At 69.4% G+C, this 113,441-nt stretch carries 102 protein-coding genes and 3 pseudogenes (2 of these 105 cut by a window edge); 49 read left to right on the top strand and 56 right to left on the bottom strand.

The genetic code is table 11. The annotated features are described in order from the left end of the window. Positions 1-1,200 carry the 3' portion of a cystathionine beta-synthase gene (locus J2S44_RS14710; RefSeq protein WP_310413504.1) on the top strand. 177 nt of this gene lie to the left of the window's left edge, so the window shows 1,200 of its 1,377 coding nt (coding positions 178-1,377); its start codon lies off the left edge, out of view; it ends in the stop codon at positions 1,198-1,200. Positions 1,201-1,809: 609 nt separating this feature from the next. On the opposite strand, the gene J2S44_RS14705 is transcribed toward J2S44_RS14710, so the two are convergent. The 4 genes from J2S44_RS14705 to J2S44_RS14690 form a co-directional block, all read right to left on the bottom strand. Further along, positions 1,810-2,751: a S1C family serine protease gene (locus J2S44_RS14705; protein WP_310413501.1), complete on the bottom strand. Its 942-nt coding sequence runs from the start codon at positions 2,749-2,751 to the stop codon at positions 1,810-1,812. A gap of 754 nt (positions 2,752-3,505) precedes the next feature. Further along, positions 3,506-4,036: a GNAT family N-acetyltransferase gene (locus J2S44_RS14700; RefSeq protein WP_310413498.1), complete on the bottom strand. Its 531-nt coding sequence runs from the start codon at positions 4,034-4,036 to the stop codon at positions 3,506-3,508. Further along, positions 4,033-4,974 carry a ribonuclease Z gene (locus J2S44_RS14695; protein ID WP_310413496.1) on the bottom strand — a complete coding sequence of 314 codons (942 nt, stop codon included), beginning with the start codon at positions 4,972-4,974 and terminating at the stop codon, positions 4,033-4,035. Before J2S44_RS14695 ends, J2S44_RS14700 begins: the two co-directional genes overlap by 4 nt. A gap of 290 nt (positions 4,975-5,264) precedes the next feature. Continuing rightward, the gene (locus J2S44_RS14690) at positions 5,265-6,242 is read right to left on the bottom strand and encodes a CHAD domain-containing protein (RefSeq protein ID WP_310413492.1); all 978 of its coding nucleotides are present in this window, start codon (positions 6,240-6,242) and stop codon (positions 5,265-5,267) included. A 446-nt stretch (positions 6,243-6,688) separates the two neighbouring features. Here J2S44_RS14690 and J2S44_RS14685 point away from each other — a divergent pair, with 446 nt between their 5' ends. After that, positions 6,689-7,621, top strand: coding sequence for a hypothetical protein (locus tag J2S44_RS14685; RefSeq protein WP_310413490.1), 933 nt, complete (start codon positions 6,689-6,691; stop codon positions 7,619-7,621). A 74-nt stretch (positions 7,622-7,695) separates the two neighbouring features. Here J2S44_RS14685 and msrA read toward each other — a convergent pair whose 3' ends face one another. After that, positions 7,696-8,388 carry a peptide-methionine (S)-S-oxide reductase MsrA gene (msrA, locus tag J2S44_RS14680; RefSeq protein WP_310413487.1) on the bottom strand — a complete coding sequence of 231 codons (693 nt, stop codon included), beginning with the start codon at positions 8,386-8,388 and terminating at the stop codon, positions 7,696-7,698. A 70-nt stretch (positions 8,389-8,458) separates the two neighbouring features. Beyond that, entirely contained in the window at positions 8,459-8,887 is a 429-nt protein-coding gene (locus J2S44_RS14675) for an HIT family protein (RefSeq protein WP_310413485.1), read from the bottom strand. A gap of 23 nt (positions 8,888-8,910) precedes the next feature. Here J2S44_RS14675 and J2S44_RS14670 point away from each other — a divergent pair, with 23 nt between their 5' ends. From J2S44_RS14670 to ilvA, 3 genes are read left to right on the top strand one after another with little or no spacing between them, the layout of a single operon-like run. Further along, positions 8,911-10,050, top strand: a complete 1,140-nt coding sequence (locus J2S44_RS14670) for a cystathionine gamma-synthase (RefSeq protein ID WP_310413482.1) — start codon at positions 8,911-8,913, stop codon at positions 10,048-10,050. A 50-nt stretch (positions 10,051-10,100) separates the two neighbouring features. Further along, positions 10,101-11,486, top strand: coding sequence for an amidase (locus tag J2S44_RS14665; RefSeq protein WP_310413480.1), 1,386 nt, complete (start codon positions 10,101-10,103; stop codon positions 11,484-11,486). Positions 11,487-11,537: 51 nt separating this feature from the next. Continuing rightward, positions 11,538-12,764: a threonine ammonia-lyase gene (gene ilvA, locus J2S44_RS14660; protein ID WP_310413477.1), complete on the top strand. Its 1,227-nt coding sequence runs from the start codon at positions 11,538-11,540 to the stop codon at positions 12,762-12,764. A gap of 119 nt (positions 12,765-12,883) precedes the next feature. On the opposite strand, the gene greA is transcribed toward ilvA, so the two are convergent. Beyond that, positions 12,884-13,378, bottom strand: a complete 495-nt coding sequence (gene greA / locus J2S44_RS14655) for a transcription elongation factor GreA (protein WP_374727842.1) — start codon at positions 13,376-13,378, stop codon at positions 12,884-12,886. Positions 13,379-13,472: 94 nt separating this feature from the next. Then, positions 13,473-13,907: a DUF4307 domain-containing protein gene (locus J2S44_RS14650; RefSeq protein ID WP_310413471.1), complete on the bottom strand. Its 435-nt coding sequence runs from the start codon at positions 13,905-13,907 to the stop codon at positions 13,473-13,475. A gap of 115 nt (positions 13,908-14,022) precedes the next feature. On the opposite strand from J2S44_RS14650, the gene mca reads away from it, so the two are divergent. From mca to J2S44_RS14635, 3 genes are all read left to right on the top strand, one after another. Then, positions 14,023-14,904: a mycothiol conjugate amidase Mca gene (mca, locus tag J2S44_RS14645; protein ID WP_310413469.1), complete on the top strand. Its 882-nt coding sequence runs from the start codon at positions 14,023-14,025 to the stop codon at positions 14,902-14,904. A gap of 44 nt (positions 14,905-14,948) precedes the next feature. Further along, complete coding sequence (locus J2S44_RS14640; protein WP_310413466.1) at positions 14,949-15,242, top strand: hypothetical protein; 294 nt, start codon at positions 14,949-14,951, stop codon at positions 15,240-15,242. Between the two features lie 144 nt (positions 15,243-15,386). Then, a complete protein-coding gene (locus J2S44_RS14635; RefSeq protein ID WP_374727841.1) occupies positions 15,387-17,975 on the top strand; it encodes a putative bifunctional diguanylate cyclase/phosphodiesterase in 2,589 nt (862 codons plus the stop codon). Positions 17,976-19,652: 1,677 nt separating this feature from the next. Here J2S44_RS14635 and J2S44_RS14630 read toward each other — a convergent pair. Further along, positions 19,653-20,873, bottom strand: a complete 1,221-nt coding sequence (locus J2S44_RS14630) for a sensor domain-containing phosphodiesterase (protein ID WP_310413460.1) — start codon at positions 20,871-20,873, stop codon at positions 19,653-19,655. A gap of 123 nt (positions 20,874-20,996) precedes the next feature. Here J2S44_RS14630 and J2S44_RS14625 point away from each other — a divergent pair, with 123 nt between their 5' ends. Genes J2S44_RS14625 through purE form a run of 3 tightly spaced genes read left to right on the top strand, consistent with a single transcriptional unit; the run spans position 20,997 to position 24,681 of the window. After that, entirely contained in the window at positions 20,997-23,033 is a 2,037-nt protein-coding gene (locus tag J2S44_RS14625) for a thioredoxin domain-containing protein (protein ID WP_310413457.1), read from the top strand. A gap of 8 nt (positions 23,034-23,041) precedes the next feature. Beyond that, entirely contained in the window at positions 23,042-24,190 is a 1,149-nt protein-coding gene (locus J2S44_RS14620) for a 5-(carboxyamino)imidazole ribonucleotide synthase (RefSeq protein WP_310413455.1), read from the top strand. Between the two features lie 20 nt (positions 24,191-24,210). Next, positions 24,211-24,681 carry a 5-(carboxyamino)imidazole ribonucleotide mutase gene (gene purE / locus J2S44_RS14615; RefSeq protein WP_310429669.1) on the top strand — a complete coding sequence of 157 codons (471 nt, stop codon included), beginning with the start codon at positions 24,211-24,213 and terminating at the stop codon, positions 24,679-24,681. Positions 24,682-24,711: 30 nt separating this feature from the next. Here the strand turns inward: purE and J2S44_RS14610 are convergent, their stop codons facing one another. Further along, positions 24,712-25,035, bottom strand: coding sequence for an STAS domain-containing protein (locus tag J2S44_RS14610; protein ID WP_310413452.1), 324 nt, complete (start codon positions 25,033-25,035; stop codon positions 24,712-24,714). Between the two features lie 187 nt (positions 25,036-25,222). Here J2S44_RS14610 and J2S44_RS14605 point away from each other — a divergent pair, with 187 nt between their 5' ends. From J2S44_RS14605 to J2S44_RS14595, 3 genes are read left to right on the top strand one after another with little or no spacing between them, the layout of a single operon-like run. Further along, positions 25,223-26,176: a helix-turn-helix transcriptional regulator gene (locus J2S44_RS14605; RefSeq protein WP_310413450.1), complete on the top strand. Its 954-nt coding sequence runs from the start codon at positions 25,223-25,225 to the stop codon at positions 26,174-26,176. Between the two features lie 49 nt (positions 26,177-26,225). Next, the gene (locus J2S44_RS14600; RefSeq protein WP_310413447.1) at positions 26,226-28,043 is read left to right on the top strand and encodes a CheR family methyltransferase; all 1,818 of its coding nucleotides are present in this window, start codon (positions 26,226-26,228) and stop codon (positions 28,041-28,043) included. 60 nt (positions 28,044-28,103) lie between these two features. Next, positions 28,104-28,820 carry an STAS domain-containing protein gene (locus J2S44_RS14595; RefSeq protein ID WP_310413444.1) on the top strand — a complete coding sequence of 239 codons (717 nt, stop codon included), beginning with the start codon at positions 28,104-28,106 and terminating at the stop codon, positions 28,818-28,820. Positions 28,821-28,830: 10 nt separating this feature from the next. Here J2S44_RS14595 and J2S44_RS14590 read toward each other — a convergent pair whose 3' ends face one another. The 3 genes from J2S44_RS14590 to J2S44_RS14580 form a co-directional block, all read right to left on the bottom strand. After that, positions 28,831-29,949 carry a sigma-70 family RNA polymerase sigma factor gene (locus J2S44_RS14590; RefSeq protein ID WP_310413441.1) on the bottom strand — a complete coding sequence of 373 codons (1,119 nt, stop codon included), beginning with the start codon at positions 29,947-29,949 and terminating at the stop codon, positions 28,831-28,833. 224 nt (positions 29,950-30,173) lie between these two features. Beyond that, on the bottom strand, positions 30,174-35,081 hold the full coding sequence (locus J2S44_RS14585; protein WP_310413438.1) for an SCO7613 C-terminal domain-containing membrane protein: 4,908 nt from the start codon (positions 35,079-35,081) through the stop codon (positions 30,174-30,176). A gap of 157 nt (positions 35,082-35,238) precedes the next feature. Continuing rightward, positions 35,239-36,666, bottom strand: a complete 1,428-nt coding sequence (locus tag J2S44_RS14580; protein WP_310413434.1) for a UDP-glucose dehydrogenase family protein — start codon at positions 36,664-36,666, stop codon at positions 35,239-35,241. A 140-nt stretch (positions 36,667-36,806) separates the two neighbouring features. Here J2S44_RS14580 and J2S44_RS14575 point away from each other — a divergent pair, with 140 nt between their 5' ends. The 3 genes from J2S44_RS14575 to J2S44_RS14565 all read left to right on the top strand — a co-directional run bounded on the left by J2S44_RS14575 (position 36,807) and on the right by J2S44_RS14565 (position 40,432). Further along, entirely contained in the window at positions 36,807-37,970 is a 1,164-nt protein-coding gene (locus J2S44_RS14575; RefSeq protein ID WP_310413431.1) for an acyl-CoA dehydrogenase family protein, read from the top strand. 101 nt (positions 37,971-38,071) lie between these two features. Beyond that, complete coding sequence (locus J2S44_RS14570) at positions 38,072-39,256, top strand: hypothetical protein (RefSeq protein WP_310413428.1); 1,185 nt, start codon at positions 38,072-38,074, stop codon at positions 39,254-39,256. An 861-nt stretch (positions 39,257-40,117) separates the two neighbouring features. Then, positions 40,118-40,432 carry a type II toxin-antitoxin system RelE/ParE family toxin gene (locus tag J2S44_RS14565; protein WP_310413425.1) on the top strand — a complete coding sequence of 105 codons (315 nt, stop codon included), beginning with the start codon at positions 40,118-40,120 and terminating at the stop codon, positions 40,430-40,432. A gap of 168 nt (positions 40,433-40,600) precedes the next feature. On the opposite strand, the gene J2S44_RS14560 is transcribed toward J2S44_RS14565, so the two are convergent. Then, on the bottom strand, positions 40,601-40,852 hold the full coding sequence (locus J2S44_RS14560; RefSeq protein WP_310413421.1) for a hypothetical protein: 252 nt from the start codon (positions 40,850-40,852) through the stop codon (positions 40,601-40,603). Here J2S44_RS14560 and J2S44_RS42910 point away from each other — a divergent pair. Together J2S44_RS42910 and J2S44_RS14555 are read left to right on the top strand one after the other, a co-directional pair. Continuing rightward, positions 40,796-41,098 carry a helix-turn-helix domain-containing protein gene (locus tag J2S44_RS42910; protein WP_374727981.1) on the top strand — a complete coding sequence of 101 codons (303 nt, stop codon included), beginning with the start codon at positions 40,796-40,798 and terminating at the stop codon, positions 41,096-41,098. The genes J2S44_RS14560 and J2S44_RS42910 overlap by 57 nt on opposite strands. After that, positions 41,095-41,685, top strand: coding sequence for a hypothetical protein (locus J2S44_RS14555; protein ID WP_310413419.1), 591 nt, complete (start codon positions 41,095-41,097; stop codon positions 41,683-41,685). The genes J2S44_RS42910 and J2S44_RS14555 overlap by 4 nt, the downstream gene beginning before the upstream one ends. 147 nt (positions 41,686-41,832) lie before the next feature. Here J2S44_RS14555 and J2S44_RS14550 read toward each other — a convergent pair whose 3' ends face one another. The 8 genes from J2S44_RS14550 to fxlM form a co-directional block, all read right to left on the bottom strand. Further along, a complete protein-coding gene (locus tag J2S44_RS14550) occupies positions 41,833-42,831 on the bottom strand; it encodes a hypothetical protein (RefSeq protein WP_310413416.1) in 999 nt (332 codons plus the stop codon). A 197-nt stretch (positions 42,832-43,028) separates the two neighbouring features. Further along, positions 43,029-44,072: a protein-L-isoaspartate O-methyltransferase family protein gene (locus J2S44_RS14545; RefSeq protein ID WP_310413412.1), complete on the bottom strand. Its 1,044-nt coding sequence runs from the start codon at positions 44,070-44,072 to the stop codon at positions 43,029-43,031. Between the two features lie 42 nt (positions 44,073-44,114). Further along, positions 44,115-45,218, bottom strand: coding sequence for a hypothetical protein (locus tag J2S44_RS14540; protein ID WP_310413409.1), 1,104 nt, complete (start codon positions 45,216-45,218; stop codon positions 44,115-44,117). 2 nt (positions 45,219-45,220) lie between these two features. Beyond that, positions 45,221-46,174 carry a thiopeptide-type bacteriocin biosynthesis protein gene (locus J2S44_RS14535; RefSeq protein ID WP_310413406.1) on the bottom strand — a complete coding sequence of 318 codons (954 nt, stop codon included), beginning with the start codon at positions 46,172-46,174 and terminating at the stop codon, positions 45,221-45,223. Beyond that, on the bottom strand, positions 46,156-47,337 hold the full coding sequence (locus J2S44_RS14530) for a lanthionine synthetase C family protein (protein ID WP_310413403.1): 1,182 nt from the start codon (positions 47,335-47,337) through the stop codon (positions 46,156-46,158). Before J2S44_RS14530 ends, J2S44_RS14535 begins: the two co-directional genes overlap by 19 nt. Then, positions 47,334-50,396: a lantibiotic dehydratase gene (locus J2S44_RS14525; protein ID WP_310413401.1), complete on the bottom strand. Its 3,063-nt coding sequence runs from the start codon at positions 50,394-50,396 to the stop codon at positions 47,334-47,336. The genes J2S44_RS14530 and J2S44_RS14525 overlap by 4 nt, the downstream gene beginning before the upstream one ends. Before the next feature lie 89 nt (positions 50,397-50,485). Next, positions 50,486-50,734: an FxLD family lanthipeptide gene (locus J2S44_RS14520; RefSeq protein WP_310413398.1), complete on the bottom strand. Its 249-nt coding sequence runs from the start codon at positions 50,732-50,734 to the stop codon at positions 50,486-50,488. A gap of 57 nt (positions 50,735-50,791) precedes the next feature. Continuing rightward, positions 50,792-52,018 (bottom strand): methyltransferase, FxLD system, encoded by a 1,227-nt coding sequence (gene fxlM, locus J2S44_RS14515; protein ID WP_310429667.1) that lies wholly within the window; start codon positions 52,016-52,018, stop codon positions 50,792-50,794. Between the two features lie 254 nt (positions 52,019-52,272). Between fxlM and J2S44_RS43165 the strand changes: the two genes are divergently transcribed. Beyond that, the gene (locus J2S44_RS43165) at positions 52,273-53,715 is read left to right on the top strand and encodes a helix-turn-helix domain-containing protein (protein ID WP_488193101.1); all 1,443 of its coding nucleotides are present in this window, start codon (positions 52,273-52,275) and stop codon (positions 53,713-53,715) included. On the opposite strand, the gene J2S44_RS14505 is transcribed toward J2S44_RS43165, so the two are convergent. Beyond that, on the bottom strand, positions 53,712-54,275 hold the full coding sequence (locus J2S44_RS14505; RefSeq protein WP_310413393.1) for an NUDIX hydrolase: 564 nt from the start codon (positions 54,273-54,275) through the stop codon (positions 53,712-53,714). The two genes, J2S44_RS43165 and J2S44_RS14505, sit on opposite strands and share 4 nt — an antisense overlap. A gap of 581 nt (positions 54,276-54,856) precedes the next feature. Here J2S44_RS14505 and J2S44_RS14500 point away from each other — a divergent pair. The 5 genes from J2S44_RS14500 to J2S44_RS14480 all read left to right on the top strand — a co-directional run bounded on the left by J2S44_RS14500 (position 54,857) and on the right by J2S44_RS14480 (position 59,891). Further along, positions 54,857-55,507 carry a GOLPH3/VPS74 family protein gene (locus tag J2S44_RS14500; protein ID WP_310413391.1) on the top strand — a complete coding sequence of 217 codons (651 nt, stop codon included), beginning with the start codon at positions 54,857-54,859 and terminating at the stop codon, positions 55,505-55,507. Between the two features lie 47 nt (positions 55,508-55,554). After that, positions 55,555-57,066: an APC family permease gene (locus J2S44_RS14495; protein WP_310413388.1), complete on the top strand. Its 1,512-nt coding sequence runs from the start codon at positions 55,555-55,557 to the stop codon at positions 57,064-57,066. After that, on the top strand, positions 57,063-57,662 hold the full coding sequence (locus J2S44_RS14490; protein ID WP_310413385.1) for a GNAT family N-acetyltransferase: 600 nt from the start codon (positions 57,063-57,065) through the stop codon (positions 57,660-57,662). Before J2S44_RS14495 ends, J2S44_RS14490 begins: the two co-directional genes overlap by 4 nt. A gap of 210 nt (positions 57,663-57,872) precedes the next feature. Continuing rightward, complete coding sequence (locus J2S44_RS14485) at positions 57,873-58,655, top strand: NADAR domain-containing protein (protein ID WP_310413382.1); 783 nt, start codon at positions 57,873-57,875, stop codon at positions 58,653-58,655. A 507-nt stretch (positions 58,656-59,162) separates the two neighbouring features. After that, positions 59,163-59,891: an SAM-dependent methyltransferase gene (locus J2S44_RS14480; RefSeq protein ID WP_310413379.1), complete on the top strand. Its 729-nt coding sequence runs from the start codon at positions 59,163-59,165 to the stop codon at positions 59,889-59,891. A gap of 283 nt (positions 59,892-60,174) precedes the next feature. Here the strand turns inward: J2S44_RS14480 and J2S44_RS14475 are convergent, their stop codons facing one another. The 3 genes from J2S44_RS14475 to J2S44_RS14465 form a co-directional block, all read right to left on the bottom strand. After that, positions 60,175-61,470, bottom strand: coding sequence for an MDR family MFS transporter (locus J2S44_RS14475; RefSeq protein WP_310413375.1), 1,296 nt, complete (start codon positions 61,468-61,470; stop codon positions 60,175-60,177). Next, the gene (locus J2S44_RS14470; protein WP_310413372.1) at positions 61,467-62,576 is read right to left on the bottom strand and encodes a PLP-dependent cysteine synthase family protein; all 1,110 of its coding nucleotides are present in this window, start codon (positions 62,574-62,576) and stop codon (positions 61,467-61,469) included. The genes J2S44_RS14475 and J2S44_RS14470 overlap by 4 nt, the downstream gene beginning before the upstream one ends. Positions 62,577-62,785: 209 nt before the next feature. Continuing rightward, positions 62,786-63,175 carry a hypothetical protein gene (locus J2S44_RS14465; protein WP_310413369.1) on the bottom strand — a complete coding sequence of 130 codons (390 nt, stop codon included), beginning with the start codon at positions 63,173-63,175 and terminating at the stop codon, positions 62,786-62,788. A gap of 368 nt (positions 63,176-63,543) precedes the next feature. Between J2S44_RS14465 and J2S44_RS14460 the strand changes: the two genes are divergently transcribed. After that, positions 63,544-63,966 carry a DUF4396 domain-containing protein gene (locus tag J2S44_RS14460; RefSeq protein WP_310413367.1) on the top strand — a complete coding sequence of 141 codons (423 nt, stop codon included), beginning with the start codon at positions 63,544-63,546 and terminating at the stop codon, positions 63,964-63,966. 245 nt (positions 63,967-64,211) lie between these two features. Here the strand turns inward: J2S44_RS14460 and J2S44_RS14455 are convergent, their stop codons facing one another. Together J2S44_RS14455 and J2S44_RS14450 are read right to left on the bottom strand one after the other, a co-directional pair. Further along, the gene (locus J2S44_RS14455; protein ID WP_310413364.1) at positions 64,212-64,865 is read right to left on the bottom strand and encodes a DUF305 domain-containing protein; all 654 of its coding nucleotides are present in this window, start codon (positions 64,863-64,865) and stop codon (positions 64,212-64,214) included. A 104-nt stretch (positions 64,866-64,969) separates the two neighbouring features. After that, on the bottom strand, positions 64,970-65,413 hold the full coding sequence (locus J2S44_RS14450) for a DUF6153 family protein (RefSeq protein ID WP_310413361.1): 444 nt from the start codon (positions 65,411-65,413) through the stop codon (positions 64,970-64,972). Between the two features lie 191 nt (positions 65,414-65,604). Between J2S44_RS14450 and J2S44_RS14445 the strand changes: the two genes are divergently transcribed. Beyond that, positions 65,605-66,036 (top strand): hypothetical protein, encoded by a 432-nt coding sequence (locus J2S44_RS14445; protein WP_310413357.1) that lies wholly within the window; start codon positions 65,605-65,607, stop codon positions 66,034-66,036. 144 nt (positions 66,037-66,180) lie between these two features. Further along, entirely contained in the window at positions 66,181-66,990 is an 810-nt protein-coding gene (locus J2S44_RS14440) for a class I SAM-dependent DNA methyltransferase (RefSeq protein WP_310413354.1), read from the top strand. 169 nt (positions 66,991-67,159) lie between these two features. Here J2S44_RS14440 and J2S44_RS14435 read toward each other — a convergent pair whose 3' ends face one another. Further along, a complete protein-coding gene (locus J2S44_RS14435) occupies positions 67,160-67,702 on the bottom strand; it encodes a hypothetical protein (protein ID WP_310413351.1) in 543 nt (180 codons plus the stop codon). Positions 67,703-68,071: 369 nt separating this feature from the next. Between J2S44_RS14435 and J2S44_RS14430 the strand changes: the two genes are divergently transcribed. Next, positions 68,072-69,355, top strand: a complete 1,284-nt coding sequence (locus J2S44_RS14430; RefSeq protein WP_374727795.1) for an IS256 family transposase — start codon at positions 68,072-68,074, stop codon at positions 69,353-69,355. 18 nt (positions 69,356-69,373) lie between these two features. Here J2S44_RS14430 and J2S44_RS14425 read toward each other — a convergent pair whose 3' ends face one another. Both J2S44_RS14425 and J2S44_RS14420 read right to left on the bottom strand, forming a co-directional pair. After that, positions 69,374-69,943: a hypothetical protein gene (locus J2S44_RS14425; RefSeq protein WP_310413348.1), complete on the bottom strand. Its 570-nt coding sequence runs from the start codon at positions 69,941-69,943 to the stop codon at positions 69,374-69,376. After that, positions 69,940-70,890, bottom strand: coding sequence for a DUF4192 domain-containing protein (locus J2S44_RS14420; RefSeq protein ID WP_310413344.1), 951 nt, complete (start codon positions 70,888-70,890; stop codon positions 69,940-69,942). Before J2S44_RS14420 ends, J2S44_RS14425 begins: the two co-directional genes overlap by 4 nt. A 584-nt stretch (positions 70,891-71,474) precedes the next feature. On the opposite strand from J2S44_RS14420, the gene J2S44_RS14415 reads away from it, so the two are divergent. Beyond that, positions 71,475-72,290: a hypothetical protein gene (locus J2S44_RS14415; protein ID WP_310413341.1), complete on the top strand. Its 816-nt coding sequence runs from the start codon at positions 71,475-71,477 to the stop codon at positions 72,288-72,290. Positions 72,291-72,432: 142 nt separating this feature from the next. On the opposite strand, the gene J2S44_RS14410 is transcribed toward J2S44_RS14415, so the two are convergent. The 6 genes from J2S44_RS14410 to J2S44_RS14385 form a co-directional block, all read right to left on the bottom strand. Then, complete coding sequence (locus J2S44_RS14410) at positions 72,433-72,936, bottom strand: hypothetical protein (protein ID WP_310413338.1); 504 nt, start codon at positions 72,934-72,936, stop codon at positions 72,433-72,435. A 252-nt stretch (positions 72,937-73,188) separates the two neighbouring features. After that, positions 73,189-73,356 (bottom strand): diguanylate cyclase domain-containing protein, encoded by a 168-nt coding sequence (locus tag J2S44_RS14405; RefSeq protein WP_310413335.1) that lies wholly within the window; start codon positions 73,354-73,356, stop codon positions 73,189-73,191. 163 nt (positions 73,357-73,519) lie between these two features. Then, positions 73,520-75,154 carry a DUF2637 domain-containing protein gene (locus tag J2S44_RS14400; RefSeq protein WP_310413332.1) on the bottom strand — a complete coding sequence of 545 codons (1,635 nt, stop codon included), beginning with the start codon at positions 75,152-75,154 and terminating at the stop codon, positions 73,520-73,522. Beyond that, positions 75,147-76,256: a DNA-processing protein DprA gene (locus J2S44_RS14395; RefSeq protein WP_310413329.1), complete on the bottom strand. Its 1,110-nt coding sequence runs from the start codon at positions 76,254-76,256 to the stop codon at positions 75,147-75,149. The genes J2S44_RS14400 and J2S44_RS14395 overlap by 8 nt, the downstream gene beginning before the upstream one ends. Positions 76,257-76,622: 366 nt before the next feature. Further along, positions 76,623-77,864 (bottom strand): tyrosine-type recombinase/integrase, encoded by a 1,242-nt coding sequence (locus J2S44_RS14390; RefSeq protein WP_310413327.1) that lies wholly within the window; start codon positions 77,862-77,864, stop codon positions 76,623-76,625. Positions 77,865-78,136: 272 nt separating this feature from the next. Next, positions 78,137-78,736, bottom strand: coding sequence for a helix-turn-helix domain-containing protein (locus J2S44_RS14385; protein WP_310413325.1), 600 nt, complete (start codon positions 78,734-78,736; stop codon positions 78,137-78,139). 110 nt (positions 78,737-78,846) lie between these two features. Here J2S44_RS14385 and J2S44_RS14380 point away from each other — a divergent pair, with 110 nt between their 5' ends. The 3 genes from J2S44_RS14380 to J2S44_RS14370 all read left to right on the top strand — a co-directional run bounded on the left by J2S44_RS14380 (position 78,847) and on the right by J2S44_RS14370 (position 80,289). Next, positions 78,847-79,035 (top strand): helix-turn-helix transcriptional regulator, encoded by a 189-nt coding sequence (locus J2S44_RS14380; RefSeq protein ID WP_307240458.1) that lies wholly within the window; start codon positions 78,847-78,849, stop codon positions 79,033-79,035. Beyond that, entirely contained in the window at positions 79,032-79,775 is a 744-nt protein-coding gene (locus J2S44_RS14375; RefSeq protein ID WP_310413322.1) for a DUF3800 domain-containing protein, read from the top strand. The genes J2S44_RS14380 and J2S44_RS14375 overlap by 4 nt, the downstream gene beginning before the upstream one ends. A gap of 286 nt (positions 79,776-80,061) precedes the next feature. Then, on the top strand, positions 80,062-80,289 hold the full coding sequence (locus tag J2S44_RS14370) for a hypothetical protein (protein ID WP_310413320.1): 228 nt from the start codon (positions 80,062-80,064) through the stop codon (positions 80,287-80,289). 230 nt (positions 80,290-80,519) lie between these two features. Here J2S44_RS14370 and J2S44_RS14365 read toward each other — a convergent pair whose 3' ends face one another. The 3 genes from J2S44_RS14365 to J2S44_RS14355 form a co-directional block, all read right to left on the bottom strand. Continuing rightward, entirely contained in the window at positions 80,520-81,272 is a 753-nt protein-coding gene (locus J2S44_RS14365; RefSeq protein WP_310413317.1) for a hypothetical protein, read from the bottom strand. A gap of 80 nt (positions 81,273-81,352) precedes the next feature. Further along, complete coding sequence (locus J2S44_RS14360; protein WP_310413314.1) at positions 81,353-83,770, bottom strand: TIR domain-containing protein; 2,418 nt, start codon at positions 83,768-83,770, stop codon at positions 81,353-81,355. A gap of 137 nt (positions 83,771-83,907) precedes the next feature. After that, positions 83,908-84,165, bottom strand: a complete 258-nt coding sequence (locus tag J2S44_RS14355; protein WP_310413311.1) for a hypothetical protein — start codon at positions 84,163-84,165, stop codon at positions 83,908-83,910. Between the two features lie 9 nt (positions 84,166-84,174). Here J2S44_RS14355 and J2S44_RS14350 point away from each other — a divergent pair, with 9 nt between their 5' ends. After that, positions 84,175-85,038, top strand: a complete 864-nt coding sequence (locus J2S44_RS14350) for a hypothetical protein (protein ID WP_310413309.1) — start codon at positions 84,175-84,177, stop codon at positions 85,036-85,038. Here J2S44_RS14350 and J2S44_RS14345 read toward each other — a convergent pair. Further along, positions 85,007-85,606, bottom strand: coding sequence for a response regulator transcription factor (locus J2S44_RS14345; protein ID WP_310413307.1), 600 nt, complete (start codon positions 85,604-85,606; stop codon positions 85,007-85,009). The two genes, J2S44_RS14350 and J2S44_RS14345, sit on opposite strands and share 32 nt — an antisense overlap. Before the next feature lie 207 nt (positions 85,607-85,813). Here J2S44_RS14345 and J2S44_RS14340 point away from each other — a divergent pair, with 207 nt between their 5' ends. Next, positions 85,814-88,852, top strand: coding sequence for a TIR domain-containing protein (locus J2S44_RS14340; RefSeq protein ID WP_310413304.1), 3,039 nt, complete (start codon positions 85,814-85,816; stop codon positions 88,850-88,852). Here the strand turns inward: J2S44_RS14340 and J2S44_RS14335 are convergent. Continuing rightward, positions 88,849-89,019, bottom strand: a complete 171-nt coding sequence (locus tag J2S44_RS14335) for a hypothetical protein (RefSeq protein WP_310413301.1) — start codon at positions 89,017-89,019, stop codon at positions 88,849-88,851. The two genes, J2S44_RS14340 and J2S44_RS14335, sit on opposite strands and share 4 nt — an antisense overlap. A 989-nt stretch (positions 89,020-90,008) precedes the next feature. Between J2S44_RS14335 and J2S44_RS14330 the strand changes: the two genes are divergently transcribed. Beyond that, positions 90,009-90,443 (top strand): transposase, encoded by a 435-nt coding sequence (locus J2S44_RS14330; protein ID WP_310413298.1) that lies wholly within the window; start codon positions 90,009-90,011, stop codon positions 90,441-90,443. Between the two features lie 304 nt (positions 90,444-90,747). On the opposite strand, the gene J2S44_RS14325 is transcribed toward J2S44_RS14330, so the two are convergent. Further along, positions 90,748-90,933 (bottom strand): hypothetical protein, encoded by a 186-nt coding sequence (locus tag J2S44_RS14325; RefSeq protein WP_310413295.1) that lies wholly within the window; start codon positions 90,931-90,933, stop codon positions 90,748-90,750. A gap of 6 nt (positions 90,934-90,939) precedes the next feature. Here J2S44_RS14325 and J2S44_RS14320 point away from each other — a divergent pair, with 6 nt between their 5' ends. Further along, the gene (locus J2S44_RS14320) at positions 90,940-91,659 is read left to right on the top strand and encodes a hypothetical protein (RefSeq protein WP_310413291.1); all 720 of its coding nucleotides are present in this window, start codon (positions 90,940-90,942) and stop codon (positions 91,657-91,659) included. A 103-nt stretch (positions 91,660-91,762) separates the two neighbouring features. Here J2S44_RS14320 and J2S44_RS43120 read toward each other — a convergent pair. After that, positions 91,763-92,242 (bottom strand): annotated as a pseudogene (locus tag J2S44_RS43120) (transposase); the annotation flags it as partial. A 289-nt stretch (positions 92,243-92,531) separates the two neighbouring features. On the opposite strand from J2S44_RS43120, the gene J2S44_RS14310 reads away from it, so the two are divergent. Both J2S44_RS14310 and J2S44_RS14305 read left to right on the top strand, forming a co-directional pair. After that, positions 92,532-93,152: an ISAs1 family transposase gene (locus tag J2S44_RS14310; RefSeq protein ID WP_310429663.1), complete on the top strand. Its 621-nt coding sequence runs from the start codon at positions 92,532-92,534 to the stop codon at positions 93,150-93,152. Beyond that, the gene (locus J2S44_RS14305; RefSeq protein ID WP_310413288.1) at positions 93,056-93,547 is read left to right on the top strand and encodes an ISAs1 family transposase; all 492 of its coding nucleotides are present in this window, start codon (positions 93,056-93,058) and stop codon (positions 93,545-93,547) included. Before J2S44_RS14310 ends, J2S44_RS14305 begins: the two co-directional genes overlap by 97 nt. 43 nt (positions 93,548-93,590) lie before the next feature. Here J2S44_RS14305 and J2S44_RS14300 read toward each other — a convergent pair. Continuing rightward, positions 93,591-93,908: pseudogene (locus J2S44_RS14300) on the bottom strand (transposase); the annotation flags it as partial. A gap of 365 nt (positions 93,909-94,273) precedes the next feature. On the opposite strand from J2S44_RS14300, the gene J2S44_RS14295 reads away from it, so the two are divergent. The 4 genes and pseudogenes from J2S44_RS14295 to J2S44_RS14280 form a co-directional block, all read left to right on the top strand. Continuing rightward, positions 94,274-94,723 carry a hypothetical protein gene (locus J2S44_RS14295; protein WP_310413285.1) on the top strand — a complete coding sequence of 150 codons (450 nt, stop codon included), beginning with the start codon at positions 94,274-94,276 and terminating at the stop codon, positions 94,721-94,723. After that, the gene (locus J2S44_RS14290; protein WP_310413284.1) at positions 94,702-97,410 is read left to right on the top strand and encodes a TIR domain-containing protein; all 2,709 of its coding nucleotides are present in this window, start codon (positions 94,702-94,704) and stop codon (positions 97,408-97,410) included. The genes J2S44_RS14295 and J2S44_RS14290 overlap by 22 nt, the downstream gene beginning before the upstream one ends. Positions 97,411-97,474: 64 nt before the next feature. Next, positions 97,475-97,765: a transposase gene (locus J2S44_RS14285; RefSeq protein ID WP_310413281.1), complete on the top strand. Its 291-nt coding sequence runs from the start codon at positions 97,475-97,477 to the stop codon at positions 97,763-97,765. Further along, positions 97,762-98,283 (top strand): annotated as a pseudogene (locus tag J2S44_RS14280) (IS3 family transposase); the annotation flags it as partial. The gene J2S44_RS14285 and the pseudogene J2S44_RS14280, both read left to right, overlap by 4 nt. A 323-nt stretch (positions 98,284-98,606) precedes the next feature. Here the strand turns inward: J2S44_RS14280 and J2S44_RS14275 are convergent. From J2S44_RS14275 to J2S44_RS14250, 6 genes are all read right to left on the bottom strand, one after another. After that, positions 98,607-99,014, bottom strand: a complete 408-nt coding sequence (locus J2S44_RS14275) for a hypothetical protein (RefSeq protein WP_310413278.1) — start codon at positions 99,012-99,014, stop codon at positions 98,607-98,609. Further along, on the bottom strand, positions 99,014-99,673 hold the full coding sequence (locus tag J2S44_RS14270; protein WP_310413275.1) for a hypothetical protein: 660 nt from the start codon (positions 99,671-99,673) through the stop codon (positions 99,014-99,016). Before J2S44_RS14270 ends, J2S44_RS14275 begins: the two co-directional genes overlap by 1 nt. After that, on the bottom strand, positions 99,666-100,160 hold the full coding sequence (locus J2S44_RS14265) for a WXG100-like domain-containing protein (protein WP_310413272.1): 495 nt from the start codon (positions 100,158-100,160) through the stop codon (positions 99,666-99,668). The genes J2S44_RS14270 and J2S44_RS14265 overlap by 8 nt, the downstream gene beginning before the upstream one ends. 34 nt (positions 100,161-100,194) lie before the next feature. Then, positions 100,195-100,518, bottom strand: coding sequence for a WXG100 family type VII secretion target (locus J2S44_RS14260; protein ID WP_310413268.1), 324 nt, complete (start codon positions 100,516-100,518; stop codon positions 100,195-100,197). Continuing rightward, positions 100,515-100,949, bottom strand: a complete 435-nt coding sequence (locus J2S44_RS14255; protein WP_310413266.1) for a hypothetical protein — start codon at positions 100,947-100,949, stop codon at positions 100,515-100,517. The genes J2S44_RS14260 and J2S44_RS14255 overlap by 4 nt, the downstream gene beginning before the upstream one ends. A gap of 190 nt (positions 100,950-101,139) precedes the next feature. Beyond that, complete coding sequence (locus J2S44_RS14250) at positions 101,140-101,985, bottom strand: alpha/beta fold hydrolase (protein ID WP_310413263.1); 846 nt, start codon at positions 101,983-101,985, stop codon at positions 101,140-101,142. Here J2S44_RS14250 and J2S44_RS14245 point away from each other — a divergent pair. Beyond that, a complete protein-coding gene (locus tag J2S44_RS14245) occupies positions 101,972-102,979 on the top strand; it encodes a LysR family transcriptional regulator (RefSeq protein WP_310413260.1) in 1,008 nt (335 codons plus the stop codon). The genes J2S44_RS14250 and J2S44_RS14245 overlap by 14 nt on opposite strands. 229 nt (positions 102,980-103,208) lie before the next feature. Here the strand turns inward: J2S44_RS14245 and J2S44_RS14240 are convergent, their stop codons facing one another. The 3 genes from J2S44_RS14240 to J2S44_RS14230 all read right to left on the bottom strand — a co-directional run bounded on the left by J2S44_RS14240 (position 103,209) and on the right by J2S44_RS14230 (position 105,444). After that, on the bottom strand, positions 103,209-104,177 hold the full coding sequence (locus J2S44_RS14240; RefSeq protein WP_310413257.1) for a diacylglycerol/lipid kinase family protein: 969 nt from the start codon (positions 104,175-104,177) through the stop codon (positions 103,209-103,211). A gap of 82 nt (positions 104,178-104,259) precedes the next feature. After that, positions 104,260-104,565 (bottom strand): hypothetical protein, encoded by a 306-nt coding sequence (locus tag J2S44_RS14235; RefSeq protein WP_310413254.1) that lies wholly within the window; start codon positions 104,563-104,565, stop codon positions 104,260-104,262. Between the two features lie 117 nt (positions 104,566-104,682). Continuing rightward, a complete protein-coding gene (locus J2S44_RS14230; RefSeq protein ID WP_310413252.1) occupies positions 104,683-105,444 on the bottom strand; it encodes a nitroreductase family protein in 762 nt (253 codons plus the stop codon). 445 nt (positions 105,445-105,889) lie between these two features. Between J2S44_RS14230 and J2S44_RS14225 the strand changes: the two genes are divergently transcribed. From J2S44_RS14225 to J2S44_RS14210, 4 genes are all read left to right on the top strand, one after another. Further along, positions 105,890-106,897, top strand: a complete 1,008-nt coding sequence (locus J2S44_RS14225; protein WP_310413250.1) for a glycosyltransferase family 4 protein — start codon at positions 105,890-105,892, stop codon at positions 106,895-106,897. 106 nt (positions 106,898-107,003) lie between these two features. Then, positions 107,004-108,116: a glycosyltransferase gene (locus tag J2S44_RS14220; RefSeq protein ID WP_310413248.1), complete on the top strand. Its 1,113-nt coding sequence runs from the start codon at positions 107,004-107,006 to the stop codon at positions 108,114-108,116. Then, on the top strand, positions 108,113-109,159 hold the full coding sequence (locus J2S44_RS14215; RefSeq protein ID WP_310413245.1) for a glycosyltransferase: 1,047 nt from the start codon (positions 108,113-108,115) through the stop codon (positions 109,157-109,159). Before J2S44_RS14220 ends, J2S44_RS14215 begins: the two co-directional genes overlap by 4 nt. Further along, positions 109,156-110,634: a glycoside hydrolase family 130 protein gene (locus J2S44_RS14210; protein WP_310413242.1), complete on the top strand. Its 1,479-nt coding sequence runs from the start codon at positions 109,156-109,158 to the stop codon at positions 110,632-110,634. Before J2S44_RS14215 ends, J2S44_RS14210 begins: the two co-directional genes overlap by 4 nt. Positions 110,635-110,712: 78 nt before the next feature. Here J2S44_RS14210 and J2S44_RS14205 read toward each other — a convergent pair whose 3' ends face one another. Together J2S44_RS14205 and J2S44_RS14200 are read right to left on the bottom strand one after the other, a co-directional pair. Beyond that, positions 110,713-111,432 (bottom strand): ANTAR domain-containing protein, encoded by a 720-nt coding sequence (locus J2S44_RS14205; RefSeq protein ID WP_310413239.1) that lies wholly within the window; start codon positions 111,430-111,432, stop codon positions 110,713-110,715. A gap of 62 nt (positions 111,433-111,494) precedes the next feature. Next, positions 111,495-112,232 carry an ANTAR domain-containing protein gene (locus J2S44_RS14200; RefSeq protein WP_310413236.1) on the bottom strand — a complete coding sequence of 246 codons (738 nt, stop codon included), beginning with the start codon at positions 112,230-112,232 and terminating at the stop codon, positions 111,495-111,497. 845 nt (positions 112,233-113,077) lie between these two features. Between J2S44_RS14200 and J2S44_RS14195 the strand changes: the two genes are divergently transcribed. After that, on the top strand, positions 113,078-113,441 hold the 5' portion of the coding sequence (locus tag J2S44_RS14195) for a sigma-70 family RNA polymerase sigma factor (RefSeq protein WP_310413233.1). Its footprint extends 113 nt past the window's final position; only the first 364 of its 477 coding nucleotides appear in the window; its start codon is at positions 113,078-113,080; its stop codon lies beyond the right edge, outside the window.

Below are 113,441 nucleotides of genomic sequence, written 5' to 3'. Positions count from 1 at the left end.
CTGCTGAAGCCCGGCGGCACCATCGTGGAACCGACCAGCGGCAACACCGGAGTGGGCCTGGCCCTGGTGGCGCAGCAGCGCGGCTACCGGTGCGTCTTCGTCTGCCCGGACAAGGTCTCCGAGGACAAACGCAACGTGCTCCGGGCGTACGGTGCCGAGGTGGTCGTCTGCCCGACCGCGGTCGCGCCCGAGGACCCGCGTTCCTACTACAACGTCTCGAACCGGCTGGCCGCGGAGATCCCCGGCGCGTGGAAGCCGGACCAGTACTCCAACAAGGCCAACCCGCGCTCGCACTACGAGACCACCGGTCCGGAGCTGTGGGAGCAGACCGACGGGCGGATCACGCACTTCGTGACCGGCGTCGGCACCGGCGGCACGATCTCCGGCACCGGCCGCTACCTGAAGGACGCGTCCGCGGGACGGGTCCGGATAATCGGCGCAGACCCGGAGGGCTCGGTCTACTCCGGCGGCACCGGCCGGCCGTACCTGGTCGAGGGCGTCGGCGAGGACTTCTGGCCGGACTGCTACGACCGTACGGTCGCCGACGAGATCGTCGAGGTCTCCGACAAGGCGTCGTTCGCGATGACCCGCCGCCTGGCCCGCGAGGAGGGCCTGCTGGTCGGCGGCTCCTGCGGGATGGCCGTGGTGGCCGCGCTCGAGGTCGCCCGCCGTGCCCAGCCGGACGACGTGATCGTGGTGCTGCTGCCGGACGGCGGCCGCGGATACCTCTCCAAGATCTTCAATGACGACTGGATGGCCCGGTACGGCTTCCTGGAGACCTCCGGCACCGAGTCGACGGTCGCCGAGGCGCTGGAGACCAAGGGTGGCCAGATCCCGCCCATGGTTCACCTGCACCCGACCGAGACCGTCCGGGACGCCATCGACTACATGCGCGAGTACGGCGTCAGCCAGCTCCCCGTGCTCAAGGCCGAACCGCCGGTCGTCACCGGCGAGGTGGCCGGTTCGGTCGCGGAGCGCGAGCTGCTCGACGCGCTCTTCTCCGGCCAGGCCCACCTGCACGACACCATCGAGCGCCACATGGCCGACCCGCTCCCCATGATCGGCGGTGGCCAGCCGGTGAGCGAGGCTGTCAAGCTGCTCGAGCAGTCCGACGCCGCGATGGTCCTGATCGACGGCAAGCCCGCCGGCGTGCTCACCCGCCAGGACCTCCTCGCGCACCTGGCGCCGATGAACCCGTAGCGGCCCGGAGGCCGCGACGAGCGAACCCCGGGGCCGTGACGAGCGTGTCCCGGGGCCGTGACGAGCGAACCCGAGGCGGCGACGGTTGGGTCCCGGGGTCGCGACGATCGTGTCCCTGGGGTGGCGACGAGCGTGCCTCCGGCGCGGCGACGAGCAGATCCTGGGGTGGCGCGACCGCATGCCCGCCGTACGCAGGGCTGGCACCGCGGCGGTCTCCGCACGCGACGCGGCCGGTGGCTTCGGCCACCGGCCGCGCTTTTCGTCGGTGCCATTCCCACTATCGCGGCATTGGCGTGATCGGCAATTCCCTCGCTGATCGCGATTCGTGCCCGGGACGATTCTCGGGTGAGCCGGCCGTGAAATGTTTCAATTCACGGAATCGTTCGCGCTCGCAATTCACCTGCGGCCGTGCTGACCGACGCCGGTTATCCCGAGAGCGGCAACATCGGCTATCCCGGTAGCGGTGACGCCGGCCGTGAGAGAGCGGCGACGCCGGCAATCGCGGTAGCGGTAACGCCGGCTATCCCAAGAGCGGCGACGCCGGCTATCCCAAGAGCGAAGACGCCGGCCGCCAGGGAGCGGCGACACGGGCTGTCCCGGGCCGGATCGTCAGGTCAATTCCGCCGGGACCGTGACGACGTCGACCATGGCCTCGCGGCGGTACAGCGTGAGCGGCAGGCGGGTCCCGATCGCGGGGCCGAGCATCAGTTTGAGCAGGGTCTGGACGGTCTCGGTGGGCTCGGCGCCGGCGGAGACGATGATGTCGTCGAGGAAGATGCCGGCGACGCCGGCGGGCGAGCCGGGCACGACCTCCACGACGCGCAGCCCGGCGCGCTGGCCGAGGCGTGCGGCGAGCGGCGGCGGGAGCGGCACCGGGACGCTGGCCACGCCGAGCCAGGCGCGCCGGACGCGGCCGGTGGACACCAGTTCACCGATGATCTGCCGGGTGGTGCCGTTGATCGGCACGGCGAGGCCGAGGCCGTAGCCGGCGACCGCGGTGTTGATGCCGACCACGGTGCCGTCGGACGCGGCGAGCGCGCCACCGGAGTTGCCGGGATTGAGCGCGGCGTCGGTCTGGATCACGTCGTCGATCGGGCGGACCCGGCGGCCGTCCCGGGCCGGGATGGACCGGCCGAGCCCGGAGACGACGCCGGCCGTGACGGAGCCGGCCAGGCCCATCGGGTTGCCGACCGCGACGACCAGCTGGCCGATGCGCAGGCGGTCCGCGTCGCCGAGCGCGGCCGGTGGGACCGCGCCGCCGGCCCGCAGCACGGCCAGGTCGGAGAGCGGGTCGGCGCCGACCACGTCGAAACGGGACTGGGCGCCGTCGGCGAACGTGGCGGTGCCGGACCGCGCGCCGGCGACCACGTGTGCGCTGGTGAGCAGGAAGCCGTCGGCGGCGAACGCGACGGCGGAGCCGGCCCCGGCACCCCGGCCGGTCCGCACCGCGAGCGCGGCCACGCTGGGCAGGATCTCGGCGGCCACTCGCGTGACCACCCGGCTGTACGCGTCGAGAGCAGCACCATCTGCGTCGATCCGGTCGGCGTCCATGACAGCGGCAACGCCCCGGCGTACCGTCTAATGCCTTTGGCCGTTTCGCCCGGCGCGAACACGGCCATGCCCACACGACCTTGCGAACGCGACCTTGCGAACACGCGGCCATGCTCATACGACCTTGCGAACACGACGATCGGCGATCGGAGAAGTGGTTTCCGATCGCGATTCGACGCACCGTTCATGGGCCGCCGATACCGCGCATGTGGACCTTATCCGCTAAGCGCAGGCGCACGGTCCACATAACGCAATCGCACACGGTGTGCGGCGTTCGGACTCGTCGTGACGGTTGACTTCGTCGTACGGAAGGGCCGAGCATTCGGTATATGGACAACCTCCCGGCGCGGCGCGGTCAGCCGGCGGGAGCGCAGGACAGGGGAAGGGAAATGGTCAGCGCCGACCATGCCGGGCCAGGCGGGTCGCGCTCCACGGAGAGCCCAGTTTCATAGCGACTTTTCCGGATGCCACGCTCCGGAGCTTGACCGTCCCCCGGCGAGCAAAGCCAGTGGCATCCTTCCGCGGTTGACGTCTTGTCGCCCCGCCAGCTTCGAGGCGTCCCGCACAGAACCCATCGGGTCCGGCGACCGGCAGGCCTCCGCCGATCGTCGAACGCCTCCGGCCAGGCGTTCGGTCCGGGCGCGATGGGGACGGCGGGCGAGGGTGCGTGGGAAACCGGTTCCCCCGCAACGAACGGTCACGTGCCCTCGCCCTACCACACTCCGTGCACCGTCGATGATGGAGTTGTCTCCCGTTAACCGGCCGTTACCGGGGGATGGCTCCATGATCGACGGTAGCGGACCATCGGCACCATCGCGGCGCCGATGGCGTCCACCGTGCTGGTCCCGTCGAAGCGCCAGCCGTGGTGCTCGTAGAAGCCGCGGGCCCGTGCGTTGGCCTCCAGCACCCACAGCGACGCGCTGGTCCAGGCCGGGCGGGTGGCGAACCAGTCCTGCACGTCGGCCAGCAGCAGCCGGCCGAGCCCGGACCCGATCCGGCCCGGCGCCACGTGGATCGCGTGCAGGATCGCGGCGTCCGGCGTCTCGTCCGGCCCGGCGTAGGTGAAGCCGGCGATCGTGCCGCCGTCCTCCGCGACCATGAACCGGTGCGTGTCCCGCTCCCACCGGAACCGTTCCCGCCACCACTCGGCCATCGCGTCCGGCGTGGTGTCCGCCAGCGCCTCGGGGGCGATGATCCCGGCGTAGGCCGTCGTCCGGGACGCGAGGTGCAGCGCGCCGATCGCCCCGAGGTCCGCGTCCGTCACTTCCCTGAGCAGCACGGTCATGCGTCCACCTTCACACGCGGCGGCACGTCCACCCGCATGAGATCCCGGGCCAGCACGATCTCGCCGCCGAACTCGGCCCGCGCCTCGGCCGGGAAACGGCCGTCCGGCTCGTACTCGTGCTGCCCGTACCGCTGGGAGAAGTGGGTGAGCACCAGCCGGCGCACGCCGCACTCGCGGGCCACGCGCGCGGCCTGCGCGGCCGTGAGGTGCCCGACCTCGGCGGCGAGCGCGGCGTCCTCGTTCAGGAACGTGGCCTCGATGACCAGCAGGTCCGCGCGGTCGGCCAGGGCGAACACCGCGTCACACAGCCCGGTGTCCATCACGAACGCGAACCGCTGGCCCGGGCGCGGAGCGCTGACCTGGTCGAGGGTGAGCACGCGACCGTCGTCGAGTTCGAGGCGGCCGGTGCGCTGCAGCGTCCCGACGGCCGGGCCGGTGACGCCGTGCGCGGCGAGCCGCTCCGGCACGATCCGTCGGGAGTCCGGTTCGGTGAGCTGGTATCCGTAGGTCTCCACGGAGTGCAGCAGCGCGCGTGCGGTCAGCGTGACCGCGCCGAGATCCGCGGTCCAGCCGTCGGTCACCGGCGTGGGCACCACGGTCGCGGTCTCGTAGAACGAGCTGGCGTACCGCAGGCGGGTGAAGTACTCGGCGCCGCCGGCCGGGAAGTGCACCGGCACCGGATGCGGCACCCGGTCGAGCGAGAGCCGCTGGATCACGCCGGGCAGGCCGAGGCAGTGGTCGCCGTGGAAGTGGGTGACGCAGACCGCGGTGATGGCGCCGGCCGCGACGCCGGCGCCCTGCATCTGCCGCTGGGTGCCCTCGCCCGGGTCGAGGAGGATCCCTTGATCGTCCCAGCGGAGCAGGTAACCGTTGTGGTTGCGATGCCGGGTCGGGACCTGACTGGCCGTGCCGAGGACGACCAGCTCACGCGCGCTCACTCGAGATAGTAAACAGCCCCCGGGGCACTCGCGCGAACGCGAACCGGCTGGACTCGGCCGGAACCCCGGGGGCTGGGTGGCTGCCTGGTATTCGCCGCACCGCTGCCACACGGTCTCGACGTCAAACAACTGTCAAGGACAGCGGCTAGCGGACAGCCACCTCACGAGTCCGATTGCTACACAAAGCTAGGACCACCTCCTCTCACGTGTACGGCAACGTTATCCACTTCCGGGGGTGATCGGCAACGGTTTTCCGGCGACCTGAATCACGCGCTCCGACCAGCGGATACCTACTTCAGCCAGGCACGGGCGGAGGACTTGCCGGCCTTCCGCCGGGCGGCCGGCAGCGCGTGCAGCGCACGCTCCCCGGCGTCGGCCTGGCGCGCGTGCAGCAGCCCGTAGGTGAACGTCTCCTCGCCCCGGGCCGCGGCCGCGTCGGCCGCCTCCAGCAGCACCGAACCGGTGATCACCGAGTCCTGGTGGGTGCCGAGCACGTCCTGCAGCGCGGTGAGCCGCTTGGCCAGCCGGCGGGCCGGGCGGCCGGCGGCGGGGCGGGTGACCTCCACCGCGTACCGTGCGCGCTTGTAGGCCTTCCGGGCGTCGTGCAGGTGCGCGTCCGCCTCGGGGCCGGGCGCGGTCTCCCGGTCGCGGACCGCGTCGGCGAGCATGCGGTCGGCGCGGTGCACGGCCTTGCGGGTGCGCTTGCGCAACCACGCCGAGGAGCCGCCGTCGGTGGTCACGACCAGCGCGTTCAGCCTGCCGAGCAGCACCCGGTAACGCTCGCCGTCGAGCGCGCCGCGCAGTCCGGAGCGACCCTCCGCGATGCGGTCGCCGAGGCCCTCCCGCAGCCGGTCCGCGACCGGGCCGCGGACGAGCCGGTCCGGCTCGGCCTCGACCGCGGCGGCCAGCCGCTCGGACATGACCTGCCCGTCCCGCACCGGGCCGAGCTGGTCGGCCAGCCACTTCAGCTCCGCGCGCAGCCACTCGGAGCGTTCCGCGTCCCACAGGCCGCGGAACGTGCGGAGCGTGCTGCGCAGCCGGCGGATCGCCACCCGCATGTCGTGGACCGCCTCGGCGTCGCCGCGCCGGGCGCCGGCCTCGGTCCATCGGATCGTGTCCCGCTGGGCGCGCAGATACTGCAGGACCAGGTTGGTCGGCATCCGGTCATCCTCGCTCGGGGTGACCGGAGCCGCCGGCAGGGGCGACTCGGCCACGGCCGCGGTGTCGATGACCTCGAACTTACGCCGGAAGCGCGTCGCGGTGACCATCTCTCAGTGCTACCCCCGCATGGCGCCGCCCATGTGAACGGACGGCGAACTTTCACTCTTCTGGTATGCCGCGGTCACTCAGCGGGGCGGGTCGAGTCGCCGATCGTCCGGCCCTCCGTGGTGCTCGCCGTCGACGAGGCCGTCCTCGGACGGTTCGCACCAGACCAGGCCGGACCCCTTGCAGGCCATGCAGGGCAGGCGGTTGCGGGCGCCCGAGCCGTGGCATGACAGGCAGGTGCGCAAGACGGGGGATAAGTCCGACATCGCCACACCGTCCTTGCCGTCACCGAGCTGATCGCGCCTACCGTAGTACACGCCCACCGGCCGCGCTCATGGCCGGTTGCCCGCAAACCAAGATCAATATTCCGGGGTACGACCGTAAGCCGGAACGGGTGGGCCGCGCGCGGGATGCCCGACTGGTGCCCGCCCGCTACCGTGACATGGTCTTGCGTACCGTTTCCGCCCTGGAGGCCGGATTGTCGTCGACCACTCGCAAGTGCTTCGTCGCGATGCCGATCACCACCCCACCGGACCGCGTCGCCGACTACGAGGGTGACGCCGACCACTTCGGGCACGTCCTCGAATATCTGATCTCACCCGCGCTGCGCGAGGTCGGCTACCAGGTGATCCCGCCGGCGGCGAGCGGCTCGACCCTGATCCAGGCCGAGATCGTGAAGAACCTGGTCCAGTCCGACCTGGTGCTCTGCGACGTCTCCACGCTCAACGCGAACGTCATGCTCGAGCTCGGCATCCGGATCGCGCTGAACCGGTCGATCTGCCTGATCCGCGACAACCTGACCACCCGGCTGCCGTTCGACATGTCGATCATCAATACGTACGAGTACTCCAGCAGCCTGAACCCGTGGTCGCTGCGCGGTGAGGTGGAGGCGCTGTCCGCGCACATCCAGGCCACCCGCAACAGCAACCCGGAGAACGTCAACCCGCTCTGGCGCTACTTCGGCCTCACGCTCCGCGCCGAGTCCCCGGTCGAGCAGGTCGACGAGAAGGATCCCTGGCAGGCGAAGTTCGAGCTGCTGGCCAGCCAGGTCGACTCGCTCGTCAAGCAGCAGCACGACGGTCCCACCCCACGCCCGGCCGCGGACCCGGCCGTCGTCGCGGAGCAGGCCGCCCAGGACGAGGCCGCGATCGCCGACGCCCCGCCGCACGTCCGCGACCTCCTCCGCGAGGCCACCCGCATCGCCGGCGAGGTCAACGCGCGCATCGTCCCGTCCGAGATCAAGGACGACGAGGTGGTCCTCGACCTCGGCGTGTACGTCCTCGGTCTCTCCCGCCGCGAGGACATCATCAACCTCGGCCACCGGATGGGCCTCCGCGTCCGGTTCCTCGGCGGTCAGAGCCCTGACTCCCCGGCCGCCTGACCGGCGGCCGCCTGACCGGGTGCGCATGACGACGGCCGCCGCCCGGGTGGGCGACGGCCGTGCGTGCCGGTGGGTCAGCGGGCGCCCGGGGCCTCGATGGAGGTCTGGGCGGGCATGTTGCCGACGCCGATCGGGCAGCTCAGACCGTTCGGCCCGTGGTTGCAGTACCCGTTGGGGTTCTTGGCGTCGGACAGGTACTGCTGGTGGTAGTCCTCGGCGAAGTAGTAGTGCCGGAGCGGCGCGATCTCGGTGGTGATGTCACCGAGGCCGGCCTGGGCGACGACCGGGGCGAAGGCCTCCCGGGAGGCGGCCGCGGTCGCCAGCTGGGCGTCGGTGGTGGTGTAGATCGCGGAGCGGTACTGGGTGCCCACGTCGTTGCCCTGGCGCATGCCCTGGGTCGGGTCGTGGTTCTCCCAGAACGCCTTCAGGATCGTCTCGAAGGAGATCTTCGCCGGGTCGTAGACCACCTGGACGACCTCGGTGTGCCCGGTCAGGCCGGAGCACACCTCCTCGTAGGTGGGGTTCTCGGTGAAGCCTCCGGCGTAGCCGGCGGACGTCGAGATCACGCCGGGGAGCCGCCAGAAGATGCGCTCGGCGCCCCAGAAACAGCCCATGCCGAAGACCGCGACCTCCGCGCCGGACGGCCAGGGGCCGGTCAGCGAGGTGCCCAGGACGGTGTGGCGGTCGGCCACCGGCATCGACACCGAGCGACCGGGGATCGCCTGCTCCTCGGTGACCAGGTCAAGCTTCTTGAACCGCAAGAACACGGTGAGCTCCTCTCATGCTTCCACCAGCATCCAACACCGAAGCCCACCGGATCCTTACCGATCGGGAACATCACTGCGTGGTCGTACCGGTCAGGGCGTGTGTGATCCGGGCGGCGAAGTCCTCGGCCTCGGCCGGCGACGTGTAGCGCGTCCGGGGCCAGAAGAAGCCGCGCAGGCCGTCGCCCCTGGTGCGCGGCACCACGTGCGCGTGCAGGTGCGGCACGGACTGCGAGACCCGGTTGTTCATCGCCACGAACGTGCCGCCCGCGCCCAGCCCCGCCTCGACGGCCACGGACAGCCGCTGCACGAGCGCGAAGAACGGGCCCAGCAGCGACACATCCAGATCGGGCAGCGCCGGTACGTGCGGGCGCGGCACCACCAGCACGTGCCCCTTGAAGACCGGGCGGGTGTCCAGGAACGCCACGCCGTCCGGGGTGTCCGCCACCACGGTTGCGGGCGTGGTGCCCGCCACGATCGCACAGAACACGCACTCCGCCATCCGGGCAGACTAGCGTTAGCGCAATGACGCACGGCTTCGAAACGCTCGCGATCCACGCGGGCCAGGACCCGGAGGCACGCACCGGTGCGGTGGTGCCCCCGATCTTCCAGACCAGCACGTATGCACAGGACGCCGTCGGCTCACCCCGGCTCGGCTATGAATACTCGCGGTCCGGCAACCCGACGCGGGACGCGCTGCAGGAGTGCCTGGCCGCGATCGAGGGCGGGCGCCGGGCATTCGCGTTCGCCAGCGGGCTCGCGGCCGAGGACACGCTGCTCCGCGCCGTGCTCCGGCCGGGCGACCACGTGATCATCCCGGACGACGCGTACGGCGGCACGTTCCGGCTGTTCGCCAAGGTCGCGGAGCGGTGGGGCGTGAGCTGGTCCGCGGTGGACCTGACGGACGTGGACATGGTCCGCACCGCGATGACGCCGCACACCCGGATGATCTGGGTGGAGACGCCGACCAACCCGCTGCTGTCGATCGCGGACATCGCGGTGCTCGCGTCCGTCGCGCACGAGCGGGAGGCGCTGCTGGTGGTGGACAACACGTTCGCCTCGCCGTACCTGCAGCAGCCGCTCGCGCTCGGCGCGGACGTGGTGGTCCACTCGACCACGAAGTACCTCGGCGGGCACTCCGATGTGGTCGGTGGCGCGCTGATCGTCAGCGACGAGGAACTGACCGAGCAGATCGGCTTCCACCAGAACGCGATGGGCGCGATCAACGGCCCGTTCGACGCGTGGCTGACGCTGCGCGGCGTCAAGACGCTCGGCGTCCGGATGGACCGGCACTGCGACAACGCGGAGAAGATCGCCGAGTTCCTCACCCGGCAGTCCGCGGTCTCCCAGGTGATCTACCCCGGCCTGGAGTCGCACCCCGGCCACGACGTGGCCGCGAAGCAGATGCGCCGGTACGGCGGGATGATCTCGTTCCGCGCGGCCGGCGGCCCGGAGGCGGCGGAGCGGATCTGCAACACCACCAAGCTGTTCGTCCTCGCCGAGTCGCTGGGCGGCGTGGAGTCGCTGATCGAGCACCCCGGCCGGATGACCCACGCGAGCACGGCCGGATCACCGCTTGAAGTTCCCGCCGATCTCGTGCGACTGTCGGTCGGCATCGAAACCGTCGACGATCTTCTGGCGGATCTCGAAGCGGCGCTGCGCTGATCGACACCGGGGCCCTGGCACTCAGGGCCCCACACACTCCGGGAGGGGTCATGACGGAGCCGGTGCCCAACTGGGTGGGTGCCACGGCGAAGCAGATCGCCCGCGGCGTCCGCCGCGGGGACACGTCCGCCACCCAGGTCGTCGCCGACCACCTCGAGCACATCGGCAGCCGTGACCCGCTGATCGGCGCGTTCCGCGTCGTGCGCGGCGGCGAGGCCGCGACCGAGGCCGAGAAGGTCGACGAGCAGCACGACCTCACCCGTCTCCCGCTGGCCGGCGTGCCGGTCGCGGTGAAGGAGAACACCGCGATCGCGGGCCTGCCCACCTGGAACGGCTCGGCGGCGGCGCGTGGCCCGATCGCGGAGGAGGACCACGAGGTGGTCCGCCGGCTGCGCGGCGCGGGCGCGGTCGTGGTCGCCACCTCGCGGATGCCGGAGCTGGGCCTCTGGGCGGTCACCGACGACGAGGACGGCCCGACCCGCAACCCGTGGGACCTCACCCGCACGCCGGGCGGCTCGTCCGGCGGCGCCGCGGCCGCGGTGTCGGCCGGCCTGGTGCCGCTGGCGCACGGCAACGACGGGTTCGGCTCGCTGCGGATCCCGGCCGCGTGCTGCGGCCTGGTCGGGCTCAAGCCGGGCCGGGGCGTGGTGCCACCGCCGCCGGAGACCGACGGCTGGTTCGGGATGGCCGAGCACGGCCTGCTGGCCACCACGGTGGCGGACGCGGCGATCGGGTTCGCGGTGCTGGCCGGCCGCGACTCCGCGAAGCTGACCGAGCCGTCCGGGCTGCGCGTCGCCGTCTCCACCCGCTCGCCGGTCGCCGGCATCGCGGCCGACGCGCCGAACCGGGACGCGGTCACCGCCGCCTCCCGGCTGCTGATCGCCGGCGGGCACACCGCGGTCGCCAAGGACCCGGTCTACCCGGTCGCGCTCGGCCTGCGCGGGCTGGCCACCTGGTTCGGCGCGAGCTGGACCGAGGCGAACAACCGCGGGGTCGCGATCGGGTCGCTGCAGCGGCGCAGCCGCCGGCACGTCCGCCTCGGGAAGTTCACCACCCGCCGCGGGTACGTGCGGGAGGCCGACCGCGAGGCCTGGCGCGACCGTTCGATCGCGTTCTTCGCCGACCACGGCGTCGACCTGCTGCTCACCCCGGCGCTGGCCGCCACGCCGCCCGCGGCCGACGGCTGGGCCACCCGGTCCTGGGCGGCGAACATGCGGGCCAGCATGCGGTACGCCCCGTTCGCCGCGCCGTGGAACCTGGCCGCGCTGCCCGCGCTGGTGGTGCCGGTCGGCGTGCGCCCGGACGGGCTGCCGCTCGCGGTGCAACTGGTCGGCCCGCCCGGCTCCGAGATGACGTTGCTGGCGGTCGCCGGGCAGTTCGAGCTGGCCGCACCCTGGCCGCGGCACGCGCCGTCGGTTTTTCCCGCGGTGCGGTAGCCGTCTCGCCCGGTCCGGCATCGAGGGCTCCGCGGGTGGGACGATGCGGAGATGGATGATCTCGTTTCGCTGCCGGACGTCGAGGCGGCCCGAGAGCTGATCAGCGGCGTGGTGCGGACCACGCCGCTGGAGCCGTCCCGGCCGCTCTCCGCGCTGCTCGGCGTGCCGACGTGGCTGAAGTGCGAGAACCTGCAGCGGGCCGGGTCGTACAAGGTGCGCGGCGCGTACGTGCGGATCTCCCGACTGTCCGCGGCCGAGCGCGCCCGGGGCGTGGTCGCGGCCAGCGCCGGCAACCACGCGCAGGGCGTGGCGCTCGCGGCGAACCTGCTCGGCATCTCGGCGACCGTGTTCATGCCGGTCGGCGCGCCGCTGCCGAAGGTCGCGGCGACCCGCAACTACGGCGCGGCCGTCGAGTTCCGCGGCGCGACCGTGGACGAGGCGCTGGTCGCGGCGCGGGAGTTCGCCGAGGAGACCGGCGCGGTCTTCATCCACCCGTTCGACCACCGGCACGTGATCGCCGGGCAGGGCACGGTGGCGCTGGAGATCCTGGAGCAGTGCCCGGATGTCGGCACGATCGTCACCGGCGTGGGCGGCGGCGGCCTGATCTCCGGGCTGGCGGTCGCGGCGAAGGCGCTGCGGCCGGACGTGCGGGTGATCGGCGTGCAGGCGTCCGGTGCCGCCGCGTTCCCGCCGTCCCTGGCCGCGGGCGCACCGGTGCGGCTGCCGCGCGTCGGCACGATCGCGGACGGGATCGCGGTCGGCTGCCCCGGCGACGTGACGTTCCGGCACGTGTCCAAGCTGGTCGACGACGTGGTGACGGTGTCCGACGAGGACATCTCGCGGGCGCTGGTGATGCTGCTGGAGCGCGGCAAGCTGGTGGTGGAGCCGGCCGGTGCGGTCGGCGTGGCCGCGCTGCTGGCCGGCGCGATCGAGGTCGGCGACGGGCCGGTGGTGGCGGTGCTGTCCGGCGGGAACATCGACCCGCTGCTGCTGCTCCGGATGATCGAGCACGGACTGTCCGCGGCCGGGCGTTACCTACGGTTCGCCGTCCGGTGCGGCGACCGGCCCGGCCAGCTGGCCGGGCTGCTGTCCCGGCTGGCCGAGCTGCAGGCGAACATCGTGGACGTCGAGCACCTGCGGCACAGCCCGATGCTGCGGATCGGCGAGGTCGAGGTGGCGCTCTCCGTGGAGACGCGCGGCACCGGCCACAGCAAGCAGGTGCTCGGCGCCCTGCGCGAGGCCGGTTACTCCGTCCGCCTCGCACCGGGAACCGAGTGATTGGCCCTCGGGCGGCTCGGGCGCTCTCGGGCGTCGACCTTCGGCCGATTTTCCACAGGCGAAGAGCGTGCCTGCGGAAAATCGGCCTCAGGTCAACGCCGCGCCCTCACGTGAGGGTGTCAGCCTGCGAAGGGCTCGAACTTGACGACGGTGACCTTTATGTCGGCGCCGCTCGGGGCCGTGTAGGTGCAGGTCTGACCGCCGGACGCGCCGAGGATGGACTTGCCGAGCGCGGACTCCGGACTGTAGACGGTGTAGTCCGTCGTCGCGGAGATCTCCCGGGACCCGAGCAGGAACGTCTCGGTGTCGTCCTTGTCGTCGTCGAAGTAGATGGTGACGACCATGCCGGGCGAGACCTTGTCGGCGGAGGGGGCCTCGCCCACCTGCGCGTCGCGGAGCAGCTCCTTGAGGTACGAGATGCGGTGCTCCTGCTTGGCCTGCTCCTCGCGGGCGGCGTGGTAACCGCCGTTCTCCCGCAGGTCACCTTCCTCGCGCCGCTCGTTGATCTCCGCTGCGATGACGGGGCGCGCCGCGATCAGCTCGTCGAGCTCGGCCTGCAGCCGGTCGTACGCGTCCTGGGAAAGCCAGGTCGTGGACACAGACGATCTCCTCATATGGCTTGCGGCGAACAGGGTCGAACTACCAACTTACCAGTGGGAGACAACCCATTTCACTACCGAGTTTCACCGCCAGTGATCGCGAAACCGCTTACGAGTTAGCGCGGCAGCGGAGGACCTCGCCGATGAACGGCCGTTCGGTCGTGGTCAGCCGGTGATCGACGGTGACCGGTTCGCCACCCCGTGCGCCGTTCACCCGGACCTCCTCGGACCCCACCGTGGCGCCGGCGCGGTTGCGCGCGCGGACGCCACAGGTCGCGGAGCCGTCCGCCGGCACGTTCACCCGGAAGTGCACGACGATGCCGGTGTCCGTGACGTCCGTATAACTGATCACCTCGGCGTCGTAGGCCGGGTCACCGTACTTCTGGTACTCGCTGTACGCGATCATGACGCCGATCACCAGCACCACCGCGAGCGCGGCCACGACCAGCCAGGGGCGGCGTCGGCGCTGCTCACGCCGCCGGCCGTAGCGGCCCGCGGGGAACACCGGGGCCGCCGCAGGCGTTGTCGCGGGGGTCTCGGTCACCGGTGCCACACTCCTGCGGTTGGGTACGTCGGGGCCGGTCGGCCAGAATGTGTCCGGTCCATTCTCGCAGCATGCGGGGATGCGCGTACCGGCAGGTCACGAGGGAGAGTCAGCGTTGGCTGAGCAGTTGCGTCTGATGGCGGTGCACGCCCACCCGGACGACGAGTCGAGCAAGGGCGCCGCGTCGAGTGCGAAGTACGTCGCGGAAGGCGTCTCCGTGCTGGTGGTCACCTGTACCGGCGGGGAGCGCGGCAGCGTGCTGAACCCCAAGCTGGACCGGCCGGAGGTGTGGGCGGACATCGCCAACATCCGGCGCCGGGAGATGGACGCGGCGCGCGAGATCCTCGGCGTGCAGCAGGCCTGGCTGGGCTACGTCGACTCCGGTCTGCCGGAGGGTGACCCGCTGCCGCCGCTGCCGGAGGGCTGCTTCGGCCTGATGGACCCGGAGGTGGCCGCGGAGCCGCTGGTCAAGCTGATCCGCGAGTTCCGCCCGCACGTGATCACCACGTACGACGAGAACGGCGGCTACCCGCACCCGGACCACATCATGACCCACAAGGTGTCGGTGGCCGCGTTCGAGGCGGCCGGTGACCCGGACCGGTTCCCGACCGCCGGCGAGCCGTGGCAGCCGCTGAAGCTCTACTACAACTCCGGTTTCTCCAAGGACCGCGTGCTCGCGCTGCACGAGGCGATGCTGGCCGCGGGCCGCACCTCGCCGTACGCCGAGTGGATCGAGAAGTGGGACGAGAGCCGCGACCGCGGCGACAAGATCACCACGAAGGTGCCGTGCGGGGACTACTTCCACGTCCGGGACGACGCGCTGCGGGCGCACGCCACCCAGGTCGACCCGGACGGCTTCTGGTTCCAGGTGCCGCGGGAGATCCAGCTCGAGGTGTGGCCGACCGAGGACTTCGAACTGGCCCGGTCGCTGGTCGACAGCACGCTGCCGGAGACGGACCTGTTCGCCGGGATCCGAGACTCGGTGACGGTGCGCTGAACCGACCGGCGTACCGTGGGCGGTGAGAACGAGGAGGTGGCGGGATGGTGACCCCGACTGGTCTGGACCTGCTCGCGCAGAACAACTTCGGTGACACGCGCACGGGTGGCCTGACCGGGCCGCTGGGCCTGCTCATCATCGTGCTGCTGGCGATCGCGACCGTGTTCCTGATCCGGAGCATGAACAAGCGGCTGCGCCGGCTGCCCGACTCGTTCCCACCGCCCACGGCCGGTCCGGCGCCGACGAAGAAGGACGGCGAGGAGAAAGTCCTCGATCCGACAGACCCGGCGACCGAGACCGAGGCGCGCGAGGAGAGCGGGAGCGCTCCCCAGAAATGAGCGCGCGACGCTGACCAGCCTCTGTGGTCGGATCCGCACTGTGGCCGGGGCGTCAACCCCTGTTGCGCGCTCCGCGATTGGCTTAGCCTTCCGCCGGGGGGTGTAATTATCCCCAGACCCTGCGCGGAAAGGGGGCGGTCGCCGATGTCTACGACTAGTGATCGCCGAAGCACCGCCGGTCACTCCACAGTGGGCGGTGCGGTCCGCACGCTGCACGCCTCCGTTCTCGCGGTCGGGCTCGCGGCGGCACTGCTCGGCCTGCTGCTCCCGGCCGCCGGCACGCTCACCGGCGGGCTGCCCACGCCGATCCGCTGGGCCGTCGTCGCCGGTCTCGTCGCGTGCGGCCAACTCGCCCGCGTCCGGGTCCAGGTCGCCACCGGCTCGGTCAGCCTCACCTGGGGCGAGGCCGCGCTCATCGTCGGCCTGCACCTGCTGCCCGCGCAGTGGCTGCCCGCGGCCACCGCCGCCGGTGCCGTGCTCGCCTGGACCGTGCTCTCCGCCGGCCGCCCGCACCGTGCCACCGCCGACACCGTGCACGCCGGAGCGTCCCTGGTGGCCGGCACGGCCGCGGCCGCCGCGCTGGCGCTCGCGATCGGCCCGGCACCCGGCGCCGCGCTCACGTTCGCCGGTGCGCTCCAGCTCACCGCGGCCGCGTCGGTGTACCTGGCGGTCTCCGTGGGCCTGGCCGTGCTCACGCTCACGGTCCGGCACGGCCTGCCGGTTCCGGTGCTGGCCTGGCCCGCGCTCCGCGCCAAGCTGCCGCTCTTCGCCGGCAACGTGCTGGTCGGCATCGCGTCCGTCGCGGTGATCGGGGTCGACCCGCGCTGGCTGTTCTTCCTGCTGCCCGCGCTGTGGTTCATCCACCGGGCGTACGGGCAGCGGCTGCGCCACGAGGAGGACCGGCGCACCTGGATCGCATTCGCCGCGGCCACCGGCACGCTCGCCGGCCCGGACCAGCGCGCGGTGGCGACCGCGGGCGCGGAGGGCGCGCTGGACCTGTTCGGCGCGGAGCGGGTCGAGGTGGACGTGGTCACGCCGACCGGCGTGAACCGGTACACCGCCGACCACGACGGCCTGGTGGTCGCCGCTCCTCCGGCCAACGAACCCTCCGATCCCGACACGCTCGTCGCCCGCTCGCTCGTCGCCGCCGAGCGCCTGCTCGGCGAGATCCGCGTCCACTTCTCGGCGCCGACCGGTGCGGCGTCCACGAACGAGGCGGTTCTCTCCGCGTACGGTGACGCACTCGCTCTCGCCCTGGGAAACGCGGCGATCAGCGCTCAGGTTCACGAACTCACCGAACAGGCGGTCTACCAGGCCGCGCACGATCCGCTGACCGAGCTGACCAACCGGGTCGCGCTGCTCGCCGAGGGCGACGCGGCACTCGGCGAACTGGACCGGGACGCGCCCGCCGCGCTGCTGCTGTTCGACGTGGACCGGCTCAAGCGCGTCAACGAGGCGATGGGCCACGCGGCCGGCGACGCGCTGCTCCGCACGCTGTCCGACCGGCTGCTCTCGCTGGCCCGGCCCGGCGAGCTGCTGGCCCGGCTGGACGGCGACGAGTTCGCGCTGCTGCTCACCGCGGCGGACGGGCCCCGGGCGTACCGTGCGGTCCCGCCGCCCCGGCCGATGATCGCGGTCGCGCCGGAGACGCCGCACGAGGCGCCGCCGCCCCCGGCCGAGCCGCCGCTGCTGCGCCGCGCCCGGCAGATCGCGGAACGGCTGTCCGAGCCGGTCGAGGTCTGCGACGTGCTGATGTCCGTCGAGGTCACGGTCGGCGTCGCGGTGAGCCCGGCCGGGGTGGCCGACATGGCCGAGCGGGTCCGGCAGGCCGAACACGCCATGTACCGGGCCAAGGCCGCGAACGCGCGGATCGCGGCCTACGACAGCGCCGCCGACGCCGCCACCGTCGACCACCTGTCACTGCTGGCCGAGATGCGGGCCGCGCTCGCCGCCGACGACCAGCTCGTCCTCGACATGCAGCCCGCGGTCGACCTGGCGACCGGCGCGCCCACCGGCGTCGAGGCGCTGATCCGCTGGGAGCACCCGCGCCGTGGCCTGCTCACGCCGGCCGACTTCGTCCGCGCGGTGGAGGAGAGCGAACTGCTGGCCCGCTTCACCGGGTACGTGCTGGACCAGGCGCTCGCCACCGCGGGCGAGTGGCGGGCACAGGGCCTGGACGTGCCGATCTCGGTGAACCTGTCCGCCCGCAACCTGCTCGACCCGCGGCTGCCCGGTGAGGTCGGCGCGCTGCTGCGCCGCCACCACGTACCGCCGCACCTGCTGGTCCTGGAGATCACCGAGACCGTGGCGATGAGCCGCACCGGCGCGGTCGACGACGTCATCGACGGCCTGCGCGAGCTGGGCGTCCAACTCTCGCTGGACGACTTCGGCACCGGTTTCTCGTCGCTCAGCTTCATCACCCGCATCCCGGTCGACGAGCTGAAGGTGGACCGTTCCTTCGTCCGCGACATGGCCGGCTCCACCCGCGCCACCGCCGTCATCCGCGCCACCGTCGAACTCGGCCGCCGGATCAACGCGCGCGTCGTCGCCGAGGGAGTCGAGACCGCGGACCAGCGCGCCGCCCTGGTCAGCCTCGGCTGCGACTCCGGCCAGGGCTACCACTTCTGCCGCCCGGTCCGCCGCGACAAGATCGTCTCCCTGCTCCGCAGCCTGCACGACTCGGCCACCCGCGCCACCGTGGTCCCGCTCCGCGCCGCCGACGACGCCTCCTGACCCGGCCGATCCGCCAGGCAGGAAGACCGAAGGCGATTTTCCCGCTTCCGGCGTGGGCACGCCGGGCGTGCTCCCGCGGGCAAACCCGCGGCGGCCTCCGACTCCGCCGGCGCTCCGCTCCGGCCGCCGCGCCGGAGCCGGTCCCGCCGTTGCCCACCGTCGAACCGGCCACGTCTCCCGCGGCTTCCGTCCGCACCGCCGCCGCCGGTTCCCGGCTGACCTCCGGCCGGGTGCGACGTGCGGCAAGGACGCGTTTCGCTGCCGGTGCGCGGCTTTCCCGGTGGAATGCGCGGTGCCGTGGGTATTGCGATGCCGCTGCCGGTCACGTTTGATCACCGGTGCGGTGCGGTGCGGTGCGGTGCGGTGCGGTGCGGTGCGGTGCGGTGCGGTGCGGTGCGGCGGTAGGTGAGCGATACCGCTGCCGGTTCGCGACCGAGTACCGGCAACATGCGGCCTGCGTGGTCTGCCTGTGATGCCTTTACCACTCGCGGCTGAATCATCGGCAGAACGCGCCTGCGGCGCCACCACCGTTCACGGCTGATTGCCGGCGAAGTGCGGTGCGCGATGCCGCTCTACGATCCACGATGAATTCGGTCGGGTGCGGTGCGCGGTGGGCGTCCGATGCCGCTGCCGGTTCGCGACTGATCGCCCGAGATATGCGGTATGCGGGGTCGGTGTGCGATGCGACTGCGGGTTCGTGACTCATCGGTGGTGGCGTGAGCGCGTGCGCGGATTCGTGGCTCACTGCCCGTGGCGTGCGCGCGTGCCGATGATTCGCGGCTGATTGCGGGCGGCGTGAGTGCGGTGCTGCGGTTGGTGGCTGATTGCCGGCGGTGTGCGCGCGTGCAGCGGATTCGCGTCTGATCGCCGGTGGCGTGCGCGGTGGTGCTGTGGTTGGTGGCTGATTGGCGGTGGCGCGCGCGGTGCATCGGATTCGCGGCTGATCGCGGGCGCGTGAGCTCCGTGGTGCCGCGGGTTGGCGGTTGATCACCGGTGCCGTGAGCTGTGCCGTGGCTGTGGTATCCGCAGCTGATCGCGGGTGGCCCGCGGCGTGTGGCGCCGGCGGTTCGTGGCCGAGTTCCGACCGACGTGAGCCGCGCGGATCCGTAGGGCCGGGTGGCACGTGGTGGTGGCGGTAAATGCGTTGCCCCGTCTGATCGGAATCGCGCACAGTTGAGGCAGGCCCTCGCGAGTTGGCCGGATTTATCCGGCTTATCGCGGCACGCGGGCGTCTTCGGTGGCTTGCCGCGATGAGTCACCATCTGAAGTGATCGTGACGACCCGCCGGACGGAACGCGCAACCGCCCGGATCGGACCAGTGCGAACCGTGTCGTCACGGGGCGGTGTGCCACCCGGGAAAGGCTGCCGCCCCTCGATCGTCGGCGCCGAAAAGTGTCATACCGCGGTCGTAGACTAGAACAAACGTTCGACAAGAAGGGGCCGTCATGGTGCACAAGGTTCTCACCACGCACAACGGCAGCGAGTGGTCGTGATCTGATCACGACCGACGGGGCCGCACATCCCTGATGACGGGGCGGCGGGACATGGAGGCCGTGTCCCGCCGCCTCTGTCCGACTTCGGACCCCCTCGGTCCAGGTCTCTCTCCCGCACCGCGCCCGGACCAGCCCGCACCGCGCCCGGACCAGCCCAGATCGGCCCGGATCGCGTTGTCCAGGCTTAGAGCGCGTCCAGGTCGAAGACGACGGAGTCGGTGAGCTGGGCCGGTGGGCAGGGGCGGGAGAAGATCCAGCCCTGGCCGTAATCCGCGCCGAGCGCGCGCAGGATGCGCAGTTCGCCCGGTGTCTCCACGCCCTCGGCGATCACCTTGGAGCCGCTGCCCTGGGCGAAGGAGATCAGCGCGCGGCTCAGCGCCTGCCGGATCTCGTCGCCCTCGATGCCGCGGACCAGGCCGATGTCGAGCTTGATGATGTCCGGACGCAGTTGCACCACGCGGTTCAGGCCGGCGTACCCGGCACCGACGTCGTCGATCGCCACCCGCAGACCCTGCTGCCGCAGCGGCGCCAGCGCGTCGCGCACGTCGGTCAGGTCGTCGATCTTCTCCTGCTCGGTGAGCTCGACCACGAGCCGGTCCAGTGGCGCGTCGCCGAACAGTTCGAGCGTGCCCGGCGCCAGGATCGTGGTGGGGGACAGGTTCAGCGACATGAAGCCCGGCGTGTCCCGGCTCGCGGCGAGCGCGTTGCGGATCGCGGCGCGTTCCAGCGAGATGCCCTCGCCGATCCGGGCCGCCTCCTCGAACCAGGTCAGTGGCGACCCGGTGGGGAACCGGCTGAGCGCTTCCGAGCCTGCGATCTTGCCGCTGGTCAGGTCGACGATCGGCTGGACCACCACGACCGGCCCACCGTCCCGCTCCAGCTCGGCCAGGCAGCCGCGGATCCGCGCGTGTTCCCGGCGGGCCGCGTCCGCCGCGCTCAGCGTGACCGTGACGATCTCCGCCACGTCGTTGAGGTAGTCCAGGTCGCGGGTGTTCAGCGTGCGGTCCGGTGTGGCGGAGAAGCAGCACAGCGTCCCGTAGATCTCGCCGTTGCTCAGGCGCAGCGGCGTGCCCAGGTAGTTGCCGATGCCCAGCGCCGCGGTGACCATCAGGGCCTCGGTCATCGCGTTCGCGGCGGTGTCCGGCACGATCGGGTCCAGCCGGCCGTCCACGATCCGCTGGCAGTAGGTCTCCTCCAGGGGGTTGCCGAGACCGGGGCTCAGGCCCGGGATCGGTGACTCGGCGTCCACCCAGCGGAAGACGCGTTGGTCGCCGACGAACTCGGAGATGAACGCGACGTCCATGCCGAGGCGACGGCGGACCACCTGGAGCACCTGCTGCAGCGCGTCCGTGACGGCGGCGGCGGGTGCCGGTCCGTCCGGCGCGAGCAGGGGCGAGAGGTGCATGTCCCCAGTAATCGGCAGCGGTCCGGCCGGTCCGAGAGATCCGCGGCCGGGTGAAGCGCGTCACACCGCGTACCCGCAGATGATGTGGGGTTTGATGCTCCGGCCGTGTGGAAGGGTGAGGGTATGAATCGGCTCGCGGACGCCACTTCCCCCTATCTGCTGCAGCACAAGGACAATCCGGTCGACTGGTGGCCGTGGGGCGAGGAGGCGTTCGCCGAGGCGCGGCGCCGCGACGTGCCGGTGCTGATCTCCGTCGGCTACGCGGCCTGTCACTGGTGCCACGTGATGGCGCACGAATCGTTCGAGGACGAGGCGATCGCGCACCTGGTCAACGAGGGTTTCGTGGCGATCAAGGTCGACCGGGAGGAGCGGCCGGACGTCGACGCGGTGTACATGACCGCCACGCAGGCGATGGCCGGGCAGGGCGGCTGGCCGATGACGGTCTTCGCGACGCCGTCCGGTGACCCGTTCTTCTGCGGCACGTACTACCCGAAGGCCACGTTCGCCGGGCTGCTGCAGTCGGTGGACCGGGCCTGGCGGACGCAGCGCGAGGACGTGGTCAAGCAGGGCGCGGCCGTGGTCACCGCGATCGGCGGCGCGCAGCTGGCCGGCGGGCCGACCGCACCGATCTCCGCCGGGCTGCTGGACGCGGCCGCGGCGCGGCTGGCCTCGGAGCACGACGAGCGCGCCGGCGGGTTCGGCGGCGCGCCGAAGTTCCCGCCGCACATGAATCTGCTGTTCCTGCTGCGCCACTGGCAGCGCACCGGTGACGCGCGGTCGCTGGAGATCGTCCGGCACACCGCGGAGTCGATGGCCCGCGGCGGCATCTACGACCAGCTGGCCGGTGGGTTCGCGCGGTACTCGGTCGACGCGCACTGGACCGTGCCGCACTTCGAGAAGATGCTGTACGACAACGCGCTGCTGCTCCGGGTCTACGCGGAGCTGTGGCGGCTGACCGGCGACCCGCTGGCCCGCCGGATCGCGGACGAGATCGTCTCCTTCCTGGCCCGCGACCTGCTGACCGACGACGGTGGGTACGCGTCCGCGCTGGACGCGGACACCGACGGCGTGGAGGGTCTGACCTACGCCTGGACGCCGGACCAGCTGCGCGAGGTGCTCGGCGACGACGACGGCGCCTGGGCCGCGGACCTGTTCCAGGTGACGCCGGGCGGAACGTTCGAGCACGGTACGAGCACGCTGGTGCTGGGCCGGGACGTCGACGACGCGGACCCGGCGGTCATCGAGCGCTGGCGGAACGTGCGCACCCGCCTGCTCGCCGCGCGTGCGGGCCGGCCGCAACCGGCCCGGGACGACAAGATCGTCGCGGCCTGGAACGGGCTGGCAGTGACCGCGCTGGCCCGCTACGCGATGGCGCTGGACGGAACCGCCCCGCCGGCCGCGGACGGGCTGCCGGAGGCGCTGGGCGAGCGGGCGGTGGCGGCCGGCGGCGCGCTGATGTGCGCGCGGGTGCTCGCCGAGCGGCACCTGGTCGACGGCCGGCTGCGGCGCGTCTCCCGGGACGGCGTGGTGGGCTCCCCGGCCGGCGTGCTGGAGGACTACGGCTGCGTGGCCGAGGCGTTCTGCGCGATGCACGAGCTCACCGGCAAGGCCGAGTGGCTGGAGCGGGCCGGTGCGCTGCTGGACACCGCGCTGGCCCGGTTCGGCAACGGCGCCGGTGGCTTCTTCGACACCGCGGACGACGCGGAGAAGCTGGTCACCCGGCCGGCGGACCCGACCGACAACGCCACCCCGTCCGGGCTCTCCGCGATGGCGAACGCGCTGATCGCGTACGCCGCGCTGACCGGTGAGACCCGCTACCGAGACGCGGCCGAGGCGGCGCTGCGCACGATCGCGCCGATCGCGGACAGGCACCCGCGCTTCACCGGCTACTCGCTGGCCGCGGCGGAGGCGTTGCTCTCCGGGCCGTACGAGATCGCGGTCGTCACCGAATCGCCGGAGACGGACCCGCTGGTCAGGGCCGCGGTCAGGCTGGCGCCGCCCGGCGCGGTGGTGGTCGCGGGCCGGCCGGACCAGCCGGGTGTGCCGCTGCTCGCGGACCGGCCGATGATCGACGGAAAGCCGACCGCCTATGTCTGCCGCGGCTTCGTCTGCGACCGCCCGGTCACCTCGGAGGAGGAGCTGGCGGCCAAGCTACGCTGATCGGCGAGATGGATACCAGAACCGGTCTGCCCGTTGTCGGCATGGTGGGCGGTGGCCAACTGGCCCGGATGACCCACCAGGCCGCGATCGCCCTCGGCCAGTCACTGCGCGTGCTGGCGCAGTCTCCCGACGACGGCGCCGCGCTGGTCGCCGCGGACGTCCAGATCGGTGAGCACACCGACCTGGACGCGCTGCGCGAGTTCGCGAAGTCGTGCGACGTGGTCACGTTCGACCACGAGCACGTGCCGTCCGCGCACATCCGGGCGCTGGCCGCGGAGGGGTTCGCGGTGCACCCGGGGGCGGACGCGCTGCAGTTCGCCCAGGACAAGCTGCTGATGCGTACGCGCCTGACCGAGCTGGGCTTTCCGGCGCCGCGCTGGCGTACCGTCGAGGGCCTTGATGATCTTGTGCAGTTCGGCGACGAGGTGGGCTGGCCGGTCATCGCCAAGGCCACCCGCGGTGGGTACGACGGACGCGGCGTCTTCCCGCTGTCCGACGCGGACGAGGCCGCGGCGCTGGTCGCCACCGGCACACCGTTGATCGTCGAGGAGCGGGTGCGGCTGGTCCGGGAGCTGGCCGTGCTGGTCGCGCGCTCGCCGTTCGGGCAGGTCGCGGCGTACCCGGTGGTCGAGACCGTGCAGCGGGACGGCATCTGCGTGGAGGTGCTCGCGCCGGCGCCGGACCTCTCCGAGGAGCTGGCCGTGGCCGCGCAGGAGCTGGCGATCGGCGTCGCGAAGCAGCTCGGCGTGGTCGGCCTGCTCGCGGTCGAGCTGTTCCAGACCGCGGACGGGCTGCTGGTCAACGAGCTGGCGATGCGCCCGCACAACTCCGGTCACTGGACGATCGAGGGTGCCCGCACGTCGCAGTTCGAGCAGCACCTGCGCGCGGTGCTGGACTACCCGCTGGGTGAGACCTCGCTCGCCGCGCCGGCCGTGGTGATGGCGAACCTGCTCGGTGGCGAGCCCGGTGGCATGAGCATCGACGAGCGGCTCCACCACCTGTTCGCCGAGGACCCGGGGATCAAGGTCCACCTGTACGGCAAGCAGGTCCGCCCCGGCCGCAAGATCGGGCACGTGACCGCGCTGGGTTCGGACATGTCGTCGGTGCGCGCCCGGGCGGTCCGGGCCGCGAAGTGGCTTCAAGAGGGACAGTGGTGAGCGTTTCCGTTGGCGTGATCATGGGCTCGGATTCGGACTGGCCGGTGATGAAGGCGGCCGCCGAGGCACTGGACGAGTTCGGCGTCGCGCACGAGGTCCGGGTGATCTCCGCGCACCGCACCCCGCAGGGCATGCTCGACTACGCCACCGGTGCGGCCGGGCGCGGCCTCAAGGTGATCATCGCGGGTGCGGGCGGCGCCGCCCACCTGCCCGGCATGGTCGCGTCCGCGACGCCGCTGCCGGTGATCGGCGTGCCGGTGCCGCTGAAGTACCTGGACGGCATGGACTCGCTGATGTCGATCGTGCAGATGCCGGCCGGCATCCCGGTCGCCACCGTGTCGATCGCCGGCGCGCGCAACGCGGGCCTGCTCGCGGTGCGGATCCTGGCCGCCGCCGACCCGGAGCTGCAGGCGAAGGTGACCGGCTTCCAGGCGGCGCTGACCGAGATGGTCGCGGAGAAGGACGCGAAGCTGCGGGCGTCGCTGGGTTAGGGCCCGTTTCACCGGCGGGCCGCGGCCCGGTCATCCCTTGTGCGGCAGGTCCTGGGTCCGGCCGAGCACGGTCGCGGCACCGGTCGCCTGCAGCACGAACTCGACCACGCTGTTCGTGCGCAGGACGCGCAGCTCGCCGCCGTGCGCGAGCGCGAGCCGACGGCAGTCCAGCAGGGCGCGGACCGTGCCGGCGTCGATCAGCGTGACGCCGGCGAAGTCGATCGTGATGTGCGGGTGCCCGTCGACGAGCGCCCGCCGCACGGCGCTGACGAGCTGATGCCGGTTGTCACGGTCGAACGCGCCGACCGCCTCCAGCCGGGCGGGCCCACGGGCGAGGACGCGTGTTCCGGTCACCCTCTCATGGTGTCCGCCCCACCCCGGCGGTGCTAGCTCGCGAAACGACCGTCGGATCGCCGACTGTGCGGAAAACGAAGCCGCCCGCTCACCCGAACGGATGCCGGCGTACTCGCGGGAGTGTTCCACGGCCGCCCGGCTCGTTTATCGGATAACCGAGCAGCACGGTGGGAGATGCCGGAGAGCCATGGCGACCGTGTTCGAGACCACCGACGTCGACGCCGCGCACGAGTTCCTCTGCCGTGCGTACGGACGGCTGCGCCTGCGGGCCACCTCCGACGAGCACCATGTCCGGTTCGGGCACTATGCGCTCGGCGCCGCGCAGCTGCATCGCAACTCGTTCCGGATGAGCATCGACGTCGACAGCGCGCCGCAGCCGGAGCTCATCCTCGGCCGGGTCGTCGACGGGCACATCGCGTTCCGGACCAGCGGCCCGGTCCGGGTCTACGGCACGCCGGGCGAGGCGTTCGTCGCGGTCCAGCCCGGCGAGTCGCACCGGGCCGCGCTGGAGAACGCGCACCTGGAACTCGCCGTGCTCGACCCCGGGCTGGTCACCGAGGTCGCGGACGGCGCACCCGGTCGCGCGGAGCGCCCGATCCGGTTCGCCGCGCACGTGCCGGTTCCCGCACGGTCGGCCTGGCTGTGGGACACCACGTACGACTACGTGCTCCACTGTCTCCACGCCACCCCGGAGGCGGTCGAGGAACCGCTGGTCGCCGGCAGCATGGCCCGGCTGCTCGCGGCGACCGCGCTCGCCGTGTTCCCGCACGACGGGCTGACCGAGCCCACCATCGAGGACCGGCACGACGCGCACCCGGCCTCGCTGCGCCGCGCGGTCGCGTTCATCGACGACAACGCGCACCGGGACATCAGCCCGGCCGACATCGCCACGGCCGCGCACGTCTCCGTCCGCGCGCTGCAGATGGCGTTCCGCCGGCACCTCGAGATCACCCCGCGCGGCTACCTGCGCCGCGTCCGGCTCGCGCACGCGCACCGGGACCTGCTCGCCGCCGACCCCCGGGGCACGACGGTGATGGGGGTCGCGGCCCGCTGGGGCTTCGCCGACCACAGCCGGTTCACCGCGCAGTACCGGGCGGTGTACGGCGTGACCCCCTCCTGGACGCTGCGGCGCGCGGACTGACGCTCGAGGTGCGGTAGCTTTTGCGCATCGGGTAGCGGAGAGGCGTGCCATGGACCAGGCCGACCGGCAGTTCGAGGAGCTGCTGATCCATCTGAAGGAAGCGCGCGGCTTCGACTTCACCGGATACAAGCGGTCGAGCCTGATGCGCCGGGTCGGCCGGCGGATGGCGACGCTGCAGATCGCGGAGTACGCGGACTACGTCGACCACCTCCAGGTGCACCCGGACGAGTTCACCGCGCTGTTCAACACCATCCTGATCAACGTGACCTCGTTCTTCCGGGACCCGGAGGCGTGGGACAGCCTGCGCCGGCTGGTGCTGGAGCCGCTGGTGACGGCGAAGGCCCCGGACGCGCCGATCCGGCTGTGGAGCGCCGGGTGCGCGTCCGGTGAGGAGGCGTACACGCTGGCGATGCTGCTCGGTGAGGTACTGGGCGTCGAGGCGCTGCGCCAGCGGGTCAAGATCTACGCCACCGACGTGGACGAGGAGAAGCTCAACGACGCCCGGCACGCGACCTACGACGCGACCGCGATCGCGTCCGTGCCGCCGGAGCTGGCCGCGAAGTACTTCGAGCCGGCCGGGCAGCGGTACCAGTTCCGGCCGGACCTGCGACGGTCGGTGATCTTCGGCCGTAACGACCTGGTCCAGGACGCGCCGATCTCCCGGATCGACGTCCTGACCTGCCGTAACACGCTGATGTACTTCACCCCGGAGACGCAGGCGCGGATCGTGGCCCGGTTCCACTTCGCGCTGGCCGACGGGTGCACGCTGTTCCTCGGCCGGGCCGAGACACTGCGGCACCAGAGCGCGATGTTCCTGCCGATCGACGTCAAGCAGCGGATCTTCCGGCGGTTGCCGCGCGCCATGGCCGGGTACCCGGCGCCGGCGACCGGGCAGCACCAGATCGTGCGCGGCACGGACGGGCCGGTCGGCGTCGACCACATGCGCAACGCGGCGATGCTGGCCAGCCCGGTCGCGCAGATCGTGGTCACCGCGGACGGGCTGGTCGCGCTCAGCAACCAGCAGGCCGAGCGGCTGTTCGGCGTGTCCGCGCGGGACGTGGGCCGGCCGTTCCAGGACCTGGACGTGTCGTACCGGCCGGTGGAGCTGCGCACCTACATCGAGAAGGCGCTGACGGAACGCCGGACCGTGCACATCGACGACGTACGACACCACGCGACGTACCTGGAGGTGCAGGTCACGCCGCTGCAGGACGGGGACGCGGAGCCGCTCGGCGTGGCGCTGGTCTTCCAGGACGTCACCGCGGCGCGGCGGCTGCGCGACGACCTGGAGACCGCGAACCGGGAGCTGGAGACCGCGTACGAGGAGCTGCAGTCGACGAACGAGGAACTGGAGACCACCAACGAGGAACTCCAGTCGACCGTCGAGGAGCTGGAGACCACGAACGAGGAGCTGCAGTCGACCAACGAGGAGCTGGAGACGACGAACGAGGAGCTCCAGTCCACCAACGACGAGCTGCAGAACAGCAACGAGCGGTTGCGGCGCAGCACCGCGGAGCTGGACGGCGCGAACGCGTTCCTGGACGCGATCCTGTCGCACCTGCGGGCCGGCATCGTGGTGGTCGACCAGAGCCTGCAGATCCGCGCCTGGAACCGGCAGGCGGAGAACCTGTGGGGCCTGCGTTCGGATGAGGCGGTCGGCGAGCACCTGCTGAACCTCGACATCGGGTTGCCGGTCGACCGGCTGCGCCCGCTGATCCGGCAGGCGCTGGGCGGCGAGCCCGAGCCGGCGGAGATGCGGCTGGACGCGGTGAACCGGCGTGGACGTGTCATCACCGTACGAGTAGCGTGCAGTCCCATGCTCGACGAAGGGGTGCCGGTCGGCGCCATCCTCGTCATGGAGGAATAGGGACGTTGGCCGCCTCCGGACCGGGGTACTCAGCAGCGAGCCCACACGGAAGGTACGGCCGTGCTGACTTGGACCGTCGATTCGGGTGACCGCCGCACCGTGGTGACGGTGTGCGGCGACCTGACGATGAGCGACGCCGGCCGGCTCCGGACCGTACTGCTCAAGTGCCTCGCGGAACAGTCGGAGGCGCTGCTCGTCGACCTGTCCGGGATGCGGGTTCCGGAACCGCACGCGTTGAGCGTGTTCACCGCGGTGGTCCGGCAGGCGGCGACCTGGCCGGGCACTCCGGTGCTGCTCTGCGCGCCGGCGCCGGCCACGGCCGAGCTGCTGGCCGGCGGCGGGTTCGGCGCGCTCACCGTGCTGGCCGGACTGCGCGAGGCGCGGGCGCTGCTCGACGCCGGTGACTCGGGGATGCTGATGGTCACGGACGATCTGCTGCCGATCCGCGGGGCGTCCCGGCACGCGCGGGACGTGGTCACCGACGCGTGCACCCGGTGGACGCTGCCTCAGCTGGTCGCGCCGGCCTCGGTCGTCGCGGGCGAGATGGTGGCGAACGTGATCGATCACGCCGGGACGATGATGACGTTGCGGGTGACGCTCCGGCCACGGTTCCTCTACGTGGCGGTGCGGGACGGCTCGCCGGAGCCGCCGGAACCGTTGCACCCGCCGTTTCGTCCCGGGTCCGGGCTCGCACTGATCAACGCGTCCGCCACCCACTGGGGCTGGATGCCGGCCGCGGACGGGAAGGTGGTCTGGGCCGCGCTCGGGCTCCGATGAGCGCCGCCGGTCACCGGCCGGCGGGCCGGACCAGGTAGCCCAGCCCGATCGCGGCCATCAGGCCGGTCAGGTGCGGGGCGGCACCGACGATGCGCAGCCGCACGCCGCGGCCGTGCGCGGCGGTGTGCACGGCGACCAGCACGCTCAGGCCGGCCGCGTCCATCGACGGCACGCCGCTGAGGTCCAGCACCAGCGCGCCCGGCCGGCCCGCGGTGAGCGCGGCGAGCAGGCGGGCGCGCAGCTCCGCCGCGTTGTCCCGGTCGACCTCGCCGTGGACGCGGGCGTGCCGGACCCGGCCCGGACCGCTGCACAGCACCACCCGGACCTCCGGCTCGTCGGCCGCGCCCGGCCACGGCGGCACGGTGTCGGTGAGCAGCGCGGTCCGCAGCCAGGCGAGCGCGCGGTTGAGCAGCCGGGACACCTGCATCTGCGAGATGCCGAACTGCTCGGCGATCTCGGTCTGGGTCAGGTTGCCCCAGTAGCGCAGCGCCAGCAGCCGGCGGTCCCGCTGCGGCATGCGCAGCAGCAGACGGGTCATCGTGGCCCGGTCGTCGACCGCGGCCAGCGACGGGTCGATGGTGCCGAACAGGTCGCCGAACTCGGCCTCCTCGCCGGAGCCGAGCTGCCGGTTGAGCGAGACCGGCAGGTACGCGGCGAGCGACGTGCGCGCGGCCCGCACGTCCGCCTCACCGACACCCAGGAAACCGGCCAGCTCGTCGTCGGTGGGCGGCCGGGCGAACCGGGCGGCGAGCATGCCGGTCGCGCGGTTGAGGTCCAGGCCGAGGTCCCGCATGCGGCGCGGCACCCGCACGCCCCAGGTGTGGTCGCGGAAGTGCCGGCGCAGCTCGCCCCGGATCGTCACCACCGCGAACGCGGTGAACGAACCACGGCTCGCGTCGTACCGGTCGACGGTCTTGATGAGACCGATCCGGGCGACCTGGTCGAGGTCCTCGGCCGGTTCACCGCGGCCGTAGTAGCGGCTGGCCAGGCGGCCGGCGAAGGGCAGCGCGGAGCTGATGAACTCGTCCCGCAGGCGGCGCCGCCCGGCCTCGCCCGCGGCCGCCCGGACCCGGACGTAGCGCTCCGCGCGCGCGTCGAGGTCCTGATCCGCGCCGAGCTGGTCGAGCATCGCGCCTCATCCCTTCACACCGGGACCCGGGTGGGTCATCCGACCCTAAACCTCCGGCCGTCGATCCGGTGCCGGTTCCACCATCGATCCGGGTACCCCGTCCGGGCATTTCCCGACCACCCACCGGCTTGCAGGGAGGCCGCCCGCGGCCGACCGGTGCCCGCGGGAGCACCGGGACCCGGCCACGCCGGAAGCGGGAACAGGATGTCGTTCCTGGATCCGGCCTACCGCATGCGGCCGATGTTGCCGCGGAAGGCCAGTGCCCGGCGCCGGTTCTCGTTCGTGGCGCCGAGGACGAGCAGCAGCAGGCCGACCGGCAACAGCACGAGCCACGCGCTGACCAGCGTGATGACGAAGTGCAGCGTGGCGATCGTGGTGACCACCGCGCCGATGATCAGCGGTGCCTGCTGCTGGTAGCGGGAGCCGACGACCAGGCAGAGCAACGCGCCGAGCAGCAGCCCGACCTGCCGCACGCCGGTCGTCTCCCGCGAGATCACCAGCACCAGCGTGGGCAGGAACGCGGCGATCAGCGCCGGCCCGTACGCGTACCAGCTGCTCAGATCCTCGCGGCGACGCGACTCCAGCCAGCCGATGAGCAGCGCGAGCGCGGCGAACGGCAGCGTGTACGCCTCCGGGAGCGCCACGTCCGCGACCACCATGAGCAGCAGCCACGCGCCGACCTCCAGCCCGACCGAGATCCAGAACAGCATCCGCCGCTCGGACTCGGCACGCGGCCGGCTGGACGCCAGGCCCAGCACCGCACCCCACGCGGCCAGCAGCGCGGCGACGTGCGGGGCGGAGTCGAACGCGAGCGCGAGCGCCAGCACCGCGGCGGCATATCCGGCCCACTCCACCGCGTACGCCTCGCGCACCGCCACGGGGTCGCGCAGCCGCGGCAGCATCGCGCTGGCGATCAGCAGGCCGGCGCCGACCGCGAGCACGCCGAACGCGGCCCAGTAACGGTCCCGGCCCGCGGTGAGCACCAGCGTCACCACGAACAGCTGCGCCATGATCGCGGCGAACAGCCAGCCGAGGATGCGGGAGATCTCGATCCGCCCGCCGAGCGCGGCGACCAGGCCGACGCCGACCGCGGCGCCCAGCGTGAAGAGCGTGAGCGGCCGGGTGGCGAGCGCGCCGGCCAGCCCGGCGCCACCGGCCAGCATGCCGATGACGAACACCAGGATCCGGGACGCGCGCAGCGGGCGCGCCGCGGCCGTGTAGAGCGTCGGCGTGAGCGCGAGGCCGAGCATCGAGATGGTGAACACCGCGAGCGCGGCCGTGGTCGCGGTCGGCCAGTTGTAGTCCAGCGCGATCGGCGTGATCAGGATGGTGGCCGCCAGGCCGGGCAGGATCACCGGCACGGACAGCAGCGGCCGGTTGCCGCTGAACCCGAGCGCCGCGAGCGTGGCGACGCCGGTGAGCAGCAGCGCGGCCAGCACGCTGGTGCCGTCCAGCGGCCGGTCCGGCAGCGGGTCGAGCAGCGCGTCCACCGGGCCGCCCCAGATCAACTGCAGCTGCTGGTACGGCGTGACCAGCGCGGCCACCAGGTACGGCAGGATCAGCACCACCGCGATGATCGCCGGGATCGCGCCCGCGTAGAGCGCGCCCATCGCCGGGCTGACCGTCCACCGGCGACTGACCGTCATCGCCCGGCTGAAGATGTCCTGGAACCGGCCGCTCGCGCTCGGCGACCACCGCTGCGCCGTGGTGACCACGCGCGCGGGTGGGTTCGTGCCGCCGCGCAGCAGTTCCGCGAGCACGCCGAGCAGCGCCGCCGCGGCGGCGTAGAGCGCGGCCGGGTGGTCGGTCGGCAGCGAGGCCAGCGCCGTGAGCGTGGCCCCGCCGGTGATGCCGATCGAGGTGTACGGCAGGTACTGCGGGATGTCGCGGGCGATCGTGGCCAGCACGGCCAGCCCGAGCGCGGACCCGGCCAGCGCGGAGAGCAGCACCACGTCCACGTTCCGGCCGAGGTGCGCGGCGATCGCGGCGAACACGCCCGGCGCGGCCAGCAGCGCGCCACCGGCACCGGCGCCGCCGATCAGGGACAGGTGCCGGGGCAGCTCGATGCGCCCGGCCTCCAGGTCGCCCGCGGTGGCGCGGGCGGTCCGGACCCGCCGGGCCAGCGGGCCCTGCTCGCCGGCGAGCACGGCGACCAGCACGCCGATCGCCGCGATCATGGCGAGCGCGGCCGCGGTGGTCCACGGCCGGACCACGCTGACGGCGGCCGCGTGCAGCGAGACCACCACCGCGGCGGCGAACCGGGCGTACCCGGCGGACGGCACGGTGGTCAGCACGGACGCGACGCCGTAGACGAGCGCGACGAGGCCACCGACCACGATCGGCGACCACCACGGCCAGCCGAGCGCGGCCGGCGCGGCGACGGTGGCGAGCGCGACACAGCCGGCGGCCGCGTTGTATGCCAGCGGCCGGTTCAGCGCGAGCGCGGCCGCGCCCGCGAGCATCAGCAGCGCGATCGGCACCTCCGCGCCGCCGGTGGACGGGGACGTGGTCCACGAGCTCAGATCCGCGTCCCAGAGCGAGCCGGAGACCGCGAGCGCGCGCAGGCCGGCACCGATCGCGAGGTATCCGGCGATCGCGGCGACGACCGCGCCGGCCACCGTGACACCGGCGGTCGGGCCGCGCCGCCAGTCGGCCGGCAGCAGCCAGGCACCGGCCGCCACGATCAGCACCATCAGCGCGGCCACCGCGAGCTGGGAGGCCGGGAACGCGATCGCGCCGACCCGGGCGAGCGCACCGATCACCGCGACGGTGGCGGCGGCCGCGGCCACGTCCGCGCCGTCCAGCACCATGTCCGACCGGCGGCCGGAGTCTATCTGCGGGGTGAGGAACAGCAGCACGGCCGCGACCAGCAGCAACGCGCCGACCAGCACGTCCGCGGGCGAGGTGTGCTGGGCGCCGAACGACGCGGCGGCGACCGCGAGCGCGCCCAACCCGGCGCCGACCGTGACCGGCAGGCTGATGGCGCGCTGCGCGACCTGGTTGATCGCGGCGTAGCCGAGCGTGATCGACACGGCGAGGAAGCTGGCGGCCAGGATCGGCAGCGTGTCGGACGGGGCGTCGGTCGCGGAGACCGCGGCCACGGCGGACGCGACCGCGCCGGGGAACGCGAACGCGGCGCCGCCCCGGGCCCAGTCGCCGATCACCCAGGCGAAGAGCCGCTCCCGCGGGATCAACTGCGAGCCGACCGCGATCATGACGCCCGCACCGGCCAGCGCGGTCAGCACGGCCGCGGTCAGCCACGGGCGGGACACGGCGGCGCCGGCACCGGCGATGCCGACCACGGCGGCCGCGATGACGTGCGCGTAGGCGCCGTTCCTGGTCCGGGCGGCGAGCCCGGCGAGACCGATGCCGATCGCGCCGGCCACCAGCGGCCACGGCGCCTCCGACCAGGGCAGCGCCAGCGACGCGGGCACGGTCAGCGCGGTCACGGCCACGCCGGCGACCGCGCTCTCGTAGCGGACCTCCGACGGCAGCGCCAGCGCGGCCGCGATCGTGATGAACAGCGCGCTCAGCGCGAGCTGCCAGTCCGGGTAGTTCGCGAACCGGGCCAGCTCGGCCGAGTACGCGGTCAGGTCCGTACCCCACGGCGGCAGCGCGGCGCGGACCGGCGCGATCGCGGCCGGGATCGCGGCGATCGCCACCACGAGCGTCAGCACGGTCAGCGCGACCGCGGACGCCAGCTGCGGGCCACGGCGCAGGTGCGCGGGGAGCATCCGGACGCCGACGCCGGTCAGCGCGACCGCGGCCGCGATCGCGACGAGCGCGCGGCCGGGCACCGCGACCGCGGCGATCCGGGCGATCGCGCCGATCACCGCGAGCGTCATCGCACCGGCCGCGAGGTCACGCAGGCCGGGACGGCGCAGCAGGGTCGCACCGGCCAGGCCGGCACCGGCCGCGAGCAGCAGGACCAGGGCCGACCGGTACGCCGCGGACGGCGTGCCCGCGCGGAGCACCGCGACCGTGGCGAACAGCAGCGCGACCACCACCGCCACGCCGAACAGCGCCCAGATCAGCTCCGTCAGGTAGCGGCCGGACGGCGGTGCGGTGGCCCGCCGCGGCGGCTCCGCGTGCAGCACCGCGTCGGGCTCCTCGTCGGCGCCCTCGGGGCGCTCACCGGACCGCCGCGGCGCCGGCACCGTGACCGTGCGGCCCCGGGGCCAGGCGGGGGCGAGCGTGCCGTAGCGCAGCAGCACCCGGGTCAGCGCGAGGTCGAGCACCGCGACCAGCGTGAAGATCAGCGCCCAGCCGGTGGCGCTGTTGCCGGCGGCCTGGGACAGCAGCAGCGGCAGCACCGGCTGCAGCGCGAGGATCATCGCGTACCGCGGGGTGGCCAGCGAGGTCATGCCGGCGTAGAACGCGGCGACGGCGGCGGTGACCGCGAACGTCAGACCCAGGAACAGCCCGTCGGGTACGTCACTGCCGCCGAACGCCTGGACCTCGTGGATCGCGTAGCCGAACAGCGGGACCAGCAGGATGCCGATCGCGGAGATGGTCTCGGCGGTGGAACTGAGGCCGCGGCGCTCCACCACCGGCGCCAGCGCGAGCATGGCCAGCGCGGCGATCAGCAGCACCACGACGCGCGCGACCGAGTCGACGTTGCCGATCGCGACCGCGACGAACACCACGGCCGCGGTGCCGAGCACCAGCCAGGCGAGGCCGAGGATCAGGTTCTGCACGGAGCGGGACGAGGTCTCCGCGTGCTCCGGCCGGGGCGCGTCGTCGTCCAGCGGCGCCACCCGGGGCCGGCTGCCCGGCGGCGGGGGCAGCGGCGGCTCGTCCATCACCGCGGTGGGCGCGCCGGCCCGCGGCGACGCGGCGGGCCGGGCCGCACGGCGACGGGTGCGGCGGGTCTGCGTGCGGGCCTTCTCCTGCGCCTTCTCCCGCACGGTGTTGGCGGCGCGCAGCGTGTCCCGCTGGAACATCGCGGTGTTCAGGTCCGCGGCGAGCTGGGCGCGCTCCTTGGCGAGCTTCATGTCGCGCTGCTTCAGCTCCGCCATGGCCGCGTCGATCCGGGAGATCTCCTCCTGGAACGTGTTGATGTGTCCGCAGTAGGGGCAGCGCACCGCCGGGTTGATCTGCCGGCCGCAGGAAGCGCAGGGATAGGTTGCCATGCGTCACCCTCCACGTTCACTTCCGCGATCGCCCTCATAGGAAGCATGCCGAAACGACCCGGGTGTTGGGTAGCCCTGACGATCTATTTCCACGCGAGCGGGCACGGAAACGGCCGGGGTTCCCGCGGAACCCCGGCCGTGGTGAAGCGTTGATCCGTTACGGGCGGCCCATGCCCCGGTACTCCCAGCCGGCGGCGACCCACGCCGTGTTGTCCAGGCAGTTCCGGCCGTCGATGACCTTCTTGCCCTTGGCGATCTCGCCGAGCGCGACCGGGTCGGCGTTGCGGAACTCGGCCCACTCGGTCAGCACGCAGACCAGGTCCGCGTCCTGCACGGCCGCGTTCATGCTGTCCTCGTAGGTGACCGTGGGCAGCGCACGGGCGGCGTTCTCGTTGCCCTGCGGGTCGTAGGTGTGCACGTCCGCGCCGGCCTTGCGCAGCAGCGCCGCCACCGCGAGCGCCGGAGCGTCGCGCACGTCGTCGGAGTTCGGCTTGAAGGTGGCGCCGAGCACCGCGATCTTCGTGCCGGACAGGTCCGGGCCGGCCGGGCCGAAGCGGCGGCCGAGCAGGTCCGCGGCCACCTGCAGCACCTTGGTGCGGCGACGCAGGTTGATCAGGTCGACCTCGTGCAGGAAGCGCAGCGCCTCACCGGCGCCGAGCTCCTGGGCCCGCGCCTGGAACGCGCGGATGTCCTTCGGCAGGCAGCCGCCGCCGAAGCCGACGCCGGCCTGGAGGAAGCGGTTGCCGATGCGCGGGTCGTAGCCGATCGCCTTGGACAGCTGCGTGACGTCCGCGCCGGCGACCTCGCAGACCTCGGACATCGCGTTGATGAACGAGATCTTGGTGGCCAGGAACGCGTTCGCCGCGACCTTGACCAGCTCCGCGGTGGCGAAGTCGGTGACCACCATCGGGACCTCGCGGTCCTCCGTGGCGGCCAGGTCGAAGACGCCCTTGTGCGCGGCGAAGAGCATGCCGTTCGCCCACTCGGTCTTGACGCCGACCACGATGCGGTTCGGGCGCAGCACGTCCTCGACCGCGAAGCCCTCCTGGAGGAACTCGGGGCTCCAGGCGACCTCGATGCCCAGCTCCGGGTCGGCGTGCTTGCCGACCAGCTGCTCGATCCACTCGGCGGTGCCGACCGGGACGGTCGACTTGCCGACGATCAGCGCCTTGCGCGTGATGTGCTGGGAGAGGCCGCTCACGGCCGCCTCGACGTAGGACAGGTCCGCGCCCATTCCGTCGGCGCGCTGCGGGGTGCCCACGCAGATGAAGTGCACGTCACCGTGCTCGGCGGTCTCGGCGTAGTCGGTGGTGAACCGCAGCCGGCCGGAGGCGAGGTTGCGACGCAGCAGCTCGTCCAGGCCGGGCTCGTGGAACGGCACCGAACCGGCGGACAGCTTCGCGATCTTGGCCTCGTCCACATCGAAGCCCACCACCTCGTAGCCCAGCTCCGCGAAGCAGATCGCGTAGGTGGCACCGAGGTAGCCAGTGCCGAGGAAGGTCAGCCTCGGACGCGGCGCGCCGGACGGCGGGGTCACCGGGGCAATCGCCTGCACGGACTGGCTGGTGGGGTAGGGGATCGTCACGCCTTTTCTCCGCTCACAGCATGTTTCGGCCTTGGGCGCAGGCGACAATAGTCAGGGTTCCTACGCGTCGGTAACAAGGATCTGAATGACGGTCGGTATCCTCGCATCCGCGCAGGTCGCTAGCAAAGGGAAGGGCCGCAATGTCGACAATCCCATCGTTCGATGCGTATCAGCTGCCTGAAGATCATGATGCGGTACGTGAAGCCGTTCGCGCAGTGTGTGACGCAAAGGTCGCACCAAATGCGGCCGAAGCGGACGAAAAGGCCGAGTTCCCCGTGGCTTCCTATGACGCTCTGCGCGCCGCGGATTTTCACGCACCTCACATCCCGGAGCGGTTCGGCGGCGCCGGGGCGGACGCGCTCGCGACCGCCATCGTGATCGAGGAGGTGGCCCGCGCCTGCGCCTCGTCCTCCCTGATCCCCGCCGTCAACAAGCTCGGCACCATGCCGTTGTTGCTGGCAGCGTCCGTGTCGCTGCAGGAGCGGTACCTCCGCCCGGTCGCCGCCGGCGAGGCGATGTTCTCCTACTGCCTCTCCGAACCGGAGGCGGGCAGTGACGCCGCGTCGATGACCACACGGGCCGAACGTGACGGCGATCACTATGTGCTCAACGGCGCCAAGCGGTGGATCACGAATGCCGGCGTCTCCGACTTCTACACGGTCTTCGCGGTGACCGACCCGGCCGCCCGCTCCCGGGGCATCTCCGCCTTTGTCGTGGAGAAAACGGACAATGGCGTTTCTTTCGGTGCACCGGAGAAGAAACTCGGCATCAAGGGCTCGCCGACCCGCGAGGTCTACTTCGACAACGTGCGCATCCCGGCCGATCGCATGATCGGCGACCCCGGCACCGGCTTCGGCACCGCCATGCGCACGCTCGACCACACCCGCGTGACGATCGCGGCCCAGGCCGTCGGCATCGCGCAGGGCGCACTCGACTTCGCGCTCGGCTACGTCAAGGAACGGCGGCAGTTCGGCCGCCCGCTCGCCGACTTCCAGGGCCTGCAGTTCATGCTCGCCGACATGGGCATGAAGCTGGAGGCGGCCCGCCAGCTCACCTACGTGGCCGCCGGCAAGTCCGAGCGCGGCGACGCCGACCTCACCTACTTCGGCGCCGCCGCCAAGTGCTTCGCCTCCGACGCCGCCATGGAAATCACCACCGACGCCGTCCAGCTGCTCGGCGGCTACGGCTACACCCACGACTACCCCGTCGAACGCATGATGCGCGACGCAAAGATCACCCAGATTTACGAGGGTACGAATCAAGTCCAGCGGATCGTGATGTCGAGGCAGCTGCTCAAGGGCTGATGGGCCAGCATTTCAGCAGCTCAAGGCTAGTGCCGGGTCAATGTCAACTGATTGGTTGGCATTGACCCGCTGTGGTTGTTTTCGATCGTCATGCTGGCCAAATGCTGGCCATCCAGAGTGGACATATCGTGGTGAGTCGATGGGCTTCGCCCGTGGTCCGGCGGGCACCCGATACCGAGACAGGAGCTGCGGCGAAGATGTGGAGGGAGATATGGTCGGCGATCGCCGGCCTGTGCCCCGGCATTCCTCTCGGCGAAGATCAACGGCACGAGCCACCAGCAGTCGCCGTCGTGCGCACCCCGCGGGCACAGCCGTACAGTTTTACCACCGTCACCGGACCGCATATCGTCATCGACCAACACCTGCTCAGACTCACCCATCGGTGGAGCCGCATCGCCGACATGGCCGCCCAGCAGGATCCTGACCTGGTGCGCGAGTTCGACGACCTCTACGCGGAACGCTTCTACCTCATCGGCGAGTTCGGCTTCAGCGCATTCTGCCGCTCCTCGTACCGCGCGTACGCGGCCGAACGTGAACGCCTGCCGCCCTTTCCCGCTCCGGCCGCAGAAGCCGATTTTTTGAGCCGTTCCGGCATCCAGCACTCCTTCATCGTCGGCCACGAGCTGGCCCACGTCGTTGTCGCGGCACTTCCGGCCGACGCCCGTGACATGCTCTTGCGCAAGCTGCGGGACACCTACCGCACAGGGCAGCCGCCGGAGCCCGGTGGCCAGGAGATCTCGGCGCCTGCCCTGACCAGGATCAGTGAAACGGGCACCCTTGCCACGGAATGTCTCTGCGACGCCTTAAGCCTGGTTGGCCTGCTCAACCAGTCCTGCGCCCTCGACGATGCGCTGGATGCCGCTCAGGACGCCGTCGGCTTGCTTACCGTCCTGCACCTCGTTGATCACAACGTTCGGGAACATTCGCGGGAGGCCCGCGGCAACAGACCACCGGGCGGCGATCCGCGGAAGACCGCCGGTGAGTTCGACGATTTCTTCACCCGGCGCATCTGTCTGGTCTGGCTGGCCAATTATGCCCAGGTGGTCCTCAATCGATCCGGCATGGCCGGCCGGGCCGCGTCGATATCGCAACGTGCGATCGCCTCAACCGAGCGCGTGGACACGGTGCTGCTCGCGCTGGCGGACTTCATGCCCGGCCGAGGCCTGACCGACGACACGAATCTCGCCGACCTGGCGCTCATGGTAATGGCGATGCAAAGCCAAGCCTCGGCGCGCGCCTACCTCGGATTCGCCAGTCCGGTTGCACCCGCCACGCACAGTCCGTGATGCACTCCTATCGACGCAGGACGTGCTGCACCTGCATCGACGACCGGGCCGCCACAAGTGCGGGACGATCATCCAGGTGCAGAATGGGACCCGACCCTCCTGCTTGCGCAGGAGGGCCTGCCCTGTGGCCAGGCCGTGCGTGCGGATCTCAATGACGGTCCCTTCACGCGTAGTCATCCGGATCATGATCTGGTGGGTGCCACTGGTATGAGGTGGTGCCGACCGCAAGATCCTGTTGAGGCGGAAACGCTCGACCAGATGGTCGCCGACGTGGTTGCGAAGGCAGTCCACGCCACTCCGAGCATCACAGGGGTCGGTTCTAGCTGGAGCGGTCCGACCGAAAAGGCCGGATTTGCCCCATGCGTGCTCTTTGGTACGGAAGGGGCTACTGGTTCAAACCTAGTATCACCCAGCAGCAAGTTGCAGGTCAGAGGGCAGATTCGGGAAGTTCGAATCTGGCCGATCATGTGGTGGCCGTCCTCGTTTCTGCGGGTCCGAGGTCACCTCGCGAATGGCGGCTGCCGTACTAGGCATCGCCGTTTTGCTCGCCTATTTGCCGAAGTTGTCGTCGCACTTGATAGATCCGATATGCGACGGTAGTGTGATTTTGAACCGCTTCGCGAATTACTTCCGTCTCTAGCGGGTGGATTCCAAGCGTAGCAACGGCGGCACTCGGCCGACGTAGTCGATCTTTTGCGCGAGTCAATGTGGAGTGACTTGCGATGATCGGCCGTATAAGATGGACTCAGCCGTGCGGTCGAGTTCCAGGTGCCGCGAGCCTTGCGCTGGACCGCCCGAAGGGAGTCGCCCCGGATGTCCGAGCGTCCCAGGATTCGTCGAGTTCGATTTTATCACTCGGCAATGGGTAAGCGCGTGGCTCGGGATGAGTTCCTCAGCCTCCCTGAGGCCGGGCAGGCGGCGCTTCATGATCTATTTACTCGATATGAGAATGGGCGCGAGCGTGCTGGTGAGGTTGAGCCAGTCAAGGATACTGATCTCTGGGAATTTCGTGTTCAGGTGGGAACCAATCCGTTTCGGGCATATTTTTTTAAAGATGGTCCGAAATACGTAATTGTTGTCGTTTGCACCTATAAAAACCAGCGCAAAATGTCTAAAACGGACAAATCGACAGCACGGAGGCGAATGGCGTCCTGGCGAGCGCAGGGTGTCGACTAGCGTACTCCTTCGAGATTTGGCTACCATGCTCGCTCCTGACGCGCTACGATCGGTCGTAACCGATAAGCGCTGAGGTCGTTATCGCGGTGGTGGCGAGTGAACCTGAGTCACTGCTTGCTCTCCGGGTGGGAGGCGGTACGGCCGGGTGACGTTCGAGGATGTCCAACCTCAAGGGTGTGAGGGTTTATGCGGGACCGTGAGGATGACTTCGATGAGCTGGCCGACCTGCTGAGTGAGGCCGCGAATCGGAACCCGGGGTTCGTTGGCGCTCTCGAAGATGTGCAGGCTCGCCAGGCTCTGCTTGATCAGCTGATCCAGATCCGTAAGAGTCTCAAGATTTCCCAGCGAGTGGTTGCTGAGCGCATGCAGACTACACAGTCCGCAATCTCTGATATTGAGAATGGTGTTGTTGATCCGCACCTGTCGACTATGCAGCGTTATGCGCGGGCTGTGACGGCCAGGATTCTTCTCACGGTAGACCTCCCGCACGACTCGCCTTGGTGCGAGATGTGGTTCTACTCGCGTCCGAAGGGCGTTGCACGGATTAGGGCGGGTGAGCCGGCGCAGCCTCTGCGCCCCTCTGTCCGCAGTTGGCGAGAGCATTCCAGTGCGGCCCCTGTGGCTCGCATGGATGAATCTCGGACCTCTTTTCATCTTGCAAGATGACTGATAACGAGGATCTCGGTGCCGCCCAGAGGCGCGCGGCGCGGGTTGCTGCAATGGCTGACCTGCGGGACATTCGCCTTTTTAGGGCAGTGGTTGAGTTCGATCATTTTCCTCAGGTTGGCACCATGTCGTGGGACCTTGAGATGACTCCTGTTGTTCGGTATGAGACTGGAGACGACTTCTTCGTTCTTGACGTTGACTATGCCGTTAAGATCGAAGAGGGTGAGGATGAGCCTAGCGGCGACGAAGAGGGCTCTAAGCAGGTCGCGATGCTTGAATTCAAGCTTGCTGCTCTTTATAGCCTGGAAGTGCCTTCAGGTAAACCAGTTCCGACGAGCGATGAACTCGAAGCCTACGCCAAGACCGCTGGAACGCTTGCGGTCTATCCTTATGCTCGAGAGTTTGCTCAGAATTTGACGGCTCGAATGGGGATCCCCCCTCTGACATTGAGTACGCTCAGGTTGCCGTATCCCGAGGCTTCTCCCTCTGCTGACTTAGAGTCGAGTGGGAGTGCTGAAACGCGCAAGCGGCCGCCAGTGCGGAGGAAGGGCGGAAGCGGATCCAAGGCGCCCGATGATATGGATTGAACGTATCTCGTGCTCATGGCCAGAGGTCGCAGGTTCAAGTTTTGTCCCCGCCACGAGAAGTTGCAGGTTATAGGTCGAGAGCAACGCGGCTCACCTGGTTGGAGCCCGCCGCATCGTCATCATCGGGGTAGATGCAGAGGCGCAACCCTAGAAGGGCGGTTCGTCCCACGAGTCTCGGGCCGATGCGGGCCATGCCGCACTTGGCAAGGGCAGGTTCGTCACCACGTATAGGTTCAGGATGTCTTCGCGGTCCATGAAGAGGACCTGGCTGCGCTTGGTGGCGTCGAGCTTGTTGCCGAGCCAGTTTCTTGCGGCCTTCGTGATTTCGCCGCCAGCCACGATGAAGGCGTGATCCACCAGGACGCGCTTGCCGATCTCCGGATCGAAAATCTCGTGTCCAAGCATCATCAGCAGCTGATTGTAGATCTCTGCGACGTTGGTATTGCCGGCCTTGGTGACCCCCGCCGAGTCCAACTTGTCCCGCTTGGCTTGGATGCCGAAATAGAGGACGTGCTGGGTCGGCAACGTGTACTTCATCCAGACGTCCTTGCCATACTCCAGCTGCTTGTCTCGGTGGCCAGCTGCGGTGATTCGATGGAACCCGAGCTGGCGATATAGCGGCAGCAGGACATCTTCGATCAGCTGGTCCTCAGAGGCGCCGTCTAGGTACGCAATCAACTGTTCACGTTTCTCGACCTCAGCTGGCGAGAATGGGCGATGGGGATTCGGTGCGGGCATCGCCAGCGTGTTCGTCGAGATGTGCCGTAGGTAGCACTGGTTGTCCTCGGCGTAGAACGCTTCGAATCCCTCTCGCTGCAACGCTGCATTCAGAAGGGCAAGCGCCTTCGGTCGGTGCTTCTCCTCGTTGAGTGCGTCCTCCTGGTCCATGAGCCTACGGATGAGGCGAGTGAAGGTGTCCGGAGGTATGTGGGGGCCAGAGTGCGGCTCCTCGAGGATCTGGGCGACGGTGTCTGCGGCCCATCGCCGACGAGTGGAGCCGTCGTGCCGGTGCTCCGTATCGATCTCCTCGAAGAACTGAGTGATGTACATGCTGCTTCGATATGGGAAGTAGGAGGTATCGCCCTCCTCGGCATCGCCGACGATCATCTCGCCAAGCTGGCTCAACGTTCGCGGCCGGAACTTCATCGAACCTCCTCCTGACGGGTGGCCGCAGCATAGCTCATCGCAAATAAGTTGAGGATCTCTCAGACTGGATGATTGCACATGGCACACGGCCGTTCCAGGGAAGCTCAGACTTCGGGCTGGGTGCGGCGTAGGAGTCCGCTTCGTGCCGCCTAAGTCGCGGCAGGCTTACTCACAACCTGCATTCGATTGAAGCCGGGTCAATATTGGTCGTCAAATGGGGGAAGGCTGACGCGTAGGTCCCAGCCGGCGAGGTCCGACCCGTGGTACGGCATGAGCGTGGTGGGGAACGAGCCGGCGTCCGGGCGGTCGGCTGTCTCCCACCGGTCCAGCCAGGTCCGTAGGACTTTCAGGGACGGGGAGTGCGGGGTGTCGGCGATGATGGTGCCGTCGGCCAGGATCACGGCGGCCGAGTTGAGGGTGGTGTGTCCGATCCCGCGGATGCGGTTCCGTAGCGACACGAGGCTGAGGTGCCGGTCGCCGATCGCGGCCGTGTACGCGGTCCACGATCGCCATGCCGTCGACATATCGTGATAGGCCTTGGTGTGCCCGGCGTGGAGAAGCCGGTCGAGGGCAGCGCGGGCGCCGGTGCGCTGTGGGTCGTCGTCGCGCCAGGCAATGGAGATCCAGGACGGGTCCTGCTGGTGGTCGCAGTAGTCGACCCAGCGGCCGGGGATAGTCAGCGCGTCGTCGACCGCGGTCGCGGTGCTCTGCGCGTAGCCGCCCCCGGTGACGTCCAACAGATGGGGCCGCCCATCCCGAACGGTGATGGTGGCGATCAGCGTGGTGGACGGCAGCGCGGTGATCGGCAAGCAGGCGACGATCCGTCCACCATCCTCCACCTGGTTTACCCACGTCTGGGGTAGTCGGGGCGGCGCGCACCAGGCCACCATGCGGTGGTAGCTCGCGGCAGACGGATAGCCGGCGAGGCCGTCGGCGACGTGGAGTTCGAGGCCGCGGATGTCGTGCTCCCGGTGGATCGCCGTGGCGCGGGCGATGAGCTCGTCGCTGATGTCGATGCTGGTGACCCGGCCGTGGGGTCCGCATAGGCTCGCGAGGATGGCGCTGCTGTACCCAGAGCCCGTGCCGATCTCCAGGACCCGGTCGCCGGGCCGTACCTCCAAGGAGGTGATGTCGCGGCGGATCGCCGCAGGGTCCGAGCGGTGTACCGTTTCTCCCCATCGCGGATGGTGGGTGTAGGCGAGCGCCGGTACGGCATCGAAGGCGTCATCGAGTGCAGTCACAGCCGTTCTCCGAGCTCGCGCGGGTAGACCGGAAACTGCTGCTCATCTGATTGTCGCCGCCAGCGTGCGTTCTGCGACGTGCACCGCTGTGGTCAACGCCGACAGCAGCGTGTCGGGCACTGTCATCGCGCCCAGGCCAGCCGATGCCACGATGCGGCCGAGTTCTTCGCGTTGTGGCGGCGGCAGATGGGCGTTGGGGTGGCGAAGAAGCTCGCGCGCCGCATATCCGTCAGGCGCGTCGAGGGTCTCGGCCGTCACCTGATCGATGAGACGCTGGACCTCGTGTCCATGGCGCTCGCCAGTGAGGGTGGCTGCGCTCAGGGCCCAGCGAGCCCGATAGTGCTCGTATCCGGGGACGGGGTCGTGCGAGTGGTAGATGTCGTGCATCGCGCGCACCGCGTCGGAGCTAGTGGCGGGTGTGGCGCACATGACCGCGATGCATGAGTCGACCTGATGTTCCCAGGGTTCGGTGAGCGTGCTATCGGCGAGGAAGCTACGGGCCGTCGTGGTGCCATCGTGCAAGAGGTGGCCGATCGTGGCGGCTTGGCGGCCTTCGAGCAGGTGCAGTCCGACGCCGTTGAGGTTCTTCGCGTGCTGTGCGGCCTCGTCCCATCTGCCGGCCAGGGCGTGGATGCGGATCCCTTCGTTGAGATATTGCAGCCACGTCCATCGGACGAGATCACGACGACCTGCCGTTGATCCGGTGAGTGCTGACAGCGGCAAGGTCCGGGTTCCGATGGTCAAGTCGGTGCCGGTGGTGATCGCCTGATACATCGCGTGCAGCAGTGCGAGGGCGGGGCGGCCGGCGTCGGCGCGGATGCGCAGGCGGACCAGGTTGAGCACGGGCTCGAGGAGATAGCCGGCGTGCAGGGTGGTGAGCGGTCCGGGCCGTAGGTAGGCGTTGATGTGCTGCCAGCACCAGCGTGTGGCCAGGTCGGGCAGTCCGCAGTCGCTGGCGATCAGCGCTGCCATGTTGAGGACGTTCGCGGCTTCCTTCATGTCGGCGCCGGCGTGTGCGGTGGTGGCAGCTTGGGCGACTGCGGTGACGCGTTCGGTGAGAGCGGGGCAGGCGGGGCGTGGCCGTCCGATAAGCGGGAAGTAGCGCATCGCGGCGCGGACATGCCCGGGGATGGTGGCGATGTCCATGGCTAACTCCGGGGGAGGAACGCCGCGGTGGCCGCACGCGCGAGGATGCCTTGCGTGGTGGCGGAGAGCCCGAGTCGGTTCCAGTGAAAGATGACGATGTGGGCGGTGATGGCGCGTATCCCGCGGTCGAGCGTGCCGTTCGCCGCTGCGGCCGCGAGTTGCTGGCCGGCGTTGGTGTGCGCGGTATGCCAGAGTGCGGCGTGGTGCGCGGCGCCGCCGGGTTGGAACAGGGCGTGTGCGGTGTCAGGGACGGCGAGTAGCGCGCGTACGTTGTCGGCCAGCATGGCGAGCCTGCCGTCGTCGGCTTCCGCGGTCGGACGTAGCTGGGCGACTTTCGCGAAGGCGTCACCGCGTTCGAACCAGTCCAGGCCGGCGGCGTGGAGGAATCCACCGAGCAGGAGAAGCGACAGCTCCCGGCGGCCCAAGGGCTGCCGTGGTTGACGGAGGTAGTGCAGGACACCTCGGCTGTCGGCGCAGAAGAGTTCGTGGGCGACGGCGATGCCGGTAGGGCCGCCGAACGCGGTGGTCTCTGGTTCGTAGACGGTGGGCCACCAGCGGCTCGCGCCGCCGGTGGCGGTGAAGTCGTCAAGGATGCGGTGGACGGCGGTGATGTCGGGGTCGGCGAACCGGAGGCGCCATTGCGGGTGTTTGCGCAGGAACCACCATCCGCCGATCGCGTCCTGGTGGTACAGCTCGTCCAGGCGGGGCCCGAGTTGGTGGGCTACGGCGTGTTCTGCGGCGGCCCAGTCGGGGAATGCGATGCGTACCTGATACCAGCGGTGGCCGGTGTGGTGCTGGAGCGCGGCACGTCCGGCTGCCTGGTAGATGTCGACGGCGTCGGCGAGATCGGCTGTGCTGACTCCGGTCGAGGCGGCGGCCTCTGGCAGTGGGGTGCCGGCGAGGACGCGTTGGACGGTGTCGGCCAGCGGTGTGGCGGTCAGGTGATAAGTAGACATGTGTCCCATCCGATGGAGGCGGCACCGTGGCGGATCGTCTCGGCGGCCAGGAGGATGCCGGCGTTCCCGGTCAGGAGCCCGGTGTTGGGCGCCGCGGGGGCCCGTTCGATGGTCGAGTGAAGGGCGGATGTCAGGACGGGCAGGTGCTGAGCGAGTGTGGGGTGGTCGCTGTCGGCTGCGGCTCGGTGCATGGTGAGGGTGAGCCCGGCGAGGCCGTGGCATAGGCCGAGATCGGTGAGTCGGCCGAGGTGCCGGTCGGTGAGGCAGTCGGTGAGGGCTTGTTCGGCGATGGTGTGCAGGGCCCGGTTGCGGGTGGTGATGGCGGCGAGCTGGAGCGCGCGGGCGATTCCCGGGGTGCCGTAGCACCATGAGGGCCGTCCCGGCGCCACAGCCGAGATGCGGCCGGTGCGGAGTTCGTCGAAGGTCAGCCACTGCGGCCACCACGTCGTGCCGTTGGTATCTGTCTGCTGCCATCGTGCGAACCAGCTGGTGAGGTCGTTGATGGCTTCGGCGTGGCCGTCGACGATGTGCCCGTGGTGCATGGCGAGGGCGAGCAGGGCGAGGATGCCGGCGGCGCCGTGGGCCATGCCTAGGTTTGCGTGCCCGCCCGGGGTCGGCAGCGTGGGGTCGGGGTCATGTGTGACCCACCATCCCGGCAGCGGGTCCTGCGCGCGTGTGCGGGGGAGAGCCATCTGGGTCAGGTAGCGCAGTAGGTCGGCGAATTCGTCGCTGCCGGGGGCCCGGTGCAGCAGCAGGGCGCCGATGCCGGTGAGCCCGTGGAACAGGTCGTACTCGCGGTGTGTGGCGGCGGCGCCGTGGGCGATGCGCGCGCGGGCGGTGGTCAGCCGCGCCCGGGTGAGCCGCAGAAGGTACGGATCGAGGTTCATGGCCGCGTGTCGGTAGCGGTCGTCTGCTTGCGCGGCGCAGTGAAGAAGGAGCCCGATGGTGGGAGCGCCGTAGTACAGGCCGGCGTGCGGGCCGGCATCTACCGGACCGGTGGCCACGGCGTGGACTCCCGCGCGGGCGTCTGCCCAGGTTCCGGTACCGGCGTGTGCCCGCACGAGCTGGAGGAGGGCGAGCCCGGCGGGCCCGTCGGCGAGCGATTGCCGGATCGCTGCTGGCGTGTCCAAGTCGACGGCCGGCACGTCGGAGTTCTTGATCATCGCTGGCCTCTGGCGAGGGCTCGCTGAGCGGCGGCGCGGGCCAGCCGGTGTGTGACCTTCTCGAACGCGGGATCGAGACCGAGCGCCCGCACGTGGTGGTCGCGCAGCAGCGTCGCCAGCACACCGGCCGGGTCGCGCTGGCGAGCCAGAAGCCCGAAGTAGCGTCCGAGCGCGGCATCCCGCGCCTCCCACGCCGAGATGAGTTCCGCTGCCCACGGCGGTGCCGGCGCGGTGCGGGTGGCGTCGACGAGAGTGAGAGTGTGCTGGTTAAGGGCGCGATCTGACGGACCGGTCTGCCGAGGGACGTGACAGGAGATGTTCCGGTAGCCGGTCGCGGCATCGGGGGCGAAGGCCGCCGCGATCCGGGTCATGGACACGGCCGCTAGCGCCTGCGCGGGAATACCTGTCGTGGCGGCGACGCCGATCTGGGCCACGGCGCAAGCGGTGTCCGCGCCGAACACGCTCTCTGCGGCGGCGAGGGCCTCGCCCCGGCCGTACCGTCCGGGCTGATCTTGGTAAGGCACGAACGACAACTGGCCGGGAAGGCCCCGGGTCATCAGGTCGGCGGTGAATGCCGCCAGGGCTGCTGCGGCGGCGGGATACTGGTCCAGCGCGTGTAGGCGGAGGACCAGGATGAGGTGCTGGTCTGCGTCGACCCGCACGAGGTCGCGCTGGCGCAGGATCCACCAGCGGCCGACCATATCCGTCAACGAGGTGGTGAACGCGGGAAGGCGGCGGATGATGTCGTCGAAGCGCGCCGGATTGCCGGCCAGCCGCGCCTGAATGACGGCCGAGCCTCCCGGCAGGAACTGCTCACCGGGCGGCGAGAGATCGGGCAGCGAACGCCTCGGCGGCGAGACAGCGGTCATCGGGATCAGCAGTTCCGCGGGGCGTCCGATCCAGCCGTGGTCCTCAGCATTCGCGTCTTCATACAGCTCGACCCGTCCCGCTTGCGCGAGCCGGTAGCGCAGCAGCGCCTGGTCAAGGTGATGGTCAAGGTCCAAGGGCTGGCGCAGCTCACCGTGGCCGAGCACGATGCGGGCCGGCACCCGCCACCGCTGCCGCCAGGTCTGTAGCCTCACCTGCCACTGATCAGCCTGATCGGCGGGTACGTCGGTGCTGGTCAGCAGCCACCGTGCCGGGGACAGGACAGTGCGCCGGTACCGCACACGCGGCAGGTACGGCAGGGTACGCGCGGCGCCGACATCGAAAGGGCCGAACACCGCGGTGCGGGCGTCAGCGACTTCGGCGAGGAACCGCGCTAGCGGCGGACTCTGCACGACCGTGTCCAGGGCATGTGGAATGTGGGGAATGACCCGACGGCCAGTGGATATCTGAACCAGATACATCTGATCCGCGTCGGCGGTGACCGCGAGATCGTCAAGCGCGATCGCCCGCCCGGTGGGGTGCTCGGCGAGCGGTACGACATCAGGTAACACCTGCGGAACGCGGGCCACGTTCTCGTTGTATGGCCGGCGCGGCGGGAACGACAGCTGCACCGCCACCGCGTCGTCATCCGGCGATGGAGCAGCGCAGGCGGCGGTGAGCCGCGCGCGCTCTGGCCCGGCGAACAGATGTATGAAGCGGCCGGCCATGCTCGTCGGCGTGCCCGGCGCGGCCGCGAACCTCAAGCGGAAATCACCTTGATCGAGTGCCGCGAGCGACCGGGTGTGAACGGCCACACCCAGTTCGATCCTGGACGGCGGAATCACGTCCGCGGACTCCCCGACGCTCAACGCGTCCACGTCAGCGTCCGTCAGGACGATCTCGTTGAGGCCGTCCAAAGCGGCCCGCTGCACCAGCGCCAAGAACACCGCATCGCGCTCCGTCACGCCGCGCCAGCTCGGATGGGCGCGCGGCGCACCGAGGTAGCCGGTGGGGAATCCGAGGCCGGAGTCGGAGACCAGCTCGCGTACCGGCACGAGCGCGCCCTGACCGTAACGGGCCCGGAACCGTGACCGGTAGTCCTGCCACGCCGTCGACCCGAACGGCTTCGTCGACACTCGCAGCAGCACGTCCGCGGCCTGGCTCGCCTCGATCAGTACCTGCCGCGGGATCCGGATGTGAGCGTCGAGCCGGGTATCCACGGCCAGCACCTGTGAGGCGTCGGATACCAGCTTGCGCATTCGCGGTGCCAGCAGTCCGCGCAGCTCGGCCGCGCGGACCGGATCGTCAGCCATGTTGTGGTCCTGGAGGAGATCCCGGATCGCCTCCAGCTCGTTGAGTACCGGAGCGACGTCGTCGAGGTCCCGTCCACCGGCAGTGATCACGGTGCCGATGAGATGCGGCAGGGCATCAGCGACAGTCATCGGCGGCCGCATGTTCGTGAGCAGAAATCCCTGATGTAGCAGCCCTTCGACTACCGCCACCATCTGCTCGGTTCGCGCAGCCGGGAACGTCTCGCAGAGCGCGGCCACAAGGTCATCAAACCGCCGAGGGACCACGGAGAACCTCATCGCGGCCTGCACCGGCCGGGTGAAACGCACGGACGCCTCACGCGGCAGTACCGCCTTACCGCCGCCCCGCTCAGCGCGCAGCGCAGTAATCAAACGACCGTCGCGAACTACGCTCGTGTTGTCGGCGACGACGTACAGCCGCTGACGCAAAGCATCATGACGTTCGAGCACGCTGATGACGGCCAAGAGCCACTCGCTGTCGGCGCGTGCGATCGCCCGATGCCGCAGCCCGACCGACGCGCTGGCCGCTCCGCCATCCGCCAGCGCCACACCGGCGAACACTCCGAACGGCGTGACGCGACGCTGCCACCTCAGCACATACCCGGCGAGCGACACGACCGCACGACGTAGATCTTTGACCGGGGCGTCGCCACCTGCTTGCGTGACACGATCGAGGTGAGCGACGAGGCTCGGGCTGGCCAGCATGATCGCGTCTCGCACGTCGGCACGCGACCACGCGCTCGTCAGCCATTCGGCGCCTTCTCGACGTACCGCAGCGTCGTCGGCCACGCGGAGCTCGGACGGAGCGTCCAGGTCCGCCGGGGCGGTGGTGGCGCGGACGATGATGGCATCGCCGCACCGGAAGATGGGCGTGACGGTCACGAGCCGCCTCCTCGACATGGGCCGGGCAACGATGGCTTGCGGTGGCTCCGGCACGGTGCCCGATGGATAGGGCACCGTGCCGGAGGGGATCAGAGCGGTTCGCTCGCCTTGGTCGTGCACGCGCTGGTGCTGCAACTGCTGCCGCAGCCGTCGCTCGTGCTGCACATCAGCGTTACCAGCGGGGTGGTGGACTCCACGACCGTCATGTTGAGCACGAAGTCGTCGTCCGTGAGCGCGTCACCCTCGGCGAGCGCGGTCGGTGATGCGTTGTGCAGGTCGTGTGTGTCAGCAACGCCGCTTCCGGTGCCGACGCTCAGACGATCGAGTACCTCGAGCATCCCTTCTCACTCCTCGTATCGGTGGGACAGTAGGGGTGGTACACCCGGCCGCGGTGGCTAGCTCACCGCCGGCCAGGAGATCGTGAACACGCCGTGCGTCTTCTCCAGCACGGCGACGTTGCCGGACGCCTCACCCGGACCGCCGGATCCAGCCGGCCAGTACGCGAACGTGGGCGCCGGCCCGCGGCGGGCGTGCCGGTCCCACGCCCGGATCTGCGCGGCCATCGCCGCAGCGGCCTCCTCGCCGTGCGGCCCGTAGGCCCGCGCACCGAGTTCGGAGCCGGAGCCGCCCGCGGCCGGCCGGAACGCGAAGTAGGCGAATGAGTCACCGCGCACGACCCCGAACGGGAACCAACCGCGCTCCGCCGAAAGCGTCGTGCCTTCCTCCGCGTGAAGCAGACAGAACCCGGGCAGGAAACCCGCCATCCACAGGTAGAGGTCCGCGAAGGACTCGCTGCCGGCCACTTCGACCTGCGACCATGCCTCGCTGCGCCCGGTGGCCAGCACACCGTCGAGCAAGCGCGGATCGTCGGGCACGCCGACATCGAATCGCAGGCTCACGACGCCGCCCTGCGGGTCAGGCAGCCGGAGGATCCGTTCGGGCCGGGCGCTGTCGCCCTGCATCGGTACGAAGCCCGCCACCTCCGTGGACGTGCTTACGAGGCGATCACCGTCACGGCGGAACGCGATCGTGCGAGTTACCCCGTTCATCCGCAGCGGCACCACGATCACGCCCTCCGGCGTGAGCTGCGACAGCCACGCCGGCAGGACGTCCCATACGCCGACCGTCACGATGATCGCGTCGAACAACTCCTCGCCTGGTACGACATGCGCGGCGTCGAGTTGCACCACCCGGACCCGGTCGCCATACCCGGTCTCGGCCAGCAGCGCCGTGGCGCGGGCCGTGATGTCCGGGTCGATGTCCACGGTCACCACGGCGCCGTCAGCGCCGACCACCTCCGCCAGCAGCGCGGCGTTGTAGCCGCCGGAGCCGACCTCAAGGACCCGCATACCTGCGGTAACGCCTGCCTGCTCGATCTCTCGGGCCTGGATGTACGTGGCGCTCACCGAGGACAGGTGCTCTCCGTTTTCGCCCGTCTTCGTGATCACAGATCTGTCGATCGCGTATACCACTTCCAGAGGAGTATCGGCTGGTACGAAGAGGTGCCGCGGTACGGTTCGGAATGCGTCCGCGACAGCGGGACTGACGATCAAGCCATCCGTAACCAGCTGGTCCACCAAGGCTGTACGAAGTTCGTAAGCTCGTTCGCTATCGCTTTGCATGCTTTGCGCCTGAGTCACTCGGCACTCCATTGTTGTAGCGTTCATTTCCGCTCGCTGGCTAGCCGGGGCGTCGACCGTTCCAGCGTTCCGAACGCGATCAACCGAAACGATCATGATCGAGAACGTGCGGCTTGCTGCGTTGGCTGAAAGCTTAAGGTAGATGCAGCCTGAGTTTCGCCACCGTCCACTGTCAGCCTTGTCGGCTGACAGTGGAGACGCCTCGTAGTTGAGTCGATCATTTCATGTAACGTTCGATGGGAAGGGCCGGATGCCCGGAAGGCCGGTCCACGCGTGTCGCACTCTCGCTCGGGAGGAGAATCATGCCGCAGCGGATGACGTCAGCCGCTCTGAACTTCGGGAGCCGGCTCAAGCAGTTGCGTGAAGAAGCAGGGATGTCGCTACGGCGATTGGGCAAGGAAGTCCACTGTTCTCACGGATTTCTTTGGGATCTTGAGAACGGGACCAAACGCCCGAGTGCGGCGGTCGTCAGATTGCTCGATGATGTTCTGAAGGCGGGCGGCGAGTTGTGTGCCCTACTGGGCGAAGCGTCGGCTGACGTCAGCCGACGGACTGCGGTAGACAAATCTGAGACCATTGGAGTTCGCGTCGGGCTAGATTTTGTGCCCGAGTGGCGACATGGAATAGAAAACGCTGTCGAACTTTGGCGAGGCGACTTGAATAGGCGTGGCTTTCTGCGAGCGACATCTTTTGATGCGGCAGTTTTTCTGTCACCTGCTATGAGGTGGCTTATGTCGCCACTAGATGAGCGACCGGCTGGTGGTGGGGAAACGCTAGTAGGCATGCCGGACGTTGAGACGGTCCAGCAGATAACCGCAACGTACAGAAGGCTCGACAATCGTTTCGGCGGGGGTCACGTCCGTGAGGGAATCGTTCGCTTTTTGAGTGACGAAGTGGCCGTACGTATTGGTGGTAAATATGACATCAATACGGGCCGACGGCTACTGTCTGCGGCTGCGGAAGCGACGCAACTTGCGGCGTGGTCATCCTACGATGCTGGAATGCACGGCCTTGCGCAGCGATACATGATCCAGGCACTAAGGCTGGCGGCGGGAGCGGGTGACCGAGCGCTGGGCGCCGAAATTTTGGCAGCGATGAGCCATCAAGCGGCATATAACGGTGCTCATGTTGAGGCCGTCGATCTGGCCCGAGCGGCGGGTCGAGCGGCAGTAGAGGCCGGCGTCGCTGCAATTCAAGCAGAATCAGCGGTTCTCGAAGCCCAGGGCCATGCGGTTGGTGGCGACAGCGTGTCATGCGCGTCGGCGCTGAGTAGGGCTGAGGTTATATTCGACAAGGCTGACCGGGCTAGCGATCCGCAATGGATTGGTTATTTCGACGAAGCGTATCTCGCGGCCAAATTTGGGCAGTGTTTCGCTGCGCTTGGTCGTGGCGAAATTGCGCAACGCTTCGCAGCCCGCTCACTAGACATGGATGGTGGCGAGTACGCGCGCGGTCGGCAGTTCAATCTCGCATTGTCGGCTATTGCTCATGCTCAAGTCGGGGAGATTGAACAGTCTGCGCATGTCGGCATGCAGGCAGCAGGCGCAGCAGAGGGGCTCACTTCGATGCGGTCACGAGACTACCTGCTGGATATTGCCAATAGACTCTCAAAACACGTCGGTATTCCCTCTGTTCGGGATTACATGGAGCGGGTTCGCCCGATCGTTGAGCGGCTCTAGAGTTTTCCTGATGCTTTTAATAGAAGGGTTGCAAAGAGGCCGGACACTGATCCGGCTCCAATAATAGACCCAGATGCGATGAGATCTTGTACGTCTGTGAGTTTTATCCAGGCGACTTTTTCGGCCTCGTTCTGATCCAGTGGCCCGCCGGTGTAATCCGCACCACGTGCTAGATAAATTGTATTTAGCTGGTCAATGGTTCCAATCATGGGCTGAAAATCAACCAGCTTCTCCAGGCTCCGTGGTCGCCATCCGGTTTCCTCCTCGACTTCGCGCATGGCGCAATCAATTGCACTCTCGGCCGGATCGAGATACCCGCCAGGAAGCTCCCACACCCATCGATTGGCGATGAAGCGGTGGCGCCAGAGCATCAATACGCGCTCATCGCCGTCAAGGATGACGACCATTGCAGCGTTCGGTACCCGTAGAACGTATTGCTCAAATCGAACGCCGTCCGGGAGTTCCACGTCGGCGACGCTTAAGACGGATCGCCGGCTGTCGTCCACGACGCGCTCGCCGTGGATGGTCCACTCGCTAGCGCGCTTTGGCTGCGTACTCATGGGCAAACCCTAGCTTGGCAGCCGACAGACCGACACGGCGGTGCTGGTCGGCCGACAAACGGCTGACAGCGGATGTCTTTGCCTGCGGTACTGAGATTGCCACGCTATTGACCGCAGGTTAAGGCGCAGGGGAGAAACGGACCCTGCCGGAGGGCCGAGCTATCCAACTTCGACCCCTAACCCTCGCCTGTTCAAGCGTCTCCGATGCCCGGAATGTAACAAGCGCGGAGGGTTGCCATGCCGGCGCCAACCATCAGCCCTGCGGATCGCAAGGCACCAGAAGTTCGACCATCGATCTCATACGAACGAGACCAGAAAGTGTGGGTCTTCCAGGGAAGATGGCTCCCCGGTGCGGTCGAAGCCGCCTCCGCCGGGTCTGTTCGCGTGCGCCACCTCGTCGGAGCGAGCGCGACAGGTGTTGATGACTTCATTGCGGACTGCGTCATGCACCGAATTGCGGAAGAGGCCATCGACCCTCAGCTGGAGACGGCATGAGCCGGCCGTACGGACGCCATGCCTGGCAGCAAGCTGACGGAACACCTCCCGTGGTGAGCTCTTCGAGCGCTCGTGATCAGCCAACAGTGCTGATCCCTGCCGTCGGTAGTCGAGGTGCCCCCAAGCAGCCCGCCGCCGTCGACTTCTGGTGGCTCGCGCATCGGGACGGTACCGGCGCCTCGGTACTTCACCGATCGATCACCTCGATCGGGTTGGCTGCGGCGCTGCTGTGGGACATGCGGGACCAGCTTGTTATCACGGTCGACGGGATCAGCGTCATCGACGAACGAGCGTGCGCCGAACCGACGGAACAAGCCCTCTTGGACCGTCTGATTGCCGAAGGGCCCGCGCACCCGCCGGCTACATGGCTTGACGTCATCGCCGCCGACAAAATCTATGAGCTGACCGCGCGGCGCCTGATCAACGCCGGCGAGGTCAGAGCCGTCGGCTGGCCCCGTAAGCGGTACCCATATGTAGGCGCGGACCCGAACAGCGCCGCCTGGCCGGCCGCGCGACTGATGAGCAGCTTCCGTTTGCGCCAGCGCTTCGAGAACGACGACTTGCTCCTCGTCTCGCTCGTGCTCGCCTGTGGTCTAGACGAGCACATCTTCTACGACGACCACGCACAGGCCGTCGCCCAGGCCCGCCGCGAGGTACGCCGCGGCGATCGAGTGGCGCAACTTCTCTACGCGTGCACCGAGGCCGTGGTCGGTAAGGCCGTCACAGTCCGTCGGTGACAGGCACACCCTCCCTCTCGAATTTCATAACGTCTGGAGTCTTACGTATGCGTACGCACACCACACGGCCGGTCAGTGTGGCGGACACGCTGGCCGGCGCCCGGCTCGGGATCGCCGATCTAGTCGTGATGGTGACCTCGGCCGCCGCGCCGATGACGGTCATCGCGGCTGGCGCCACGTTGCAGTGGGCGGTCACCGGCCAGCTCGGAATCCCGATCGCGTACCTGGCGGTCGCCGCGATCTTGACGGTTTTCGCTGTCGGTCTGGTCGACATGAGCAGCCATATCACCAACGCGGGCGCCTTCTATGCCTACATCACCCACGGCCTCGGCAGGCATCTCGGCGTCGGTGGCTCCTTCATCGCGGTCCTGGCGTACAACGCCATGGCGGTCGGCATGCTCGGCGGCGCCGGCGCGATCGCCTCGTCCTGGCTCGCCGACGAATTCAAGATCTCTACGCCATGGTGGATATGCGCGCTGGCCTTCTGGGCGCTGGTGGCGCTGTTCGGCACGCTGCGTATCGACCTGAACGGCAAGTTCCTGCTGATCCTGCTCGGTGGTGAAATCCTCGTCGCGGCGGGCCTGGCCGTGGTCCACGTGACACATCCGGCAGGCGGGGCGTTGACATTCGACGCGCTGAACATCTCGTCGCTGTTCTCGGGCAGCGGCGCGGTGCTGATGGTCATCGGCGTGACAGGGTTCGTCGGGTTCGAGCAGACGGTCGTGTACGCCGAGGAAGCGAAACGGCCCGAGCGCACGGTCCGGCAGGCCACGTTCCTGTCGCTCGCGCTGATCGGCGGCTTGTATGCGTTCGCGTCGTGGGCGATGTCGGTGGCCGCCGGGCCGGACAACATCGTCGCGCTGGCGACCGAGCACGGCACCGAGCTGACCTTCGTGCTCGCCGGCCCGTACATCCCGGCCTTCATCAACATCCTCGGGCACGTCTTGTTCGTGACGTCGCTGCTGGCCGGCTATCTCGCCTTTCATAACACCGCCGCTCGCTACCACTACTCCCTCGGCCGTGAAGGCGTTCTGCCGAGCTGGCTCGGCAAGATCAGTGCCCGCACCAGCGCCCCGATGGCCGGCTCGCTGTTGCAGTCCGCGATCGGGTTCAGCGTCGTCATGCTGTACGCGGCGATGAGCTGGGATCCCGAGCTCTACCTGTTCTTTTGGGGCACGTGTATCGGCGGGCTCGGCGTGCTCATCCTGATGACCCTCACGTCGGCGGCGATTCCCGCCTACACCTGGACCAGGCGCCGTAACAGCGAGGAGACCAGCCTCCTGCGCGGTGTCGTCGCACCGTTGATCGCGCTGGTCCCGCTGACCTGGATCCTCGTGCAGACCATGCTCAACATCCACATCATGCTCGGACTCGAACCAGGCGACCCGCTCACGTGGGCCGCGCCCGTGGCGTTCCTGTCCGCCGCAGTGGCCGGCGTGGTGTGGGCGGCAGTGGCGCGCCGGGCGCGCCCTGACGTCTACGACCGGATCGGCCAGGGCACCCGGATCGCAGCCGACCTCGCGAAGCCGATCGGCCTGACCGCCGGCAGCGTGCGATGAACGCCTCGCCGACGATCCGCCGCGACGGTACCGGCGAGCTGCTTCCCGTGACCGATGTGCTGGTCGACGCGCTATTCGATGGTGACCTGGCGCCGTGGCTGGCGGCCGATCCCGGGGTCCGGGCCTCTATCTATCCCGGCTATCTCGGCATGCTCGCCGAGCCGCTGCTCGAACACGGGTACGCGGACATGATCGGCAGCGACGCGGTCGCGCTCTGGACCCAGGTCACGGATGACCTGCCGCCGGAACCAAGCGACTACGAGGCGCGCCTGCGTGAGGTATGCGGTCCGCGCGTCCAGCGGTTCGCAGATCTCGACTCGGCGATGGTCCGCAACCACCCAACTGACCGTCCGCACGCCTACCTCGCCTTCCTGGCCGTTACGCCGCACGCGCAGGGACAAGGGCTCGGTTCGGCGCTGCTGGCCCACGCGAACGCGCATCTCGACGCGATCGGGATGCCGGCCTACCTGGAAGCGACCGGTCCGCGGAACCGGCAGCTGTACCTGCAGCACGGCTACGCCGACTACAGCGATCCGTTCCCGGTCGGGCTCGGCGGACCGGTGCTGTATCCGATGTGGCGCGACCCGCGCGCCTAGCTGACGAAGTTCTCGCAGCCCAGCGCTGACCAGCCGGTCAGCCACCACCGGACGGTGCTCCAGGCATTCTGGCCCGCCCGCAGGCACCACCGGTTTCTTCGCCTTCCGGGCAGCACGCGTGTTGACAGGAAGGTCCATCAGCAGGGTGGTGTGCCGGTTTTCCCCGCAGGCTTCCGGCACACCACCCGCCCGACACGATCGTGAGGACCCGTGGCACCCACCGACGCGCAGCCCTGCCCGGACCTACCGCTCAGGATCCGCCGCATTCATGGTCCCTACGGCATCTTCACCTCCTCCGCCCGGCGTAGTGTCGTGTTCGCCGGCGAGATATACCTCACCGCAGCGCACGCCATCACGGCCGCGAAGGTCCGCGACCGCGCCCTTGCCGCGCGGATCCGGATGGCCCCGAGCCCGCGCGAGGCGATGCGACTGGCCCGCCCGGACGCGGTCCGCGCCGACTGGCCGCAGATCGGCCCGGACGTCATCCGGCGCGTGCATCAGGCGAGGATGATCCAGCATCCAGGGCTCGCGGCGACGCTGCTCGCCACCGGCCAGCGGGAGCTGATCGTCGAGGACGCCGTGGCGACCGGTAACACGGTCGGCGAAGCGCTGATTCACGCCCGCGACGCCCTCGCCAAACCCGCCGGCCCGGCCATCGAGCATGCCGAGACGATGATCCCAACGGTGGTGCGCGGCTGGCGGTGGGTGCTGTTCGGCGACCACCTCGTGGTCGCGATGCGTTCGTGCAGCGTCACCATGCCCGCCGTGGCGGCGTTCGGTCTACTGCGGCGCACCGCAGAGATGACGGTGCACTCCCGCCCGGAGAGCGCGGACGTCGCCGGCTGGCGAGTCCCGGGCTGCGGCATCTTCTTGCACCACCCCGACCGGCCGCGCCCGGTCAGCAGCACCGTCCTGTTGCATCTGCTAGCGACCACTGAGGTCACCCACGTGCACTGCCCGGGCATCAACCCGGTCTCGCCGACAGCGCGCTGACCGGTCCTCGTGCCAGCTGCCCGCCGACCCCCCGAAAGCCTCGGCGAGGCAGCTTCCAGGGGTGGTGCGCCTGGTTGCGCCCGAACGGGCGCACCACCCCGCTCCGCCAGACCTCACGCGGCGATCCGGCCGAGGACACGGATCGCCAATTCCCATGGCAGAGACGGACGCGGCCCAGCCGCTGCGCCGTCTCTGCCCACCCCCGGGACCACACGTTCACGACCGCAGATCAAGGAGGACACCGCCGTGCCGTGCATTCGCCTTGCCGCCGCCCGTCCGCGCGGCGCCGCTGGCACGGCAACGCGTGCCCCGGCCCTGCTTCATGCCCGCGCGAGCGACCGTCCCCGCGTTCGCACCGCCAACTTCCGAGCCGACAGCCTGCATTTAGCTCACCCCTCACCGCCCGCTGGCCCCGAAAAGGGCCATCCACCGCTGAGGGAGCCCACCATGCACGGACCCGGCACGAGCAGCCGCGATCGTGCCGGCCATGAACCGGGGGCGTGACCGATGCTCTACGACACCGTATCGGTGGCCGCCGGGACGACGGTGGCCCACTCCATCATGGGTACGCGCGGGGGCGCAGGCGTGTACCAGCACGACAGCGTGACACCGGAGGCCGCGGTGGCCGACTGGATTGAGTGCGCCGTGCTCCTGGCCGGCCGCGGTCTACAAATCAGCCAGTTCCTGTGCGTCGACGCGGGCCTGATCACCGAGCCCGCCGTGCACGACCTCGCCCGGGTCGTCGCCCGCGACGTACGCGTGACCTACACCGACCACGTCCGGAATGTTGCCGCGGTCGGCGGTCTGCAGCTGTCCGGCGAGGACCCGGGCCAAGTTCGGTACCTGCACGCAAACCCGGCCACCTCTGATGTCCATGCCTTTGACCCGGCGTGGGACGTGCTCGATCCGGATCGGCCGGTCGCGGTGATCGTCCCCCCGCGCGCCGGCCAGCGTGGACCGCGGACGTACCAGGTGATGCGGCAGCTGGTGGCCGGACTGCCGTCCGGGTCGCTGCTGGCCCTGGCTGCCGCCACCACGGACCGACCGGCCTGCGCCGAGCGAGGTCGGGGAGAAGCCGTAACGCCATCTGGTGACTACTCTCTCGACCAGGTTCACAGGCTCTTCGACGGGCTCGATCTGCTCGGTCCGGGTGTGCTGCCGGTGTGGCGCTGGACCTGCGGACCGAGGGCTGGGCGGGCGACGCTGGCCTGGGCCGGTCTCGGGCGGCGGCCGTAAACCGACCCCGCTTGCGTAGGCGGCGCCCCGGCGCGATGACGACCGCGGTGATCGTGCGCGTACAGCAGGCACCGCGCACCTCGATGCCCCCATTGTAGGTTCCTATCTTTTATGTCATCCGGACCGCTCCTGAGCAGGGGCATTGTGCGGCTGTCCCAAGTTCTTGTCGGGTGATTTGTCTTGGCTGTTTGTCATTTACTCGATGATCTTGGGGATGCGGGCGCCTGCTGAGCCGATCGCGACATCAGCGCGGCTGAACTCGGCGTCAGGCTGGCCGTGCAAGTCATCGTCGGGTGATGGGCAGGATGGTGCGCGCACCCGGCGCGGTGGCGGCGGCCAGATCTTGCGGTGGGCTGGTGAGGTCGCCGCGGCGGGCGAGCAGCCATACCGCGAGGGCGCATCCGGCGCCGACGGCGGTCAGGGCTGTCCAGGCGAGGGCGGGGTAGCGGGTGTCGAGGGCGGCGCCGGTGAGGACGTTGCCGGCGGCGATCCCGATGCCGGCGATGGTGTTGTAGAGGCCGTAGTAGGTGCCGACGAGGCGGTCGGTGGCGAGGTTGACGATGGTGGTCATCTCGAACGGGTAGACGATCATCGTTGCGGTGGTCAGTAGCACGGTGCTGAGCAGTACCGGGGCCAGGTGCACGGCGATGCCCGCCGCGCCGCTGCCGGTGGGATCGGTGCTGGCGGTGAGGCCGAGCGGGATGAACGCGGCGGCCATCAGCCACAGTCCGCGCACGAGGGCCGTCTCCGGGTTCCACCGGGCGCGGATCCAGGCGGTGAGATGGACCTGGCAGGCGATGGTGAGCAGGCCGGAGACGACGAAGATCGCGGCGGTGCCGGTCTGGTTGCCGGTGATCTGCGCGGCGCGGATGGGCAGGCCGAGGTAGACCTGGAAGTTGAGCACGTACGAGCCGATCATCGCCAGCGAGAACAGCAGGAACGGCCGGTCGGTGACCGCCCGTTGCCAGTCGGCGAGCATTCCCGGCGCCGCCGCGGCGGCGGGGGCCGGGCGGGTCGGTAGTGCCCTGGCCTGAAGGATGAGCAGGGCGAGGAAGAGCAGCGCCGCGGTCAGGCACACCCAGCGGAACGCCGTGCCGAGCAGCGCCAGCCCGATCAGCGGTCCGGCGAGGATGCCGGCCTGGTAGAAGACGTTGAACAGCGCGAACGCCTCGGTTTTCCGCTCCCCGGCCTCGGCGGCGAGGTAGGCGCGGACCGCCGGGTTGAACAGCGCCCCGGCCAGGCCGGTCAGCGCGGAGGCGATGATCAGCGCGGGCAGTGAGGTGGCGAAGCCGAGCAGGCCGAAGCCGGCCACCCGCAGGGCGAGGCCGGCGAGGATCATCGGTTTGTAGCCGAGCCGGTCGGCGAGGCTGCCGCCGAGCAGGAACATCCCCTGCTGGCTGAGGTTACGTACGCCGAGGATCAGCCCGACCGCCCAGGCGGCCATCGCCAGGGTGCTGGACAGGTGGCCGGCGAGGTAGGGCATGAGCATGTAGAAGCCGATGTTGATGCTCAGCTGGTTGATCAGCAGCAGTTGCACGGGCCGGTTGAACGAGCGGGCCTGCCGCCATGTCGTCCTCATGCCGTCTCACCGTCGGCGTCGATCGGGTCGATGACGTGGGTGCAGCGAGTCCACCTGGTCACTTCCCGCTGCTGCGGGTGCGAGATTTCGTCCGGGTGGCGTGCCGGGGTGTGGCCGAGCAGGGCGTGGCGGCGGCAGTAGTCGTCGCTGAAGACGGTTTCGGCGTAGCGGTGCGGGCCGTCCGGGAAGACCGCGGCGATACGGGTGTCGCCGGGCAGCGTCCGTGCCAGCCACGAGGCGACCAGCGCGACCGCGCCGACGCTCCAGCCGCCGGTGACGTACCGGTCCACGGCGAGCCGACGGCAGGCCCAGACCGCCTCGGCCGGGTTCACCCAGTGCACCTCGTTGAAGGCGTTGTAGTCGACGTTTCGTGGGTGGATGCTGCTGCCCAGCCCGCGCATCAGCCTGGTCCTGGCCGGCTGGCCGAAGATCGTCGACCCGGTCGCGTCGACGCCGATCAAGCGCAGGTGCGGAAAGAACTCGCGCAGCACCCGCGCGGTCCCGGCGCTGTGCCCGCCGGTGCCGACGCTGCACACCAGCACATCGATACGGCCCAGCTGCGCGGCCAGCTCCAGCGCCAGCGGCTGGTACGCCGTCACGTTGTCCGGGTTGTGGTACTGGTCCGGGCAGAACCCGCCGGCCGAGTCGGCCAGTAGTTGCTGCACGCGTTCGCGGCGAGCCTGCTGCCAGCCGCCGTCCGGGTGTGGCCGCTCGACGATGTCCAGCCGGGCGCCGTAAGCCGACAGCAGGTTCCGCAGCGGCGGTTCCAGGCCGGGGTCGGCCACGAGCGTGACCGGGTGGCCGAGGATCAGCCCGGCCAGCGCCAGCCCTAGCCCCAAGGTCCCGGACGTGGACTCAACCACCGGCGCGCCGGGGGCGAGGTCACCGCGCTCGCGGGCCTGCTGGAGCAGGTGCAGGCCGGGCCGGTCCTTGATCCCACCGGGATTGGCGCCCTCCAGCTTCGCCCAGAACCCGCGCCCGGGCGTCGCGCACAACTCCGGCATCCACAACACCGGCGTGTTACCGATGAGTTGATCCAGGCCGTGACAGGTAGAGCTGGAAATCAGCTGGCTGGGCGACGGCAGGGCAGCCGGACGCGAAGGCATGACTGTGATCATGAGCAGGGATCCGTTTCAGGCGTGACGGGGCCGCCCGGCACCGGCGCCACGGAACGGGCGCGCACACCACCGGGTCAGCACGGACGACAAGAGTCCATGGGCGCCGACAGGCCTCACCCACCCGGCAGCAGACGTCACTCCAGAGGAGAAACTTACTTACGTCCTGCGGGGACAGCAGACGGCGGCGCCGGGTCCTGTCACGTGCGGCAGACGCCCGTCACGAGCAGCACATCACGCCCGCGGCTACCCTCCACGGCGACAGCGTCGACCACGTGCGGGTGATTGGCGGCGGGGCCGGTGACGGCGACGCACTGGGCCGGGGCGGTGGGCTTGGCGCTCGCCGGGGCCGGCGCGGCGCCCACACACGGGTGATCGTCGAAGTGTCCGGGATCAGTGAACCCGGCGTGATGACCGCCGCCCGCTTCCGCACTGCCGCCCAACGCCACGTGCGCCTGGTGAGCCACGACGGTATGCGCCGGGGACAAGGACTGCGCGCCGGTGGGCTGGTGGTGGCCTGGATATGCGGAGGCCGTGGCGCACATCAGCAGCAGCGCCACCGCCATCAACCGCAGGACCAGCCGGAACATCGACGACTTCCGTCTCCACATCGCCCGTCGCTTATGCGGCAATTGTACGGCAATCGTGCCGGCGGCGGGCCGCAGCAGCCCGGCGCGCTGCGCAGGCCGCGGCGGCGGACCCGCAACCGCATCCACCGGTGCCGGTGCGGCGCGACCCCCTCGGGCGGGCTGTTCAGGTTGATTCCTCGCCACACTTTGCCCCTATACCCCCAGGGGGTATGGTGACGGCGAAGGAGGCACCTGCCATGGACCACAGCACCCATCACCATCCACGTCCCGACGGCGGACACGCCGATCATGACGGCCACACCGGGCATGGACAGCACGGTCACGACGTCACCCCGGCGAGCACCAGCACGGCCCCGACGTCATGGGCGATGGCCGCCCAGGCGACGCTGCACTGCCTGACCGGCTGCGCGATCGGCGAGGTGCTCGGCATGGTCATCGGCACCGCGCTGGGCTGGCCCGCCTGGCCCACCGTCATCCTGGCGGTGGCCCTGGCATTCGTGTTCGGCTACGCGCTGACCATGCGCGGCGTCCTGCGCGCCGGCGTCGGTTTCTGCACCGCCCTGAAGGTCGCCCTGGCGGCGGACACCGTGTCGATCGCCGTCATGGAAATCCTCGACAACGCCGTCATGCTCGCCGTGCCCGGCGCGATGGACGCCGGCCTCACCAACTGGGTGTTCTGGGCGTCGCTCGCGTTCGCACTGCTGGTGGCATTCGTGCTGACCACCCCGATCAACCGGTGGCTGATCTCCCGCGGCAAAGGCCACGCGGTCATCCACCAGTACCACCACTGACCCATCCAGCATGACAGGCACCACGCGCAACGGCTGGGTGCCCGACCTGGCAGGTCGGGCACCCAGCCGTTTGACGGGCCCGGCCTGGTACTAGACACCGATCACGCAGCACATTCGTGGGGCGCCCCGCGTACCGGCGCGACCGTGCGCACGTGCGCGCCCGTGCTGCTGTTCCAGCGATCGATATCGCGGCGGCCGGGTGGATGCCCCGCATCGGATATCCGCCCGGCCGCCGCCTCGGACCGCTACAGCTTCGTCAGCAGCTCACGCATAGTGACGATCTCCGCCTGCTGATCGGTGACGATCTTCGCCGCCAGGGCCTTCGCCTCGGTGCTGGCCCCCTGGGACGTCTCCTGCTGCGCCATCGTGATCGCACCCTCGTGGTGGGCGATCATCAGCGTCAGGAACTGCTTGTCGAACTCGCCGCCGCTGGCTGCGGCCAGCCCTGCCATGTCCTGCGCCGACATCGCCCCCGGCATCGACGAGCCGTGGTCCATGCCGCCCATGTCCATGCCGGTCATGCTCGGTTCCGGCACCGCCGCACCCCATGCGGTCAGCCACCCGGACATCGTCTCGATCTCCGGCTGCTGCGCCGCGATGATCTTCTCGGCGAGCGCCTTGACCTCGGCGTTGCCGGCACGGGTACCGGCGAGTTCGGCCATCTCGACCGCCTGCCGGTGATGCTCGATCATCATCTGCGCGAACGACACATCCGCGGCATTGGACCCGGTCCCGGCGGACGCCGCGGCCGAAGGGGTGGTCGCCGTGGCCGGTGGGGTGGTCGCCGTGGTGGTGCCGGCGCCGTGATCCATCCCGTCAGCGCCGTCGCCGCCGCCGCACGCGGCCAGCACGACGGTGGTACCTACAGCCACTCCGGCCAGCAGGGCACGGCGCAGCACAACAGAAACTGTCAACACAACGAAAACCTTCCGATATCGGTACGAACGCGAGCAAGGCCTGTCGGCCGTGTGCCACCCGTGCGGGTGTACACGGACAGGTCTTCCTATATGCGCAGCACCGATATCGCCGCGAGCGTCAGCCCAGTACGCCGTGGTGGAGGACCGTGTACCAGCGGTGGACCCGCCCTGGCCCGGGGCGGCCCGCCTGTCGGCGCCCGCCACCTCACCAAGAGCGCGAGCATCACGATCGCCGCCGTCAGGCCGGTCAGCACGGCCACGCAGACGCTCCACACGCTCATCCCGCCGCGCTCTGGCGCCTCCGGGCCGCTCACCTGCCCGCAGCCCGCGCAACCACCGTCCGCGGCTACTCCGGCGGGCATGTCGGCGCCGACGGCGATCTCCGGCGGATGATGGCCGGCGTGTCCGTGCCCGTCGGCCTCTGGACCGCTGTGACCGAGGGTGTGCATCGCGGCCAGGCCGATGATCGTGCAGGCCAGCAACAGCCATCGGGCCCACCGCCCACCGGCCGTCACCTGGTCGCCTGCCACGCCCACCACGCTACCCGGCACGCACCGGGCAGGTGACCCGGGACACCCCTGGAGAACCGTATCCGCGTATCGGCCCAAGCGGTGCTCTCGACCGCCGAACGGCCGGGCGAGAGCACCGCAGGTGCCGGAAAGGCGACAGCCGGCCGCGGAGGTCTTGCCGCAGGTAGAGCCGCTGCGGTTACGCTGCGGGCATGACGGCGGCCATGACCAGGTACGGCATCACCCGTACCCGCAGCGACGCGCTCCTCGGCACCGCCGGCCGCCTGCTCGCTCTGGTCCTGCTGTGCGCGCTCATCGGGCACGCCCACACCCTCGCCATCTGCTGCGCCACCATCCCCACCCACACTCACGCCGGCGCGGCCGGCTCAACCCAGCCACCGGCAGACGTGTCCGAACCGGCCACGCCGGGCGCGGTCGCGCTGCCGTGCAGCGCTGATCATCCGCACAGCGACTCGTGCGACGCCGCCGAGCCGGCCGTCCGCGTCGCCGCGCACCCGCAGTCACCCGCTCTTGCAGTGGCCCCGGACATCTGGGCCCCGCCACGCCATACCACCGCGGTCCGGGACGATGCACAGGCCCGAGCGCGCCCGACCGGACCACAACTGATCTCGCTTCGCATATAGGACGCCTCCAGGCTCCGGACGGCACCACACCGGCCCGGGCCTTCGCCACCGTCCTATCGGCCACGCACCCCGCCGCCCACGTACCAGGGCCGACCTGTTGTGTGTGTCGCCGTACCCGCGAATCCCCATGCGAGGCGATGATTCATGTCCGTCACCACCCGAACCACGTCGCATCCCGTCCTTACTACCCCGACCGATGCGGCGCCGGGCAGCGCCTATGGCGATCGCTGGGCCGAGGTTTACGACGATCTCTACGACGGTCGCGACACGATCCCCGCCGTCGTGGACTTCATCCGCCGCTGGGCTCAGCCCGCCAGCGTCCTGGAGCTCGGCGTCGGCACCGGCCGTCTCGCGATCCCCCTGGCCGCCGCCGGAATGCACGTCGTCGGCGTCGACAACTCCGAGGCCATGCTCGCCCGGCTGCGGGCCAAGCCCGGTGGTGACGCCGTCGACGGCCGGCTCGCCGACATGACCGACCCGCCCACCGACCGCACCTACGGCTGCGTCCTCATCGCGTTCTCCACCCTCTACCTGCTCGCCGACCAGAACACCCAGCGGCGCTGCATCCAGGCTGCCGCCGACCGGCTCGCCCCCGGCGGGGCGCTGATCATCGAAGGGTTCATTCCCGACCCCGACCGGTGGCACAACGGCCACTCGCTGCACGTCGAGCAATGGGATTCCGGTCACGTCACCATGAACGTCGGCCGTCTGGACGCCGCCGCGCAGACCATCGACACACTGCGCGTCACTCAGACCTCAGACGGCACGCAGGTGATCCCGAACCGGCTGCGCTACCTGCTACCCGCCGAGCTCGACCTCATCGCCGAACACACCGGCCTCGGCCTCGCAGGCCGCTACGGCGACCTGGCAGGCCGGCCCATCGGTAGCCAGCCCACCAGCCACGTCTCCGTCTATACGCGTCCGGAGACGGCAGCCGCGACGACGCGTCGGTAATCCCGCACGTCACCGGAACTCTGCTGCGCCGCGGTGTGCCGGCCCGTACTGCTGCGGGCCGGCACGGCCTTCTCGGCCCGTCGGTGCGGCCCTCAGCCGTAACACCGGGACCGGGGCCCCGCCCGCCACAACGCGATGCTCAAGGTCGGGCCGGTGTGCCAAGCGTCGGTCAGTTCGTGGACACGATCGAGGACCGGGCGACCACGGGCGAAAGGACGGTGTCGCCGAGAGCGGTGACGCGTACGGCGTCGAGCGAGAACACGTAGGGGGTGGTCCGTTCCAGCGCAGTGACCGTCGCGACCACCTTGGTGCAGCCTTCCGGCGCAGCCACTTCCTGCCAGCGCAGTTCCGGCTGTTCCCCATCCGGGAGGTTCTGCGAGGTCGCGGTGAGTCGGTAGCCGACCACGCTCGTGTCGCCAGAGTGATACCAGGCGACGTTCGCCGTGCCGGGACCAGGCGTCACTTCGAGCGCTGCCAAGGCACCCTGCCCGACACCACCGGCGCACGGACGTGCGGCCGCGGTCTCCGAGGGCTTTGCCTCGGGCGCCTTCCCGGCAAGGACACGCACTTTGATCTCGCTCAGCTCTACTCGTTCGTTCGCTGGGGCGGCTGCCGTCTCACCCTCGGTAACCGAGACCGGCACGGCGCACCCGCCCACCAGCAGCGGCAGGGCCGCAGCCGCCAGCAACCGCTGAGAGAGGTGACGTTTCATGAGGCTCCTCGGGCGATCTGCCGGCTGTTGTTGCCGCACAGTCGGCCCGCGGACAGCGCATCTGAGCGCAACCGCTGTGGTCGCGGTCAGTTCCATCTGTGGCCACGCGACTGTTGACCGTGGCGGGATACCTGACGCGGTGCGGGCGGGATCCGGCTGCCAACCGGGGTACGGGTCGGCAGGTACGCGGAGGGTCGGCACAGGTCAACGTGGGGCTTTCGGTCGCGGAGAGTAGCGGTCGAGGAGCTGGCGGATAGCGGGCTGGTCGAGGTGGTGGAGCAGGCGTTGTCCGCGGGCTGTCGGCTGTAGGTGTCGGTAGCGGGACTGTACAAATAACGGCTGATCGACCGATCAAGGGAGAGACGCCAGATGACGACCGAGATCACCTCGGGGCAGGAGCCGGCCGCCAGGCCGGCGGATGCGGTCACGGATGAGCAGTTGATCGCGATGCTGGTCGATCGGGCTCGTGGTGACGGGCTGAAGCTGACCGGTGAGGGTGGGCTGCTGCAGCAGCTGACCAAGCGGGTGCTGGAGTCAGCGCTGGACGGTGAGATCACCGACCACGTCGGCTACGACAAGCACGACCCGGCAGGTCGTGGCAGCGGGAACACCCGTAACGGCAGCCGAACCAAGACCGTGCTCACCGACGTCGGGCCGGTCGAGGTGCGAGTCCCACGCGATGCCGCGGGCACGTTCGAGCCGCAGATCGTGCGTAAGCGGCAGCGGCGGCTGACCGGCGTCGACGACATGGTGTTGTCGTTGTCGGCCAAGGGGTTGACCCACGGCGAGATCGCCGCGCACCTGGCCGAGGTCTACGGCGCTGAGGTGTCCAAGCAGACCATCTCCACCATCACCGACAAGGTCATGGACGGCATGGCGGAGTGGCAGAACCGGCCTCTGGACCGGGTCTACCCGGTCGTGTTCATCGATGCCATCAACGTCAAGATCCGCGATGGGCAGGTCGCGAACCGGCCGATCTACCTCGCCATGGCGGTCACCGTCGACGGGCACCGCGACATCCTTGGCATCTGGGCCGGTGACGGCGGTGAGGGCGCCAAGCACTGGCTGCACGTGCTGACCGAGCTGAAGAACCGCGGCGTCGCCGACGTGCTGATGCTCGTCTGCGACGGGCTCAAGGGCCTGCCGGAGGCGGTCGAGACCGTCTGGCCTCGCACGATCGTGCAGACGTGTGTGGTGCACCTGCTGCGCAACTCGTTCCGCTACGCCGCGCGCCAGGACTGGGACAAGATCGCCAAGGCGCTGCGGCCGGTCTACACCGCACCGACCGAGGACGCCGCGGCCGAGCGGTTCCTCGAGTTCGCCGAGGCGTGGGGCCGTAAGTATCCGGCGATCGTGAAGCTGTGGGAAAACGCCTGGGCCGAGTTCGTGCCGTTCCTCGCCTTCGACGCCGAGATCCGCAAGGTCATCTGCTCCACGAACGCGATCGAGTCGGTCAACGCCCGTATCCGCAAGGCCGTGCGAGCTCGCGGCCACTTCCCGAATGAGCAGGCCGCGCTCAAGTGCGTCTACATGGCCTTGATGAGCCTCGACCCCACCGGCGCGGGCCGAAGGCGCTGGACCATGCGCTGGAAGGCACCCCTGAACGCCTTCCAGATCGCCTTCGAAGGCCGGCTCACCCCGGCCGACAACTGACCACCTCAACAACCAAGATCAGCCGTTAACTTGACACTCCCCGGTGCGGTAGTTGCTGCGCTGCACCGTATCCGCCTGGCCGAGCAGGTCCGGCCCGCATGCGACCCGGCCGAAGCTGACGTAGACCGCCTGATACTCGTCGGTGCGGCGTGTGCGGAGGTCTCGGCTGTTGACCTGCCCGGATGCTGCCGCCGTCTCCGAGTCGGTGTACCCGATGCGGTAGCCGAGCCCGGTCAGCTGCTGCACCACCTCGGCCGCGGTGTCGGCGAGTTTGCCGACGAGCCAGCCGTCGGCGATCGGGAGGTGCGCGAGGAACGTCGCCCGGAGCCGGTCGGCGGCCGTCGTGGTCGCGGGAGTCGGCGGGTTCGCGGTGACGATGATCAGCGACCGCAGCGCTGGCATGCGCCTGCGATACGCCGGATACGCCAGGTCGGCGCCGAGCAGGACCAGGCGGGCGGTACGCCACTGGTTGCGGATGCCGACCAGGCTGTGGCGCACGTCCAGCCACGCCCCGGCCCGGAGGGCGCATTCGCGTACGAAGGTGACGAGTGCCGGGTCGGCGGTGACCAGCAGGACCGGGCCGTTCACGCTGGCACCACCGGCGTCGTGCCGGTCGTGGCCGGCGGCCAGACGCCGATGAGGTCACGGGCGGGCATGCCGGTCTGGATGGACGCGATGATGACCTTCGGCATCTGCGCGCCTGGGTCTGCGGCCAGCGCCCGCCGGGCGGCTTCGTGCGCGAGCGGGTCCTCCCCGCGCAGCCACGCGCACCACGCGGCCAGGAACGCTGGTGCGGCGGCGTGGTCGTCGGGGACGCGGCGGGTGATGTCCAGCCACAGGTCCCGCTGCCACACCCGGTCGCTGGTCGCGGCCAGCCACACCGCCTCCCGGACCCGCTGGTCGCGCAGCATCACCACCAGCCGCGCGACCTGCTCATCCGACAGCCGGACGTCGAGTGCAGCCTGATCCAGCATGTCCCGCAACACAGCCTTCGACGGCCGGATCTCCGGCAGGTCCCGGATCGCCGCGGCGACGGCCGCCTGGGCGGCGGGGTCGGGTTCGGCGAGCGCGATCAGCGCGTCCCGCGAGGGCAGCGCGACCAGCCCGGCCACCGTCGACTGCGCGGCCACCGCGGTATCCCGGGCATCGAAGAGCACCCCGTCGGCGGCCGGGCAGCCGCAGCCGGGCGTCAGGCAGAACCGGTGACCGACCGACACGAAATGCACCCCGAGGGCCGGGACCGTCTGCGCGATGACCTCCGCCGCCGTACGGGTGAGACCCATGGCGGTCAGCGGCCCGTACCCGACCACCACCACGGATATCCCCGCGTGCCGGTCGAGGACCGGCTTCAGGCGCTCGACCGCGACGGACGGCGGCGCGGCCAGATCGATGCGCATCGTCCCGAGCAGCTGCCGGTCGGTGCCGATCAGGACCACGACGAGGCTGTCCTCGGGGTGGAAACCGAGCAGGTAGGGGATCATGCCGAGCACGTCGGACGGCGTGCGCAGCGAGAACGAAACAGGAGAGTCGGGCACCAACAGCCTCCAGGAGCGCGGACGAACAAGCGCCAGCCGATGCCGGAGGATGTCACCGGGTCGGTGGCGCGCTGACCTGCCGCGCGCACCGGCCAGGACGGCCGCAGGCAGGCCAGGGACGCGATCCGCCGCACCCGCTCACCGCAGGTTCGTGGACCAGCAATGACGTTTGCGCGGGTGCGGCGGACCTCGCGCGCCCTGGTCGGCGCAGGCCGGGGCCGGTACGCCTGCGGATGGGCAGCAGCGGCACGACCCGATGTTGACCGGCCAGCTTGCTGTACCGTTCGCGGGCTTCCCGAATCCGCCATGAGAGACGGGAGTCCGGCGCGGAGATCCTGCAGAAACGCTCGCTGCAACAGGCGCAAATCGGATGCGCTGCGTAGGAGGATGCCGGACGATTTCCCTGTCCGCGACGACAGCGAGGTTCTTGTGGTGCCTGATTCTCCCGATGTTCGCCTGCTGGCCCGCGCCGGCAGGGTGTGCCTTGACCAGGCCGATGCGGTGCAGCGGGTACTGGCCCGCGTACATGGGACAGCCCCGGTGCCGACATCGGCGGCGGACGGCGATAACGGGCGCTCTTGCGTATGGTGCGCAGCACGGACCGGCAGCGGCTGTGGAGTGCCTGCATCCTGAACGCACTGCACGGCGGCGTGCACGTCGCCGATCATGTGCGTTCGCTGGGCCTGTTGCTGTCACACGCGCGCGCGCAGAGTGCACCGGTGTACGCGCACGCCACGCTTGCCCGCGGCGCATTCGAGTCAGCAGCATTGGTGCGGTGGCTACTCGCTGATGGTGAGCCGTTCGCCACTCGATTCGGCCGCGGTATCGCGCTGCTGGCCGAGGACACCGGGAATGCCGCCCGGGCCGCCGGTCAGCTGGCCGGTACGGCCTATCTCCCGGCGCCGGCATTGATTGAGGAACGCAGGAAGAAGGAGTTTCTGGCCCGGCTGACCGCCGCCCAGATCGAGACGACTCTCAACGCATCCGAGACCATCACGCATGTACGCGTTGTCGGGGGCACGGAACCGCTCTCCGTGAAGACGCAAATCAGCACGCTGGTGAAGGAGGCATTCGCCGACTTGCCCGCCGTCTACAGTCTGCTGTCCGGGGTCGCGCACGCCCGGCCCTGGGGCCTCGCGGACAGTGCGCAGGTCGCCGGCCGTGACGTGTCCTGGCGAGCAGAGCCCGTCGAGGTCGTCAACTCAGCGCTGATCTGCCTGCTCGCCGCGCACCGCACGGCAGCAGCATTCGCCAGCTACCGAGGCTTTCCCGACGACCCGGACGTGCAGCAGATGCGACGCCGCCATGCCGACCTCGACCGAGACCTGGTCACGTACGGCCGCGAACACCGCAATCTGGCCGGTTTGCGACCCGTCGGCGGGTTTCTCGCCGGCGGCTGAACGCCGCATGTGCGACCGTGCGAGCTCGGTTGGCGATTGGTCGTCGGCACCGCGTCTCCGGCGGAGCCAAGGGCCTTGGGCAGCGTGCCGGAACTGCGCGCGACGCGACGGCTTATCTGGACTGGTGGCGTCCCTGGGAGTGTTAGCTCTTCTCCGCGAGCTGCTTCGCCGTCACGTTCACCATGGCGGCGAATTGCCGGGCCTCTTGGCTGAGAGTAGGCGGCACCTTCAGGACACGGGCGTCATCTTCAGATGTGATGGTGATGTAGAGCTCGCGGTTGTCGACGCTGCGGTTCTTGGCATTTCCGAAGATGAACAGGCCGAGCACGGGAACGGCGGCACCACCGACGGCTTTCGCGGCGAGGTTACGGCCCCGTACTGTCGTGATCTCGCCTTCCATCTCTACGGTGACGATGGTGTCGGCGGTCAAGGGCCAGGTGTCACGCTGGCCGTTCTCGAGTGCCGAAATCCGCCACGGGCGGGCCACCAGGGCCAACGCGGTTCCCACACGTTCCCGGACCGGGCCGAGGGCCTGCAGTTCGGCCTCGTCCTCGCGTTGCTTGCGCTGGCGGGCGACGTAGTACCAGGTGAAGAGGCCGCCGACGATCAGCAACGTGATGGTGGTGCCTGGCGAAGACTGCTCCATGGTGGTTCCATTTTCTGCGACGAGGGACCAGGTCGTCCGGTACAACGACATCGGACGTCACAGGACAACGCCGCCACCGGCGAGAGGTCGCGCGGTGCACGCTGGGCAGCCTCGAGCGCGCGCGATCGGTTATCTCCCGCCCGGTGCGAGCCTAATCACCGGTATGACCAGCTGGTGAGCTTCTCGCCACGCGCCCGGGGCAGCGGTGGCCCTTCACCTCGACCAGACCCGGACAGCCCTTGGCGCCGAGCGTCACCCCGCCATGAATGGTGTTGAGCCGGTGCGGCTCCCGCCGAGCCGGCCGGCGACTGCCCCGGTTTTGGCGGCGAGGGTGGCGATGGCGCACAGGACGTCGTCTCCGGCGTCGTGACCGTGCTGGTCGTAGTTCTGCTTGAACCCGGTCAGGTCCAGCAGCAGCACAACCGCAGCCGTACCCGGCGATCACCGCGATGATGAGGAAGGTGGTGGCGGGCGACATACGGGCGCCCGAAACGACAAAGGCCCGTCCCCGAGTCGGGGACGGGCCTGTGGTGGATATCAGCAGTTCAGGACGTGGCCGAGGTGATGCGGATGGCGTAGGTGATCATCCCGGTGATGCGTCCGTGTCGGCGGCGGGCATCGATTTCGATGTCAGGACGAGGAGAAGCGCGGAGGCGCGGTCGGTGGAGACTGGCACACCCGCCGCGCGCAGCTGTGCGATCAGCGCGCTCCGCGACAGCGCGAGGCCTTGAGCGGCGAACCGGGACCGGATCTGGCGCCCGGCCGGTAGCAGGTCGGACACATCAGGACGAGCGCGCAGGCGGCCCGCCTTGTCCGGCTTGGACCTGACCGCCGTGCCCGGTACGGTCCCGCCCGATCCTGGACCTCTCGTACTCGTCTTCCGCGACTGCGGCTGACGGACCGTGCCGTTGCTGGAGGCGACCGGATCTCGGACCTGTACCGGTGCGGTGTGCGGACCGGACTTCGGTCCGCCTCGCGCACGTGCCGGCACGCTTGACGCCGTTTCGGCGTGTCTGGTTCGGACCTGCTGGACACGGGCTCGCCGCAGCCGCGCGGTACGTCGACGTTGTATCCGCGTCCGGCGCGAAGGGCTGCCGCGCCGGACGGATCCGTGTCGCGGCGGCCGGGCGACGCTCTCTGCGATCGAGGGTAGCCGGACGCCGGAGCGACGGGGTGGTGAGGTCCGTGATGCCGGGCCGCCGGTCAAAGCGGGCACCGTGGAGGTGGTGCCGTGGGCGGCCAGCGCGGTCAGCGCGGCCAGGACCGCACCGGACTCGCCGCGCCGCAGCGCGCGCCGGACCGCGCGTCGGGCCAGGCGCCGGACCTGCTCGGCCTCGCGCCTGATATGCCGGGCCTGGTCCTCGGCGGCGACCTGGGCCAGCAGGGCGGCGGAGCGTGGGCTGACTCGGCTGCGGATGTCCAGCGACCAGGCCGCGGCGGTGGAGGGGAAGTATCGACACCACCGGCGCCACCCGAACGACGCGGGCGGGTCGGGCAGCAGGCCGCGGCGGCGCAGCTCGGCGCGGTGTGCGGCACCGGAGCGGACCTCCCACACCACGATCCCGGCCGCGGACAATGTCGCGAGCAGGACCGCGCCGGTGCGATCGAGATCGGCGTGGCCGGCGTAGTTGACCGCCGAGGCGAACGCGGCGCACAGCCAGGTCAGCGCGCGAGGCAGCCGGGCGGCCTCACCCTGAAGCCGCAGCTGCTGCGCGGTCAACGCCATCACCAACGCCAACCCTTCGACCGCGGCGGCGATCACGACACCGACCAACAGCGGCCAGCCCCGGCCAGTTGCCGCGCTGAACTGGCCGTACACGGCGCCGCCGACCGCGAGCAGATACATCACGGCCGCGTACACCGCCACCCCGCGTTCACGCACCAGCCGCAGCAGGCCCGCCGCGCGGGTGACGAGCGCGGCGCGCTGCACGCGCCGCGCTGCTGCGGCATCGGCCCGCCGCTGCTGGCGGGCGGCCGTGGCTTCGGCGGCTTCCTGTCGGCGGGCCGCCCGCTGGTCGGCGGCCAACTGCGCACGGCGCGCGGCGATCCGCAGACGGCGGTCCGCGTCCGCGTCCGCGAGGGCGATCCGCGCCTGCGTGACCGCCCTCGTCTGTTCCACCCCGGCGAGCACCCGCGCCGCTCGCGGGTCCTGCACCAGGACCGGCGGCACACCATCGGCCGGTGGCCGCGTCACATCGTTTCGGACGGTTTCAGTCACTGGAGGCCACCTGCACGGCCTCGTAGATACCGGCCGGGTCGACGATGCCGGCATCGAGCGTGGCACCTGCCGCTCCGGGGTGGGCCGCGAAGACCACTTCGTAGGCGAGGTCTGCGGCTTCGCGGTGCGAGGTCGCCTCGACCGCGAAGTCCGGCACCCGCCGGGTACGCCAGTGGCCGTCATCCCAGGAGGCAGCGCCATACACGCGAAATACCTGCGTCGCCTCAACCGCCGTGCCGGGGCCGGCGAGCGCGCGGAGGATGTCCTGTGCGCCGGTGACCGTCATGGCGCCGGAGGCCAGCAGCCGGTGGCAGCCGGCGGAGACCTTCGAGGACACCGGGCCCGGCACCGCACCGACCAGCCGACCCGACTCTGACGCTGCGGTCGCGACATCCAGCGTCCGACTATCGGCGGCGGCCTCGACGATCACCGTTGCGGCGGTGAACGTTCCCAGAAGACGATCCCGCACGCTCCAGCGGGACCACGTCGCCGGCAAGCCGGGCGGGAACGCGCTAACTACTGCGCCACGACGCGCGGTGTGCTCGACGAGTTCGCGCGGGCCATGGAAGGACTCCGCGTCGAGACCGGAGGCGGCAACGGCCACCGGCTGCTGCGGCGCGTGCGCGAGCGCAGCACGCCACGCGTAGTAGTCGATACCGGCGGCAGGGGCAGCACCGCAGACCACGGTGACCTGCGAGGCCGCGAGATCGAAGGCCAGATCGGTCGCTACCTGCTGCCCGTACTCGGTGCACTCCCGGACACCGGCGACCGTCACCGCGCGCCGTAACAGCCTGGCTACATCACGATCACCACGCACCCACAGGCACGGCAGCTCATCCGCGCCGGTGCCGGACGGCCAGCCCGGATCACCGCGCATCAACATCACGATCCCGGCCCGGTCCGCAGCGCGCCGCAACTGCCGACCGGGCTCCCGCAGGTCCGGCGGACTCTGCGGGCTGACCTCCGGCGCTGACGGATAGACCCAGCCACCGATCGTCAGGCCATGTGCCTCTGCGGTGCCGGTCAGATCGGCGGGAAGCGGGCCGCCGACGTACCGCGACAGAGCCGCGGCCACGTCGCGTATGTTTTCTTCGGCTTGCACGTGCGTACCTCCGAGCCATAAGGCAGGACCCGCGCCGAGGCGCTGGAGGCGCTGGCGGGGGAGTGGACGGCACGCATCGGCCTGGCCGGCATCGACCAGGGGTCAAGCCGGGCGCGGCCCGCGCGGGCGGCAACGGTCGCGGAGTGGATGCGGCGGGCGCGGTGAGTCTGACGCGGCCGGCGCCGTGCGGGCGGGCGTCCCGGTCGGCTTGACGCCGGGCGTGACCGGACAGGATCGTGCCTCGTCCACTCACCCGCGCACGCAAGCCGGAAAGACGCTGCATCCGATCGCGTGGGTGAACGTGACGGGGCCGTTCGGTGAGATCAACTGGTGGCGTCCAGAGGGAGACCATCAGCGGAAATGCGTCTATGCGGCGAGTGGATCTTGTGGATCAGTGCCCTCGTCGAGAGGGATATCTGCGACGCGCTCCGACGCTTCAGAGGGAAGTCCGGCGTTCTCAGGATCGGTCGGCGGCTGCATGGCGAGGTCGATGGCGGTCCGGCCGCGTTCGGGGGCGTCGGGCATCAGGTGGCCGTAGTACGCGTAGGTGATCTCGACGTTGGAGTGGCCGAGCCAGACGCTGACATCGGTGATCGGCACGCCGCGGCTGAGCAGGGAAGAGGCGAAGAAGTGGCGCAGCGCGTGGGTTTTGATGAATGAGACCCGTGCGTTCTTTAGGGCTGGCAGCCACAGCTGGTTGCGGAAGAAGTACTGGTAGATCAGGCCAGTCCGTGTGCTGTTGGGAAACAGTAGCTGATCGGGGCCGTAGGTGCCGTACTCGCGCAGGTGCGCGCGCAGGATTTTCGCGACGATGGCGGGCAGTGGAACGTCTCGGCCGGGTGTGTCCTCGTCGCGGTGTTTGGTGTAGCGCTTCAGCCGGAGGCCGGCGTTCTTGCCGCTGTCGGTTTCGCCGTCCTCGGTGATTTGCCGGTCGACGTGCAGGATCTGCTTGCGGAAGTCGATCTGATCGCGGCACAGGCCCATGACCTCGCCGATGCGCATCCCGCATCCGGCCATGAGCCACACCATCGCCGCGTACCGCGGGTCGAACGCGGCGGCGAGCGCGTCGATCTCCGCCAGAGACGGCACGATGATTTTCCGTTTGGCGATGCGTCGCACGTTCGCCCGCCGGCCGGGCAGCTTGACGCCCTTGGCCGGATTCCGGCCGAGTTCCTGGTTGACGACGGCCCACTGCAACGCCGAGGACAGGTACCCGAATCGCGTCTGGATCGTCTGGGGCGCGTACCGCTTGGTGTCCTTCATCCACAGCACCCAGGCCTGCACATCGGTTTGCCGGAGCGCGCCGATCGTTTTCGCCTTGAAGTACGGGGCGATGGCCTGGTTGAGCATGCTGCGGTACTGCCGGACGCTGGAGTTCTCCAGCCCGCGGGTGGTCGCCCACCGGGCGAAGAGCCGGGTGATGGTCTCCCCGGCGTGCTCGGCCTCGATGTAGACGCCGGTGTCGAGGTCGCGTTCGGTCTTGGCCCGGAACTTCTCGGCGTCGACCTTCTTCTTGAAGGACCGCTGGCGCTGCTTCTGGTTCGCGTCGTACCAGTACACCGTGTAGCCGGGGCCGTCAGAGCGGGGATTGATCCATGCGCGAGCCATCTGGTGTTCCTTTGCTGTGCGATGTGCTCCCGGGCCGCCGAGACGGCGCCGGTTCTGTGCGAGGGCGTGCGGGATCGGCCCGGCTGCCGGCGCGGCAGCGGGCTGAGGGCACGAAGGGATGGCCCTGCGGCCGCGCCGCAGGGTTGATCTATGTCGGTATGGGGTCATATGGAGCCGCGTGAACGGCGTGATCAGGGCATGGTTGAGCCGCCCGTGTACCGCGTGGGTCTTACGGGCCGGTCAGCCGAGTCTTGTGGTGGTGGGGCTGGGGCTTACTCGAGCCGGTTGAGGTAGGTGTCGATGATCCCGAGCAGTTCGTCCGTCGACTTGCCGGACGAGACCGCCTCGCGGACGTCGCTGAGCACGCCGCGGACCTGCTGCCGGGTCTTGTGGTGGATCTCTTCGCTATCGGCGAAGAAACCGTCGAAGGCCGCCTGCGCCCGAGCCAGGAACTCATCCCGAAGCTCCTGCGGCACACCACGGCCGGCATCACCGAGGGCCTCGGCGGAGACCGCGCGATAGTGATCGGCGTCCGCGCCGTCCAGCGCCTCCTGCCCGCGCAGCCAGCGCAGGAACCGGCCCGAGTCCACCGAGACCCCCGGCGTGACCTCCACCACTGCACCCGGTCCGACCAGCAGCGCCTCCACCGGCACGTCCAGCACGTACGCGAGCCGGACCAACTCGTCGACCGTGACCGACTGGCGGCGCCCGGCCTCGATGTTCATCAGCACCGTCGCGGTCATCGCCGCATCGCCATAGCGCTCCGCCGCCGCCGTCGGGCTGAGCTTGCGCGCCTTGCGCACCTCACGGATCCGCCGACGGGCGACCTCGCCCGGTGTCTCCACCTGCACCTCGGCACGATCACTTGTCATGTTCGTAAGTTTTACTCGCCTCCTTGACAACTAGCAAGACCCGGAGCAGTCTCACTTTCCGAAAAGGTAGATCTAGTGGATCTACTTGCCGATTCGGTAAGTGAGGGCAGATGGCGGACGGAGCAAGAGGACTGTGGTCGCACGAGGAGGCAGCCGCCTACCTCGGGCTCAGCGAGCAGACCCTGTACTTCATCAACCACAAGGGCAAAGGCCCCAAGTCGTACAAAGTCGGCAAGTACCGCAGATACCGGAAGGCGGACATCGACGCCTGGCTCGAAACGGAGTGCGCGGCGAAATGAACCGGGCCCGGCAGCGAAAGACCCCCACCCCGCTCAGGCCGAACGCCGCCACCCGGCCGTCCTGCAACTTCACCCTCTTCTACATCGACGATTCCGGCAGCGAAGCCGCCGGCTGCACCACCTTTAGCTGGATCGAAATCAGCCCCGCCACCTGGACGGACGCCGCCGACCGGTGGAACTCTTACCGGACCGCGCTGCACGAGCGCTACGGCATCCCCACCGCAGACCGGCTCCACGCCACCGACCTGGCCACCGGCCGCGGCTACCGCACACGCGGCACAGCCGGAAAATCCGCCGACCACGGACGGCAGATTCTCCGGCACGGCATCGAGACGATCGCGTCCCTGCCGGGAGCCGCCGTCGGCAGCGTCTACCGCAGGACAACGGCACGCGGCCGTGCCTTCGAGCACACCAAACAAGACCTCTACCAGCGTCTCCTGGACACGCTCGACGCCCGACTCCTCGCCACCGACACCTACGGCAGCGTGATCATGGACGGCGACGGCAGCAACACCAGCTACGCCACCAGCCACCACCAGCGGAACACCACGACGAGCCGGCTGATCGAAGACCCGTTCTTCCGCCACGCCAGCACCAGCCAATGGGTCCAAGCCGCAGACCTCGTCGCCTGGACCGCCTACCGCTCACTACGCCACGGCACTCACCGCACCGAAATCGACTCCTGGTACGACAGCGTGCTCGCACCGCTTGACATCTACGGCGGGGCGGTCCGGCTATAGGCATCAACGCGCGACCGTTCGGATCACCCGGGAGCGTGGCCCTGACGTCATGCTCGCCCCTGCGGAGCGAGGGCCGCACTCCTTCGCCGCAGGTCGCAGTCACAGCCCCGCCCGCCTGAGTGCGAGGAACCGCCCTCTCGCTGAGGGCTTGTATCAGTCCAGAGGTGGCGGAGGCTTGACGGCGGCCCGGAGCGAAGGAAAGGTCGCCCTCGCCGCAGGGCGAGACAATCGGCAGGGCCAGATGGTCCTGGCCGCCGCGACCGGGGGATCCAGCTACGCTGGCACCATGGCGGGAATCCGGCCGAGCGAGACCAGCGAAGGGCACAGCTGGCTGTCCAACTTCGATGGTGACGATAAAGCCGCAGCGAGAAGACTGCTTGACGGCCTCAGGTTTCTGTCGGAAGACGAACTCCGGTCCGGCGATGATGGTGCCGTCGGCGAGGATGCCAGCCGCCGAGTGCGGGGTGGTGTGGCCGATCCCGCGGATCTGGTTGCGCAGGGGAAACAGGGGTGAGGTGGCGGTCGTCGAGCGCGGCCGTGTAGACGCTCAGCGAACGCCATGCGGGCGGCTCCCGCCGGTATTGTCTCGGTGTGCCGCGGGTTGAGTAGCTGGTCAAGTGCGGTGTGGGCGCCGGTCTGCTGCGGGTCGTCCTCGCGCCAGTGGATGGCGATCCAGGACGGGTGGGGCTGGTGGTCGCAGTGGTGGACCCAGCGTTCGGGGACTCGCTGTCGGCCGCGACACTTTCAGAGCTGTGCGGCGGTCCACTGAGGGTATCCGTACTGGTTTGCGGTCGCCGTCCAGAGTCGGCTGACCTCCTGCTTCTCCAAGGAGGCGAGCTGGCTCAACGCGAGCGCCCGCTCATAATGCGGGTTGGCCGTCGCCGTATCGATGTGGCAGGTACCGCCGAGGTCGGCCGCCCACTGCGCGAATTCGCGATCGACCGCGCCGGACAGGTTGAGCGCGTTGCGCATCCGGTTTTTCAGCAGCGAGCCCTGCGGCAGCGCCGACATGTCGTGGCGGGCCAACTGGGAGGCCAGGTATTCGCGGGCCGCGCCGGCCTCGGTCAGTGCGCGGCTGTGCGTCTCGAGGTCGCCCGCGCATCGTGCCGAGGAGTCGATGGGGTTGCGGATCGAGAGGCGCTGCCGGTTCATCTGCTGCAGAACGGCCGAGGTTGTCTGGGCTTGGGTTTTCGGGTCCGGCGCTGGCTTCGACGGTACGGGGTCGGAGGGGCTGCACGTGGGCTTGTCTGGCACGAGGGGAGCGAGGTAGGTCTGGCGTTCGGTCGAGGTCAGATCGCGGCCGACGGCTTGGCAGGCCGTCGTCACGAGCGACTGCGGGTCGAGACTCCAGATCTTGAGCGATCCGCTAAGCGGTTCTGTCGAGCCTTCGGTCGCGGTGATCAGCCGTCGCCCGTCCGGGGCCAGCGCGAGCCCGATCTTGGAGTAGTCGGCGCCCGGCAGCGTCGCCACAACCGTATTGTCGGCCAGGTCGAGCACCGTCAGCTCCCCGTTGGACCGCTGCTGGACCAGTTTGCCGCCGCCGATGCTGGGCGCCGTGCGGAACGTAGGGGTGGCGCTCAGGTAGTCCTTGCCCTGCTGGACACTGTGCTGCAGCTTGGTGCCGTCGGCATTCCAGATCTCCAGAAGGCCGCTCCGGCGTTGAATGATGAGGTAATCGCGGCCGGCATAGATCTCGGCGACCGCACCTTGGCCGGTCTCCGTGCGTCGGCCGGTGGCCAGGTCGATGCTCGTGGCCGCCTCGTCGAGGACGAAAGCCTTCGTGCCCCCGCACCGACGACGACATGGTAGTCGACGGCGCCTTGTCTGAAGAGAGTCCGGATTAGCTTGCCGTCATCGACGCTGCGCAGCTCGAGCTTTTGATCTTGATAGGTGACCGCCTGCTGCTCGTCCGCAGTTAAACCGACAACCCGATACGGTGCCAATCCCCTCGATCGGCCCAAGATGGGCGCCCCCAGAGCGGCGGCGGAGCGAATCTCCAGTGTTCCGTCCGGGGCCTGGAGATACCACTTGCTCCCGTCCGGGCTCGAACCGGCCAGCCGGTAGCCGCCGACGTCGTCCGGAGCCAGCCGGACCTCCGATCCGGCCGCGCTGAGCTCGCGTATCGAAATCACTCCTCTCGAACCCGCTACGAGAACTCGTTGCCCGTCCGGGCTGAGCATCACCTGCGGCGCTTCGCAGCTGTAGCACCCCTGGTCGACACTGACCGGCAGATCGACGCCGGCCCGGCCCGGCTGGTCGAAGTCCCACAGGACGACAGCTGTGCCGGTCGCGGAGAGCAGGTGTTCGCCGTCCCCGGCGAAAGCCAGCTCACTGATCGTGCGATTGCCGCCGTGAGCGGACGGGCTGGGCTGGTCCTGGCCCGGACCGACCGTGGGTGTGACGAAGATGCGTCCAGCCTGGGCCGTGGCCAGCGTTCGCCCGTCCGGACTGATTGCCATCGTTTCCGCCTCGCTGCCCGCCGTCGCGCCGAACAGGTCGCCTTCCTCCTCCCGGGCGGCCACGTCACCGGTGGTCGCGGTGATCTGGACCATTCCCGAGCCGCTGTGGTAGCCGAAGAAGTTTCCGTTGGCCGACGTGGCGAGACCCCTCGGGTGTGCCCCGGCGTTCACCACCTGCGGGGGTTCCTCACCGGAGAGGTCGGCGGTTCTGAGCCGCTGCCAGTTACCGCTGTCGTTGGACGCGATGAGTTCGCTGTCGGTGGGCATCGCGAGCAGTCCAGGCCACACGGTCGTCGTAGCCTTCCGGACCCGGCCAGTCGTCCGGTCGGACAGAACAACACCGGTAGCTCCGTCCTCGCCCAGATCAGGCCCGGCGGACAGGGCCACGAAGCGGCCGGACGGCGACACGGCTGCCGCAAGAATGCCCTCACCGGCCGGCTTGTCCAGCTTTGCGGGCGGAGATCCCTCAGCCCAGACGGTCGCACCGTCACCGCCAGCCGCGGCCACCACCGCACCGTCACCGCTGACGGCAACCGAGGCCACCGATCCGGACAACTTCCCGGCCGTACGACGGGCTCCGCTCGCGACGTCCCATGTGGCCACCTCGCCGTCGGCTGTGCCGATGACTGCCGTACGGCCGTCGGCCGAGCCCACCAGGGCCGTGACCGACGCGCCGAAGTGGGTGTAGCGGACCAGCGCCGGGCTGGCGTTGGCGGCCTGTAGCAACGCCATCTCGGTCTGGCGGTTGGGGTCGATCCGGTACGCCTGCACCGCGAGCAGCTGGGCCAGGTCGAGTTGCGTGGGCAGCAGAGCGTCGATGTTGGCCGCCAGCTGCTGCGACTTGGCCACCCGGGCCTGCCGCTCCGCCTCCAGCCGCTGCTGATTGGCGATCACCGCCGCCGACACCGCCGCCGCCGACAGCAACGTCAGCACAACGACGGTGCTCGCGATCAGCCGCCTGATCCTCTTACCCAGCCGCAGGTGGGCGCCGATCAAGGCGTCCTTGGGGCGGTTACGGATCGGGGCCGCGAACTCCGCGACCAGGTCACCGAGGGTGATCCTTGACGGTGCCGTCGGGGCGGCGGGTTGCTGCGGCACAAGCTGACGCAGATCAATCCATAATGGTTCCTCGCCGAACCGGCCGGCCAGGGCGCGCGGCAGCGCGGTGGTCATGGTCCAGTCGAAGTCGCGGCCCAACCATCGGATGTCCCCGTCGGTCAGCGCGAGCAACATCCGATCAGTGCGCCGATGGGTAAGCCACCACTGCACCTCCTGCGACACCCAGTGGGAGGCGGCCGACGCCGGAGAGGCCATCAGCACGAACCATTCGGCCTTCTCCAGCCCGGCCTGGATCGTCGACCAGGCGTTCGGCGTCATCGACAAACTGGTCTCGTCCCGGAAGACCCGCAGCGCCCGCGGCTTGTACCAGGGACGCGCGAACTTCTCGAGCTCTGTCTGTAACGCCTGAGCCAGTAGCTTGTCCGCTTGATGGCTGTACGAGATGAACGCGTCGTAATGATCGACCGATGCCCGCATGGCCTAAGTCAACACGAGCAAGCTCAGCGTGACACTTCGAGAACCAGTTGTAACTTGCGTCTCTTCGATGCGCCCTGGCGACCGAACGGGCAGGCGTCACGTGCAACAGTTCGATACCGGCGAATCGTCCACCCGGGTCAGGATTTGACGCCGGCCAGCTTGGCCAGCATTTCCACATAGATCGCCAACTCGCCCTGCACCCGCTGCAGGTCGGCGTCGAACTCGGCCCGCCGGGGCCAGCCCGACTCGTCCGACGGGGCGTTGCTCTGGGCCTCGAAGGCGCGCAGGTCGGTGTGCCAGCGAACCATGAACGGGCGGAGGCCCTCGTTGAGGATCCGGATGGCCAGCGGGCCGAGCGCGTCGGGACCGTCGGCTACCTCGGGCCCGACGTCCACCTGGCCACCGTGGCCCACGACCTCGCGCTATATCTCCTGGTCGGTGGCTACCGGCTCCTCTACGGCGGATCGCTGGAGCATGGCGCTGTCCGAAAGGACGGCAGCGCACCCGGCGACGACATGAACTACGTCCGCCGCCTCATGGATCTGGTGGAGCGGCACACACCCATGTCCGAGCAGGTCGACCGGCCGATCCGGCCGATCGTCAACCACGTACCTCTGCCGTGGCATGTCAGGATGTCCGAAGCAGACCGCAACTTCTATCGGCGCGACCGGGCCAATCTAATCGAGGGAAGACGGCCGGAGGACCCCCGCGTCCCCCAGCGGGAACTGGACCTGGCCGCAGCTGACGGATACCGGGAGACGGAACCACTCGGTCGCTACCCCAGCTCCCTCGGTCTGACCCGGATGCGCACGGACACCACGGACGATGCGACCGCCCGGGTGGCACTCGGCGGCAAGCTCACCGGGTATCTCGGTGTGCTGCCGGGTGTCGCCGAGGAGGTGCTGCTGACCTTGGAGAAGGGCCGACCGGTTTACCTGCTCGGCGCCTTCGGTGGGGCCACTCGGGCAGTTGTCGACGTCCTGCGCGGCGACGACCGGCCCGAACTCACCGAAGACTGGTGTGCCCACCACGTCAAGGGCTGGTCCGGTCTGTTCGACGAGTACCGGAAACGCGAACATCCGCTCGTCAGCCCCGAGGAGGCGGCCGACGAATTGCGCCGCCGCGGAGCCGGTGGTCTGGCCGCCGCCCTGAACAACGGCCTGACCGACGACCAGAACGACGAACTGGCCACCACCACCGACCCGTGGCGGGCCGTCGAACTGATCCTCACCGGCCTCAGAGCCAGCCACGATCACGAGCCGCGATGATGGCCTTGGTCCGGTTGTCCACGCCCAGTTTCGCGTACGTCTGGTTGAGCAGCCGGAACATCATCCGTTCGGAATAGCCGGCTCGATCAGCGAGGCGCGACACGCTGATCCCTTCGGTCAGTCGGCGCAGCCAGTCGATTTCGCGGTCGGACAGCGGACCGCTGACTGTACGGGGCTGGTTCGCGACCAGAGTGCGCATCAGATCGACCGGCAGCAGGCTGAGTCCGTCCACGGCGGCCCGGAAGGCGAATCGCACCGAGGACGGCGATGCAGCACGGGGCAGCACGCCGATCGCACCGGCAGCCAGGGCGCGTAAAGACGTCTCCGGCCCGGGGGTTTCCACTAACGCTACCACCGAGACATCCGGCCGCAGGCGGTGGATCTCGGCCAGCAATGTCCATTCGCGGGCGCTCAGCAGGCTGAGCAGGATCGCGGACGGTGCGTCGCCGGCGGCCCAGGCGATCAGATCTTCGGGTGTCTCCGGCTCGACGCCTTCCGAACTGAGGATGGCCGTCAGGCCCTCCACGAAGACCGGCAGCGGATCGACGACCGCTACCCGGATCGGCATGCGACGCGGACCTCTTCCCACGGGTGCCCCATCCTCAGATGGTCAGGCTCGGACTGGATTGGAGCCTCACGATGGCCGAGAGTCGGCACGGTCGCGCCAGGATACGGACCAGCATGTCAGCTTGCTGCCGCGACCTGGACACAGGTCTGCCCATCGAGCAAGAATGACCACGGTGGTGCGAGAGTCACTAATGGTGGAGGCCGTGCTGTGCCGCAAGCGGACGCCCTTCTGGCCTTCATCTCGTACTCCCGCACCGACGGTCCCGACTTCGTCTACCGGCTGCGGACGCGGCTCCGGTCCCTCGCTCCACATCTGACACCGTGGTCGGATTTCGATCGTCTCCCTGGCACGACATTCCCGACGGCAATCTCTCGTGCCCTGCGCGGTTCGGCCGTGCTGCTGTTCGTGATGACCCCGGAAAGCGTCCGCGACAAGAACCCGAACTGGTGCCAGAAGGAGGCGCTCCGGGCCTACCGGTGGGGCATCCCCATACTTCCGTTGCAGGTCGTGCCGCGGATCGAGCTGCCCTTCGACCTGGAAGGCGAGCCGCCTCTCCCGTTCACCGAGGAATCGGACGACGAATGGGAACAATTACGCGAACGGCTCCTGCGGATCGGCTCGCCAGAATTTGTTGCCCAGCAGCGTGCCGATCGACTGCATGAGACATTGGCGGCTGCCCGGATGGCGACCGGCCCTACTCGCGAACGACTCATCGACCTCGCCGACTGGCATCGCATCCGGCAGGAAGAGGAGCAGAAGCGCGCGAGGCCGGCCCGGGAGGATGACGACGATCGGAGCGACGAAGCGTTTCGCCACGTCGAGCAGCGCGGACAGCCTGCGCCTCGATCCGTGCATGAGGGGTTCATCAGCGTCAACGAGATGCCTATCCGCGCTCCGGTCACCTTCTTCGATCGCGATGATCAGCAAAGGGCGCTCACCACATACCTGAAGGGGGACGTTGTCCGGGTCATCACGGTGGTCGGCGGTGACGGGGACGGCAAGACGGGACTGCTCGCCGCACTGCGTCGTGTCCTTCGAGGCCGGGGTGCGGAGCCGGCCGCGGACGCGTTCCTCTATCTCTGGGCCCGCGGGTACCGGCGGGTGACACCGGATGTCGTCCTGGCCGATCTCTGTGGAGCACTCCCCGACGAGGATGCCGGCGATCGTTTGCGGCACGGGCTCGCGGCGACCGAACCCTGGCACAGCAAACTCGACAGGGTTGTTGCCGCGCTGAACAACCTTGTCGTTCACGTCGTGATCGACGACGCGCATGTTCTCCTCGACAAGGATGGTGAGTTCATCGACCGGGACCTGGGTGCATTCCTGGTCGCGCTTGTCGAGCGCACAGATCACCGGCTTCGCCTGATCGTCGCGGCCGCCCGGAAGCCGGTCGAGTTGCATCAGAGACTGGGTGAACGGGCCAAGGTCATACCGCTTTCCGGCGGCGTGCCCATGCCGGAAGCCGGTTGGCTGTTGCAGAGCCTCGACGACGGCACGCTGGGGCTCGCCCATGCCGGTGAACGCGAACTGGCGTGGCTGCACCGAATCACCAAGGGATTTCCCCGGCTGCTGGAGCTCGTGGCCGGGGTCCGGCAGGTTGATCCCGACCGCGGCCTGTTGGAACTCATCACCGACCTGGACGAGCCGGATGATGTGCGGGCAGCTCTTCTGGCCGCGATCATGGTCAAGCTGGATCGCACCGAACGTCTGGTCGTCCAGGCGCTGGCCGCGTTAGGCCGACCGGCTGGCCCCGAGGCGATCAGTTACCTGCTGCACGACTTTGCGCCTCATCTGATTACGTCGGCTCTGCTGAACAGGTTGTGCGAGCGGTATGTCATCCACCGTGATGGCGGGCGGTATTACCTGCCGGTGCTCGACGCCGAGATCATCCGTGGTACTGTCCCGCCGACTGCCGACCGCCCGGAGGGGCGTGATCCCTTCACACTTCGCATCCTGCGTTTGCGCGGCGCCCGATACCTGCACCTGCAGTGGACCAGACCGCACGTCATGGAAGACCTGTGGCCGCAGTTCAGCGAGATCGAGTTGCGCATCGCCGCAGACGATTGGCAGCACGCCTTCGAGCTGATCAACCGGGTCGACGAAGAGCCACTCCGGCGGTGGGGGCGGAGCGCGACACTGAACCGGTGGCGGCTCGACCTCCATGACAAACTCGATGCCGAGGCGCAACGTCCCAACCTGTCATATCTGGCGGCGGCACTCGATCAGCAGGACAACGTGGCCGAGGCCGAGGAGCAACTCCGGGCATTGCTCGGGTTGCTGGCGGAGACCACGGACGTCGACAACCGCGCGCGCACTCGCAATCAATTGGGCGGTGTCCTGTTCCGTCATGGGCGCCTGGCGGCGGCGCGGGACTTGTATGCCGTGGCGATGCGGGACAGCACACGCCATGGCCTGCGCCCCGAGCTGGCCGAGGCGCAAATGGGCCTCGCTCTGCACCAGGCCCGGACCGGTCACCACGACGAGGCGCTGCACTATCTCGATGAAGCCGACGAGGTCCTGACCTCTCATCCCGAGCCCGCACTCCGGGCTCGGCTGCAGCTGAACCGGAGCTGGGTGCTCGGTCAACTGGGTCAGTCGGTATCCGCGATCCGCCTCGCCCGGTCGGCCGGGGAGTTGGCCAGCGAGGCGGATGACCAACTGCTGCGCGGTGCCTGCCTGAACGGCGAGGCCACTCACCGGCTCTATTGGGAAGGATCGGAGCCTGCCCTCCGGCTCGCGCTGGATGCCGTGGGCATCGGAACCACCGCGAACAACACGCCTCTGTTGACGGAGGCGTACGTCACCGTGGCCCTGGCCCACCTCTTCGCCGGAAACGAGGAACTCGCCATCGAGGCGGCCACGGCGGCCACCGGGCTGCGCCGGACCCTCGCACGGCTGAACGCCTTCGCGGTTCTCGGCTTGGCCGCCTTTGCCGCTGGACAGGTCGACAAGGCGACCAGCTCGTTCAGTCAAGCACTGGCCGATTGCGACTCTCGTTTCCACCAGGACGAACGGGATTACTCCATGCTGGACTCGTACGGGTTGATGCTCAGTGGCCTGGCGTTGACAACCCGGGATCGTGACCGGGGCCGAGCCGCGATCGACACCTACCGACACGCCCGGGGCATCACCCGTGCCATCGGCGCTATGGATCGCAATCAGCGACTTCTGCGCTGCTTCGTCCGTCGCGGTGACGCCGTGCTGCTGGAACAGATCCGAGCGGCCGCGAACGCCGAGACCGGTTAGGCAGCCACCAGAAACAGGACCGCCACCGGAACACCGTCGATCTCATCTACTTCGACCGCGTCGTCCCAGCGAATCAACGCTATTGCCGACCCCGGTCCAGCGAATCCGACCACGGTGCCGGGCACCGGCTTGTTCGAAAAGTCTGGGTTGATCAGGTTCAGTCCCACCCGATCACCAAGCATTAGGTGCCGGCCCGGTCCGGTCAGGTAACACCGCTGCGCCCAATCCGTGGGTGCCCCGTAGCGGCCACTGCCTGGCGAGTTGTTCCCGTCTACCATGCGCGCTCCCCAAGAACGGCGCTTCGTTGTCGAGCCGCGACCAGGCTATGAGGCCGATCGGTCGGTCACCATGGCCGGCTACCGGCAGAGGTCCGACACATCCGGCTGCAGTCTCTGCCGTCCTGCCTTCCCCGGTTGCGCCGTTCACCGCGTGCCGGATGACAACGGTTACGGACCCGGCGAGAGCGGGCGGCGGGCGTCGTGGGTCCTCGCCGAAAGACCGCGAACCTCGCCCGCGCCCCGGACACACCGAGATCGACCCCGCCGTCCGCGACGCCCTGATCCGCGAGTCCCGCCAAGCGGTCATCGTCGGCCGCAAAGATGTGCACCCACCCCGGCCTACCGGCCAACCCTGCCTACCAGCACATCCTCACCGTGCTGACCGAAACCGAGACCCCACTACGGTGGAAAGACCTCTGCCATGCCCTGGACACCGGCACCGAACCCGCCCGCATCGAGGGCATGCGCACCAAACTCAAACGCCTGGTCCACCGGACTTGTCACCGAGACCACGCCCGGCCTGTTCGCCATCTCGCGCCCGCGAACCGACACCTGACCGCACCACCAGCAACCTCAGCAACACGCCAATGACGAACCGGGCGAAGACTTACATTCCGCCCTCTCACTGGGTGTTTTAGTGGCTTCGCGTGGCGGTCGCAGATGTTTCAGACGATGCGATCCGCCTGGATTGCCCCCCAGTGATTCGCATAAGGATGCGTCCGGTCGGCGGCTTTTCTTCCCTCGATCGTGTCTGATTGGCTTCTGCCACGAAATCGGCGGACCCGATGTCCGCAGGACCGAAGTTCTCGCAGCGTACGCCAGTAGACATCACCGAGCGCCGCACCTATCCCTGCGAGCTGTCCGATGCCCGCTGGTAGTTGATCGCACCCCGGCTGACCGCCTGGCGCCAGGCCCGCACCGACGCCCGAGCCACGCTCGGGATCAAGGGCCGCAACGCCACCCACGACCTACGCGAGATCTTCAACGCCATCCTCTACGTCAATCGCACCGGGCATCCCGTGGCGCTACCCACCCCACGACTTCCCTGCAAACCGGCGGTCTACGGCTACTTCACCGCCTGGAGCAAGGAAGGCATCTTCACCGACCTCGACTACGACCTCACCGGTCTCGTCCGCGACCATCACGGACGCGCCGCCGAACTCACCGCATCCATCATGGACACCCAGAGCATCAAGACCTCCCCCAATGTCCCCGTCGACAGCCAGGGCATCGACGCCGGCAAAAACGGCTCATGCAACACCGCCGACTCGCCCGCGACTACGAAACCCTGCCTGACCACTCAGCCAGCATGATCACCCGAGCCATGATCGACGACCTCGCCAAGAAACTCACGCAGGACGCCACCCTCACCCTGGCGAAACCCACCCAAAAATAAACACACAAAGTACGTAAATCAGACGTCCTCCTATCTTGCAGCACCCGTGCCCCGCGCGCGCTGACTTCGGTCAACGCCATCTTGGCCCGGTGCCGTTCTGAAAGTGGCCGCTACCGCGGCCTTCGGGGTCGTGCCTGCCATTGCCGACGTGGTCGCGCGGGCTCCCGGGCCCGCTTGATCTACTTCGGCAGCAGTCCGCTCTCGCCCATCAACCCCACCACTCACTCCGGAGCCTGGTCAACCAGCATCGCGGTCAACGGTTCATCGGTAGCTGAGCTGTCCATCCCTTCGGTGGGGTGCTGCTCGACGATCGGTTCGGTCGTGATGATGAAGCACCTCCTCAAAATTGAGATCGCCGCTAGTTGCACGCACCGGCTATTCGCAACGGGCGGCTTCTCGTCTACCATCACGAGATGGTGGCCAGCATGCGTCGGAAATGGGTTTACACGCGGTGGTTCGCCTTGATCGTCGGCCTGGCGGCAGGTGCGATCGTGGGCCTCGCCGTTTTCTGGGGAAGTCAATTGACCGGGGCGGCGCTCTTTGCGCTATGCGGTACGGTCGCTGGTGGCATTGCCGCTTTGGTTATTTATGCATTCGCTAGAACGGTGCGGCTGACCGAACTGACAGTTTCGGTTCCCAACCTAACGGATCTAACGTTTGCGGTTACGCCCACCAACGAGGGAATTGCATGGCGGCTCTTTGTTGAGTCGGTCACGCGTGTTTCTACCCAACCACTCGAGCAAGGAACGGGGCTCATCAGGGAGTCTCTTAACTCTCTTTACGACCTTTTTTCAACGGTTCGTGATACACTTATAGCGGCCGGGCCAACTGCAGGCGTGGCGGGCACCCAGACTGTTGAACACCTTGCTATCGGCATGCTAAATCACCAAATGCGTCCGTTCATGGCGAAGTGGCATGGCGAACTCTCTGAGTGGGAGCAACAGCACCCGGAAGCGCATGAGTCCGAGTGGCCTAAGAATGCCGAGTGTCGAATTGAGCTCGAGCGCATGCGGCTAGGCCTCCTCAATTATGTACGCGGGTTGGGCCAGCTCGCCGGAGTTAGCAACGTAGACGTCCTACTTGGCGGCCACGACTCATGGAAGCCACTTGACCCTGATGGACACGTTCGGTAGCCGCATTGCCTGACCGACGAGCGCTTCTGACCTATCGTCGAGCAGGGCCCGCCCGATGGACTGGGTCTGTCCAGTTAACGGCTGATCTTGGTTGTTGAACGAGTCAGTGGGCGGCCGGCGTCAGCCGGCCTTCGAAGGCGATCTGAAAGGCGTTCAGCGGTGCCTTCCAGCGCATGGTCCACCGGCGGCGGCCGGCGCCGGTCGGGTCCAGGCTCATCAGCGCGAGGTAGACGCATTTCAGCGCGGCCTCATTCGGGAAGTGCCCGCGTGTCCGGACGGATTACGGACCCGGGCGTTGACGCTTTCGATCGCGTTGGTGCTGCAAATGACCTTGCGGATCTCCACGTCGAACGCGAGGAACGGCACAAACTCGGCCCAGGCGTCGGACCACAGCTTCACGATTGCCGGGTGCTTCTTGCCCCAGGTCTCGGCGAACTGCATGAACCGTTCGGTCGCGGCGTCCTCGGTCGCAGCCGTGTAGACGGACTTGAGCGCTCGGGCGATCTTGTCTCAGCCCTGCCGCGCCGCGGAATGAGTTGCGCAGCAGGTGCACCACATATGTCCGGACGATGGTGCGGGGCCAGGGCCCCGGCAAAGTCTTGACGGTGTCCCACTTGAGTGGATCAACGTAGAAGCGCCTTGGTTGGTGGCAGCAAGACGGGCATGACCGGTTCAGAAGATCATCAAGGTTCCTACGCCACGATGATCTGTCCGAAGTGAGTCATGCCCGCACTGCCATCATCGATGATCTCGTCTCTGTCTGGTGCACCGGCTCTGACCGTGCCGGAAACCGCTGCCGGGTTGCCCGCTGCTCTGGCCGCGATGCGTGATCCGCGGCACGGCGAGGTATCCGGCACCAGCTCAGCGTGGTGATGACCGCGGCGGTGTGCGCCGTGGTGGCCGGTTACCGTTCATACGCCGCGATCGCGGAATGGGTGGCCGATGTGCCGGAAGCGACGGCTCAGGCCCTGGGCATCGCCGCTGACCGGCGCCCGTCCGGAGCGATGATCCGACGACTGTTGCAGGCCCTGGACCCGGATCTGCTGACCATGGTGATCGGCGCGTGGCTGGCCAGCCGGACCTTGGCGGACATCCCGGCCGGTCGGCGGGCGATCGCGGTCGACGGCAAGACGCTGCGCGGCTCGCGCACCGCCGACACGGCTGCCGATCATGTGATGGCCGCCTGCGACCAGGCTGCCGGCGTGGTCCTGGCCAGCACCGACGTCGACGGCAAGCCCAATGAGATCACCCGGTTCGTGCCGCTGCTCGACCAGATCAGCGACCTGCGCGACACCGTGATCACCGCCGACGCGATGCACTGCCAGCGCGACCACGTCACCTACCTCGCCGAACGCGGCGCACACTGGATCCTGACCGTGAAAGGCAACCAGCCCCAGTGCACAAACAGCTCACCCGCCTGCCCTGGAAGGCGGTCCCCGACGCTGATCGTGACGACGACCGCGGGCACGGCCGCCGCGAGATCCGCACCCTGAAGATCCTGACCGTCTCCACCGGCATCGACTTCCCGCACGCCGCCCAGGCGCTGCAGATCCGCCGCCGCCGACGCCTCGACGAGCCGAAACGCTTCACCACCGAGACCGTCTACGCCATCACCGACCTTCACGTCCACCAGGCCAAACCAGCCCAGCTTGCCGCGTGGATCCGCGGACACTGGTCCATCGAGAACAAGATCCACTGGGTGCGAGACGTCACCTACGACGAAGACCGCTCCCAGATCCGCACCGGCACCGGACAACAAGTCATGGCCGCTCTACGCAACGCCGCTATCGGCGCCTTACGCCCCGCCGGCGTCACCAACATCGCCGCCGCCAACCGCCATCACGCCCGCGACAGCACCCGCCCGCTCGCCCTGCTCGGAATCACCTGACGACTTTGCCGAGGCCCTGGGTGCGGGGCTAGACCGCCTCGCCCGCCTGCGGCAATCCCTGCAACCCGTCACAGACGAGCATGAGCATGTCGGCCACGCCCCCGCTTTTGAGCTCGGTCAGTACGTGCAGCCAGTGTTTGGCTCCCTTGCCGCCGTCGCCGGCCCTCATGCCCAAGATGTCGCGGTGCCCGTCGACGGTAACCGCCAGGGTGAGGCAGATCGACCGGTTCGCGACTTGACCATCCCAGAGCTTGACGCTCACAGCGTCGACGAACACGACCGGGTAGATCGGGTCGAGGAGGCGGTTCTGCCACTCGGCCATCCCGTCGATGACCTTGTCAGCGATCGTGGAGATGGTCTGCTACCGCCCATCAGCCAGTGACATCGCTCCTACGCTTTGGATCAACCATGACCCGTCAACGCCCCAGCTACGAGTCCGGTTGTGATGGTCGTTCAACCTTCATGCCATCGAGTGATCACCATCTCTGGCAACTTTTCAACGATCTCCGACCGGACACGATGCATAGATCATCTCGATGAATTTCGAATAGCCCTCTGGACCTATTACTTCCTGAGGCGAGCCGAGTGCAGAGAGCTCCGCTCTAGAGCACTCGATCCATCACGATGCCCCCACGTCAGATTGACGACAGTACAAACAGGCTTGCCCAGTGCCACCTGCCGGGTATTAGCTGGCGGGAAGACAGGCCCCCAGAGGAGGACGGATCCTTGGCGAAGAAGCTGGCGATGGCATGGTTGCTGGCGGCCCTCCTTACGCTCGCAGCATGTTCGGGTGGTCCAGATCGCGCGGAGTACATCCGACGCGCCGAGCAGGTGTGTTTGAAATTCTCCGATCTTGCCGCTCAGATTCCTCGGCCGAGTGACGTCAACGACGCCGCAGCGCAGGCTGAGTACTTGCGCCGATCTGCCGAAGTCAACCAACAGCAGGTGGACGAATTGCGCGCTCTCGAACGGCCTGCAGACGATCAATCCACCCTGACCGAAATCTATGACGAAGTCGATCGAGTGATTGCGAGGGAGCTGGAGGCGGCCAACTTGCTTGACCAAGGGGACGAACGCTGGAGATCGAAGCTTCTGGAGATGACAACCGCCGCTCGGAATAGTAATGCGCGAATCGACGAATATGGAATGAAGCGGTGCGGGAGCGAGCAAGCCTAACTTCGCCTAAGAGATTTCTTTACGACGCTTTCATTTCTTATAGCGAGGAAGAGCGCGGTAGGAGATTTGCAGACCGGATCGAGCGGGCGCTCACGCGCATTGACCGAGAGGCGCCGCTAAAGATCTTTATTGACAGGTCTGATCTAGCTGCAGCGCGATCGCTACCAGAAGCTATAGAAACAGCCCTCCGTAATAGCCGCCATCTTATCCTCCTCCACTCTGCTAGGGCAGAGCGGTCTATTTGGGTGCGCGAGGAGGTGCGAATTTGGAAAGAAATCCAGAGTGCCGACCCTGCGCGGCATGCAAACCTCGTAATAACGGATCCGGGCTGGTTATGGGATAGAGATAGCAACAACTTGACCCGCGCTGCGGGTGGCTCATCATCTCTTATCGAAGGACTATTTGTCGACCAGCCTCTATTTGTCAAACTGGACAAGGTCAAAGTTCGAGACGCACGCCTTTCATCGCCATACTTTCGGGAAGGGATGGCGCGACTCGCGGTTGCGATCGGCAGTCGCCAGAATATCCGCGACTTGATGCAACGGGAGAAGCGGCGCCAAAGGCGTAAGCGGATATTTCGAATTCTTGTAACGGCAATTCTAATCCTGGCTCTCGCCATTGCAGCTGGCATAGTTGCCATGGATCGTATTGAGGCAGACCGAATCGCAGTGAACCAACTGATCAGTGAGGCGCAAGACGAGCCCGATCAAGTGGCCGCAGCAGCGATGGCGCTTGAAGCTTATGGCCGAAACCCCTCTTCGTCCGAAGCGGGCCTCAGGCTCTTACGGACTAGATCATCCCTAGTCGCCTCCTTGCCAAGCAGCAACAATGTAACTTCTTCCTTAGCTATCACGCGGGATGGCGACCGGCTCGCGACGGTCGGCTACGACGGCCTTCTGACGCTCTGGGACACTCGCAACCAACTCTTTCCTGCTCTGCTTGGCACACGGGAATTGGGCCGATATGCAATTTCTGCAGACTTCTCGCGGGATGGCAAACTACTCGCTGTGGGTCGGCTGGATGGGGTAGTGGCTCTAATAGGTAATCCCGGGCTCAAGGTGCTCTCCTCAAACCCTTACGGGCTGGGGGCCGTCAAGGCGGTCAGCTTCGATCCGCGCGTCGACAGGTTAATCGTCGCTGGAGAGAACGGCTTCGGAACCTGGGACGTCTCCGCACCGGAGCAACCTCGGCAGATTGGAAAGCTGGTCCCAAGCCTTGACACCATTCGTGACGCCGTTGTTGCACCAGACCGGCCGATGCTGGTAACTGCAACGGAAGCCGGTATTGCGTGGTGGAACCTCGAACGAGGAACTCTCCTCGATCAGCACAAATTCCCAGAACCGAATGCGCTCGCCTTCTCGGCCGACGGGAGTCAGCTCGCAGCTGGCAGCTTCAAAGGAGTTCTGGCTACCTTCGATGACAGAATGAATGCGACCGACCAATGGACGGCACTGTCCGGCAACATCCTAGATGTGGCGTTCCTGCCCGACGGTCGCCTGCTTGCCGCAGGGCAGGCGCCAGAAATGACTATTTGGCGGGATGCTAACACGTCAGTCCCGCTAAGACTTGCAGGCGGGATGAGCTTTGCTTACGCCGTTGCGGCTTTTCCGAAGGGTGACCGCATCGCAGTTGGCGGCGGTAACCAATCGCCAGTTCTACTCGTACGTAGCACCGATCCCCTTAGCGCTGCGCGGGGGCAGGAGACCAAGACGGAGTTTCGCCCAAGCGCTTTATCGGGGGGCAGGTCAGGTGAATTGTTCTGGGGAGACGTCGGCGGCGAGTTGCATCATCGCACTGTCAAGATTCCATCGCGAAACTCAGGCATCTCGGTTGGCTCACCGGTGACTGCCTTGGCCCATAGTACTGATGGAACTCGAATCGCTTACGGCACCCAATCAGGAGTAACGGCCATACTGGCGCCGGATGGATCCGTCGAACCTGTCGCCCGCGGTGGCCGGGCAATCCGCGGTTTAGCTTTTGTTGCCGGAGGCTTGGCCGTGCTCGATTCGGATGGGATCGTTCGAATCTATAAGGGCTCCGGAAAAATCCATGAGATCGACCCTGCCGACGACCGAATTCTGTCCATTGCGGCCGGGCCTGCAAACGGAACATTGCTGGTGGGTCGAGCGAAGGGCGACGTCGAATTGCTAATTTTGTATGAGGAGGGCAGACACCACAGAGCCTCAAGGATGCCCGGCCGGTCGGGCGTCTCCTCGCTCGCCGTCTCCCAAGAGGGTCTGATTGGCGTCGGCCGCGAAGACGGCAACGTTATGTTCACTAATTGGCAGGGTGACAAACTGGCACCTCCCAAACAAGTGCGTGCCGGTGTTGGTGCGGTGCGGTCACTGTCCTTTTCACCGTCGGGCGGGCATGCTCTTGCGACGACGGGCGCGGCGACAATTACGTTGATTAGCACGCGTGCTGGCGCCATGCATTCCGTGGGGGACGTGCCGGGGCCCGGCGCTGAGGTCACCATGGCAACTTTCATAGATGCCGGCGACATCTTCGCCGCAGCTAGCTACGATGGCAAGATCATGTTTGGCGATGTCGCCGAGCTTGTCGCGATAGATGCGCAGCTGATCCGTTCAGCTTGCGCCGCCGTTGCAGGCCAGATGGCGGTGCAGCAATGGTTCGTACATCAGGGCAACCCTTGGCGGGACAGCAACTCTTGTAAGGACGTGGACTGAGCTGCATCGGGTTTCCCGGACAGGTGGACCAAAGTAAAATTGGTTCGCCTGGAGAGGGAGAAAATTGCCACGCCCGAAAAGAACATTCTCATCTGAATTCCGTGAAGAAGCGGTGAAGCTAGTTATCGACAGCTCCCGGCCTATCGCCGTGGTCGCCCGTGAACTCGGAATCGGTGAGGGCACTTTAGGAAACTGGGTCAACACATACCGCCGCGAACACGCCGGCGACGAGCCGCCCCTGAACATCAGTGAAAGAGAACGACTTCGCCAGCTCGAGCGGGAAGCTCGAGAACTGCGCATGGAGAACGAGTTCCTGAAAAAAGCCGCAGCGTACTTCGCCCGGGATCATCGCTGAGCGACACGTTCGAGTTTATCGACGCCGAGTACGCAGCTGCACCACCGAACAATCCCAGCGCGCCCTCCATCGCGCGCATGTGCACATGGCTGAACGTATCCCGATCCGGGTTCTACGAATGGCGGCGGAAAGAACAATCCGCTACCGCGCGCCGCCGCGAAGAGATAAAGGGCTACATCCAGTACTTCTTCGACGCCTCCGACGGCACCTACGGCTACCGGCGTATCCACGCCGACCTGCGCGACCACGGCATCGCCTGCGGCGCCGAACTCGTCCGCGCCCTGATGCGAGAGCTGGGCCTGCAGCCCTGCCAGCCCCGGCCCTGGCGGCACAGCCTGACCGACGCCGGCGACACCCCACACCGAATTCCTGATCTCGTCCACCGCGACTTCACCGCCGATAAGCCGGGGCAGAAACTCGTCGGCGACATCACCTACATTCCCACCTGGCAGGGATGGCTGTTTCTCGCCACGGTCATCGACTGCCACACCCGCGAGGTCATCGGCTGGGCCATGGACGACAACTACCGCGGTCCGCCGGGAGGTGATCCGAGCCGAGACATCCAGGCCCGTTTGTCCACCTGGGCCATCCTGGGGAAATCCTGGCCAACGCGCCGGACAGGCGAGTTTGCGCAGGTCGGAGCCTCTCTATCTCAGATCACCCAGATCTACGAGGGTACGAACCAGGTCCAGCGCATCGTGATGTCGCGGCAGCTGCTGAAGGGCTGAAGAAGGGACCTCTTGCGGGTCGGGTGCCTTATTGCCGGGCGTTGCAGCCCGGCAATAAGGCGTGCTCGGCTGCTCGGCGATCCTCCGGTCTCATCGGCCGGTGAAGTGCCCTGTCACTCCCAGCGGTCGTACGACTCGTACTCGCCGTACTCGTCCTCCAGCCAGCCCAGGTCGCGCCAGGTGCCGCTGCCGTCGAGGCGGCCGTCGAGCTCCAGCTCGATGTAGCTGCCGTCGTGTTCCGCCAGCCGGATCCGCTCGCCACGGCTGTAGAAGAACATCGATACGCTGATGTGCGGCCGGCCGTCGATGGGCTGCATGCCGAGCACGCCGTTCCACGTCAGGCCGAAGCCGGTCGGGGAGGCCGCCGGGCCGCGCACCGACACGGAGAACGCCTCCGCCATCTCGGTGGCGCCGAGCACCTCCACCCGTTGCCGGAGATGCTGGGACAGCGAGTCGGCGATCGCGGCGATCTCCTGACGCCATCGGCCGGTGAAGTCCTGGTTCTCACGGGCGTCGCTCATCAGGGCCAATCCTGTTCTTCCCAGCGCTGGCGATTCGGGTAGATTACCGTGTTCGCCGGGCGCGACTGGACCTCGACGTACGCGGCGTCGTCGGCCCACTTCTCCGGCTTGACGGGCTTCGGGTTCCCGTGTCGGGTGTCGGCCTTGCCGTAGGCGGTGATGACCGAGTCCTTCTTTCCCGCCTCGGTGACGGCGACCGAGCCGTCCTTGTAGTAGATGTCCACCTCGCGGCCGTTCTTGTTGTAGCCGGTGAACGTCCGCTCGGGGTTGTTCAGGATGTCGGCCTGCGTCTCCCGGTCGACGCCGTGCTTCGAGTCGGCGTGACCGGCGGGCCGGCCGGTGGCGGACGGCGGCGCGCCGCGAAGCTCGTCGGGTGCGACCCGGCGCCGGAAGTTGTCGAAGCGGTCCTGGGTGAGGTCGCGCCGCGGGTCGCCGGAGCGGCGCGGCCACGGCGACGGCGTGTCGCGGCCGCCCGGACTGTGCGACGAGTGGCCGCCACCCCGCTTGCCGTCCTTGAAGACGCCGTCGAGCGGTTTCAGGATTCCTTTGGCGACGGCACCAGCGGCCTTGCGCTTGCCGGACGAGTTGCCGTTCGACCTCCCGGACGAGGAGCCGCCCGACGAGGAACCGCCCGACGAGGAACTGCCGCGCCTAGCCATTCAGTACCGCGTCGATCGCCATGCCGAGGAGCTGGTCGAGGATGAACTGCGTCGCGATCTTGAAGATCGGGATCTCCAGCAGCGACGCGCCGAACGTGACCACCGCGGTCGCGATGGCCTGGGCTATCTGGATGGCCAGGATCGTCAGCTGCACGATGACGTTGATCTTCAGGGCGAGGACCACGCCCGCCATCACCATCAGGCCCGCGCCCATGATCTGCGCCCCGGTCTGCGCGTCGGCCAGCTGCGCGGACGGGCCGTCCGCCGCCGCCCACGCGGTCTGGAACGCGGTGATCGTCTCTCCGCGGTTGCTCTGCCAGGCCCCGGCCGCCGCGGCGTCCGCCGCGGCCACGTGACCGCCGATCATGCCGGCCGCGTTCATCCACGACTGGCCCAATTCGAACAGCCGTTCCTCGTCGGCCTCGGGCCAGGTGAAACCCAGCATGCCAAGTACCTCGATCAGTTCAGCGGGCAACTGCAGACCCACTCCGCCCCTCCCCGTGTGGCGTTGTGCCGCCGGACTAGCCCAGCGTCGATCCGATCTGGCCCAACTGCTGCGCGATCTGCTCCTCGACCGCGTCGTACGCGTCGGCCACGACCGCGAGCTGGTAGCTGTAGTCGCCCATCGTGTCCAGATTGGAGTACAGGCAGTTGAACGCCATCGCGTACGCGCCCTGGTACACCTCGCCGATCAGCATGCCCAGGTCGTCACCGCCCCACGGCGCGTCCTCCGCGGCGGTCTCTGCCTCGAGGCGCCCGAAGTCGGCGAGTGCGGCCTGGAAGACGGCTCCGATCCGGTCATCGGTGGCGCGCAACGACTCGGGGTCGACCTCGAAGCCGCTCATCGGCGCGTCTGCTGTTCGATCTGGCGCATCGCGTCGCGCAGACCCTCGGTGATCCGGTTCATCGACCGCATCCCCTGCTCCTGGACCTCCGCCAACCGGGCCGCCAGCTGCGCCGGATCCGCGGCGGACACGGACGCCTCCGCCGCGTTCGCGCCGCGCAGCGACGCCCAGGCCGCGTTCACCGCCTCGATGATCTCCTGTTGCAGTTCGTGCCGGGACATCGACGCGGTACGGTCGTCCAGCAGCAGCCCGACCAGCCGCCCGTCCGCCGCCATCTGCGCCCGCACCTGCCCGTCCGCCGTCAGCCCGACGCCGACCGCGTGCGGATCGTCCAGCATCGACGGCGGCTTCGGCGGTGCGGCGGCCGCGACCTGGGCCCGGGCGCGTTCCAGCAGCTCAGCAAGATCGATACCCGCTCGGTCCGCGCTCATTCCGTCCCCTTCGTCTTCAGCCGCGCCATCGTACGAGAACGCCGCAAACCGATCCGTCGGCTGAGCACGGCCGGCAGCCCGGACCGGACCCGGCCGGTGAGTGGCTTTCTGTCGTGTACCGATCGTGGTGACCGTCTGAGACTGCGACCGCGTCACGTGGTGTCGGCCGCCCTGGCCGGCAGCGGAACGTTCAGCGGCGCCGGTCGACGTCGTCCAGGAAGTCGCCGACGACGGCGAGGAACCGGTCTGGCTCCTCGACGAACGGCATGTGGCTCGAGTGCTCGAAAAGCGCCAACCGGGCGGTGGGCAGCCGCGCGGCAAGGTCGCGGGCCACGTCGGGCGGGATGAGGTCGTAGGTTCCGGTGACGACCAGGGCCGGGACCTCGATCTCACCGAGGCGGGGCGTGACGTCCCAGCCCCGCAGGTTGCCGACCAGCTCGAACGGGCTGGGCCCGTTCATCGCGGTGAACACCTCGGGATGCGCCCGGCGGGCGGCGGCGGTCCGCAGGTAGCCGTCCGGCGGCGGCTGCACGCGGCAGACGTGCTCGGCCATGAACGCCTCCATGAACCGTTGCCCCTGTTCGGTGCTCAGGTCCACTCCGCCGGCGCCGCCGCCGGGGCCGGTCAGCGACGGCTTGGTGTTGCACAACACGAGTGACCGCAGCCCGGCTGGGCGGTGCAGTGCATGTTCCATCGCGAGCATGCCGCCCCATGAGTGCCCGGCGAGGTGGTAGCCGTCATCGAGGCCCACGTGCTCGACCAGCAGCCGAAGTTCGTCGAGGAACAGCGCGACGGTCCAGAAGTCGGCGGGCGCGTCCGGGCGTAGCGACGACCGTCCGTTGCCCACCTGGTCGTACAGGACGACGCGGCGGCCGGAGCGGGAGAGTTCGCCGATCGATTCCACCTCGTCGTGGGTCGCTCCGGGCCCGCCGTGGCAGACGATCACCGGTGTGCGGGGATCGTTCGCGTCGCCGAGGATCCGGTACCAGGTTTCGAGGCCGCGCCAGGACAGCATGCCTTCGTTGCTCACGGTCATGGGCGCCACCGTACGATCGACTTTCTTCACCGTAAAAGACTTAAAATGCAGTAATTTATGCGCCGTGCGCATGAATCTGACGTTGGCGCAGCTGCGCCTCGTGGTTGCGGTGGCCGACTCCGGCTCGTTCACCGATGCCGCCGAACGGGCTCTGATCAGCCAGCCCGCCCTGAGCCGGGCGGTCCAGGACGTCGAGCGCGTGCTCGGCGTCCGCCTGTTCGACCGGACGACCCGTTCGGTCGCGGTCACCGCCGACGGCCGTGAGTTCGTCCGGGTGGCCCGGGAGATCCTCACCGGGGCCGAGAACGGGCTGGCCCGGTTCCAGGCGTACCGCGACGGCCACCACGGCACGGTCACCGTGGGCGCCCTCCCGGCCCTCGCGGCCTGCGTGCTGCCGTTCGCCTGCCGACGCCTCGCCGAGGAGCGACCGGACATCCGAGTTCGCGTGCTCGAGGCCGACGCCATGCAGATCCTCGACCACATCCGCGCCGGCCGGGCCGACATCGCGGTCACCGAAGCGCCGGAGCCCGCCCCCGACCTGCGCATCCAGCCGATCGGTGACGACCGGACCGTCGCCGTGGCCCCCACCGGTCATCCGCTGGCCGCCGCCGCGACCGCCTCCTGGCGGCAGTGGGCACGCCATCCGGTCGTCGCCTACCGCGGCGGCCCACACCTTCCGGCCGGCGTAAAGCCCTCTGTCGCCTACGAGGCCGACACCGCGGCGACCGTGGCGGCCATGGTCGCCGCGGGACTCGGCGTGGCCGCGATGCCGCTCAGCGCGCTGCCGCTCACCAGTCAGGAGTCGATCGCGGTCATCCCGTTGACGCACCCGCTCGTGTCCAGGCCGCTCGCGGTCGTGACGCGCACCGTTCCCGCGATCGCGCCGAGCGCCGAAACCGTGCTCGGCATCCTGCGGAGCGTGCGCTTCGACCCGTTGAGCGGACGAGCACCGGCGCTCGTCGACGTCACGCAGAATGCGCATTCCCGTACGTAGCCTGGGCCGTCACCATGAATCGGCTCGACGGACGGCGCGTGAGGAGTGCAGTCGATTCATGTCGCTGATGCATGGGTGACCGGCGGCCTGCCGTTGCCTCCGGGTCCGACGTCGCCGGTACGACGCGGCTGACGAAGATGTCCTGACGGGGGCCCTCGACGGGACCGACGACGAGTCCGGCACCGCGTGGTTCCGGTATCCGCTTCGGGGGAACGCCGCCGGTGCGGGGTCAGGAGCGTGCGGGTTCGCGGTCGCTGGTGGCGGCGGTGTGGGGGACGGCGTCGATGTCGTGTGCGAGGTCCGGGTCGGTTGCGGGCTGGGGCACACAGAGCAGAAGGGCGTTCGGCCGTACGGTGATCAGCAGTTGGTTGCCCGGCGCGATGAGGTCGCCGTCGAGTTGCCGGGGCTGGACGCGGGTGCTGCGGATGTCGATCCGGGCGGCGGTGAGGATCTCCACGCGGGGCACGGATCTCCGGCGCAGCAGCAGGCCCCAGCCGAGTGTGGCCCAGTGCCAGAGGGTGCGTGGGCTGAGGATGGCGATGTCGAGCAGGCCGTCGTCGGGGCGTGCGTCGTGCAGCAGCCGCATCCCGCCCTGGAGCCGGCCGACGTTGCCGACGATCACCGACCGTGCGCGGCGGTCGAACGGCGGCCGGTCGTCGAGCGTGATCCGGACGCGCATCGGGCGTCCGCGGAGGTGCCGGGCGGCGCCGCCGATGTAGGCGAGCCAGCCGATGTGCCGCTTGGCGGTGGCGTTCGTGGCGTCGAGCATGCTCGCGTCGAAGCCCATGCCGGCCATCACGGCGAAGCTCTGGTCGCCGGTGACGCCGACGTCGATGAGCCGGCGGCCGCCCTGGAGCACCACGTCGAGGCCGACGGCGACGTCGCCGGTGAGCCCGAGGTTGGCGGCGAGCAGGTTGCCGGTGCCGGCGGGCAGCACGGCCATGGCGACGCCGGTCCCGGCGAGCGCGGTGACGCAGGCCATGACGGTGCCGTCACCGCCGCAGACCAGGACGATCTCGGCGCCGGCCCGGACCGCGGCGGTGGCCTGGCCCGCGCCGGGGTCGTCGACCGTGGTCTCCAGCCACAACGGTGCCGGCCAGCCCGCGGCGGTGAGCGAGTCGGTGATCGTGCGGCGTAGCGAGTCGAGGTCGGGCACCTTGGCCGGGTTCACGACGACAGCGGACAGGGGTGTGTGCATACCGGGCCTCACCTGGTCGAAATGGAGTGCGCGGCCGCCGCCTGCCCGGAGTCCGTCCGGGCGGCGGCAGCCGTCGTGCCGATCAGGCGTCCGTGCCGCCGCGCCGCCCGGCCTTCGCCAGGCCGCGGCTGAGCATGTATCCGATGGTCAGCAGCGCGACGTAGAACCAGGCCTGGTCGGCGCGGAACGGGTCACCGGAGCCGGCGTCCCCGCCGGTGATCGCGGAGGCGAGCAGAACACCCACCACGACCACGGCGTACGCGATGAACTCCGTGGTGCGGTAGGCCGGCTTGGTCCTGGCCCGGCCGCGGGGGGTGCCCTTGACCGAGGTGATGCCGGCGGGCGTCTCGTGGTCGTGCTGGGTGGCGCCGAAGGTGGAGCTGGTCATGATGTCTCCGAAGGCAGGTGGTGCACGGACCCGAGGTGGGTCTTCGCCGGCGGGTGTCCGGGCCGGCACCGTCCGCGACGGGAGAGGCCGTGTGCTGCTGCGGCTGTCGACCGGGGGTTACCCCTGCCGGTCCCCGGCCAAACCGGCCGTGGCCGGCGGGCCGGCCGCGTCCTGCCGCAGACGCACCACGAGGTACGGGAAGCCCAGCTCGGGAACCGTGCGGCGCAGCGGCTCGGGGTCGTGCCCGAGCATCTCGACCGTCACCCCGAGCCCGCCGGCCACCAGCGTGCCGGCGGACAGGGCCTCGCCGGCGTGCAGCCAGTCGAGGTTGCGATCCTGCGGGCCGTGCAGCACGGCGAGGACGGCGCCGGGTTCACCCGTGAGCGCGCCGGCCTGGTCCGGGCTGAGCAGCGCGAGACCGACGTGCTGGGTCTCGAAGGCGGTGACCACGGTCCGCAGGTGCGCCGGCTCGATCGGGCCGCCGTCGGCTGCCGGCGGACCCGGGTGCTGCCGGATGGCGCCCGCCAGTTCCGTGGTGTCCGCGCTGACCGGGGCGGGGCCGTCGAGGCGCAGGCGGGCCAGGTGTGCCGGGGTGTCGCCGTCGGGCTGCCGGGTCACCGTGACTCGCCAGCCCTGGGCGGCGAGCGTCAACCGGGCGTGGTGCAGTGCCGCGCCGCAGCTGATCATGGTGCGCCGCCCGGTGGGCTCCCGGCCGTGCTCGATGAAGAGGTCGAGCAGACCGCTGCTCACCCGCCAGCGCCACGGCTGGACCCGATCGGTGGTGGGTGCCCGTCCGGCGGCGACGATGGCCCGGCGGAAGGTCTCGTTCGCGATGCCGTGGTCGACCGGACGCACCGCGCCGGTCGGGACCGGGCTCATCGGGCGGCCTGCACCGGTCGGGTGCTGGAGGGGCGGTGAAAGGACATCGGTGACTTCCGATCGTCGGGACCGCCGCGGGCGCGGGGCCCAACCCGGGGGCGCGGGCGAGGACGAGGTCCACCGAGGTCGGTGAGGCGTGCCGCCGGCGGCGGCAGGAGCCGATGGCAGAGCATCGGACGCCTCCCATGCTACGCGCACCCGGCGAGGCACGGTCCCGGCGAGCGCTCGGCGAGCCGCGGCCGAGTCCGCCCCGGACGCTGCGGGCCCGGTCGGGCGCGCCGGTCGCGGGCGGGTGGTGCGGGGGCGTACGGTGGGTGGGTCACCCGGGTCCCCGGTGGCCGCCCATCCGCCGCCACCTGTCCCGATGCGCCTCCCGATCCGGGATCGTCGGCCGAGATCGCCCACGAGGAGCATCGATGACGATTGCCCGCATGCCAGGACGCCGGTGAGGGTCGCCCTTATCGGCCCGATCGCCTGGCGGACCCCGCCGCTGCACTACGGCCCGTGGGAGCAGATCACCGGTCTGCTGGCCGACGGGCTGACCGCGCGCGGTGTCGAGGTGACGTTGTTCGCCACGCGTGACTCGGTCACCACGGCGGCGCTGGACGGGGTCGTGCCGCACGGTTACGCGGACGACTCCCTCCTGGACGGACGGGTGCAGGAGGCGCTGCACGTCGCGCACGCACTGAGCCGCTCGGCCGAGTTCGACCTGGTGCACAACCACCTCGACTGGCTGCCACTGGCCTTCGCCGCGCACTGCCGGGCGCCGATGCTGACCACCGTGCACGGATTCTCCGGACCGGGCATCCTGCCCGCCTACCGGGCCGCGCGCTCCGCCTACGTGTCGATCTCCGACGCGGACCGGGTGGCCGGGCTCGACTACGCCGCCACCGTGTATCACGGTGTCGACCTCGCCGGGCTGCCGTTCACCGCGGCACCGGGTGACGGGCTGGTCTCGTTCGGCCGGATCCACCCGGACAAGGGCACGCACACGGCGATCGAGATCGCCCGCCGAGCCGGTCGCCGGCTCACGATCGCCGGCATCGTGCAGGACGAGCGCTACTTCGCCGAGCTGGTGGCGCCGCACATCGACGGCGACCGGGTGGTGTTCCTCGGCCCGGTCGGGCCCGCGGACCGGCCGCGGGTGCTCGGCACCGCGGCCGCGCTGCTGCATCCGATCGCGTTCGACGAACCGTTCGGACTGTCCGTGGTGGAGGCGATGGCGTGCGGCACGCCGGTCGTCGCGTACGCCCGGGGCTCGATGCCCGAGGTCGTCGACGAGGGGCTGACCGGCGTGCTCGTCGACGACGTGGACCGGGCCGTCCAGGCGGTCGGCCGGGCCGTCGCGCTGGACCGGGCCCGGTGCCGGGACCGTGCCCGGGAGCGCTTCGGCGCCGACCGGATGGTCACCGACTACCTGGCCGTCTACGACCGGCTCGCCCGGCACCCGTAACGCCCACGCGCCACATCCGCCGGTTCGCCCGGCACCCGTAACGCCCACGCGCCGCATCCGCCGGCGCGACGGCGCACCCGAACGACTCAGGAAGGTCGATCACCTCATGCGTACCTACGGTTTTCTCAGCACCCACCCGCCGACCCGGTGCGGACTCGCCACCTTCAACGCCGCGCTGGCCGCGGAGCTCGACGGCGGGATCGTGCGGGTTCTCGACGGCAGCATCGCGGGGCAGGCGCCGCCGGGTGTCGTGCACACCTGGTCGTCGCGGTCGCGCGGTGGCTGGCCGGCGGCGGCCGCCGCGCTGGACGGGTTCGACGTGGCGATCGTCCAGCACGAGTACGGCATCTACCCGGGTGCGGACGGCGAGGAGGTGCTGCCGCTGCTGCGCCGGTTGACCGTGCCGAGCATCGTGGTCCTGCACACCGTGCTCACCCATCCGTCCGAGCGCCAACGCTCGCTGCTGACCCAGATCGTCGGCGCGGCCGGCGCGGTGGTCACGATGACGCACACGGCCCGGGAGCGGCTGCTGGCCGGATACCCGGTGGATCCGTCGAAGGTGACGGTCATCCCGCACGGCACCGCCGGTCCGGTCGGTGGTCCGGCCGCCCGCCGGGAGCGGCCGCACCTGCTCACCTGGGGGCTGATCGGCCCCGGTAAGGGCATCGAGTGGACGCTGCGGGCGCTGGCCCGGCTGCGGGACCTGGAGCCGGCGCCGACCTACACGGTGGCGGGCCGGACCCATCCGAAGGTGCTCGAGCTGCACGGGGAGGCGTACCGGGCGGGTCTGCACCAGCTCGGCGCGGAACTCGGCGTCGCGCACACGGTGGACTACCAGCAGGTCTATCACGACCAAGCCGCGCTCGGCGCGCTGATCCGTTCGGCGGACGTGGTGGTGCTGCCCTACGATTCCCGCGAGCAGGTCACCTCGGGCGTGCTGATCGAGGCGGTGGCGGCCGGGGTGCCGGTGGTGGCGACCCCGTTCCCGCACGCGGTGGAGCTGCTCACCGACGGGCCGGGCCTGCTCGTGCCGTACCGCGATCCCAAGGCGCTGGCCAAGGCGATCCGGCGGCTGCTGACCGTGCCGGGGCTGGCGGCCCGGCTGTCCCGGAACTCCGGTGCGCAGCTGCGCTGGCCGGCGGTGGCGCGCGGCTATGCCGAACTGGCCGACCGGCTGCTGGCCGCGCGCCCGGGAACGGTCGGAGCGGCGGCGGCATGACCGTCAGCATGCTCGGTCCGCCGTCGACCGCGCCCGCGCCCACGTTCGCCCACCTGGTCCGGCTCAGTGACGACACCGGCCTGTTCGAGCACGCGCGGCACGGGGTCGTCCGGCGCGGGCACGGCTACTGCACCGACGACGTGGCCCGCGGGCTGGTCGTCACCGCCCGGGAGCCGGAACCGTCCGCCACGGTGACCGGGCTGACCGAGCGTTACCTCGGGTTCCTCACGCACGCGCAGGCCGCCGACGGCACGTTCCACAACCGGCTCGGGTACGACCGGCGCTGGCGTGACGAGCCGGGGCTCGGCGACTGGTGGGGCCGGGCGATCTGGGGCCTCGGCACCGCCGCCGCTCGCAGCCCGGCGCCGTGGGTCCGGGAGGAGGCGAGGACGGCGTTCGCCCTGGGCGCGGCGCGGCGCTCGCCGGCTCCGCGCGCGATGGCGTTCGCCGGCCTGGGCGCCGCCGAGGTCCTGCGGGCCGATCCCGGCGATCCCGTCGCGGGCGCGCTGCTGTCCGACGCCGCGCGCGCGGTCGTCGGCGGCGCCCCGCCGTACCCACTGATGGGTGTCGACTGGTTCTGGCCGGACGATCGGCTCACCTATGCGAACGCGGCGCTCGCCGAGGTGGTCATCGCGGCGGGCCGGTACGACGGCGACGCGTCGCTGCTCGCCACCGGGCTGCGCATGCTCGGCTGGTTGCGGGATCTGCAGACCCGGGACGGCCGGCTGTCGGTGGTGCCGGTCGCGGGCTGGCGGCGCGGTGGGCCCCGGCCCCGGTACGACCAGCAGCCGATCGAGGTCGCGGCGCTCGCGGACGCGTGCGTGACCGCGGCCGGCGCGACCGGCGACCCGAGCTGGGAGGTGACTCTCCGGCGGTGCGTCGGCTGGTTCCTCGGCGAGAACGACGCCGGCGCGCCGATGTGGGATCCGGAGACCGGCGGTGGCTTCGACGGGCTGACCGCCGCCGGGCCGAACCTCAATCAGGGCGCCGAGTCGACGCTCGCGTTCGTCGCCACGCTGCAGCACGCCCGGCGGTGGTCATGAGCGGCGACCTCGCGATCCGGCTCGATCACACGCTGGTGCCGGATCCGCGGCGGGTCGTCGTCAAGCTCTTCGTCCCCGGTGAGGACGCGGCCGTGGTCCGGACCCGGGCCCAGTCGCTGATCGACCGCATCGCGCTGCTCGGCGAGCTGGAGGGCAGCGATCTGCTGCGGTCCGTGACGGACCGCTTCGGCGATCGGCACGACGATCTGGAGAACACCTTCCTGCACCACTACGACCTGGTCCGGCACCGGATCGCCCATCCGGGGGAGCTGTCCCGCACGGCCCGGATCCTGGTCGGCGCCTACTTCAGCCACGAGTACGCGGTCGAGGCGGCCGCGCTGTGCAATCCGTCGATGGTGGCGCATCCGGACCAGAGCGGTCTGCACGCCGGGAGCCTGCGGGTCGCGGTCAGCCTGCGCCAGATCGGCGAGGGCCATCTGTCGTCGATCGGATTCGCCACCGCGGTCCTCGGTCCCGGTCGGCGGCTGACCGTGGCGGACCGGTCCGGGCCGCTGGTGCTCGGGCGGCGCACCACCGCCCGGCAGCACCGCGACCTGCTGGCCGCCGGCCTGGACGAGAGCGGCTGCGACAACGAGATCTCCGCGACCGTCCTGGACCTGCTGCCGGAGCGATACGACGACGCCACGTTCGAGCGGGTCCTCGCCGGCCTGCCGACGGACCTGATCAGCCGCAGCGCCGGCCCGGCCACCGTGGAACTGATCCGCCGGATCCGGTCCGACAGCTACGCCACGGACTTCCCGGCTGAACCGAGCCTGGAGCGGCGCGTGCTCTGGCCGGCCACGCCACCGGAGAGCAACGGCATGGAGGATGCCCGGTTCGTGCTCTACGCGGGGCCGGACGGGCCGGTCTACCGGGCCACCTACACCGCTTACGACGGTCGGCGGATCGCCGGGCGGGAGCTGGCCAGCACCGACCTGCGGCACTTCGAGATCAACCCGATGCGCGGGCCGGGCGCCGCCAACAAGGGGGTCGCGCTCTTCCCCCGGCCGGTCGGCGGGCGGCAGCTCGCACTCTGCCGCTCCGACGGCGAGACCATCGGCCTGTCCACGATGGACGAGCTGAGCCGGTGGCGGGCGCCGGTGCCGTTGCACACGCCGCGGCACAGCTGGGAGCTGATCCAGGTGGGCAACTGCGGCTCGCCGATCGAGACCGAGGCCGGCTGGCTGGTGCTCACGCACGGCGTCGGACCCATGCGGCGGTACGCGATCGGCGCGCTCCTGCTGGATCTGGACTACCCGGAGCGGGTGATCGGCGAGCTGTCCGACGCGCTTCTCGCCCCGGACGCGACCGAGCGCGACGGGTACGTGCCCAACGTCGTCTACTCGTGCGGGGGCATCGTCCACGACGGCGACCTGTGGCTGCCCTACGGCGCGAGCGACGCCCGGGTGGGTTTCGCCACCGTCGAGCTCGCCGCGTTGCTCGCCGCGATGAGCCCACCGCCGGGCCGGGAATGACGGCGGCGCGCCGGGGCTGACCGCGGCCGAGTCGAAGCTGACCGCGGCCGGGCCGGGACCTGGCGTCGGTGCGCCCGGTCAGGCCGTCGGTTCCCCGGCGATGGTCGCGGTTCCCTCCACGATGGCCTCGGCCAGGTTGGACAGCCGCTGATTGCTTCGCCGGGCCTGCGCGCGCATCATCGTGAACGCCTGTGCCATGTCGACCGCGTGGCGCTCCGCCACCACGCCCTTGGCCTGCTCGATCAGCACCCGGCTGTTCAGCGCCGTCTGCAGCTGCTCGGTGAGCGTGTCGCGGCGCCGGATGGCGCGATGCTGCAACAACCCGATGGTGGCGATGTCGGCGAGCGCCTGGCCGAGACGCTGCCGGGTCCGGTCGAGCGTGCCCGGCCGGACGTCGAACAGGTTCAGCGCGCCGATCACCTCGTTGCGCAGGCGCATGGGCAGCGCGTGCACGGACACGAAGCCGGCCTCGGCGGCTCGCGCGGTGAACGCCGGCCAGGACGAGGTGGTGGTCAGGTCGGCGGCGGACACGGCCTCGCCGGTGCGGAAACAGTCCAGGCACGGACCCGCGTCGGACTGCAACTGGAACAGCTCCAGCAGCCGGGTCCGCTCCGAGGACGCGGCCACCACCTGCAGGCTGCCTTGATCGTCGGTCAGCAACAGCCCGGCCGCCGAGACGTCGAGCACCTGCACGCAGCGTTCCGTCAGCACGTGCAGGAACTCGGCCATGTCGAAGTCGTCGACGAGCGTGTCCGCCAGCTCGACGAACACGTCGGTCAGGGCGATGTCAGCAGCCATGCTCACTCAACCTCGTCACAGTAGATCTTCGTGTGCGCTGGGAACGGCGCGTGCCGTCCCGGTCAGTTGTCATCCGGATTTCCCCCGGTTCCGGCGTCGAACCTCAGCCGTCGGTTCACCACGTCCCGTGCCACGTCGCGCAGCCGCCGGTCGTGGGCGAAAGCGTAGGCGCGCAGCCGGGCGAAGGCGACCGCGGCGGTGACCCCGAGCTGCACGGTGATCATGCCGGTGGCCTGGTGCACCTCGGGGTGTCGCGGACCGTCCCAGGGACGCGGCGGGTCGCCGGGCAGCTCCGGCCCGCCCGGGACGGCCTTGGCGGAGTCGAGCAGCAGCAGGCAGGCCGCGTCCGCGAGGGCGAGGGCGTCGCTGAGCTGCTCGCCGGCCAGCCCGCCCGGCTGCTGCCGGTAGAGGTTCATGCTGCCCAGCCGGATGCCGCCGATCCGCAACGGCAGCGAGAAGACCGCGCGCACGCCGGCGGCCACGGCGGCCGGCGTGAAGACCGGCCAGCGGGCCGCGTACTCCGCCGTGGCGAGGTCTGGAACGAGGACGAGTGAGCCGGCGCAGGCGTCCGCACAGGGCCCCTCACCGACCGTCAGCGCCATCTCCTCGACGGCCGAGGCGAGGGTGTCGCTGGCGAACAGCATCTCGCGCGGGGTGCTGGTGAGCCACAGGACGAGCGCCACGCTGTCGGTGCCGGCCACGGACGCCGCCACGCGGCTGACGTGCCCGACGGTGATCGGCGTGCCGTCCGCGAGCGCAGCCACCCGGGTCCACAGGAATACGCGACGTTCCGTGTTCATCGCGGCACCCGATGTGACGGAACCGGGTGGGTCGGGGCAACCGGGCCCATGGATGCCGCCTCCGATACCTCGCCCGTCATGAGGCCGTGACGTCGAATGACGCAGGGAGGAGAGTGGTGATTCCTCGACGGCGGTTGCGCCAACCCTACGCCCCCGGAATCTCGGGTACGAGGAAGCGCGGTACCCGATCGTTGCGGATGCTCACCAAGGGGATGTGTTCCATCACCGAGCGACGTATGCTGGGCGGGCCACCCCGGACCCCGGTGACAGAGTTCGCACCACCATGGATGCGCCTGTCCCGGAGAGAGCCGATGTCGATGGCACACCCGCGCCGATTCCCGCAACCGCATGACGCCGTTCCACCACGCGGTACGGCGCTACCGGAGACGTCGCGCCCGGCCGGGCTGCCACGGCGGACCGGAGAGCCGAGCGGTGCCCGTCGACGGCGATCGGCGGCACCGATCCGTCCGGCGTGGTCGCCGTCATCGGTCTGATCGCATCTCCACGCACCACGACGCCATGGCTCACCGGGGTTGCGGAACGTCGCCGGAGCGGTGCGGATGTACCTGGCGCGACGCGCCGCCGATCGACGGTCCGCCGCGTGACGAGACCGGCGCCGGCCGCGGGCGAATGACTTTGCTCAAGCAAGGGGGAGGCGGGCTCCGGACAGCGATGTCCGGAGCCCAGCCCCCCTTTTTTTGGTCACCGTGGGTGCCCGTCCGGGTGATCACCCGCGTGGTCGACTGCGACCCGGACTCCCCGGTGCCTACCTGGACGGGTCCTGAAAGGCCGCTCCGGACCCCGGCGGTTGTCTCGTGCAGAAGATTTGACCGCGGGAGAACCGAATGATGTCCTCGTTCCGCTGCGAGCCGTCCGCCGACGTGTGCGATCGACTGCTGAGGCGTGTCGCCGAACGCGACCGGATCGCCTTTCGCGGCCTCTACCGCCAACTGGTCCGCGCGGTGTTCCGGCAGGTCGGCGAGGAGCTCGGCAACACGGCGTCGGCGGTGGCGGTCACCAAGGCGGTGTTCGTCGAGGTGTGGAGCCGCGCGCCGGTGCACGCCGCGGGGCACGGTGCCGAGGCCATCGGCTGGGTGCGGGCCATCGCCGCGCGCCGGGCGGCGGAACGGTCAATGATCGACGCGTTACGGTCGGCGCCGGACGATCACGACGCGCGTGCCGGCCGCGAGTTGACGGCGGCCCTGGACG

The organism is Catenuloplanes niger (genome assembly GCF_031458255.1).
GTDB lineage: Bacteria > Actinomycetota > Actinomycetes > Mycobacteriales > Micromonosporaceae > Catenuloplanes > Catenuloplanes niger.
This window is presented reverse-complemented; position numbering and strand designations above follow the sequence as displayed.

What these genes read in the sequence shown, in the direction of transcription:
- J2S44_RS14390 (WP_310413327.1), bottom strand. Translation starts at nt 77,864, where the DNA reads ATGGCTCGCGCATGGATCAATCCCCGCTCTGACGGCCCCGGCTACACG.
- J2S44_RS14550 (WP_310413416.1), bottom strand. Translation starts at nt 42,831, where the DNA reads ATGAAGTTCCGGCCGCGAACGTTGAGCCAGCTTGGCGAGATGATCGTC.
- J2S44_RS14600 (WP_310413447.1), top strand. Translation starts at nt 26,226, where the DNA reads ATGGACCAGGCCGACCGGCAGTTCGAGGAGCTGCTGATCCATCTGAAG.
- J2S44_RS14535 (WP_310413406.1), bottom strand. Translation starts at nt 46,174, where the DNA reads ATGTCTACTTATCACCTGACCGCCACACCGCTGGCCGACACCGTCCAA.
- J2S44_RS14255 (WP_310413266.1), bottom strand. Translation starts at nt 100,949, where the DNA reads ATGAGCGCGGACCGAGCGGGTATCGATCTTGCTGAGCTGCTGGAACGC.
- J2S44_RS14230 (WP_310413252.1), bottom strand. Translation starts at nt 105,444, where the DNA reads ATGAGCCCGGTCCCGACCGGCGCGGTGCGTCCGGTCGACCACGGCATC.
- J2S44_RS14590 (WP_310413441.1), bottom strand. Translation starts at nt 29,949, where the DNA reads ATGCTCGACCAGCTCGGCGCGGATCAGGACCTCGACGCGCGCGCGGAG.
- J2S44_RS14460 (WP_310413367.1), top strand. Translation starts at nt 63,544, where the DNA reads ATGGCCGCCCAGGCGACGCTGCACTGCCTGACCGGCTGCGCGATCGGC.
- J2S44_RS14215 (WP_310413245.1), top strand. Translation starts at nt 108,113, where the DNA reads ATGACCGTCAGCATGCTCGGTCCGCCGTCGACCGCGCCCGCGCCCACG.
- J2S44_RS43165 (WP_488193101.1), top strand. Translation starts at nt 52,273, where the DNA reads ATGGGAAGGGCCGGATGCCCGGAAGGCCGGTCCACGCGTGTCGCACTC.
- ilvA (WP_310413477.1), top strand. Translation starts at nt 11,538, where the DNA reads ATGGATGATCTCGTTTCGCTGCCGGACGTCGAGGCGGCCCGAGAGCTG.
- J2S44_RS14520 (WP_310413398.1), bottom strand. Translation starts at nt 50,734, where the DNA reads ATGCTCGAGGTACTCGATCGTCTGAGCGTCGGCACCGGAAGCGGCGTT.
- J2S44_RS14410 (WP_310413338.1), bottom strand. Translation starts at nt 72,936, where the DNA reads ATGGAGCAGTCTTCGCCAGGCACCACCATCACGTTGCTGATCGTCGGC.
- J2S44_RS14275 (WP_310413278.1), bottom strand. Translation starts at nt 99,014, where the DNA reads ATGAGCGACGCCCGTGAGAACCAGGACTTCACCGGCCGATGGCGTCAG.
- J2S44_RS14415 (WP_310413341.1), top strand. Translation starts at nt 71,475, where the DNA reads ATGGTGCGCAGCACGGACCGGCAGCGGCTGTGGAGTGCCTGCATCCTG.
- J2S44_RS14700 (WP_310413498.1), bottom strand. Translation starts at nt 4,036, where the DNA reads ATGACCGTGCTGCTCAGGGAAGTGACGGACGCGGACCTCGGGGCGATC.
- J2S44_RS14630 (WP_310413460.1), bottom strand. Translation starts at nt 20,873, where the DNA reads ATGCACCTCTCGCCCCTGCTCGCGCCGGACGGACCGGCACCCGCCGCC.
- J2S44_RS14635 (WP_374727841.1), top strand. Translation starts at nt 15,387, where the DNA reads ATGTCTACGACTAGTGATCGCCGAAGCACCGCCGGTCACTCCACAGTG.
- J2S44_RS14380 (WP_307240458.1), top strand. Translation starts at nt 78,847, where the DNA reads ATGGCGGACGGAGCAAGAGGACTGTGGTCGCACGAGGAGGCAGCCGCC.
- J2S44_RS14605 (WP_310413450.1), top strand. Translation starts at nt 25,223, where the DNA reads ATGGCGACCGTGTTCGAGACCACCGACGTCGACGCCGCGCACGAGTTC.
- J2S44_RS14470 (WP_310413372.1), bottom strand. Translation starts at nt 62,576, where the DNA reads ATGCCTTCGCGTCCGGCTGCCCTGCCGTCGCCCAGCCAGCTGATTTCC.
- J2S44_RS14575 (WP_310413431.1), top strand. Translation starts at nt 36,807, where the DNA reads ATGTCGACAATCCCATCGTTCGATGCGTATCAGCTGCCTGAAGATCAT.
- J2S44_RS14690 (WP_310413492.1), bottom strand. Translation starts at nt 6,242, where the DNA reads ATGGTCACCGCGACGCGCTTCCGGCGTAAGTTCGAGGTCATCGACACC.
- purE (WP_310429669.1), top strand. Translation starts at nt 24,211, where the DNA reads ATGGGCTCGGATTCGGACTGGCCGGTGATGAAGGCGGCCGCCGAGGCA.
- J2S44_RS14370 (WP_310413320.1), top strand. Translation starts at nt 80,062, where the DNA reads ATGGCGGGAATCCGGCCGAGCGAGACCAGCGAAGGGCACAGCTGGCTG.
- fxlM (WP_310429667.1), bottom strand. Translation starts at nt 52,018, where the DNA reads ATGCAAAGCGATAGCGAACGAGCTTACGAACTTCGTACAGCCTTGGTG.
- J2S44_RS14465 (WP_310413369.1), bottom strand. Translation starts at nt 63,175, where the DNA reads ATGTTCCGGCTGGTCCTGCGGTTGATGGCGGTGGCGCTGCTGCTGATG.
- J2S44_RS14495 (WP_310413388.1), top strand. Translation starts at nt 55,555, where the DNA reads ATGCGTACGCACACCACACGGCCGGTCAGTGTGGCGGACACGCTGGCC.
- J2S44_RS14260 (WP_310413268.1), bottom strand. Translation starts at nt 100,518, where the DNA reads ATGAGCGGCTTCGAGGTCGACCCCGAGTCGTTGCGCGCCACCGATGAC.
- J2S44_RS42910 (WP_374727981.1), top strand. Translation starts at nt 40,796, where the DNA reads ATGCAGACTACACAGTCCGCAATCTCTGATATTGAGAATGGTGTTGTT.
- J2S44_RS14235 (WP_310413254.1), bottom strand. Translation starts at nt 104,565, where the DNA reads ATGACCAGCTCCACCTTCGGCGCCACCCAGCACGACCACGAGACGCCC.
- J2S44_RS14385 (WP_310413325.1), bottom strand. Translation starts at nt 78,736, where the DNA reads ATGACAAGTGATCGTGCCGAGGTGCAGGTGGAGACACCGGGCGAGGTC.
- J2S44_RS14540 (WP_310413409.1), bottom strand. Translation starts at nt 45,218, where the DNA reads ATGGACATCGCCACCATCCCCGGGCATGTCCGCGCCGCGATGCGCTAC.
- J2S44_RS14440 (WP_310413354.1), top strand. Translation starts at nt 66,181, where the DNA reads ATGTCCGTCACCACCCGAACCACGTCGCATCCCGTCCTTACTACCCCG.
- J2S44_RS14480 (WP_310413379.1), top strand. Translation starts at nt 59,163, where the DNA reads ATGCTCTACGACACCGTATCGGTGGCCGCCGGGACGACGGTGGCCCAC.
- J2S44_RS14585 (WP_310413438.1), bottom strand. Translation starts at nt 35,081, where the DNA reads ATGGCAACCTATCCCTGCGCTTCCTGCGGCCGGCAGATCAACCCGGCG.
- J2S44_RS14445 (WP_310413357.1), top strand. Translation starts at nt 65,605, where the DNA reads ATGACGGCGGCCATGACCAGGTACGGCATCACCCGTACCCGCAGCGAC.
- J2S44_RS14435 (WP_310413351.1), bottom strand. Translation starts at nt 67,702, where the DNA reads ATGAAACGTCACCTCTCTCAGCGGTTGCTGGCGGCTGCGGCCCTGCCG.
- J2S44_RS14570 (WP_310413428.1), top strand. Translation starts at nt 38,072, where the DNA reads ATGCTGGCCATCCAGAGTGGACATATCGTGGTGAGTCGATGGGCTTCG.
- J2S44_RS14250 (WP_310413263.1), bottom strand. Translation starts at nt 101,985, where the DNA reads ATGACCGTGAGCAACGAAGGCATGCTGTCCTGGCGCGGCCTCGAAACC.
- J2S44_RS14530 (WP_310413403.1), bottom strand. Translation starts at nt 47,337, where the DNA reads ATGATCAAGAACTCCGACGTGCCGGCCGTCGACTTGGACACGCCAGCA.
- J2S44_RS14625 (WP_310413457.1), top strand. Translation starts at nt 20,997, where the DNA reads ATGAATCGGCTCGCGGACGCCACTTCCCCCTATCTGCTGCAGCACAAG.
- J2S44_RS14555 (WP_310413419.1), top strand. Translation starts at nt 41,095, where the DNA reads ATGACTGATAACGAGGATCTCGGTGCCGCCCAGAGGCGCGCGGCGCGG.
- J2S44_RS14270 (WP_310413275.1), bottom strand. Translation starts at nt 99,673, where the DNA reads ATGGCTAGGCGCGGCAGTTCCTCGTCGGGCGGTTCCTCGTCGGGCGGC.
- J2S44_RS14620 (WP_310413455.1), top strand. Translation starts at nt 23,042, where the DNA reads ATGGATACCAGAACCGGTCTGCCCGTTGTCGGCATGGTGGGCGGTGGC.
- J2S44_RS14310 (WP_310429663.1), top strand. Translation starts at nt 92,532, where the DNA reads ATGACCGCGGCGGTGTGCGCCGTGGTGGCCGGTTACCGTTCATACGCC.
- J2S44_RS14430 (WP_374727795.1), top strand. Translation starts at nt 68,072, where the DNA reads ATGACGACCGAGATCACCTCGGGGCAGGAGCCGGCCGCCAGGCCGGCG.
- J2S44_RS14210 (WP_310413242.1), top strand. Translation starts at nt 109,156, where the DNA reads ATGAGCGGCGACCTCGCGATCCGGCTCGATCACACGCTGGTGCCGGAT.
- J2S44_RS14205 (WP_310413239.1), bottom strand. Translation starts at nt 111,432, where the DNA reads ATGGCTGCTGACATCGCCCTGACCGACGTGTTCGTCGAGCTGGCGGAC.
- greA (WP_374727842.1), bottom strand. Translation starts at nt 13,378, where the DNA reads ATGAGGAGATCGTCTGTGTCCACGACCTGGCTTTCCCAGGACGCGTAC.
- J2S44_RS14320 (WP_310413291.1), top strand. Translation starts at nt 90,940, where the DNA reads ATGGTGGCCAGCATGCGTCGGAAATGGGTTTACACGCGGTGGTTCGCC.
- J2S44_RS14670 (WP_310413482.1), top strand. Translation starts at nt 8,911, where the DNA reads ATGACGCACGGCTTCGAAACGCTCGCGATCCACGCGGGCCAGGACCCG.
- J2S44_RS14490 (WP_310413385.1), top strand. Translation starts at nt 57,063, where the DNA reads ATGAACGCCTCGCCGACGATCCGCCGCGACGGTACCGGCGAGCTGCTT.
- J2S44_RS14240 (WP_310413257.1), bottom strand. Translation starts at nt 104,177, where the DNA reads ATGCACACACCCCTGTCCGCTGTCGTCGTGAACCCGGCCAAGGTGCCC.
- J2S44_RS14675 (WP_310413485.1), bottom strand. Translation starts at nt 8,887, where the DNA reads ATGGCGGAGTGCGTGTTCTGTGCGATCGTGGCGGGCACCACGCCCGCA.
- J2S44_RS14640 (WP_310413466.1), top strand. Translation starts at nt 14,949, where the DNA reads ATGGTGACCCCGACTGGTCTGGACCTGCTCGCGCAGAACAACTTCGGT.
- J2S44_RS14325 (WP_310413295.1), bottom strand. Translation starts at nt 90,933, where the DNA reads ATGGTAGACGAGAAGCCGCCCGTTGCGAATAGCCGGTGCGTGCAACTA.
- J2S44_RS14360 (WP_310413314.1), bottom strand. Translation starts at nt 83,770, where the DNA reads ATGCGGGCATCGGTCGATCATTACGACGCGTTCATCTCGTACAGCCAT.
- J2S44_RS14565 (WP_310413425.1), top strand. Translation starts at nt 40,118, where the DNA reads ATGGGTAAGCGCGTGGCTCGGGATGAGTTCCTCAGCCTCCCTGAGGCC.
- J2S44_RS14220 (WP_310413248.1), top strand. Translation starts at nt 107,004, where the DNA reads ATGCGTACCTACGGTTTTCTCAGCACCCACCCGCCGACCCGGTGCGGA.
- J2S44_RS14665 (WP_310413480.1), top strand. Translation starts at nt 10,101, where the DNA reads ATGACGGAGCCGGTGCCCAACTGGGTGGGTGCCACGGCGAAGCAGATC.
- J2S44_RS14705 (WP_310413501.1), bottom strand. Translation starts at nt 2,751, where the DNA reads ATGGACGCCGACCGGATCGACGCAGATGGTGCTGCTCTCGACGCGTAC.
- J2S44_RS14505 (WP_310413393.1), bottom strand. Translation starts at nt 54,275, where the DNA reads ATGAGTACGCAGCCAAAGCGCGCTAGCGAGTGGACCATCCACGGCGAG.
- J2S44_RS14475 (WP_310413375.1), bottom strand. Translation starts at nt 61,470, where the DNA reads ATGAGGACGACATGGCGGCAGGCCCGCTCGTTCAACCGGCCCGTGCAA.
- J2S44_RS14375 (WP_310413322.1), top strand. Translation starts at nt 79,032, where the DNA reads ATGAACCGGGCCCGGCAGCGAAAGACCCCCACCCCGCTCAGGCCGAAC.
- J2S44_RS14345 (WP_310413307.1), bottom strand. Translation starts at nt 85,606, where the DNA reads ATGCCGATCCGGGTAGCGGTCGTCGATCCGCTGCCGGTCTTCGTGGAG.
- J2S44_RS14200 (WP_310413236.1), bottom strand. Translation starts at nt 112,232, where the DNA reads ATGAACACGGAACGTCGCGTATTCCTGTGGACCCGGGTGGCTGCGCTC.